99 protein-coding genes, 2 pseudogenes and 1 riboswitch (2 of these 102 cut by a window edge) are annotated in these 115343 nt (G+C 35.5%); of the genes and pseudogenes, 62 read left to right on the plus strand and 39 right to left on the minus strand.

The window, feature by feature from the left end; translation table 11 throughout:
* On the minus strand, window positions 1-617 hold the start of the coding sequence (locus tag M1D66_RS00285) for an efflux RND transporter permease subunit (RefSeq protein WP_001033494.1). The gene continues 2500 nt to the left of window position 1, outside the view; only the first 617 of its 3117 coding nucleotides appear in the window; its start codon is at window positions 615-617; its stop codon lies beyond the left edge, outside the window.
* Between the two features lie 140 nt (window positions 618-757).
* Here M1D66_RS00285 and M1D66_RS00290 point away from each other — a divergent pair, with 140 nt between their 5' ends.
* Complete coding sequence (locus M1D66_RS00290) at window positions 758-1627, plus strand: TetR/AcrR family transcriptional regulator (protein ID WP_242554914.1); 870 nt, start codon at window positions 758-760, stop codon at window positions 1625-1627.
* Between the two features lie 51 nt (window positions 1628-1678).
* On the opposite strand, the gene M1D66_RS00295 is transcribed toward M1D66_RS00290, so the two are convergent.
* The 7 genes from M1D66_RS00295 to M1D66_RS00325 form a co-directional block, all read right to left on the minus strand.
* On the minus strand, window positions 1679-2896 hold the full coding sequence (locus M1D66_RS00295; protein WP_000714499.1) for an alginate O-acetyltransferase AlgX-related protein: 1218 nt from the start codon (window positions 2894-2896) through the stop codon (window positions 1679-1681).
* 12 nt (window positions 2897-2908) lie between these two features.
* Window positions 2909-4303, minus strand: coding sequence for an MBOAT family O-acyltransferase (locus tag M1D66_RS00300; RefSeq protein WP_000232078.1), 1395 nt, complete (start codon window positions 4301-4303; stop codon window positions 2909-2911).
* Window positions 4304-4495: 192 nt separating this feature from the next.
* Window positions 4496-6049 (minus strand): ABC-F family ATP-binding cassette domain-containing protein, encoded by a 1554-nt coding sequence (locus M1D66_RS00305; protein ID WP_000055409.1) that lies wholly within the window; start codon window positions 6047-6049, stop codon window positions 4496-4498.
* 155 nt (window positions 6050-6204) lie between these two features.
* Window positions 6205-7143 (minus strand): glycosyltransferase family 2 protein, encoded by a 939-nt coding sequence (locus M1D66_RS00310; RefSeq protein ID WP_000175825.1) that lies wholly within the window; start codon window positions 7141-7143, stop codon window positions 6205-6207.
* An 83-nt stretch (window positions 7144-7226) separates the two neighbouring features.
* On the minus strand, window positions 7227-9905 hold the full coding sequence (locus tag M1D66_RS00315; RefSeq protein ID WP_086385624.1) for a YfhO family protein: 2679 nt from the start codon (window positions 9903-9905) through the stop codon (window positions 7227-7229).
* A gap of 347 nt (window positions 9906-10252) precedes the next feature.
* Window positions 10253-11668, minus strand: a complete 1416-nt coding sequence (locus tag M1D66_RS00320; RefSeq protein ID WP_000856146.1) for an oligosaccharide flippase family protein — start codon at window positions 11666-11668, stop codon at window positions 10253-10255.
* Window positions 11669-11765: 97 nt separating this feature from the next.
* Window positions 11766-12746 (minus strand): glycosyltransferase family 2 protein, encoded by a 981-nt coding sequence (locus M1D66_RS00325; protein ID WP_000970534.1) that lies wholly within the window; start codon window positions 12744-12746, stop codon window positions 11766-11768.
* Between the two features lie 200 nt (window positions 12747-12946).
* Here M1D66_RS00325 and M1D66_RS00330 point away from each other — a divergent pair.
* Window positions 12947-13549, plus strand: a pseudogene (locus tag M1D66_RS00330) (glycosyltransferase family 39 protein); the annotation flags it as partial.
* 61 nt (window positions 13550-13610) lie between these two features.
* Here M1D66_RS00330 and M1D66_RS00335 read toward each other — a convergent pair.
* A complete protein-coding gene (locus M1D66_RS00335) occupies window positions 13611-14123 on the minus strand; it encodes an acyl-CoA thioesterase (RefSeq protein ID WP_000412126.1) in 513 nt (170 codons plus the stop codon).
* 298 nt (window positions 14124-14421) lie between these two features.
* Here M1D66_RS00335 and M1D66_RS00340 point away from each other — a divergent pair, with 298 nt between their 5' ends.
* Window positions 14422-15735: an ArnT family glycosyltransferase gene (locus M1D66_RS00340; protein ID WP_001015648.1), complete on the plus strand. Its 1314-nt coding sequence runs from the start codon at window positions 14422-14424 to the stop codon at window positions 15733-15735.
* Between the two features lie 160 nt (window positions 15736-15895).
* Here M1D66_RS00340 and M1D66_RS00345 read toward each other — a convergent pair whose 3' ends face one another.
* From M1D66_RS00345 to M1D66_RS00355, 3 genes and pseudogenes are all read right to left on the minus strand, one after another.
* Window positions 15896-16636, minus strand: a complete 741-nt coding sequence (locus M1D66_RS00345; protein WP_370695591.1) for a methyl-accepting chemotaxis protein — start codon at window positions 16634-16636, stop codon at window positions 15896-15898.
* A 63-nt stretch (window positions 16637-16699) separates the two neighbouring features.
* A pseudogene (locus M1D66_RS00350) lies at window positions 16700-17200 on the minus strand (protoglobin family protein); the annotation flags it as partial.
* Between the two features lie 132 nt (window positions 17201-17332).
* Window positions 17333-17965 carry a trimeric intracellular cation channel family protein gene (locus tag M1D66_RS00355; RefSeq protein WP_000924367.1) on the minus strand — a complete coding sequence of 211 codons (633 nt, stop codon included), beginning with the start codon at window positions 17963-17965 and terminating at the stop codon, window positions 17333-17335.
* A 462-nt stretch (window positions 17966-18427) separates the two neighbouring features.
* On the opposite strand from M1D66_RS00355, the gene M1D66_RS00360 reads away from it, so the two are divergent.
* From M1D66_RS00360 to M1D66_RS00395, 8 genes are all read left to right on the plus strand, one after another.
* Entirely contained in the window at window positions 18428-19900 is a 1473-nt protein-coding gene (locus M1D66_RS00360; protein ID WP_000880765.1) for an O-antigen ligase family protein, read from the plus strand.
* 95 nt (window positions 19901-19995) lie between these two features.
* Window positions 19996-21105: a glycosyltransferase family 4 protein gene (locus M1D66_RS00365; protein WP_086385623.1), complete on the plus strand. Its 1110-nt coding sequence runs from the start codon at window positions 19996-19998 to the stop codon at window positions 21103-21105.
* 21 nt (window positions 21106-21126) lie between these two features.
* Complete coding sequence (locus M1D66_RS00370; protein ID WP_000290749.1) at window positions 21127-21867, plus strand: WecB/TagA/CpsF family glycosyltransferase; 741 nt, start codon at window positions 21127-21129, stop codon at window positions 21865-21867.
* Between the two features lie 214 nt (window positions 21868-22081).
* Window positions 22082-23281, plus strand: coding sequence for an MFS transporter (locus M1D66_RS00375; protein WP_000521075.1), 1200 nt, complete (start codon window positions 22082-22084; stop codon window positions 23279-23281).
* A 218-nt stretch (window positions 23282-23499) separates the two neighbouring features.
* Complete coding sequence (locus M1D66_RS00380) at window positions 23500-24216, plus strand: LytR/AlgR family response regulator transcription factor (protein WP_153595482.1); 717 nt, start codon at window positions 23500-23502, stop codon at window positions 24214-24216.
* Between the two features lie 122 nt (window positions 24217-24338).
* Window positions 24339-26414: a carbon starvation protein CstA gene (gene cstA / locus M1D66_RS00385; protein WP_000854314.1), complete on the plus strand. Its 2076-nt coding sequence runs from the start codon at window positions 24339-24341 to the stop codon at window positions 26412-26414.
* Window positions 26407-26610, plus strand: a complete 204-nt coding sequence (locus tag M1D66_RS00390) for a YbdD/YjiX family protein (RefSeq protein ID WP_000914505.1) — start codon at window positions 26407-26409, stop codon at window positions 26608-26610. The genes cstA and M1D66_RS00390 overlap by 8 nt, the downstream gene beginning before the upstream one ends.
* A gap of 146 nt (window positions 26611-26756) precedes the next feature.
* Window positions 26757-27815 (plus strand): GGDEF domain-containing protein, encoded by a 1059-nt coding sequence (locus M1D66_RS00395; RefSeq protein ID WP_000910190.1) that lies wholly within the window; start codon window positions 26757-26759, stop codon window positions 27813-27815.
* 85 nt (window positions 27816-27900) lie between these two features.
* On the opposite strand, the gene pdxK is transcribed toward M1D66_RS00395, so the two are convergent.
* On the minus strand, window positions 27901-28725 hold the full coding sequence (gene pdxK, locus M1D66_RS00400; protein WP_000174252.1) for a pyridoxine/pyridoxal/pyridoxamine kinase: 825 nt from the start codon (window positions 28723-28725) through the stop codon (window positions 27901-27903).
* Window positions 28726-28859: 134 nt separating this feature from the next.
* On the opposite strand from pdxK, the gene M1D66_RS00405 reads away from it, so the two are divergent.
* The 3 genes from M1D66_RS00405 (at window position 28860) to M1D66_RS00415 (ending at window position 31917) form a co-directional block, all read left to right on the plus strand.
* Window positions 28860-30431, plus strand: a complete 1572-nt coding sequence (locus tag M1D66_RS00405) for a GAF domain-containing sensor histidine kinase (protein WP_025687491.1) — start codon at window positions 28860-28862, stop codon at window positions 30429-30431.
* A 20-nt stretch (window positions 30432-30451) separates the two neighbouring features.
* On the plus strand, window positions 30452-31099 hold the full coding sequence (locus M1D66_RS00410) for a response regulator (protein WP_086385622.1): 648 nt from the start codon (window positions 30452-30454) through the stop codon (window positions 31097-31099).
* A gap of 191 nt (window positions 31100-31290) precedes the next feature.
* On the plus strand, window positions 31291-31917 hold the full coding sequence (locus tag M1D66_RS00415; RefSeq protein ID WP_086385621.1) for an FMN-dependent NADH-azoreductase: 627 nt from the start codon (window positions 31291-31293) through the stop codon (window positions 31915-31917).
* 62 nt (window positions 31918-31979) lie between these two features.
* Here the strand turns inward: M1D66_RS00415 and M1D66_RS00420 are convergent, their stop codons facing one another.
* On the minus strand, window positions 31980-32651 hold the full coding sequence (locus tag M1D66_RS00420) for a transcriptional regulator YeiL (RefSeq protein ID WP_000703327.1): 672 nt from the start codon (window positions 32649-32651) through the stop codon (window positions 31980-31982).
* Between the two features lie 107 nt (window positions 32652-32758).
* Here M1D66_RS00420 and M1D66_RS00425 point away from each other — a divergent pair, with 107 nt between their 5' ends.
* Window positions 32759-33454: a YjjG family noncanonical pyrimidine nucleotidase gene (locus M1D66_RS00425; RefSeq protein WP_069604551.1), complete on the plus strand. Its 696-nt coding sequence runs from the start codon at window positions 32759-32761 to the stop codon at window positions 33452-33454.
* A gap of 43 nt (window positions 33455-33497) precedes the next feature.
* Here M1D66_RS00425 and M1D66_RS00430 read toward each other — a convergent pair whose 3' ends face one another.
* Window positions 33498-34727 carry a chloride channel protein gene (locus tag M1D66_RS00430; RefSeq protein ID WP_086385620.1) on the minus strand — a complete coding sequence of 410 codons (1230 nt, stop codon included), beginning with the start codon at window positions 34725-34727 and terminating at the stop codon, window positions 33498-33500.
* A 321-nt stretch (window positions 34728-35048) separates the two neighbouring features.
* A riboswitch (SAM riboswitch) is annotated at window positions 35049-35153 on the plus strand.
* A gap of 92 nt (window positions 35154-35245) precedes the next feature.
* On the opposite strand from M1D66_RS00430, the gene M1D66_RS00435 reads away from it, so the two are divergent.
* The 3 genes from M1D66_RS00435 (at window position 35246) to M1D66_RS00445 (ending at window position 38870) form a co-directional block, all read left to right on the plus strand.
* Window positions 35246-36544, plus strand: coding sequence for a bifunctional O-acetylhomoserine aminocarboxypropyltransferase/cysteine synthase (locus M1D66_RS00435; RefSeq protein ID WP_086385619.1), 1299 nt, complete (start codon window positions 35246-35248; stop codon window positions 36542-36544).
* Window positions 36528-37433 carry a homoserine O-acetyltransferase MetA gene (gene metA / locus M1D66_RS00440; RefSeq protein WP_001121540.1) on the plus strand — a complete coding sequence of 302 codons (906 nt, stop codon included), beginning with the start codon at window positions 36528-36530 and terminating at the stop codon, window positions 37431-37433. Before M1D66_RS00435 ends, metA begins: the two co-directional genes overlap by 17 nt.
* A gap of 141 nt (window positions 37434-37574) precedes the next feature.
* On the plus strand, window positions 37575-38870 hold the full coding sequence (locus tag M1D66_RS00445) for a homoserine dehydrogenase (protein ID WP_000659109.1): 1296 nt from the start codon (window positions 37575-37577) through the stop codon (window positions 38868-38870).
* A 30-nt stretch (window positions 38871-38900) separates the two neighbouring features.
* On the opposite strand, the gene M1D66_RS00450 is transcribed toward M1D66_RS00445, so the two are convergent.
* On the minus strand, window positions 38901-39527 hold the full coding sequence (locus tag M1D66_RS00450) for a YczE/YyaS/YitT family protein (RefSeq protein ID WP_000943411.1): 627 nt from the start codon (window positions 39525-39527) through the stop codon (window positions 38901-38903).
* Between the two features lie 97 nt (window positions 39528-39624).
* Between M1D66_RS00450 and M1D66_RS00455 the strand changes: the two genes are divergently transcribed.
* Genes M1D66_RS00455 through M1D66_RS00475 form a run of 5 tightly spaced genes read left to right on the plus strand, consistent with a single transcriptional unit; the run spans window position 39625 to window position 44090 of the window.
* Entirely contained in the window at window positions 39625-40602 is a 978-nt protein-coding gene (locus M1D66_RS00455; RefSeq protein WP_000181975.1) for a LacI family DNA-binding transcriptional regulator, read from the plus strand.
* A 10-nt stretch (window positions 40603-40612) separates the two neighbouring features.
* Window positions 40613-41494 (plus strand): SGNH/GDSL hydrolase family protein, encoded by an 882-nt coding sequence (locus tag M1D66_RS00460; RefSeq protein ID WP_002022849.1) that lies wholly within the window; start codon window positions 40613-40615, stop codon window positions 41492-41494.
* Window positions 41491-42408, plus strand: a complete 918-nt coding sequence (locus M1D66_RS00465; protein WP_000177827.1) for an ABC transporter ATP-binding protein — start codon at window positions 41491-41493, stop codon at window positions 42406-42408. The genes M1D66_RS00460 and M1D66_RS00465 overlap by 4 nt, the downstream gene beginning before the upstream one ends.
* A complete protein-coding gene (locus tag M1D66_RS00470; protein WP_001206477.1) occupies window positions 42401-43393 on the plus strand; it encodes an ABC transporter permease subunit in 993 nt (330 codons plus the stop codon). The genes M1D66_RS00465 and M1D66_RS00470 overlap by 8 nt, the downstream gene beginning before the upstream one ends.
* A 19-nt stretch (window positions 43394-43412) precedes the next feature.
* The gene (locus M1D66_RS00475; RefSeq protein ID WP_000432519.1) at window positions 43413-44090 is read left to right on the plus strand and encodes a uracil-DNA glycosylase; all 678 of its coding nucleotides are present in this window, start codon (window positions 43413-43415) and stop codon (window positions 44088-44090) included.
* 41 nt (window positions 44091-44131) lie between these two features.
* Here M1D66_RS00475 and M1D66_RS00480 read toward each other — a convergent pair whose 3' ends face one another.
* From M1D66_RS00480 to M1D66_RS00490, 3 genes are all read right to left on the minus strand, one after another.
* Entirely contained in the window at window positions 44132-44425 is a 294-nt protein-coding gene (locus M1D66_RS00480) for a DUF3817 domain-containing protein (RefSeq protein ID WP_000953396.1), read from the minus strand.
* Between the two features lie 209 nt (window positions 44426-44634).
* Window positions 44635-45456: a Cof-type HAD-IIB family hydrolase gene (locus M1D66_RS00485; protein WP_000221396.1), complete on the minus strand. Its 822-nt coding sequence runs from the start codon at window positions 45454-45456 to the stop codon at window positions 44635-44637.
* 227 nt (window positions 45457-45683) lie between these two features.
* Window positions 45684-46967 carry a purine/pyrimidine permease gene (locus M1D66_RS00490; protein WP_000847034.1) on the minus strand — a complete coding sequence of 428 codons (1284 nt, stop codon included), beginning with the start codon at window positions 46965-46967 and terminating at the stop codon, window positions 45684-45686.
* Window positions 46968-47062: 95 nt separating this feature from the next.
* Here M1D66_RS00490 and M1D66_RS00495 point away from each other — a divergent pair, with 95 nt between their 5' ends.
* From M1D66_RS00495 to M1D66_RS00505, 3 genes are all read left to right on the plus strand, one after another.
* On the plus strand, window positions 47063-48055 hold the full coding sequence (locus tag M1D66_RS00495) for a potassium channel family protein (protein WP_000993984.1): 993 nt from the start codon (window positions 47063-47065) through the stop codon (window positions 48053-48055).
* Between the two features lie 6 nt (window positions 48056-48061).
* On the plus strand, window positions 48062-48349 hold the full coding sequence (locus M1D66_RS00500; protein ID WP_001167352.1) for a YwdI family protein: 288 nt from the start codon (window positions 48062-48064) through the stop codon (window positions 48347-48349).
* A gap of 64 nt (window positions 48350-48413) precedes the next feature.
* Window positions 48414-48782, plus strand: a complete 369-nt coding sequence (locus M1D66_RS00505; RefSeq protein WP_000688315.1) for a DUF423 domain-containing protein — start codon at window positions 48414-48416, stop codon at window positions 48780-48782.
* A 31-nt stretch (window positions 48783-48813) separates the two neighbouring features.
* Here M1D66_RS00505 and gerQ read toward each other — a convergent pair whose 3' ends face one another.
* From gerQ to hemQ, 4 genes are all read right to left on the minus strand, one after another.
* Window positions 48814-49242: a spore coat protein GerQ gene (gene gerQ, locus M1D66_RS00510; RefSeq protein WP_000068652.1), complete on the minus strand. Its 429-nt coding sequence runs from the start codon at window positions 49240-49242 to the stop codon at window positions 48814-48816.
* 27 nt (window positions 49243-49269) lie between these two features.
* Window positions 49270-49692: a cell wall hydrolase CwlJ gene (gene cwlJ / locus M1D66_RS00515; protein WP_000538167.1), complete on the minus strand. Its 423-nt coding sequence runs from the start codon at window positions 49690-49692 to the stop codon at window positions 49270-49272.
* Window positions 49693-50011: 319 nt separating this feature from the next.
* Window positions 50012-51283: a serine hydrolase gene (locus M1D66_RS00520; protein ID WP_000722865.1), complete on the minus strand. Its 1272-nt coding sequence runs from the start codon at window positions 51281-51283 to the stop codon at window positions 50012-50014.
* Window positions 51284-51482: 199 nt separating this feature from the next.
* On the minus strand, window positions 51483-52226 hold the full coding sequence (gene hemQ / locus M1D66_RS00525) for a hydrogen peroxide-dependent heme synthase (protein ID WP_001287595.1): 744 nt from the start codon (window positions 52224-52226) through the stop codon (window positions 51483-51485).
* Window positions 52227-52480: 254 nt separating this feature from the next.
* Here hemQ and pta point away from each other — a divergent pair, with 254 nt between their 5' ends.
* Entirely contained in the window at window positions 52481-53452 is a 972-nt protein-coding gene (gene pta, locus M1D66_RS00530) for a phosphate acetyltransferase (RefSeq protein ID WP_000067215.1), read from the plus strand.
* A 48-nt stretch (window positions 53453-53500) separates the two neighbouring features.
* Here the strand turns inward: pta and lipL are convergent, their stop codons facing one another.
* Together lipL and M1D66_RS00540 are read right to left on the minus strand one after the other, a co-directional pair.
* The gene (lipL, locus tag M1D66_RS00535) at window positions 53501-54346 is read right to left on the minus strand and encodes an octanoyl-[GcvH]:protein N-octanoyltransferase (protein WP_000071951.1); all 846 of its coding nucleotides are present in this window, start codon (window positions 54344-54346) and stop codon (window positions 53501-53503) included.
* Between the two features lie 128 nt (window positions 54347-54474).
* Window positions 54475-55167: an RsfA family transcriptional regulator gene (locus M1D66_RS00540; protein WP_000868358.1), complete on the minus strand. Its 693-nt coding sequence runs from the start codon at window positions 55165-55167 to the stop codon at window positions 54475-54477.
* A gap of 284 nt (window positions 55168-55451) precedes the next feature.
* Between M1D66_RS00540 and M1D66_RS00545 the strand changes: the two genes are divergently transcribed.
* The 6 genes from M1D66_RS00545 to M1D66_RS00570 all read left to right on the plus strand — a co-directional run bounded on the left by M1D66_RS00545 (window position 55452) and on the right by M1D66_RS00570 (window position 61462).
* Complete coding sequence (locus tag M1D66_RS00545; protein ID WP_000526079.1) at window positions 55452-55676, plus strand: YuzB family protein; 225 nt, start codon at window positions 55452-55454, stop codon at window positions 55674-55676.
* A gap of 311 nt (window positions 55677-55987) precedes the next feature.
* On the plus strand, window positions 55988-57043 hold the full coding sequence (locus tag M1D66_RS00550) for a FecCD family ABC transporter permease (protein WP_000388294.1): 1056 nt from the start codon (window positions 55988-55990) through the stop codon (window positions 57041-57043).
* Window positions 57040-58056: a FecCD family ABC transporter permease gene (locus M1D66_RS00555; RefSeq protein WP_001260757.1), complete on the plus strand. Its 1017-nt coding sequence runs from the start codon at window positions 57040-57042 to the stop codon at window positions 58054-58056. The genes M1D66_RS00550 and M1D66_RS00555 overlap by 4 nt, the downstream gene beginning before the upstream one ends.
* Before the next feature lie 15 nt (window positions 58057-58071).
* Window positions 58072-58884, plus strand: a complete 813-nt coding sequence (locus M1D66_RS00560) for an ABC transporter ATP-binding protein (RefSeq protein WP_000212068.1) — start codon at window positions 58072-58074, stop codon at window positions 58882-58884.
* A 189-nt stretch (window positions 58885-59073) separates the two neighbouring features.
* Complete coding sequence (locus M1D66_RS00565; RefSeq protein WP_000787724.1) at window positions 59074-60012, plus strand: ABC transporter substrate-binding protein; 939 nt, start codon at window positions 59074-59076, stop codon at window positions 60010-60012.
* A gap of 145 nt (window positions 60013-60157) precedes the next feature.
* Window positions 60158-61462, plus strand: a complete 1305-nt coding sequence (locus tag M1D66_RS00570) for an HD domain-containing protein (protein ID WP_000262730.1) — start codon at window positions 60158-60160, stop codon at window positions 61460-61462.
* Between the two features lie 39 nt (window positions 61463-61501).
* Here M1D66_RS00570 and M1D66_RS00575 read toward each other — a convergent pair whose 3' ends face one another.
* Window positions 61502-61687 carry a 2-hydroxymuconate tautomerase gene (locus tag M1D66_RS00575; protein WP_001147171.1) on the minus strand — a complete coding sequence of 62 codons (186 nt, stop codon included), beginning with the start codon at window positions 61685-61687 and terminating at the stop codon, window positions 61502-61504.
* Window positions 61688-61799: 112 nt separating this feature from the next.
* On the opposite strand from M1D66_RS00575, the gene M1D66_RS00580 reads away from it, so the two are divergent.
* Window positions 61800-62474, plus strand: a complete 675-nt coding sequence (locus M1D66_RS00580; RefSeq protein WP_000372445.1) for a site-2 protease family protein — start codon at window positions 61800-61802, stop codon at window positions 62472-62474.
* Window positions 62475-62499: 25 nt separating this feature from the next.
* A complete protein-coding gene (locus M1D66_RS00585; RefSeq protein ID WP_000136678.1) occupies window positions 62500-63009 on the plus strand; it encodes a YwhD family protein in 510 nt (169 codons plus the stop codon).
* A 34-nt stretch (window positions 63010-63043) separates the two neighbouring features.
* Here the strand turns inward: M1D66_RS00585 and M1D66_RS00590 are convergent, their stop codons facing one another.
* On the minus strand, window positions 63044-65095 hold the full coding sequence (locus M1D66_RS00590) for a transglycosylase domain-containing protein (RefSeq protein ID WP_006922007.1): 2052 nt from the start codon (window positions 65093-65095) through the stop codon (window positions 63044-63046).
* A 101-nt stretch (window positions 65096-65196) separates the two neighbouring features.
* The gene (locus M1D66_RS00595; protein ID WP_017656744.1) at window positions 65197-65922 is read right to left on the minus strand and encodes a glycerophosphodiester phosphodiesterase; all 726 of its coding nucleotides are present in this window, start codon (window positions 65920-65922) and stop codon (window positions 65197-65199) included.
* 152 nt (window positions 65923-66074) lie between these two features.
* Here M1D66_RS00595 and M1D66_RS00600 point away from each other — a divergent pair, with 152 nt between their 5' ends.
* The 4 genes from M1D66_RS00600 to speB all read left to right on the plus strand — a co-directional run bounded on the left by M1D66_RS00600 (window position 66075) and on the right by speB (window position 69755).
* On the plus strand, window positions 66075-66482 hold the full coding sequence (locus M1D66_RS00600) for a MerR family transcriptional regulator (protein ID WP_086385616.1): 408 nt from the start codon (window positions 66075-66077) through the stop codon (window positions 66480-66482).
* 5 nt (window positions 66483-66487) lie between these two features.
* On the plus strand, window positions 66488-67651 hold the full coding sequence (locus M1D66_RS00605; RefSeq protein WP_000444227.1) for an MFS transporter: 1164 nt from the start codon (window positions 66488-66490) through the stop codon (window positions 67649-67651).
* A gap of 186 nt (window positions 67652-67837) precedes the next feature.
* On the plus strand, window positions 67838-68665 hold the full coding sequence (gene speE, locus M1D66_RS00610; protein ID WP_242554915.1) for a polyamine aminopropyltransferase: 828 nt from the start codon (window positions 67838-67840) through the stop codon (window positions 68663-68665).
* Between the two features lie 217 nt (window positions 68666-68882).
* Complete coding sequence (speB, locus tag M1D66_RS00615) at window positions 68883-69755, plus strand: agmatinase (RefSeq protein WP_001209831.1); 873 nt, start codon at window positions 68883-68885, stop codon at window positions 69753-69755.
* Between the two features lie 231 nt (window positions 69756-69986).
* Here the strand turns inward: speB and M1D66_RS00620 are convergent, their stop codons facing one another.
* Window positions 69987-71024, minus strand: a complete 1038-nt coding sequence (locus M1D66_RS00620) for a PTS sugar transporter subunit IIC (RefSeq protein WP_000996319.1) — start codon at window positions 71022-71024, stop codon at window positions 69987-69989.
* A 233-nt stretch (window positions 71025-71257) separates the two neighbouring features.
* Between M1D66_RS00620 and M1D66_RS00625 the strand changes: the two genes are divergently transcribed.
* On the plus strand, window positions 71258-71620 hold the full coding sequence (locus tag M1D66_RS00625) for a YxeA family protein (protein WP_000779921.1): 363 nt from the start codon (window positions 71258-71260) through the stop codon (window positions 71618-71620).
* 25 nt (window positions 71621-71645) lie between these two features.
* On the opposite strand, the gene M1D66_RS00630 is transcribed toward M1D66_RS00625, so the two are convergent.
* Window positions 71646-72632 carry a S66 family peptidase gene (locus tag M1D66_RS00630; RefSeq protein WP_006922030.1) on the minus strand — a complete coding sequence of 329 codons (987 nt, stop codon included), beginning with the start codon at window positions 72630-72632 and terminating at the stop codon, window positions 71646-71648.
* 202 nt (window positions 72633-72834) lie between these two features.
* Between M1D66_RS00630 and M1D66_RS00635 the strand changes: the two genes are divergently transcribed.
* The 5 genes from M1D66_RS00635 (at window position 72835) to M1D66_RS00655 (ending at window position 76829) form a co-directional block, all read left to right on the plus strand.
* The gene (locus tag M1D66_RS00635; RefSeq protein ID WP_000414867.1) at window positions 72835-73272 is read left to right on the plus strand and encodes a YwiB family protein; all 438 of its coding nucleotides are present in this window, start codon (window positions 72835-72837) and stop codon (window positions 73270-73272) included.
* Complete coding sequence (gene argS, locus M1D66_RS00640) at window positions 73272-74942, plus strand: arginine--tRNA ligase (protein WP_001086454.1); 1671 nt, start codon at window positions 73272-73274, stop codon at window positions 74940-74942. The genes M1D66_RS00635 and argS overlap by 1 nt, the downstream gene beginning before the upstream one ends.
* A 403-nt stretch (window positions 74943-75345) precedes the next feature.
* Window positions 75346-75873 (plus strand): RNA polymerase sigma factor, encoded by a 528-nt coding sequence (locus M1D66_RS00645; protein WP_113303493.1) that lies wholly within the window; start codon window positions 75346-75348, stop codon window positions 75871-75873.
* Window positions 75860-76174 carry an anti-sigma factor gene (locus M1D66_RS00650; protein WP_212125949.1) on the plus strand — a complete coding sequence of 105 codons (315 nt, stop codon included), beginning with the start codon at window positions 75860-75862 and terminating at the stop codon, window positions 76172-76174. Before M1D66_RS00645 ends, M1D66_RS00650 begins: the two co-directional genes overlap by 14 nt.
* Window positions 76158-76829 carry an anti-sigma factor gene (locus M1D66_RS00655; protein ID WP_086385611.1) on the plus strand — a complete coding sequence of 224 codons (672 nt, stop codon included), beginning with the start codon at window positions 76158-76160 and terminating at the stop codon, window positions 76827-76829. Before M1D66_RS00650 ends, M1D66_RS00655 begins: the two co-directional genes overlap by 17 nt.
* Window positions 76830-76855: 26 nt before the next feature.
* Here the strand turns inward: M1D66_RS00655 and M1D66_RS00660 are convergent, their stop codons facing one another.
* The 4 genes from M1D66_RS00660 to map all read right to left on the minus strand — a co-directional run bounded on the left by M1D66_RS00660 (window position 76856) and on the right by map (window position 90471).
* On the minus strand, window positions 76856-77230 hold the full coding sequence (locus M1D66_RS00660; RefSeq protein ID WP_000738221.1) for a hypothetical protein: 375 nt from the start codon (window positions 77228-77230) through the stop codon (window positions 76856-76858).
* A 146-nt stretch (window positions 77231-77376) separates the two neighbouring features.
* On the minus strand, window positions 77377-78777 hold the full coding sequence (locus tag M1D66_RS00665; RefSeq protein WP_001232218.1) for a M28 family metallopeptidase: 1401 nt from the start codon (window positions 78775-78777) through the stop codon (window positions 77377-77379).
* Between the two features lie 489 nt (window positions 78778-79266).
* Window positions 79267-88899, minus strand: coding sequence for a SpaA isopeptide-forming pilin-related protein (locus M1D66_RS00670; RefSeq protein ID WP_242554916.1), 9633 nt, complete (start codon window positions 88897-88899; stop codon window positions 79267-79269).
* Window positions 88900-89676: 777 nt separating this feature from the next.
* Window positions 89677-90471 (minus strand): type I methionyl aminopeptidase, encoded by a 795-nt coding sequence (gene map, locus M1D66_RS00675; protein ID WP_003313889.1) that lies wholly within the window; start codon window positions 90469-90471, stop codon window positions 89677-89679.
* A gap of 157 nt (window positions 90472-90628) precedes the next feature.
* Between map and M1D66_RS00680 the strand changes: the two genes are divergently transcribed.
* Genes M1D66_RS00680 through M1D66_RS00695 form a run of 4 tightly spaced genes read left to right on the plus strand, consistent with a single transcriptional unit; the run spans window position 90629 to window position 93992 of the window.
* Complete coding sequence (locus M1D66_RS00680; RefSeq protein WP_000411129.1) at window positions 90629-91531, plus strand: ABC transporter ATP-binding protein; 903 nt, start codon at window positions 90629-90631, stop codon at window positions 91529-91531.
* Window positions 91528-92262: an ABC transporter permease gene (locus M1D66_RS00685; protein ID WP_144596774.1), complete on the plus strand. Its 735-nt coding sequence runs from the start codon at window positions 91528-91530 to the stop codon at window positions 92260-92262. The genes M1D66_RS00680 and M1D66_RS00685 overlap by 4 nt, the downstream gene beginning before the upstream one ends.
* Complete coding sequence (locus tag M1D66_RS00690) at window positions 92263-93393, plus strand: sensor histidine kinase (RefSeq protein WP_242554917.1); 1131 nt, start codon at window positions 92263-92265, stop codon at window positions 93391-93393.
* Window positions 93390-93992, plus strand: a complete 603-nt coding sequence (locus M1D66_RS00695; protein WP_000619259.1) for a response regulator transcription factor — start codon at window positions 93390-93392, stop codon at window positions 93990-93992. Before M1D66_RS00690 ends, M1D66_RS00695 begins: the two co-directional genes overlap by 4 nt.
* A 39-nt stretch (window positions 93993-94031) precedes the next feature.
* Here the strand turns inward: M1D66_RS00695 and M1D66_RS00700 are convergent, their stop codons facing one another.
* Window positions 94032-95783: a M4 family metallopeptidase gene (locus M1D66_RS00700; protein ID WP_086385609.1), complete on the minus strand. Its 1752-nt coding sequence runs from the start codon at window positions 95781-95783 to the stop codon at window positions 94032-94034.
* A gap of 168 nt (window positions 95784-95951) precedes the next feature.
* On the opposite strand from M1D66_RS00700, the gene M1D66_RS00705 reads away from it, so the two are divergent.
* Complete coding sequence (locus tag M1D66_RS00705; protein WP_000542908.1) at window positions 95952-96809, plus strand: helix-turn-helix domain-containing protein; 858 nt, start codon at window positions 95952-95954, stop codon at window positions 96807-96809.
* 88 nt (window positions 96810-96897) lie between these two features.
* Window positions 96898-97044 carry a quorum-sensing peptide PapR gene (locus tag M1D66_RS00710; protein WP_000734722.1) on the plus strand — a complete coding sequence of 49 codons (147 nt, stop codon included), beginning with the start codon at window positions 96898-96900 and terminating at the stop codon, window positions 97042-97044.
* A gap of 19 nt (window positions 97045-97063) precedes the next feature.
* Here M1D66_RS00710 and M1D66_RS00715 read toward each other — a convergent pair whose 3' ends face one another.
* The 3 genes from M1D66_RS00715 to cls form a co-directional block, all read right to left on the minus strand.
* The gene (locus M1D66_RS00715; protein WP_242554918.1) at window positions 97064-99742 is read right to left on the minus strand and encodes a DUF4084 domain-containing protein; all 2679 of its coding nucleotides are present in this window, start codon (window positions 99740-99742) and stop codon (window positions 97064-97066) included.
* A gap of 123 nt (window positions 99743-99865) precedes the next feature.
* Complete coding sequence (gene uvsE / locus M1D66_RS00720; RefSeq protein WP_242555036.1) at window positions 99866-100819, minus strand: UV DNA damage repair endonuclease UvsE; 954 nt, start codon at window positions 100817-100819, stop codon at window positions 99866-99868.
* 32 nt (window positions 100820-100851) lie between these two features.
* A complete protein-coding gene (gene cls, locus M1D66_RS00725; protein WP_000966423.1) occupies window positions 100852-102045 on the minus strand; it encodes a cardiolipin synthase in 1194 nt (397 codons plus the stop codon).
* 447 nt (window positions 102046-102492) lie between these two features.
* On the opposite strand from cls, the gene M1D66_RS00730 reads away from it, so the two are divergent.
* The 8 genes from M1D66_RS00730 (at window position 102493) to pyrG (ending at window position 112412) form a co-directional block, all read left to right on the plus strand.
* A complete protein-coding gene (locus tag M1D66_RS00730; RefSeq protein ID WP_001086776.1) occupies window positions 102493-104604 on the plus strand; it encodes a (Fe-S)-binding protein in 2112 nt (703 codons plus the stop codon).
* Between the two features lie 9 nt (window positions 104605-104613).
* Window positions 104614-105897, plus strand: coding sequence for an acetyl-CoA C-acetyltransferase (locus tag M1D66_RS00735; RefSeq protein WP_153595473.1), 1284 nt, complete (start codon window positions 104614-104616; stop codon window positions 105895-105897).
* A gap of 49 nt (window positions 105898-105946) precedes the next feature.
* Window positions 105947-106798 carry a 3-hydroxybutyryl-CoA dehydrogenase gene (locus M1D66_RS00740; protein WP_000538874.1) on the plus strand — a complete coding sequence of 284 codons (852 nt, stop codon included), beginning with the start codon at window positions 105947-105949 and terminating at the stop codon, window positions 106796-106798.
* A gap of 73 nt (window positions 106799-106871) precedes the next feature.
* Window positions 106872-108002: an acyl-CoA dehydrogenase gene (locus tag M1D66_RS00745; protein ID WP_001011188.1), complete on the plus strand. Its 1131-nt coding sequence runs from the start codon at window positions 106872-106874 to the stop codon at window positions 108000-108002.
* 21 nt (window positions 108003-108023) lie between these two features.
* Window positions 108024-109163, plus strand: a complete 1140-nt coding sequence (acdA, locus tag M1D66_RS00750; RefSeq protein WP_000545544.1) for an acyl-CoA dehydrogenase AcdA — start codon at window positions 108024-108026, stop codon at window positions 109161-109163.
* A 66-nt stretch (window positions 109164-109229) separates the two neighbouring features.
* Window positions 109230-109859, plus strand: a complete 630-nt coding sequence (locus M1D66_RS00755) for a TetR/AcrR family transcriptional regulator (protein WP_000238607.1) — start codon at window positions 109230-109232, stop codon at window positions 109857-109859.
* A gap of 154 nt (window positions 109860-110013) precedes the next feature.
* The gene (gene rpoE, locus M1D66_RS00760) at window positions 110014-110547 is read left to right on the plus strand and encodes a DNA-directed RNA polymerase subunit delta (RefSeq protein WP_000346278.1); all 534 of its coding nucleotides are present in this window, start codon (window positions 110014-110016) and stop codon (window positions 110545-110547) included.
* Window positions 110548-110804: 257 nt separating this feature from the next.
* On the plus strand, window positions 110805-112412 hold the full coding sequence (gene pyrG / locus M1D66_RS00765) for a CTP synthase (protein ID WP_000170459.1): 1608 nt from the start codon (window positions 110805-110807) through the stop codon (window positions 112410-112412).
* A 31-nt stretch (window positions 112413-112443) separates the two neighbouring features.
* On the opposite strand, the gene M1D66_RS00770 is transcribed toward pyrG, so the two are convergent.
* A complete protein-coding gene (locus M1D66_RS00770) occupies window positions 112444-112968 on the minus strand; it encodes a DUF2529 domain-containing protein (protein ID WP_242554919.1) in 525 nt (174 codons plus the stop codon).
* Between the two features lie 201 nt (window positions 112969-113169).
* On the opposite strand from M1D66_RS00770, the gene spo0F reads away from it, so the two are divergent.
* The 3 genes from spo0F to murA form a co-directional block, all read left to right on the plus strand.
* Window positions 113170-113538, plus strand: coding sequence for a sporulation initiation phosphotransferase Spo0F (spo0F, locus tag M1D66_RS00775; protein ID WP_000398594.1), 369 nt, complete (start codon window positions 113170-113172; stop codon window positions 113536-113538).
* A 210-nt stretch (window positions 113539-113748) separates the two neighbouring features.
* Window positions 113749-114606, plus strand: coding sequence for a class II fructose-bisphosphate aldolase (locus M1D66_RS00780; protein WP_001131855.1), 858 nt, complete (start codon window positions 113749-113751; stop codon window positions 114604-114606).
* Window positions 114607-114938: 332 nt separating this feature from the next.
* A protein-coding gene (gene murA / locus M1D66_RS00785; protein WP_000413254.1) for a UDP-N-acetylglucosamine 1-carboxyvinyltransferase crosses the window boundary here: on the plus strand, window positions 114939-115343 show its beginning. 885 nt of this gene lie beyond the right edge of the window; the window shows 405 of its 1290 coding nt (coding positions 1-405); it begins with the start codon at window positions 114939-114941; its stop codon lies beyond the right edge, outside the window.

Raw genomic sequence — 115343 nt, forward strand, 5'->3', positions numbered from 1 at the left:
ATCACATTTTTTACGGTATCTTCACTTAGTCCTAGTTCTTTCATTTTATCTTTCTTGAAGACAAGCTGTACTTCATCTACTTGTTGGCCAGCAATTTGAACAGATGCAACACCATCAAGTCCTTTTAATCCTGGTACAACATTTTTTTCTACATTTTCAGTTAAGGTAGCTAAAGATTCATTCTTACTTGCCACGCTTAACGAAATAACTGGAAAGGCATTGAAGTTTACTCGTGAAACTTTAGGATCTTTAACACCTTCTGGGAGTTTTACATTTGTGAGAGCTTCTTTAATTTCTGTTTCTGCTTTTTCCATATTTTTATCAAAATCGTATTCTACTTGAATAGAAGATGCGTTTTGAAAAGATGATGAACTCACAACGTTAACACCGCTTAAATTTTGTAGTTGTTCTTCCATCGGCTTTGAAACTTTATCAGCTACTTCTTCTGGTGTAGCACCAGGATAGACCGTAGTTACTGTCACAATCGGTGTTGTAATATCAGGGATTGTTTCCAGCTTCATATTGAGTCCAGAGTAGATCCCCGCAATAGTAACAATAATGGTTAGTAGCCAAACTGCGAACTTATTTTTTAACGAGAAATTGATGATTTTGTTCATGTTTGCGCTCCCTTTTTATTATATTGACCAACTGGTCAGTCTAATACATAATATAACTGACCGTTCGGTCAATCGTCAATAAAAAGAGATGGTATAATACATTTATAATAAGATGCGAGATTAAATTTAGGAGAGAAGATATGAAAGAAAAAGAGCGTTTAATTATAGAATCGGCTATGAAGTTATTTGCTACTAAGGGTGTAAATGCGACATCAGTGCAGGAAATTGTGACAGCTAGTGGTATATCTAAGGGAGCTTTTTACTTATATTTTAAATCGAAAGATGAGCTTTTATTAGCGACACTTCGATATTATTATGACAAAATCCAAAAGAAAATGCTGGATATTGAACAAGAGTCTTTATTACCACGTGAAAAATTTGCAAAACAATTACATTGTCAGTTTAATGATATACAAAAGCATAAAGAATTTATTATTATGCATGCGAGAGAAAATGCGATTCCGTTTAATAAAGAAGTAGAAGAATTTATGATGCGGATGAAGTTAGAGTCTCATACATTTTATCGGAATAGTTTATTGTCCATTTATGGTGAAAAGGTTATGCCATATTTATTGGATTTAGTAATTATGGTAGAAGGTATATGCCATGGTTATTTACAATTGATTATTTTAAATGAACCAAAAATTGATTTCATTCATGTTGCCTCATTTATTTTAAAAAGAGTAGACGATTTAGTAGAAGGGCTTCTAGAATCTTCGGAAGGGCCTGTTTTAAATGAAGCAAAAATGGGAGAATTTTTTTGTAGCTCAGAGCTTATTAAAGAACAAGTGAAAGAGCATTTTTTAAATGAAATTATTATATTAAAACGAACATTAGCAGACCAACTAGAAAATGATGAGGTTTTAGTTACTTTAGATGTTTTAGAATCCGAAATGAGAGTGCCAAATCCAAGGATTCCAGTTATTCGAGGGATGTTAGCGAATTTAGAAGCGTATAATGATTTGAAGGATTTTAGATTGAGGTTAGCTCGATATTACTATATAAATTGAGACTTTAATCAGTGGGATTTCATTCCCACTGATTAAAGTTGAAAATAGTATTTATTTTACATTTTGAAATTTATACATGTCACCATAAACGTTGGTGTCGTTGTATATAAACAATACAATATCTGCATTTTGTTCTTCTAGTTGCTGTTTCACACTTTTTCCTTGCGTGTAACGAGGGTCAATAAAAGTTGTTTTAGCAAAATTACGTGCGAATAAAGGATATGTAGCATCAGCATACGAATCTTTTAAGATAACAAGGTGTAAATCATTGTCTGCCTTTGTATTAATGATGTTTATTTCAGGGAAATCTGTTTGATAAACATTAGCATATCCAGGAGCAGGAACATCTTTTTCTTTTCCGTAAAACTGAGTCATTGATTCTTTAGCAGTATTATCTTTAATAGCACCGTAGTAAACTGTGTAGTCGTCCCAAGATTCACCGAAATTATAGCGGACATATGGGATTTGTACGGATGAAGTATCAATTAAGCGGTACAATTGATTATTCCAGCTACCAACAAACTTTCCTTTCGGTTTTTCCCAGTTAATAGTGTAGTCGTCTTTCTTTATTGGTTGTCCTTTATATTTATTTGAATGAGAATTAATAAAGTTCATCGTATCCTCATATGCATAAAAGGCACCTTCCATATTCCAATGATGATCTGTAGTTAAATACATTCGTTCTAGTTTTTCTTTAGTAAATCTTTCTTTAAACATTGGTAATACATCAATAATAGGGAATTTCGTTGCTGTCAATTTCTCAGCAAGGTGATCCCTAAGAATTTGTTCGTAACCAAGATTTAGGTAAGAGGGAAGCTTATACTGTAACGCTGTCTGCTTACTAGGAACTAAAGAGAAATAGAATTCTGTTTGTGGAAAATCTTTTTTCAAAGTTTTTAATTCCTGAACACCAGCATCAACATCATTTAAATGATTTTCCATATTAGGTCTATTAAAAATAAATTGATCGTTTGTAACATGAATGTTATTTACAAATGTTCGATTCATAGAGAGTTGGAATTTTATATAGCTTTCAAGAAAGAGATCCCTAGGTCCAACATGGTCTGTAAAGTATGTTTCGATACCCTTGAATAACTCTCCAGTCTTTATAGTAGAAGCATTTACAGCAGGTCTAATAGCTAAGTTCCTGTTTTCAAATTCAGAAAATGTTTTTTTATCTATAAGGATAACTTTTGCTGTCCAAATACCCACCCCAAAAATAACTGTAAGGAACCCCATTATTAAAGTGAGGTTTTGAAATTTTTTCATAGTGAACCTCCTTTAAAAACGGAAATAAATAAATGGATTATAAGTTGCATTTGTTAGGAATACTAAAACAATGACTAGAATACTTAAATAATATACTGGCGATAAAACAGCAAATCTTTTTGTCGATAACATTTTTTGTAACCATGGGAATACGGGTGCTGCAGTAATAATAGCTAATAAGAAAATTCCCCAATAATTCATTATATAGAAGTAACTGTTAATATCTGTTAAAGGACTGTTAAATCCGAACATGGATTTTAGGAATTCAAAGCAATAACTGAAGTTATCTGCACGGAAAAACACCCATCCAATAATAACTAAAAACATCACGTAAATATGTTGAAGAGGACTCCATAATTTTTGAAGCAGGTTTTCGAGTCCAGCTTTTTCAAGTGCAATTAGAATTCCGTAATAAATACCCCAAATCATAAAGGTCCAACTAGCACCATGCCAAAAACCGGTTAGTCCCCATACGATGAAGAGGTTACGATAAACTTTCCAAGTTGTAACGCGATTTCCTCCAAGTGGAATATAGACATAATCACGGAACCAAGAACCGAGCGAAATATGCCAACGACGCCAAAATTCAGAAATGGATTTTGAGATATATGGATAATTAAAGTTTTCTAGAAAATCAAATCCAAACATCTTTCCTAATCCAATTGCCATGTCACTATATCCAGAAAAATCAAAGTAAATTTGTAGCGTATAGGCAATGGCTCCCATCCAAGCTAATGATACACTCATATCAGAAGGATTCATTGAGAAGATTTCATCGGCTATAACACCTAATTGGTTAGCAATTAAAACTTTTTTACCCAAACCAATAATAAATCGGCGGACACCTTCAGAGAATTTGTCGGCATCAACAGTTCGCTGGTGTAATTGGTGAGAAATTGTATTATAACGAACAATTGGTCCTGCTACTAACTGTGGAAATACAGTAAAGTATAAGGCCAAATCAAAGATATTTCGTTGAGCATCGACTTTTTTCTTATAAATATCGATAATATAACTCATCGCATGGAACGTGAAAAATGAAATACCAATTGGTAAAGGTATTTTTTCAAGAACAATATTGGTATGTAAGATAGAGTTAATATTATCTACTAAAAAGTTTGCGTATTTAAAATATCCTAAAATAGCGATATTCATTACAATTGCAAACGTTAGTAATAATTTTCTTTGACCATTTGTGAAGCGACTATTCCCTAATAAAATCCCAAACCAATAGTTAACAAGGATAGAGAATAGCATTAGAAAAACATAAATGGGTTCGCCCCAAGCATAAAATACTAAACTAAAAAATAATAAAACTATATTTTGTAGTTCTTTGCGTACAGCATAATAAATTAAGAGTACAGCAGGTAAAAATAAACATAAAAAGACAAGGTTACTAAATACCATTTTAATTAATTCCTTTCCTATTTTATCTAAATAATACCAAAAATATCATTGAAATGTAATCATTAAAAAACTAGGATATTATTAACATATTTAATTTTTTTATATTGTGAGAGATATAAAAAATCCTTGTTTATAAAAAAAGGCCGTCCCAAAATATTTTTAGGAACGGCTTTTTTACTGATAGGAAATAATTTAGTTGTTTTTTTCTGCCCACTCTTCAACATCCCAAACTTTTGTGATCCAATCTTCATAGAAGTCCGGTTCGTGACATACAAGGAGAATTGTTCCTTTATATGCTTTCATAGCCTTCTTAAGTTCCGCTTTTGCTGTAACATCAAGATGGTTTGTCGGCTCATCAAATAATAGCCAGTTACTTTCCTCACCCATTAGCTTACATAAACGAACTTTTGCTTGTTCTCCACCACTTAATTGACTTAATGGGCGAGAAATATGTTCATTTTTTAATCCGCATTTTGCTAACATCGCACGAATTTGATGCTGGTCTAGGCCAGGGAATGTATTCCATACATCATCAATTGGTGTTATATTATCAGCTTTAACTTCTTGTTCAAAGTATGCAGGCTCTAAGAAGTCACCAAGACTTGTTTTACCGCTTAAAGGTTTAATTTTACCTAAGATTGTTTTTAGCAACGTTGATTTACCAACACCGTTACATCCAACAATAGCAATTTTTTCACCACGTTCAATCGTCATTGATAGCTTTGGGAGTAGCGGATGTGTATATCCGATTTCTACATTTTCACCTTCAAAGACGAAGCGACTACTTGCACGACTTTCTTTAAATGAGAATTCCGGTTTAATTGCTGTTTCCGGACGATCAATAAGCTCCATGCGATCAAGTTGTTTTTGACGACTCTTTGCACGACCTGTCGTTGAATAACGAGCTTTGTTCTTTGCAATGAAGTCTTCTTGCTTTTTGATAAACTCGCGCTGTTTTTCATAAGCGTTTATATGTTGATTTTTATTGATTTCTGCTAGTTCTAGGAATTTTTCATATGTCGCTGTATAGCGTGTCATTTTTGTGAATTCTAGATGGAAAATAACATCAACACATTTGTTCATAAATTCCGTATCATGAGAAATTAATAAGAATGCATGTGGATATTCTTTCAAATAATTTGTTAACCAATGAATATGTTCAACGTCTAAATAGTTAGTAGGTTCATCAAGCAATAACACTTCTGGCTGTTCAAGTAATAGCTTTGCAAGCAATACCTTTGTACGTTGTCCACCACTTAATGCTGAAACATCACGATCTAAACCAATTGCATCAATTCCAAGACCACGTGCAGCCTCTTCAATTTTCATATCTAGTAAGTAGAAACCACCTGCTTCAAGTGCATCTTGTATTTCTGCCATTTGCTCAAGAAGTTCTTCTAGTTCTTCTGGTGTAGCAGTTCCCATTTTTTCTGTAACTTCATTTAAAGCTTTTTCCTTTTCGAATAACGGTAAAAATGCATCCGCTAGTACGTCACGGATTGTACGCCCAGGTGTTAAAACAGTATGCTGATCTAAGTAGCCGTAATGTGTGCCCGGTGTCCATTCTACGCGACCTTGGTCATGAATAAGCTGACCAGTAATGATATTCATGAATGTTGATTTACCAACACCGTTTGCACCAACTAATCCAACGTGCTCACCTGCTAATAATCGCATAGATACATCTTTAAATAATGTACGATCGCCAAATGTATGTCCTAATTTTTCAACTGTTAATAAGCTCATAGTATCCTCCGTCCAACTTGAAATAGTACCTTGAATCATGATACTAAATTCTTTCATATAATGCTATCATTTCAAAATGTATATTTTTTCAAAAGAAGTGTTTGTAAATGTTAGTATATAAAAAAGTTACTTCTCCTACAGAAGTAACTTTTTGGTTATGCCTTTTGTTTAACTTCACTAACTTTCTTTTCAGCTACAATAAAATGCGGTCTACGTTTTGTTTCATAATAAATACGACCGATATATTCACCAATAACACCTAGGAATATGAGTTGAATACCGCCAATAAATAGTATAGCGGAAATGAGAGTAAAGTAACCAGGAACTTCCACACCACCGAGGATGATTTGAACGAACGTAGTGATTACGTATAAAAGTCCTAAAATGGTTGTTAGTAATCCAAGATATATAGATAGACGTAACGGTTTATTATTGAATGAAATTACACCATCAATTCCATAATTTAATAATTTCGAGAAGGTCCATTTACTTTCTCCATCAGAACGTAATACATTTTCATATTCAATGATTAATTCGTTATAACCGATCCAAGAAAATAAGCCCTTTGAAAATCGGTTGTATTCACTTAAAGATAATAAAGAATCTACTGCTCTTCGACTTAAAAGTCTAAAGTCACCAATACCGTCTACTAATTCAATATCTACAAATTTATTCATCACTTTATAGTAAAGACGAGAGACGAAAGAGCGAACGGGTGAATCACCAGTTCTTGTTCTTTTTGCAATGACTTGGTCGTAGCCGTCGTTATATCCTTCTAACAGTTCTTTTATTAACGTAGGAGGGTGTTGTAAGTCAGCATCCATAATAACAATTGCATCGCCTGTAGCATATTTTAAACCAGCTAACATTGCAGCTTCTTTTCCGAAGTTTCGACTAAATGATATGTAGTGTACCGATGAATCTGCACTAGCTAAATCACGTAAAATATTTAAAGTATCATCTTTACTACCATCATTAACAAAAACAAATTCATAATCGGTAGTTAATTTATGAATTTCAAGAGAAGTCTCTGAATAAAAGGCACGAAGCACCTTTTCTTCATTGTAGCATGGTACAACTATTGAAAGGGTCATGTTAGGACCTCCTTAGGTGTAATTTTAAAGTGGGCATGAAGTAAAAGTGAAGCAATCATCTTCAACTTTTATTTCACTTCATCTTAATAACTTTTTTTAAAACGATTTTTTAATTTTGAATATCGTTTCGTATCTCCAAGAACTAGAAGCGAGATGCAAATGATAAATGAAATGGTAGAAATAACGAGACCCATTTTGAAATAAGGTGTGACGTATTTCATTTCAACTACATGTTGCCCTTTGGAAATAGGAACGCCAATAAAGGCGGAATTAGCCTTCGTAAATTCCGTTTCTTTACCGTCAACTTTTATTGACCATCCTTTACTATATGGTACCGATAAATATAGTAATCCATCTTTAGTGGAATTAATATCACCTTTTAAGGAGTTACCTTCATAGTAAATGTTTTGTAGGCTATTTTCTTTTAAAGTATTTACTTTTGTCGGGACAGTCTGATAGTTAGTACTGTTGATTTGTAAGTCTTTCAACTCATATTGACCAGGAGTAGGAATAGAAATGATTAGCTCGGTTGGCTTCGCATCTTTTCCTAAGTTGTAAACAAATCTTTCTAACGGATAAGCATAAGCTCCATCCTCATTACCTTTTATCATAGATTTGTCATTCACGGTAACCCCAAATGATTCCTTGTTTATATTTCTAATTTTAATTTCAACAAGAAGATCACCTAACATATCGTTATTATCAATAGGTACTATTATACGCCCATTTTCATGAACAGTGAGTATATCTTTCTCTTTCTCTATATTTTCCCACTTCATTTTATTTGGATTAATCTTAATTTGTTTTGAATCTAGCTGTTTTGTATTAAATTGTTTTAGTGGGAGACTTTCAACATCATTTACAACTACAGCATCTAATAAAAGTTGATCTTTCTCGGCAAAATTAAGTTTTGAAAAGTCTTCATCACTTATTCCAGCTTCGTATACATAGCCTAATGGTAGTGCAAATTCATTTTTATAAATGTTGTAAGGACCTACTTGTTGTAAATGCGTATAGCCATAAGGAATTTCGGTTTTATTAGCACCTTCACTTAGTACATAATATTTTACCCCTAGCATGTTCTCAAGGAATAATCGTTTATCTAACTGGAAGAACATAGATGGGCTATCATATCCTTGGAAAACATTGTACTTATTCTTCATAAAGTCATGAATATGATAATTGACTAAGCTTTGATAAGTACTTGTACCATGATAACCTTGCAACATCGGCGTATTTTTATAATTATTGTTTGGATTGATAATTCGATAAAAATCTTTATCTTGATTTTGTATATAACGAATTGCGTCAATTTCATCCTTATTATCAAGACCTGGCCCGTGTAATGATTCTTTTGTCACGCCTGCTTGATTAAAGTGTTTACTAAGAGCAAAATCTGAATAGAAGTAATTAATAAATATTACATTGACGAGTACATTTAATACAATGAAACATTGTAAGGCTACTTTTGATAAATAGCGCCATAGTAATATGGTAATAATAGATAATACAGTAATGCAAATTAAAATGTTATCAATCGTTTGTAGTGGCTGTGCGTTTATATTTACTTTTCTATAGAATGCGTAAATAAATAATGCTGTTGCTAGTAAAGGACCTATTAAATAATTGACCTTCTTTTTGTGGAGTAGCATCCAATCTAAAATGTAGGCAACAGTTTGCGCAACCACAAATGCAAATAAGTAAAACCATCTGTGTTGCATGGCAGAAAAGCCATTAAATACGGAATACGTATATGGAAGCATATATAGCACTAACATAAACCCAGTAAAGAGTAATTTATTTGTGACAAGTTTATTGCGTATTAGAAGCGCGCTAGTAATAAGGAAGAGGATGAAAACAGGGAATGCAAGCTGATACTCCTCTGTATTATTAATGAAAAAGATACTTTCCATTAAGTTTTTATAAAACGTATCTTCAAAAAATAACGGTATAGTAAATTTTGTAGCGAGTCGATCGGAACTAAATACACCATTTACAGATGGTATAAAGCAAACAGCAGATAAACCTAGTGATAAAGCATATAGAAAAGCAATTCTAATATAATAAATTATAAATGTTTTAATTGTTTTGTTCTGCTGTGTAGCGAAATATTGGAAAAAGGCATAAATATAGATAAAAATACTAGTAATGAAAGCGAAATAGAAATTTGATGCAAGCATAAGTGCTGTTGCAAACAGGAATAATCCTTTTTTTCGCTCTAAAATATATTTATCTAATCCCCATATTACTAAAGGTAAAAACACTATAGCATCTGCCATGAAATCCCATAATAAAGAATGGCGAATGAAAGTTATACATCCTCCATATATAATGGCAGAAATGAAAGAAGAAAAAATAGTTTTATTGTGATAACGTAAAGAACCATACATGAATAACATAGCTAATGTACTTTTTAAAACACTCATATATAGTTTCAGCTCAAAGATTTGATCAAAATTTAGTTTAGGAAGTAGAAGCGTAAGCCAGAAAAATGGTGCTGTACTATAGTAATAACTAAATTCTCCGAATAAATCTCCACCTAAGCCATAATCCCAAGACCAAAATAAATTTCCATCTTTAAATGCGTGTTGTAAAAGGAATGTAAAGAAACTGAATTGTGATAATGCATCTCCCGTACTAGAAAATACACTGTCTGATTTTAGGAAAAAGTAATGAAAAGCAAATGCACATATTATTAATAATGGAATAATAATAAGTGTGCTTTTAGTGAAAAATGTTCTTTTATTTACTTCTGAAGTCATTAAATAAATAAGCCTCCTTAAATGCAATTGCCACATTCTTCATCTCTAGTTATCTTTTTAGGATGAAGAAAAACTATGTATGAATCGGCGATTTTTAATAGTATTAATAAAGTGTTTATTTGTGTAATTTATAGTAAATTTAGGGTGTTTGTAGTTAATATTTACATGAAGAATTAACTATGAATTACCTTAATAATAGGTGTTTTACATCTAGTGCTGTTCGTTTCCAAGTATAATCATTCCAGAAAGGCAAGTCAATTTAAGATATAGATTGAAAAAAGCCCGTTTTCTAAGTGAAGAAGATAAAAATAAAAACTTCAAATTTAATTTGAAGTTTTTATTTTTATTTATTTTCGAGCCAGCTTTTTATTTATAAATCCTAAAATCAATCCTCGTATTTGTGGATCGATTGCAAGACCGATAATCCCGTATAATATACCAGTAATTGTTAAAGCAACTAGTGGCGGTAAGGTAATTAATATTGTACGGTATAGAATATAGCTTAATATAAAGGCTAAGGTATTGAATATAATCCCTTTAAATAGTAACGAGAAGCCTTTACGAACAAATAGAGTGAATCCGATCAATAACGTAATCTCGGTAAGGATAGCGGCAATAGCGGCTCCCATCATTCCGAACTGACTACCTAAGACGATGTAACTTATAATGGCAGTAGCTAGTCCGATTCCCATTGTTGTTGCACGTTTCCATTGTTGACCAATGGTCGTTAAATTATCAGCAAGTGGATAGTTAATAGATTGTAAAATGACCATAAAGGCTAAAATGGCAAGAGCATCACCAGCTGGCGCATACTCTTCGCCTAATAAAGTAACAATCCAAAAACTTGGATCAGCGATAAATGGAATGGAGATTCCCATCCCTAAGAAAGACATTAGTTTTAATTCAAACTGAGATAGTTTTCTATGTTCATCAATATTCTTTTCATTTCCAAAAGTAAATAATTTTGGATAGAAGGCTGCTGCAATTACACCAGGTATTTGATAAAGGACTGCAGGTATTTTCGATGCAGCTCCAAAGAATCCAACTTGCTCATACGTCGAAACTTTTTCTAATATAATAGGGCCTAACTGCGGTAAAAGCATAATAATAATGCCATTGATTGTGAAAATCAGCAGTTGATCTAAAATCCCTTTGTCCCAGCCCTTATGAACTGTCGTATGGCGGAGTACCATTATGAAGGCGATGACTCCTGTTACAAGACTAGATATCCCATACATAGCAGCGACCGTCATAAGTGACCATTTCAACGACATTCCTAGTAGAAGCGCAGCTGCGGCTGTTATACCTTGTAGTACAGAAATAATCGCTGTAAATTGCATACGTTCTGTTACTTGGAAATAAGCCATTCCAACGCCTTGTAAAGTTGCTCCAAACATTGTTGGTAGTACAACCCAATATACCATGGCGCGTAAGTAGGCATCAGTATAGAAGAACTGAGCAAAAATAGCGAAGAGTACAGAAATTACGACAGCTAATACGAAACGAATGCGTAAATAACTACTGATTAGTACGCTAATATTTGCATCCTTTCTCGTTCCTTCACGCATAAACGTATGTGTCAAACCTGCATCTGTGAAATAACAAATAACAGCGGAAACTGCTAATGCAGTTGTAAACATCCCATACTCACCAGGAGAAACGTATCTTGCGAAGAGAATCGTCGCGATAGCAAGTACAAATCGAACAGTAATATTTCCTACAAATAGGTAGGAGGCATTTTTAAGAATCTTATTTGTTTTCATGAGAAAAAACCTTTCTATTCTTTAGGACCTTTTTCGTTTGTCCTATTTGTAAATTTGATTTGTTTACGGAAAGAGAGATGAGTACTATATTTTCAGTTTAAGAAAACAGAAATTTAATTCGCACAAACCAAAGCATTGCATATAGTTTTTTACTACGCTTTCCGTTTTTTGAATAGATTTTACGGCAATATTTCTTTATATCTTTTTTGATTAATTGGACTTGGGTATTATTTAATTGAGAGTTTTCCTTAATGTATATACAAGCATTATTGATAACCGTATAAGGGAATAAATAAGTCTCAAGAATCTCAATAAGTGACTGAGGGTCTTTCGTAATGAAGTCTTGAGATTTATTATGTACCCAGTCTTTCATACGATTGAATACTTCTAGTTCTTTAGTTGTTTTTAATTCGTAATCTTTATATTTAGAAGAAAGATTTCCTTCGGATAAGATTCTATAATATGTTAAATATTCATCGACATAGCATACATTTGTCACACTCATTAGTTTAAATAAAAACTCCAAGTCTTCTCCCCAGCTACATCCTGGTGTAAAACGGATATTATGATTCATTGCGATAGAGCGTTTGAAAATCCAAGTACTTGTTTGAGCAACAACTTGGTGTGTTAAGAATGCTTTTGCCATATCACCTTTAATAAAGTTTGTTGTATGCTCAACCTTTTCGCCTGTTTCTTCGTAGAAATTCATATAACCACAATAGCACGCATCCATGTTGTTTTTATTCATACTCTCGATTTGTTTCTCAATTTTAGTTGGATGCCATAAGTCATCACTATCAAGGAAAGCGACGTATTCCCCGCTAGCATTTTCAATCCCTGTATTACGAGCTACTGAAACGCCTTGGTTTTTTTGGTGAACGTATTTTACTTGCCTCGGATATTTTTCTGCAAGATTTTTTACGATAGAAGGTGATTGATCTTTACTTCCATCATCTACAATTACAATTTCAATGTTTTTATATGTTTGATCCAGTATTGACTGCATTGTTTCTTCAATATATTTTTCTGTGTTATACAGAGGTATGACAACAGAAACAAGTTGTTTTTGTTCCATCATAGAATTTTTATCTCCTCAAATTTTTTATGTCTTGCACCATATATACAAGCCTTTTGAAAGGAAGAAGATTACAAGAACATCTGTATCAGTTTAACGCATATAAACTTTGTAAATCAACTTTCTATTATTGTACTTTGTATAAAAGTATTTATTATAGAATATATTTTTTTGTAAAAATATAGAAATACAATTTGGAAATTATGTATTTTAAGGGAAAGTATGAAATGTTAAGGCGATTTGCGCTTCGTTTTGCAACTTTACAAACACATGGTGCAGATTGGACTCTAGCTAGCGATGATATAGGTCATCAAAAAACGGCAACTATTTTATTGGAAACAGGAATGTTGATATATCATGAGCTGGATAAACCACCTATTCATATTATGCCAGGTTTTCCAGTGTTTTTAGTTACTTTATTTTACTTTTTTTGTAAATGGCAATAAAGGCCTTTTTGTAGCTAAATTAATTATTATCCTATTAGGGGTACTTATTATTTTACTAACTTATAAGATTGGTACTTATTTATTGAATCCCGCTGCAGGATTAATAGGTACTTTCTTATTAGCTGTGTATCCTCCAGAGATTGTTTTGGAAAATTTAAATTTAACAGAAGGACAGCTTCTATTCTTTTCATTGGGATTATTATATTGGAGTTTAAAATTAGCTGATACTCATAAAACGAAACATTTTCTACTTTTTAGCATTGTACTTACGCCTACAAGTTGCTTTATATCCAATACCATTACTTATATATCTTTTAATGAAGCGCTATCCATTCCACATTGATGAAGCAAGCGATAGTATTTTTTATAATAAAAAATACATGCAAGGAAGGACCTGTGCATGTATGATGAGAAGATTATGTTAAATATTCCAAGGTTTACTTAAAGTTAAAACTTCAGCCATCTCTTTACTTTTTAAACGTCCCTTTTTTCGGTTTTCCGCGCGTTCTAAACCGGTTGTGTGTAACCAATGTTCTTCCTGAGTTTCAGGTAGTACTTGTGGTACGGACGAAGGTTTTCCGTCTTTTATAGCCACAAATGTAATGAAGCAAGTAGCAGCAATTCTACGCTCGCCTGCTAATAAATTTTCTGCGATTACTTTTACGAAAACTTCCATTGAAGATTTACCTGTATAACATACAAATGCTTCATAACAAACAGAATCAGCTTGGTGAATTGGAGTTAAAAAATCAACTGAATCAATAGATGCTGTTACGCAATGTTTACGACTATGTCTTGCAGCCGCAATTGAAGCAATACTATCAATTTCTGCTAATAATTTCCCTCCGAAAAGTGTTTGGTGATTATTTAAATCGTTAGGAAAAACACGTGTTGTCTTAATTGCTTTAGATTCTCGCATGAATTTCTTTTCCATATATTCAGCCCCTATAGTCTGTTTTCAATCAGAATAATATGTGTAAGCTTAGTACTCATATTAGATATTTAATGAAGTAAAGTGTATTCCAAAAGAGGATTATTTAAACTTCTGTATTTGTATTCATGTAACTGAAAGAAAATTTATTTTATCTAAAATGTAGTGTAAAAGAGGATTCGCTTACATTGCAAGTAAAAAGTAATGACTATGTATTTGTCATAGAAATTCTCTATCAGCCGTGTACCCATTCATGATAGAATCGTTTTGTTATGAATGGAAATAGAGGTGCAATGGACATATGAATCATATACAAACAAATTTTTCATCTTTCTTCAATAAAATTACGATTGGTGCGATGCTCGCATTTTTCGTTTATAGTTGTTGGGTAGCATTTGAGACAAGTAAGCAATTCTTTGGAGGAAGTACAACAAGTGTAACAATCATATTGGCAATTTTCGTCATACTCATTTTGTTAGTGGCATCAATTCTACAATATCGTTTTACAGATAAACAATTCCTTATTTTTCTTATAAGTATATCTATAGTTGTGAGGCTTAGTATGTTGTTATTTGTAGATGCTCCAATAATTGGTGATCTGAAAGTGATGTATGAGTCTGCAAAGCAGATTGCAATTGGTAATAATATAGGGACTGTCGCTCATTTGCCTTTTATTATATATGAGTCAGTAATTATTCGTATATTTGGTGATACATTATTCGCTTTACAACTATTTAATGTGTTATTTTGCGCAGGAACCGCATTTTTTATTTATCGTATTGCGGCAATGGTTTTTGGAGAAGAATGCGGGCGTATTGCTTCTATATTTTATGCTCTGTATATTCCAAATATATTCATGAGTCCCGTATTAACTCCTGAGTCACTTGCAATATTTTTATTTTATTTTGCTTGTTACATACTTTTATATAAAGGATTAGATCATCCTTATATGTGGGTGTTTTCAGCGATTTTATTTGCATTTAGTAATATGATTTTCCCAATGGGATTATTTCTTCCTATTTTTATCACGGTATATGTATTATTAATTGAAGTATTTCAATCAGCAACGAAACAAAAAGTGTTACTAAAGATGATAGGGATACTTATTCTATTTTATAGCGCTCATTTTGGTGTGAATTATGGAATTAAGACAATGGGACTGTCACAATATACGATTGCGAATGAGACATATGTTCAATCTGTCTTAATTGGAAAAACGAAACATGAGGAAAAAATATCGAAAAATCAAAGTGTAACAGAGCATATTGATCAAAAGTTAAAAGAGATTGAGGGAGAAAGATTTAAACTTTTAGAACCGATGATAAATCAGTTTTCAGATGAGGGGATAAATTCTATTCTTTTCAAATGTGAAAAACTGATTTATATAGCCGTAACATTGTTTATGACTATAGCTCTATTACACTTCCTTATTAAGAAACAACAAAATGAGGGATATATGTTGTTCTTATTTTTAATTAGTGGCTACGTATTGCTAAAGCTCTTCCAAGTAGATATGGCATATTACAATGTAATTATGCCGGCATTGTTTATTTTGCAGAGCTTTGGTGTTTATATGAGTTATGTGTATTGTCAAAAAATATTTTTCAGAAAATAAAAAGAATCCATTCTGGATTCTTTTTTTGATGGAAGGTGAAATTTAGTAGTCAGTGCAGATGAAAAGTATGACTGACCTGAATTTTATCCCGTTATTTTCCAAGCGGTAGGCCCCCCGTAAAAGTCCGATTGGTGAGGGCTGATTAAAGTTTCACTTTATCTTATCGATTTAGTTCTAGTTGCAAATTATCGGCTGTTAGAGCCATTTGTGAGGAATCATCTTGAATTCCTTTCATTACTTGTGAAATAGCTTGTAGTTCGTGTTCAATTTTCTTATTCTGTTCTTTTGAGTTAGACATATCTTTTACGATTTCTTGGAAGTATCGATCTGTTGCCGACATACTATCCGTTCCTTCCGATACGAGAGAGCTAATTTGTTTCACGGAAGACGAGACACGGGTAATTTGTTCATTTGTTTTTTCGACGAGCTTTGTAACGTTAAATATAGATTCTTTCGTTTGCTCTGATAATTTTCGGATTTCACCAGCAACAACAGAAAACCCCTTCCCAAATTCTCCAGCACGTGCAGATTCGATAGCTGCATTTAGTGCGAGTAAATTGGTTTGCTCCGCAATCGATTTAACAATATCTATGATTTCATTAATTTTGTTAGAAATATTGAGAAGTTCATGAGTATCTGTAATAATCGTTTCCATATTCATTTGAATAGATCCCATTCGTTTGTTTTGCTGGTTTAATTGTTCTTTCCCTTTATTCGCTTTTTCTTCAGATGTTGTAGCTAATGATGTACCTGTTTTAGCAATCTCTACAATAGTTTCAGATTTGGTGGTTAGTTTTTGAATAGAAGAGCTTGTTTTTTCAGATACAGCAGCTAGTTCTGTTGCGATATGCGTAATTGTCATAGCAGTTAGTTCTTTTTCTTTCTCATGCTCTTTTTGCATTCTTTCATATTCAGATTCATAAGCTGCAAGAACAAGTTCTTGTTCAAGAGTGAATAATTTGTTTATAACATTTATAGAATAGGAAAAATCATCGATTGTCGTTATTTTTGTTTGCAAAATCTTCATGATAGAGCGAAATAATTCTTGATAAGCAGCAGTATACCATTTTCGATGTAAACCAATTTGTACATGCCTTTTGGCAATCCTAACACGCTGTTCAATAAAATCTTCATGCATATTGCCGCTGAATAATTCTTTAATATGTGTTTTTAAAGTTTGTTTTAGTTTTGGAATAGAGCTGTAACGTTCAATAATAGTAATTAAATTAGGTTGTTTTGTAATGTTGGCATAGAATTTTTCAGTAATCCAATCAATTTCTGCATAAATAAAAGGCTGTAGTACTTTTACAACTTGTAAATCTTCTTTTGAAATATGTAGCATATCCATTTGAATTTTCAATTCAGAATTAGTAGGTACATTAAAAGTTATTTGTTGGTCCTTACTTAATTCGATTATACTGGCATCTTTTTTATTAATATTTTTTTTGAAAACCCCAAGCATCATTCTTCCCCCCTGTATATAAAACGTTTTCAATTTTAAAACTAATATAGAGTAATTATATATGCTTATATATAATTACTCTATATTAGTTTGTTGAATAGTATATAAATTAAGAGAATTCTAGATAGAATTCTCTTAATGGCCTTTATTAATTTTAGCATGTGTTTTAAAGAAAACAGGGAAATGCACATTATATATTACAGTGACGACACGAATAACGAATGTTACTAGTAAACAAACATAGAAAGCTAATACGTGTGCCCCCATAGCGTGTGTAATTAGGAAGCTAATTGCTCCTAAGATAGAAGCGATTGCGTAAATCTCTTTTCGGAATACGTAAGGGATATCTTGAGCACAAATGTCACGCAAAATACCGCCTCCAATACCTGTAATGACTCCCATTGAAACAACTAGAAATGAGGCGTCAACATGATGTGACATTGCCGCATTTGCACCAATAGCTGTAAAAACGCCTAAGCCAACAGCATCAGAAAGCATAATAACGATTTGAAGTTTATTGATGCGCTCAAAAAACATACAAGTAAATAATGCTGATAATACACTTACGAAAAAGTAAATGGGTTTTACAAATGCGACAGGGGGCAGGTTACCAATCATGATATCACGAATAATACCGCCACCGAGCGCAGTAGCTACAGCTAAACAAAGGACACCAAATAAATCTAAATCTTTTTTTAAACCAACTAATGTACCAGAAATGGCAGCGGCGATAATGCCAAGAAACGTAAATATATCGATTAATAACATGGCCTTAATCCCTTCCTCTTAAAGATGTTCCAGAGAAAAAATATACACTAAAGTATTGGAAATAACAATTACTTTTCGTTACATGTAGAAAAACGGATAAAATTCATAAAGAAAGCGTTTGAAAATGTTTAGGAGAAAACGAAGCAAGGTTAATCTTTAGTTGTAGGATAGCCGAGTGGGTGTTTGTGTGTAATTGTTAAATCTATATTTTTATAAACAAATTAATAAATGTTACTATAATGCCGATAATAAGTGGAAGAGTGTTAGATAGTTTTTATAGAGATAGGGAAGGATAGCTAAAGGATAATGTTTTCTAGTACTACTTACGCTGGATTTGGTTAGTTTCGGTATAAAAATAAGTTCTCAATTTAAATATGAGTTATGTTATAATTGCTAGGTGTGTTTTGAAGATAAAAATTATGATTAAAAGATAATGTTAAGATTTTGTATGGAGGTCTTGGAATGTTAGCAAATCAAGCTAGGGTTAGATTTGAGCGTTTTTTGCTCTTTTTTATTATTTTACAGCCTGTTTTAGATTTATTAACGTCTCTTAGCATCACTTTATTAAAGTCAAATGCTACCGTTGGAATTTTAGTAAGATTCCTTATTATGGCTGTTGGTGGTATTTACATTTTAATTCAGGCAAAAGAGAAGGAAAATAGAAAGTTTTTAATTTATCTTATATTATTAGCCGGAGTTTTAGGGATAGGATTTATTAATAACAAACTAGTTAAAAATCCTATTGTACTTGGTGAAGAGGTTAAATTCGTTGCGAAAGCATTATATATATATATTATGCTGGGATCATACATTTTAGCTTTAAAATCATTGAAAAAGACAGTTAATATTAGTGATAAGGTTCGAAATAGTATTGTATATTCTACATTAATCATTAACGCAATTATGGTTATTTCTATTTCAACATCTACTGACTTTGGTAGTTATGAATGGATGAAGGTTGGTTCTCGAGGTTGGTTCTATGCAGGGAATGAACTAGGTTCAATCTTAGCTATTATTTTCCCTATTGTGGTACTATATTCTATTCAAAAAACAAAGAGCTGGAAACACATTTTATATTGGATTCCATCACTTTTAATGATTTATTCGCTAATTCAAGTTGGTACAAAAGTAGGAATGGGCTCAATTGGTGCTACGTTAGCGGCAGCAATCGGAATCATTGTACTACAATTATTATTTAATAGAAAAAATCCGAACAAAAAATCCCTTGCGCTTAATGCAGTAATTGCTATTGTCCTATTAGCTGGTGTAGTTGGAACGTTTAAACAAACGCCATTAGCACAAAATATGGGTATTCACAATAATTATTTATCAGAGCAAAATGTGGCACAGCAAGGTCAAAAAGAAAAAGAAATTAAAGAGAAGCTGAAAAAAGAGCAAGAACTTAAAGAAAAAGAAGAAAATCACCATAAAGTTGAAAAGCCAGAAGAAAAGGCGAAGATAGAAGAGGAAGTTAAGAAAGAGCTTGAGAAAGAGCAAAAGAAAGAAAATCAAGAAAATCTTATTTTCAGTGGACGTCAAGTATATGAAGAAAGACATAAGCAGTTCTTTAAAGAAGCGCCAATGTCACAAAAGTTATTAGGAATGGGTTATGCAGGTAACTTTAAATACAATGAACAAAAGCAGCCAGATCCAAAACTAATTGAAATGGACTTCCATGATTGGTTTTATGATTTCGGGATTATTGGCTTTGTATTACTAATGATTCCATTTATTTATTACGGGCTAAGAATTCTACTAGCATTTGCTACGAGATTTAAGGACATATTTAATATAAAATATGGAATGATTTCAGCAAGCTTATTGTTAGCGTTAGGTATTGCTTATATTGCAGGACATATTTTAACAGCACCAGGAGTTGGGATTTACTTTGTAGTGGTGTTAGCTTATCTAATAGTAGACCTAGAAATTGAATGATAAAAATAAAAGCTAACTTTTGTTAGCTTTTATTTTTTAGTACAGTAAAATAAAAATAGATGGAAACGTAGCGAGGATTTAAAGGAGGAAAAAATATGAGAATATTGCATATGAATGCAGGAGCAGAAGATGGGGGAGGGAAAACACATATTATTTCACTTCTCGATCAGTTTCCAACTGGTGAAGTAGAATTAGCAGTATTTGAAGATGGAATTGTTGCGAAGGAAGCAAGGGAGTTAGGGATAAAAGTCCATGTGTTTTCACAAAAATCGCGCTATGATTTATCCATTTTAAAGAATATAAGTGAATTTATTAATAAAGAAAAATTTGATGTAGTTCATACACATGGCCCTAGGGCTAATTTCTATGTTTCTTTAATGAAAAAGAGAATAAAGGCAAAATGGGTAACGACTATTCATAGTGATCCATTTCAAGACTTTACTAAACAGGGCTTAAAAGGTTGGATTTTTACGAAATTAAATTTGAAAGCCTTAAAAAATATAGACTTATTTTTCGTTGTAACAAATAGATTGAAAAAAAGCCTGGCAGCATTAGGTATTTCAAATGAAAAGATGCATGTTATTTATAATGGAATTGAATACGATCAGGAAAAAGCAGAAGGCTATAATAAAAAAGAAATGTTCAATATTGATGAAGATGTATTTACGGCAATCCAAGTAGCACGATTACATCCTGTCAAAGGACATGAAGTTTTATTCGATGCGTTACAACAAACAAAATTAGAGAAAATTAAAGTATTATTAGTTGGCGATGGCCCATTAGAAGAAAATCTAAAGTCATTAGCTACTGAAAAAGGGATTAACGATAAAGTAGAGTTTTTAGGACATCGTCAAGATGTAAAACAATTATTTGCGTCGTCACATGTAAATTTATTAACTTCCCATAGTGAAGGGTTCCCACTAGTTTTATTAGAAGCGGCAAATCAACGCGTACCATCAATTGTGACTAGGGCTGGAGAAATTGAACCATTAATCGTAGATGAAACTTACGGGTGGATTGTGCCAACAGGTGATGGAAAGGCATTAGCATTAGCTTTAGAAGAAGCGTATGATAAGTGGAAAACTGGAGAGTTAGCAGCAATGGGTAAACATATTTATGAGCATGCTACTATGAACTTCTCACTTCAAAAACTATATGAAGATACAAAGGAAACATATAAGCAATTAATAGCGAAAAACTTGTAATGATAGAGAGGATAGTTAACTATGGCAGTACAAACAGTTGATATTCTAGGCGTTCCTTTTTCTACAATGACAATGGATGAAACGGTCCAATATTTAAAAGAACAACTAGAAGCGGAGCGAACTCATACGTTTCAGGTAGTAACAGCAAACCCTGAAATTGTTATGTGCGCAAAAAAGGATGAAAAGTTCTATCAAACATTATTGAATACAGATTTAATTACACCTGATGGTATTGGGGTTGTAAAGGCAAGCGGGATGCTTGGTACACCTTTAAAAGAACGGGTAGCAGGTTTTGATTTAATGTGTAATTTACTTGCGAAGTTATCAGAAGATAGTAAGCCGGTATCTGTTTTCTTATTAGGTGCAAAGCCGCATGTTGTACAAGCTGCAGCAGATCATTTAACAAAGACATATTCAGCTGTATCCATCGCCGGTATACAAGATGGTTATTTTAAACAAGAAGACGAAGAGAATATTATTTCTCGCATTCAAGAAGCAAAACCAGATTTATTACTTGTTGCACTTGGTTTCCCGAGACAAGAGAACTTTATCCAAAACAATAAGCATCGTTTAGAAACGAAAATGGCTGTTGGAGTGGGTGGAAGTTTAGACGTATGGGCTGGAGAGGTAAAACGTGCACCAAAATGGATTCAAACGATTCATTTAGAGTGGTTTTATAGATTATGCAGTAATCCAACACGCTGGCGTCGTCAGTTAGTATTAGCGGAATTTTTAAAAGAAGTAATGCGTTCGAAAAAGTAGCGAAATATCGCTGCTTTTTTTATTTGTTCATTTTTAATAAATTGAAACTTTAATCAGTGAGGCATCCCCACTGATTATTAGCTCTCACCAATCGGGATAGACGTTTTACTTTTTGGGAATGATGAAGGAGAATTTTTTACACAAAAGTATTTTACTTATACAATTCACACATGTAAAATGATGTGTAAAGACACCTGTGTGAGGAGGACTTCTAGTGGGCAAGGTAAAAGAAATTTCGAAGCGCAAACTACTTGGTATAGCTGGGCTTGGATGGCTATTTGATGCAATGGATGTTGGAATGCTTTCATTTGTAATGGTAGCCTTGCAAAAGGATTGGGGATTAAGTACGCAAGAAATGGGCTGGATAGGCAGTATTAACTCAATCGGTATGGCAGTAGGAGCGCTTATTTTTGGGATACTATCAGATAAAATAGGGCGGAAATCAGTCTTTATTATTACATTATTGTTATTTTCTATCGGTAGTGGTTTAACTGCATTAACAACAACACTTGCAATGTTTCTCGTTTTACGCTTTTTAATTGGTATGGGGCTTGGCGGAGAGCTTCCAGTTGCCTCTACACTAGTATCAGAGAGTGTTGAAGCGCATGAGCGTGGGAAAATTGTTGTGTTATTAGAAAGTTTTTGGGCAGGTGGATGGCTAATTGCAGCTCTTATCTCGTATTTTGTTATTCCTAAATATGGTTGGGAAGTTGCGATGGTATTGAGTGCAATTCCAGCACTATATGCTTTATATTTAAGATGGAATTTACCGGATTCCCCAAGGTTCCAAAAAGTTGAAAAAAGGCCATCTGTTATTGAAAATATAAAATCAGTTTGGTCTGGGGAATATCGTAAAGCAACAATTATGCTATGGATTCTATGGTTTTGTGTTGTCTTTTCCTATTATGGAATGTTCCTTTGGTTACCGAGTGTAATGGTGCTAAAAGGATTTAGTTTAATAAAAAGTTTCCAATACGTACTTATTATGACATTAGCTCAACTTCCAGGATATTTCACCGCTGCTTGGTTTATTGAACGTCTCGGTCGTAAATTTGTTTTGGTTACGTATTTAATTGGGACAGCTTGCAGTGCTTATTTGTTTGGAGTTGCGGATTCATTAACAGTATTAATTGTGGCAGGTATGCTACTATCCTTCTTTAACTTAGGTGCTTGGGGAGCATTATACGCCTATACACCTGAGCAGTATCCAACGGTTATTCGTGGTACAGGTGCAGGAATGGCAGCAGCATTTGGTCGTATCGGTGGTATCCTTGGGCCACTATTAGTGGGATATTTAGTTGCCTCAGAAGCTTCACTATCATTAATATTTACGATTTTCTGTGGATCAATTTTAATTGGTGTATTCGCTGTAATAATACTTGGACAGGAAACGAAGCAACGAGAATTAGTATAAAGTGAAAATTTAAACGTATCCTGGATCGTTTATCATCCTACACTACTTGGCTCTTTATAGGCAGTTAGTACGGGATAAAGGGGGAGAGGAAACCGAAGTGGTTTCCTTTTTTCTGTTTTTTTAGATAAATAATGGTATAGTAAGAAAAAGGGATTATTTCTTATAAAAGCGAATGTATACAACAGGACATATGGACAAAGAATTAGGTGGTTGAAGAAATGAAAATTTTACTGATTATGGAAGAGGCAGAAGAGAGAAGAGAGTTAGCTGAAAATTTCACTGAAAATATGAGAAATGTAGAATGTTTTGAAGCAAAGACAGGAACAGAATCTTTATTTATGATGAAAAAACATATGCCAGATTTTGTTTTTTTAAGTTCCAAATTACTAGATGGTACTGGTTTTGAATATGCAAGTTTATTACGAGAAATAAATTGCTATACAAAATTTATTTTTGTAGGTGAAAACATAGAAGAATCTATTACAGCTTTTCGTTTCCAAGCATTTTATTATTTATTGCGACCATTTCGTGAAGAAGATTTACAATTTCTTTTATATAAAATAGGTAAAGAACAAGGTGAGAAAGCAAAGAGTTATTTGCGAAAACTACCGATAGAAAGTCAAGAGGGCATACGATATATTCTTCCAGAAGATATCGTATATGTAAGTAAAAATAAAGAAAATAAAACTGTTTCAATTTACACAACGAATAATCAGTATATTTCAACATATACACTTCAGGAATTAGAAAATAAGCTAAATGCATATGATTTTTTACGTGTACATAAAAGCTATTTAATTAATATGTCATATGTAAAAGAACTGAAACCTTATTATAATGGCACGTATAATTTGTATTTAGATAGGTATGATGAGCAACCGATTCCAGTCAGTCGTAATTATGTAAAACGCCTTCGAAATAACATTGAATTATAGTAGATAATGAGAGTATTTTAACATGATAAACTGAAAATCCTTCATGATAGGGAGGATTCAAGTTAAATATTCAGAAAATTTAGTACAATCTCCACTAAGAAATAGTATTGGGGGAATTGTATGTGAAGACATTGAAATCGATCTTACTTTGGGGCGTTATTACAGCAGTAGGAGCAGGTGCTTTTGGGGTAATAGCTTTATCACAAGGTGAAACCATTAATGCTGTATGGCTCTTAGTAGCTGCCGTATGTGTATATGCAGTTGCTTATCGCTTTTATAGTAGATTTATAGCGAGAAAGGTTTTTAATTTAGATGATAATCGGCAAACACCAGCCCATACATTAAATGATGGGAAAGACTATGTTCCAACAAATAAGTGGGTATTGTTTGGACATCACTTTGCAGCGATTGCTGGAGCGGGACCTTTAGTAGGACCGATTTTAGCGGCACAAATGGGGTATTTACCAGGGACCATTTGGATTATTGTTGGGGTAGTTGTTGCGGGGGCTGTCCAAGATTTTGTTATTTTATTTGCTTCAATGAGACGTAATGGTAAATCGTTAGGAGAAATGATTAAAGATGAGATTGGACCTGTTACAGGACTAATTGCAATGATAGGTATTTTAGGAATTATGATTATTTTATTAGCAGTATTAGCGTTGGTCGTAGTAAAGGCACTAATCGGAAGTCCTTGGGGAATGTTTACGATAGCAGCAACGATTCCTATCGCTATTTTAATGGGAGTTTATATGCGCTATATTAGGCCTGGTCGTGTTGGAGAAGGATCAGTAATCGGTATTATCCTACTTATTTTATCTCTTGTTGGAGGACAGTATGTAGCAGAAAATCCAACACTTGCAAGTATGTTCACATTTAGTGGTGAAACAATTGCTATTATGCTTATTGTATATGGATTTATTGCATCTGCATTACCAGTTTGGATGCTTTTAGCACCACGTGATTATTTAAGTACATTTTTAAAAGTCGGAACAATTGTAGGGTTAGCAATCGGTATCTTAATTGTAGCACCAGATTTACAAATGCCAGCAGTTTCGAAATTTATTGATGGAACTGGTCCTGTGTTCTCTGGAAACTTATTCCCATTCTTATTTATTACTATTGCTTGCGGTGCAGTGTCTGGATTCCATGCTCTTGTTTCATCAGGTACGACGCCGAAGATGATTGAGCAAGAGGGACACGCACAGCCAATCGGTTATGGAGCAATGTTAATGGAGTCGTTTGTAGCAGCGATGGCGATGATTGCAGCTTGTGTATTAACACCGGGAACGTATTTTGCAATTAATAGTCCCGCAGCACTTATCGGTACAGATGTCTCGCAGGCAGCTCAAGTTATTTCCTCATGGGGATTTGCTATTACACCAAATGAACTAAAAGATCTTGCTGTAAATGTTGGAGAGCAAACGATTTTATCACGTACAGGTGGTGCGCCAACATTAGCGATAGGTATGGCATATATTTTCTCACAAGTAATAGGTGGAACGGCCATGATGGCATTTTGGTATCATTTTGCGATTCTCTTTGAAGCCCTATTTATTTTAACAACGATTGATGCTGGAACGCGTGTCGGCCGATTTATGATTCAAGATATTTTAGGGCATGTATATAAGCCATTTGGGAAAACGGATTCTACATTAGCGAATGTAATCGCTACAACGTTATGTGTATTAGGGTGGGGATATTTCTTATACCAAGGGGTAATAGATCCGCTCGGTGGAATTAATACATTATGGCCACTTTTCGGTATTGCAAATCAAATGCTAGCAGGTATTGCATTATTACTTGGAACGACAATTTTGTTCAAAATGGGAAAAAAGGCGTACGTTTGGGTAACACTTATTCCAACTGTCGGGTTGCTGATTGTAACAATGACGGCGGGGTATCAAAAGCTATTTCATGAAAATCCTAAAATTGGATTTCTATCGCATGCAAAGGTATTTCAGAGAGCATTAGATGAGGGAAAAGTGTTAGCGCCAGCTAAAAATGTCGCTCAAATGAAGCAAATTATTTTCAATGATTATATTGATGCAGCGCTTTGTGGGATTTTTATGATAGTTGTAATCGCTGTGTTAATTTCAGCACTTCGAATTTGGATACAAGTATTAAGAAATAAGCCAATGCCGTTAAAGGAGGCACCATATATTCCGAGAGATGAAAGTGAGTCGAGGAACTATGCTTAAAAAGCTGTGGCAAGTATGGAGGGAAAGAAAGCGCTTTATTAGTTTGCTCGTTGGGGTACCAAGTTATGAAGTATATGTGGAGCATATGAAAAAGCATCATCCTGAAGAAGAGGTTTTATGTCAAAAGCAATTTTTTGCTGAGGCACAAGAAGCAAGATTTAACGCAAAGGGTGGAAAAATATCACGCTGTTGTTAATGAAAAAGGGCGAGTTTTCGCCCTTTTTATTTTTTTGCTGTTTCACGTGGAACAGCAAAAAATAAATAAAAACTTTGGGAATTATAGGGATTTCGTATACAATAAAGTAAGGAAAGGGATAGATAGAAAAGTAAGGAGATCATTTTATGTTAAAGGACTTATTTGTAAATACAACAATTATTCTTTCCTTTATTTTTGTTGGAGGTCAGCTTTTAAGAGATAAGCCGTTAAAAGAAGGATTCTCTTTTGGGCAGAAATGTGTAGTAGGCATTTTTACTGGGATACTAGGTATATTACTAATGTATTTCGGTGTTCGTGTTGGTACCATCCTATTGGATTTACGCTACTTAGCTGTTATTCTAGCTGTTATTATTGGAGGGCCGATAGCGAGTACCATAACAATTATTATGATTTTAGTAACTAGACTGTTGTTTATGGATTATTCATTAGCTTCTCAAGTGGCCTTTTATACAATCATCGCGATAGGAATAGGGAGTATCTTTATTTCGCGTATGAAGCTTTCTTTAGGGGAAAAGTGGGTATGGTTACACGCATATATTTTATCTATTCTAATCCCAGCGTTATATATATGGTTAATTAAAGAGATCCACATAGTGGGATTATATTTAATTTCTAGTATTATTACAGGTTACATAACATTCATAAGTGCAAATTATGTTTTACAATCCAATGAGCTATTTCAAACGATGAAGCAATACGCAACGATAGATGCATTGACAGGTCTAGGAAACGTAAGACAGTTTGATTTAGAGATGAATCGTCATATTAGTAATAAACACTTGAAAAATGATTCACTTTGTTTACTACTTATAGATATTGACCATTTTAAGCATGTAAATGATACGTATGGGCACCCAGCGGGAGACGAAGTGTTAAAACAAGTAGGGCATATTTTGCGAGAAATGTCAGCATTTCCGGATTTGGTTTTTCGAAAGGGTGGAGAGGAGTTTGCGCTTTTGATACCAAGGAAAGGAATAGCTTATGGAATTCATGTTGGGGAACAAACTCGTATAGCTGTTGAAAAACATTCATTTGAATTGTTAGATGGAACAAAAATAAAAATTACAGTTTCGGTAGGGGTTTCAGAGTATGAAGGGGCATCAGAGCAATTTATTCAAGCGGCGGATGATGCGTTATACTACTCGAAACGAAATGGTAGAAATAAGGTCAGCTCTGCATCTTAAAGATAAGATGACCGGAAGACATAAAGCTTATAAAAAACACTCACAGAGGCAATGTATGAACCTTGTGAGTGTTTTTATTTATATATTAGACAAGTTCTTTTGATACAACGAATTTACGATATGCACCATGGTGAGTTGGACCTACGTATTCGTTAATTTTGAATGAGTAACGAATAGCAGCTGTGATGAATTCTTTAGCAGTTTTTACTGCTTCTTTCACAGGTTTTCCTTTTGCAAGTTCTGCTGTAATTGCAGCAGAATATGTGCAACCTGCGCCGTGTGTATTTGTAGTATCAATTTTTTCTGATTCTAAAAGATCGAATGTTTCTCCATCATATAGGACGTCGATTGCAGTTTCCGTACCAAGTTTGCTTCCGCCTTTAATTAGTACGTATTTGGCACCTAAAGCGTGGATTTTCTTCGCTGCTTCTTTCATGTCCTCAAGAGAATTAATTTTCACACCGCTTAATTGGTAAGCTTCAAATAAGTTTGGCGTTACAACTAATGCCTTTGGCACAAGAACGTCACGTAAGCAATCGTTCGTTTCAGGGTGTAATGCTTCATCTGCACCTTTACATACCATAACAGGGTCAACTACTACATTTTTGAAATTGTGCTTTTCGATTGTTTCTGCAACCATTTCAATAATTTCTACTGATCCAAGCATACCTGTTTTTAAAGCGTCTACGCCAACACCTTCAATTGTTGTTTCTAATTGTGGTTTTAATGTAGAAGCTGGGATTGGAAATACGTTATGTGCCCAACCGTTATGTGGATCCATCGTTACGATTGTTGTAAGAGATGTCATTCCGTATACGCCCAGTTCTTGGAATGTTTTTAAATCTGCTTGTATACCAGCACCGCCACTTGTGTCAGAACCAGCGATAGTAAGTGCTTTATTTAATGTCATTATGAAAGCCCCCTCGAGTGATATAATGAAAACTATGTTTTCACCATTATATCAATGTTACGAATAAGTACAAAGTGAAAAGTAGATGATTTATTTTAAGAGCTATTTAAAATCTTGTATGCAGGAGAATGAGTATGTTTCGAGATAATCGTACGAATGAATTAGTTATATTAAAGGAAATTGCAGAAACATTAAATACATCAAATGATACATATCATGTATTGCAAGCTGTCCTCGAGAAATTGCTAAGTGTAACAGGTTTAACGACAGGATGGATTTTTCTTGCGGATGAAAATGGGAAGTATACGAAGTTAATTGATTATCAATTACCAGAGGCACTTACATATAAAAATAAACGACCGATGTGCGAAGGTGAATGTTGGTGTTTACGAGGTTTTGTAGATGGAAAATTAGAGAGAGCCGTTAATATTATTGAATGTAAAAGAATTAATAATGCAATTGAATATAATTGGGGGGATACGGAGGGCATTCTTCATCATGCTACGGTTCCTTTAAAAGCTGGGGGAGAAAAATTTGGGGTGTTAAATGTTGCAAGTCCGGGTAAAACACATTTTTCAGAAGAAGAATTAGTATTACTCCAATCGGTTGCCTTCCAAATTGGTACGGCTTTAAAGCGAACAAAATTATATGAAAATGAAAAGAGAAGAGCACATTATTATGTGAAATTAGAGCGTTTCATTCAAGATTTAAAAATGATTCATAAGTTTAATGTACTACCTGAAAAGGTGGTAAATCACGTAGGTGAAGTATTTCAATGGAATCAAGTAGCGCTTTTTATTAGGGAGGAAAAAGAATTATCTCTGCGAGCGTCTTACGTTCAGGAAGAGTTACAAGAGGATGTAAAAGAGGCGGCCAAGAAGGCGTTAGAACAAGATGAACCAGTTCTAATAAAACATCAAATAGGACATAATGTACATCTAAATCGAGCTGTTATTGCTACACCAATACATATTCAAAACCATATATTTGGTGTTTTATGTGTTAGTTTGAATAATGGAGAGTTTGATGCTAATACAATAGATGTAATTCAAGCATTATCGAACCATGTTTCGTTAATAATAGAGAATTTGAGGTTAAACGAGCAGCGCCGTGAACTTGTACGAATGGAAGAAAGAAATCGGTTAGCAAGAGATTTACATGATTCTGTTTCGCAAAAATTATTTTCATTAACCTTCATGACAAAAGGCGCCGAGGCAGTTTTAAAAGGTAAAAATGAAAAGGTAGATCAATCTTTGCATGAGATGCGTGAACTTGCGCAAGGAGCTTTGAAAGAAATGAGGACATTAATTTGGCAGCTTCGTCCGGCAGGATTAGAAAAAGGATTATTGCCAGCTCTAAAGCAGTACGGTGAAAATTTGGGACTGAAAATTAGGGAGCAAGTTACGGGTGTTCGTGATTTACCTCGTGTAGTAGAAGAAGCTTTGTGGCGCATAGGCCAAGAAGCACTGAACAATGTAAGTAAGCATGCAGGTGTAAAAGAAGCGACGATTTATTTTACAGTGAATGAGAAAAATGTATCATTAGAAATAGTTGATCAAGGAAAGGGCTTTGTGGAAAAGAATATAAAAGAAAAGAAATCACTAGGTATGACTACGATGCGTGAAAGAGTAGAATTAGTTGGTGGAACAATTAAAATTGTAAGTAGTAATAAACGAACGAGCGTAAAAGTAAATGTACCATTATGATGTGAAAATGAGGGAAGTTTGTGAAAATAAAAGTATTGTTAGTTGATGATCATACAGTCGTTTTAAAAGGATTAGCATTTTTCTTAAGTACACAGGAAGATTTAGAGTTAGTTGGAGAAGCGAATAATGGGAAAGAAGCGTTAGTGAAAGTACGAGAAACAAATCCCGATGTTATATTAATGGATTTATATATGCCTGAAATGGATGGTGTTGAGGCGACGGCATATATAAAAAAAGAGTATCCAAATGTGAAAGTAATTGTATTAACTAGCTTTTCTGATCAGGCGCATGTGTTACCTGCATTAAGGGCTGGAGCAAGTGGGTATATTTTAAAAGATGTAGAACCAGATCAGCTTGTTGAGGCTATTCGAAGCGCATATAAAGGTAACATTCAATTACATCCGGATATAGCAAATGCTCTTCTCTCTCAAACATTACCTGTAGAAGAAAAGGAAGAAGAACCTTCTATTCAAGTGGATGTGCTAACAGCGAGAGAAAATGAAGTATTGCAGCTATTAGCGAAAGGGATGAGCAATAAGGAAATTGCATCTGTTTTAGTTATTACAGAAAAGACGGTTAAGGCGCATGTAAGTAGCATTTTGAGTAAGTTGAATTTATCTGATCGTACGCAAGCGGCATTATATGCAGTTAAAAATGGAATTGTATAAGACGAAAGTCGTAAGACCAAGTTCGCCTTTAGAAGGTGGACTTTTTTTATGGAAAAATACGTCTATGTGAGGACGAAATTGTCTTTATATAAAGATAAAATATGTTTGTAAGCAACAAAACAACAATTACAAGGGATACCTTTTTTGAAAGCATATAACAACATAAGAGTGAGTACTAGGAGGAATAAATAATGGCAACAGTTTTATTCGTTAAAGCAAATAACCGTCCAGCGGAACAAGCAGTTAGTGTAAAATTATATGAGGCATTTTTAGTAAACTATAAAGAAGCACACCCAAATGATACAGTAGTAGAACTTGATTTATATAAAGAAGAATTACCATACGTAGGCGTAGACATGATCAATGGTACATTCAAGGTAGGTAAAGGATTTGATTTAACAGAAGAAGAAGCAAAAGCAGTAGCAGTTGCTGATAGGTATTTAAATCAATTCCTAGAAGCTGATAAAGTTGTTTTCGGCTTCCCATTATGGAACTTAACGATTCCAGCAGTATTGCACACATATATTGATTATTTAAACCGTGCTGGTAAAACGTTTAAATATACGCCAGAGGGTCCAGTTGGCCTAATTGGAGATAAGAAGATTGCATTATTAAATGCAAGAGGCGGCGTATATTCAGAAGGTCCAGCAGCTGAGGTAGAAATGGCTGTTAAATATGTAGCAAGTATGATGGGCTTCTTCGGCGCAACAAACATGGAAACAGTAGTTATTGAAGGGCATAACCAATTCCCAGATAAAGCAGAAGAAATCATCGCTGCAGGTCTTGAAGAAGCAGCTAAAGTAGCAAGTAAATTTTAATTAAAATTATAATCGTCACTCGAAAAAAGCAGCATTAACATGTAAACGTTAATGCTGCTTTTTTATATTTTTAGTTCATCAGCAAGCTTTTCTAATGTATTTCGATCTTGTATATAATATGTTCGGCCTTCTTTTCTTAAATAATTTTGTTGGCAAAACTGATTTAATACATATAAAAGATGACGGTAGCTGACATTTAAATATTCCGAGGCCTCGGTATGCTTTTCTATATAACAATTATTTTGCTCTGTTAATAAAATAAAAGCAGCTAATCGATTTTCAAAAGGATAACTATAGTTTTTTGCGTAATTTTCAGTGCGAGTAATTGTCTTTTCTCCAATAAATTTACATAAGTGCTGTAAAAACGTTGCATCTTGTAATAAAAGTTGCTGACAATCTTTAAGTGGAAGTGCCAAACACACACAATCTTCTAGTACTTCAACGGACTTAGTAATATTTTCTACTCCTATTAATCCTAATTCTCCGATAAAAGATGGTGCTTGAATAAAATTAATTAATGAAACCTTCCCGTTTTTATGACTCATATATATTTTGGCTCTCCCAGAAATTAAGTAATAGAGATAAGGAAGAGCATTTCCTTCGCTACATATCATCTCTTTCGTTTGAAAAGAATGCAGCTCTACATATGGCAAGACATGAAATGAAAATAGGGTATGGAATTGATGGATTCGCATGTATTGATAAATTTCTTCCTCATTTTTGCTGATTTTCATATTTTCACCCCTATGTATAGTATGAGATATCTCCTATTATCTTTACAAGAAGGAATGATACGATTTATGTAAATTTGTTTTTGTAGAAAAGAGAGTGTGATGAATTTATGAAAAAATATAAAACATTGTTATTTGATGTAGATGATACATTACTAGACTTCCAAAAGGCTGAAAAAGTGGCTTTACGGGTACTTTTTGAAGAGAAGGGAATCCCTTTAACAGACGAGATAGAGACTCGTTATAAAAAAATAAATAAAGGTCTTTGGGATGCTTTTGAAAAAGGTGAACTATCACGCAATGAAGTTGTAAATACACGATTCTCTCTGTTGTTTAAAGAGTATGGAGAAGAAGTAAATGGAATATTATTCGAAAATAATTATCGTAACTACTTAGAAGAAGGAAATCAACTCATGCAAGGTGCGTTTGAATTTATAAATCAAATTCAAGGGGAGTATGAATTGTATATAGTGACAAATGGTGTTTCTAAGACGCAAGATAAACGTTTGCGTAATGCAGGGTTACATTCATTATTTAAAGATGTCTTTGTTTCGGAAGATACAGGTTTTCAAAAACCGATGAAAGAGTATTTTGATTATGTTTTTGAACGGATTCCTAACTTTGCACCTGAAGAAGGGCTGATTATTGGGGATTCATTAAGCGCTGATATTAAAGGTGGATATGTAGCGGGAATTGATACTTGTTGGTTTAATCCAGAAAGGAAATTAAATGATAGTGGGATTATACCGACATATGAAGTGCATAATTTTGAGGAGTTAGAAGCTTTATTAAAGCAGCATGTGTAATAAAAATAGGCAGTGGAGCTTTCGTCCCCACTGCCTATTTTTATTAATTTTTATTTTCGTTATGTTTTGGGAGTGGAAAGGCATTCCCGATAGCAGCTGCACCAAGCATGGGCAATAGTAAATTAAGCGGGAAAAACATAAGTAATAGTAATGTTATAGCTATTGGCTTTCGTAACGCATAGCTTGAAATTGCTGTCGTTACGATGGCAACAGATGCTACTGGATCTATAGGAAGAATAGATGCTACAGCGTATCCGATACTTGAACCAGAAAATATAATTGGGAAGATATGTCCACCTCGCCACCCTGTGTTCAAACAAACGGCAGTAATGCACAACTTTAAAATCCCTGAAAGAAGTAGTATCCAAAAAGATAAATGGCTCCATTCAACAACTAATTCTTTTAATTGATGTTCCCCTGAAAATAATGTGTACGGAAGAAAAGTTCCTGCAATTCCTAATAAAATGCCACCGATAATTCCGAGTGTCAGCTTGTATTCTCTAAAAGGGTGAATTAACTTTTCTAATGTGAATTCTAACTTGAAATAAAAGAAACCAACTATAGCGCCGATACTAGCAAGTGGAAGAAATGCAATCCATTCATTGAAAGAAAGTGCACCTTCCCCGAAATCAACAATAAAGGATCCACGATTATCAAGTTTACTCAGTAGTAAATAAACAGAAAAACCTGCGAAAGTAGTAGCTAAGTATACAATCGCTTTTTTTCCTTTAGAAAAAGCAGCAATTTGTTCCCCCTCATTTTCATTTGGTGCTAAATAACCGAATAATGGTGCGTTAAAAATGACACTTAAAGTAGCGCCAATTCCGATCTCGGTTAGCTCATTCATACCCTTTAAGGCAAATTTAAAGCGATCCCCTACCCATGTGCACAGTCCGCCTATAATTCCAACTAGTGCGGCTTCTGGACCAAGACTAGCACCGAAAATTAAAACAATAATCGCTGTTAAAGTAGCCTGATGGACAAAGCGATATTCGATTCGACCAGTTTTTTTATATTCAGCCATCACTTCAGGCATAAGGCGTGGGTATGTACCGAAATGTTTTTGTGATAGACCAACGAGGACCCCGCCAATTATTGTTACGCAAAGGGTGTAATAAGAGGGAAAAGAGAGAACTTCAGGCAAGTATCCCCAAATAAAGTGGATTCCAATATTTATTGTGACTAAAAATAACCAGACTGTAGCTCCTACTATAGATCCTAGAAGAATGCCATATAGAGCAAGTATGTAATGCATATCTTTTTTATTTGTCATGTTATACCTCCGTTATGTAAATCTTAGTAGGGAAAAAAGTGAAATATACTAGTGAAAAATGGATTGAATATATATAGTATCTTTTTGAGAAGATGGCCTATTCAACATATAGGCTAACTTTTGGGGAATTTGAATTTATAGGTTAAATTACTTATTTAATTTTATAGACTGATTTGAGGTTTTTAAAGGTCTTTTTTGAAATAGACTAGAATATATTTCTTTTGTTGCTTTATATGAAACTGTTAACATTTATTTTAGAACATTCAGAAAAACTGTTTGACATTAGGAAATTATTGCTATAAAATCAACGGTAATTGCATAGTCTTATCAAGAAAAGGTGGAGGGACAGGCCCGATGAAACCTTGGCAACAGCCGTATAACGGAATTGTGCCAAATCCTGCAGGTGGTAATCCTGAGAGATAAGAAAGAGCCTTTAGAGCGTGTTTTCAAACTGCTCCTTTCTTGTTTTCAGGAAAGGGGCAGTTTTTTATTTTGTATAAAAGAAAGGAGAATGAGAGATGGGAGAATCATGGGGAAAAGGAACAATTTGTGTGCAAGGTGGCTATACGCCAAAGAATGGTGAACCACGTGTTTTACCACTTTATCAAAGCACAACGTATAAATACGATACTTCGGATGATTTAGCAGCTCTATTTAACTTAGAGGCAGAAGGATATATTTATACACGTATTGGAAACCCTACTCTAGCAGCATTTGAGCAGAAGTTATCAGATTTAGAAGGCGGTGTAGGAGCTGTTGCAACGGCTTCTGGGCAAGCAGCTATTATGCTCGCAGTTTTAAATATTTGTAGTAGTGGAGACCATTTACTTTGCTCTTCAACTGTTTACGGGGGAACGTTTAATTTATTTGGGGTGAGTTTACGTAAGTTTGGCATTGATGTTACGTTCTTTAATCCAAATTTAACGGCAGATGAAATTACGGCGCTTGCTAATGACAAGACGAAACTTATCTATGCAGAATCGTTAGGAAATCCAGCGATGAATGTTTTAAATTTTAAAGAATTTTCAGCTGCCGCTAAAGAATTAGAGGTACCTTTTATCGTTGATAATACATTAGCAACTCCTTATTTATGCCAGGCGTTTGAACATGGGGCAAATATTATTGTTCATTCTACGACGAAGTATATCGATGGGCATGCGAGCTCCTTAGGCGGTATTGTAATTGACGGTGGAAACTTTGATTGGACAAATGGAAAGTATCCTGAACTTGTTGAACCAGATCCAAGTTATCACGGTGTAAGTTACGTTCAAAACTTTGGTGCAGCAGCGTATATTGTGAAAGCACGTGTTCAGCTATTAAGAGATTATGGAAATTGTATGAGCCCATTCAATGCATATATTAGCAATATTGGCTTAGAAACATTGCATTTACGAATGGAACGTCATAGTGAAAATGCTCTTGCAGTTGCTAAGTGGCTTGCTAATCATGAACGTATTGAATGGGTGAATTATCCAGGCTTAGATAGTAATGAAAATTACTCATTAGCACAACAGTACTTGAAAAAAGGTGCTAGTGGTGTTTTAACTTTCGGTATTAAAGGCGGATTAGAAGCAGCAAAAGAATTTATCGCAAATGTAAAACTAGCAACTCTTGTAACGCACGTAGCTGATGCACGAACTTGCGTTATACATCCTGCTAGTACGACGCATAGACAATTAAATGCTGAAGATCAGCGTTTAGCGGGTGTTACATCTGATTTAATTCGTTTATCGGTTGGTATAGAAGATGTTTCTGATATTATTGCAGATTTGGAAGCAGCTCTAGTTGGAGGCAAAACACATGCCGATCATAATTGATAAAGATTTACCGGCTCGCAAAGTGTTGCAAAAAGAAAATATTTTTGTAATGACGAAGGAGCGGGCAGAAACACAAGATATACGTGCTTTAAAAATTGCTATATTAAATTTAATGCCAACGAAACAAGATACAGAGGCGCAATTACTTCGCTTAATTGGAAACACACCGTTACAATTAGATGTTCATTTGCTTCATATGGAATCACATCTATCGCGTAATGTAACGCAAGAACATTTAACAAGCTTTTATAAAACGTTTCGTGATATTGAAAATGAAAAGTTTGATGGGCTCATTATTACAGGAGCGCCAGTGGAGACCCTTGCTTTTGAAGAGGTAGATTATTGGGAAGAGCTTAAACATATTATGGAGTATTCAAAAACGAATGTAACATCTACGCTCCATATTTGCTGGGGGGCACAGGCTGGCTTGTACTATCATTATGGTGTTCCAAAGTATCCCCTTAAGGAAAAAGTGTTCGGTGTATTTGAACATGAAGTTTGCGAGCAACATGTGAAATTATTACAAGGATTTGATGAATTGTTTTTTGCTCCGCATTCTCGTCATACAGAAGTACGAGAGAATGATATTAGAGGAGTGAAAGAATTAACATTGTTAGCAAACTCTGAAGAAGCAGGTGTTCACCTTGTTATTGGGCCAGAAGGAAGGCAAGTGTTTGCCCTTGGACATAGCGAATATAGTTGTGAGACGTTAAAACAAGAATACGAACGAGATCGTGACAAGGGATTAAATATTGATGTGCCAAAAAACTATTTTAAACATAATAATCCAGATGAAAAGCCGCTTGTTAGGTGGAGGAGTCATGGTAATTTATTGTTTTCTAATTGGTTGAATTATTACGTGTATCAAGAAACCCCTTATATATTGTAAAGAAAGATTGTGTAACACGTGGCAACGTTTTCCTTGTAAAGATTAACCTTTATTTTTCCGAATGTTCAAAATACATTGTTTTTCAGATTTTTTACTCATATAATTTCATCTAAACACAATTTTTGAGGGGTGGACAGTACTATGAAAGAAATTCAAGTTGGGTTATTAGGTCTTGGGACAGTTGGCAGTGGTGTGGTTCGTATTATTACGGATCATCAAGAACGACTCATACACCAAGTAGGTTGTCCAGTGAAGGTAACGAAAGTATTAGTGCAAAACATTGAGAAAGAGAGAGAGGTAGAGGTACCTTCTACTCTATTAACACAAGATGCAAATGAAATTTTAGATAATCCAAATATTGATGTTGTTATTGAAGTGATGGGTGGCATTGATGATGCAAAATCATATATTTTACAAGCTTTAAAAAGCGGAAAGCATGTTGTAACTGCAAATAAAGACTTAATGGCATTACATGGAGCTGAATTATTAGCGACAGCAAAAGATAATAAGGCTGATTTATTCTATGAGGCGAGTGTGGCAGGGGGAATTCCAATTTTACGCAGTATCGTAGAAGGACTTTCTTCAGATCTTATTACGAAAGTAATGGGAATTGTAAATGGAACAACAAATTTTATTTTGACGAAAATGTCAGACGAAGGGAGAGCATATAACGACGTGTTAAAAGAAGCCCAACAACTTGGATTTGCAGAAGCAGATCCAACATCAGATGTAGAAGGTTTAGATGCAGCAAGAAAAATGACGATTTTAGCTACCCTCGGTTTCTCTACAAATGTAGAGCTTGGAGATGTGAAAGTAAAAGGTATTACCTCTATTACAGAGGAAGATATTGAATACAGTAAGAGCTTAGGTTATACAATTAAATTAATCGGTCTTGCAAAACGAGATGGTGAAAAATTGGAGGTTACAGTTGAACCAACTTTACTTCCAAATACACATCCTCTTGCAGCAGTACAAAATGAATATAACGCTGTGTATGTGTACGGTGAAGCAGTTGGGGAAACGATGTTTTATGGACCAGGCGCAGGAAGTTTACCGACAGCTACAGCTGTTGTTTCGGATTTAGTTGCTGTAATGCAAAATATTAGATTAGGGGTAACAGGAAATAGTGCTGTAGTCCCACAATATCAAAAAGTATTAAAAGAGCCAGACGAAATTGTCGTGAAAAAGTTTTTAAGACTGCATGTAAAAGACGAAATTGGTGTATTTGCAAAAATTACTTCATTGTTCTCTGAGCGCGGAGTTAGCTTTGAGAAAATTATTCAAATGCCGCTTGAAGAGAAAGGAAAGGCTGAAATTGTAATTGTAACGCATCGTGCGTCTCTTGCTGATTATGATTATATTCTACATACGTTGCAAGGGTATGAAGAAATAGATTGTTTGAAAGCGAACTATCGAATTGAAGGGGATGCTAAGTAGTATCTCTTACCATAAAACAGAAAGAGCCTATTAAGCAGCTTGCTTAATAGGCTCTTTTCTATTTAAAATCTGCGTACCAACTTGAATAAATGCTTGGATAATCCAGCCTGTTGTAAAGGATAAGATGATTGTTCCAAAATAGATAGGTCCATCTAATAAAAAGCTTAACGTTAAAAATAAAAAGGCTAATGAAATCTCTGTTCTTCTAAACGTCCATTTTTTCTTCTCGGCAACCGTTAAAACGAAAGCTTCTTGAGGCGCTGCACAAAGGTTTGTAGAGACGTAAAGACCAATTCCAGCTCCAACGAATAGATTTCCGCAAATAAGTGTTATATATTTTGGAAGAGAGCGGATAGCGTCCATAATAGTTGTAATGGAACCAATCCAATCAACAAAAAGAGAAATAAGAACCATCGTTACAATTGTACCGATTGTAATTTGTTTTTTATTCCAAAAGAGTACGATAAGTGTAAAGGCAAAGTTAATCATGAAAATCCAAAAACCAATACTTATCCCAAAATTTTGATATAGTGCAATAAAGAAGGAATCATAAGGGCTAAGTCCAAAGGAAGTAATTGTCGTCATCATATTAATACCGATGGCAAGAATGAGTAAACCGCCAATGAAAAATATATATTCTAATTTGAATCGAAGCATAGTTGTATATCCTTTCTAAATGTATTTGCTAGGAAAGGATATATTGTGGAAAGCTTACCAGGTCAAGGGAGAATTTTTGTGAAAAGGGGAAAATGAGATGACAAATATAAGAAAGATTGCTGAACTTGCTGGAGTATCTGTTTCAACTGTTTCACGTGTACTAAATAATCATCCGTACGTAAATGAACAGAAACGAAAAGAAATTTTAGCGATTATAGAAGAATTAAATTACACGCAAAACGTGAATGCAATTCATTTAGTGAAAGGAAAAACGAATGTAATTGGCGTTTTATTGCCACACGTAAATGATCAATATTATAGCGCTATTATCGAGGGGATATCAAAAGAGACAGCAAAGAATAATTATAATATGATGCTTTGCCAGACGAATTATAGTGAAGAAAGAGAACTAGAAATTTTGAATATGTTAAAAATGAAAAAGCTTGATGGGGTTATTATTTGTTCTCGGACAAATAGTAAGGAGAAGCTTGAAGAATATACGAAATTCGGCCCGATTGTTATGTGTGAAGAAATAGATTCAAAATGCATTTCAAGTGTACATATCGATTACTACAAAGTATTTTCACGTGGGATGAAAAGCTTAATAGATGCCGGTCATACACGTATTGGATATTGTATTGGAAGAAGTAATAGTGTTAATAGCCAAAGACGAAAGAAGGCGTATGAAGATTCGCTTCAACAGAGTATCGTAACACCGTTAGAGACCTGGAAATTTGAAGGTTGTTTTACAGTGGAAGATGGACGCAATGTAATTAGAGAATGGGCTCATATGTCAGTAAAACCGACAGCGTTCCTTGTATCTTGTAACCATATTGCAGCGGGGATGGTTACAGAAGCAAAAAAACAAGGAATTCGTATTCCAGAGGATATTACGATTATCGGGTGTGATGATCAAGAGGTGGCAGATATATTGGGTATAACGACGATTTCGCATTCTAGTAAAAACGTTGGAGTAAAAGCGTTTGAATTATTATATGAAAAGATTAATGAAGAGAAATTAGATGTGAAGCATATAGAGTTATTACCAGAGTTAATAGATAGAGAAACGACATAATTGAGAAGGTGTGAAAATCGCTTTTCAAAATTTCGTTTGGTATAATTATGGACAATCTATGAGGGCTAAAAGGGGTTTTGATATGAGATCAAAAGTAGTAAAAGTAATTCTACTCATTACAATTGCATCTTTCTGTTTATTTGCATATGGCTTTGTTTCAGGTGTAAATGATGTATTAAATCCGAAAGCTTCAAATTTAATTAAAAAGACCGATGTAGTGGCAAAAGAGAAAAAGAAAACGGGAACGTTACAAATCGTTAGTTTAGGTGATTCATTAACGCGTGGCGTTGGTGATAAAGAAGGAATTGGCTATGTTGGGCGAATGAAAGAGGATTTACAAAAAGATTATAAGCAAAAAATAGCATTAACAAATTTAGCAGTTAGTGGTGCAAAAATGCCCGATTTATTAAAACAAATTGAAAGTAATGGCGCTCAATATTCAATTAAGCAAGCAGATGTAATTGTGTTAACGATTGGTGGAAATGATTTGTTCCCAGGCTGGGAATCACTTGGGAAAATAGATTTAGAGACGTATCGTCCTGACACAGAGACGTTTCAAAATGAAGCAAAGAAAATTATAGAAGAAATTCGTAAATTAAATACAGATAGTCCGATTTTTTGGCTTGGTTTATACAATCCTTTTGAAGATGTAGAAGATTTAAAAGGGTCTTCAAACATTGTTGTGGACTGGAATGCATCTTTAGAGAAATTAGCGCTAAACGATAAAAATGTGTATATTACACCGACATTTGATTTATTCCAAAACCGCGGGAAAGATTTATTATACTCTGATCATTTTCATCCGAACGAAGTAGGTTATACGTATATGGCAGAACGTTTAGTTCAAAATGTTGTAAGTAAATTAAAACTAGAACAAGGAGGGGTAAAATGACGATGATACTTTCCGTACGAGACTTGAAGAAGGTAATTGGAAAGAAGACTCTTGTAGAGAATATTTCCTTTGATGTAAAGCAAGGAGAAGTGTTCGGGTTCTTAGGACCAAATGGTGCTGGAAAGACGACTACCATTCGAATGTTAGTCGGATTGATTAAGGCGACAGAAGGTACGATTTCTATCGGTGGTTATTCGATTAAGGAAAATTTCAGAGAAGCGATGCGTCAAATTGGGAGTATCGTTGAAAACCCAGAGTTGTATACATATTTAACGGGATGGGAAAATTTAAAGCAATTTGCTCGTATGTTAGGTGATATATCAGATGAACGTATTATTGAAATTGCTGAAATGGTTCATTTAGATGAAAGAATTCATGACAAGGTAAAAACGTACTCACTTGGTATGAAACAACGCCTTGGAATTGCGCAGGCGCTCCTTGGAAATCCGAAATTGCTCATATTAGATGAACCAACGAATGGTTTAGATCCAGCAGGGATTAGAGAACTTAGGGAATTTATACATAAGCTTGTAAAAGAAGAAAATATGAGCGTGTTTATTTCAAGCCACTTGCTAAGTGAAGTGCAAATGATATGCGATCGCGTTGCTATTATTCATAAAGGAAAGATGATAACAGTTGCCAAGGTTGAAGAATTAATTAAAACAGCAAGTGATCGTGTAGAATGGATTGTTACACCGATTTCTAAGGCGAAAGATATGCTAGAAGCGGCCGAAGAAGTAAGGGAAGTGAGTGTAGAAGGCGATCGATTACTATGCCGCATGGATATTGCATCTATAAGTAGTTGGAATAAACACTTTGTCGCAAATGAAATAGATGTACATAGCGTTAAGGAGCTTGTATTTACGCTAGAAGATTTATTTATTGAACTCACAAGGGGTGAGCAGCATGCGTGAATTTGCGAATCTAGTTTTAAATGAATCAGAAAAGATTTACCGCAAGAAACGTATTTTTGTTGTCATGCTTATTTTAGCAATCTTGATCCCGCTTTTTGTGTATGCGCAGTATCGTGAAATAGAAACGACACAAAAAAGACTCGGTACAACTGATTGGAAGGTTTCATTGCAACAGCAAATTGTTGATTCTCAGAACCGGTTGAACAATTCTAGGTTGCCAGAAGAATGGCGTGATTGGTTAAAGGTAAGAGTTGAGCAACAACAATATTATTTAGATCATGATATTAATCCGATGGCACCGGGTGCACCGACTTTTGTCAGAGCATTTATTGAACAAGGAATTACATTATTTATTCCGCTTCTCGTAATGATTGTCGCCATTGATATCGTTTCAGGAGAACGAAGTGATGGGACGATGAAGATGTTACTTACGCGGCCGATTCGGCGCTGGAAAATACTCCTTAGTAAATACGTGACGATGTTATTTTTCATTTCGCTCATACTGTTTCTTGTAGGTTTGTTTGCTTACATATTATCAGGGCTTGTATTTGGGTACTCGGGATGGAATTTACCTGTTTTAACAGGATTCGTCATTGATAAGGAAACGTTAAATACGAACTTTGTGCATCTTATTCCGCAGTGGCAATACATCTTAATGGCGTATGGACTAGCCTGGTTTGTTGCTATCGTTGTCGGAACTATATCATTTATGGTCTCTGTTTTAATTCGTAATACACCAGCTGGTATGGGCGTTATGCTAGCTGCATTAATTGCAGGCGGTATTTTAAGCTCGTTCGCAACATCTTGGGAAGGCGCCAAATATATTTTTAGTGTGAATTTATCATTAACGGATTATTTATCAGGAAAATTACCTGCATTACAAGGTTTATCGATGGGATTTTCTTTGATGAATTTAACTGTTTGGGCAGTTGTTTCTCTTGTTATTTCGTTCGTAGTATTTACAAGACAGGATATGGTGAATTAATTAGACAGGAAGTGACAGTATGGAAAATGTTTTAAAGAATGATTGGGAGCCACTATTGGCACCAGAATTCGAGAAAGAGTATTATCTTACTCTATCCAGTTTTTTGACAGAAGAATACAGCACGCATGTTGTTTATCCGAAGGTAGAAGATATTTTTAACGCTCTTCAGTATACAAGTTATGAAAATACAAAGGTTGTCATTTTAGGGCAAGATCCATATCATGGACCGAATCAAGCGCATGGTTTAAGCTTTTCTGTGCAACCTGGTGTTAAAACACCACCGTCATTGTTAAATATGTATAAAGAACTTCGAGATGAATATGGTTATGAAATCCCGAATAACGGTTATTTAGTAAAATGGGCGGAACAAGGAGTATTATTACTAAATACCGTATTAACAGTTCGTCAAGGCGAAGCAAATTCTCATAAGGGAAAAGGATGGGAGCACTTCACAGATCGTGTAATTGAACTGTTGAACGAACGTGAAAAGCCAGTTATTTTCATATTGTGGGGGCGCCATGCGCAGGCGAAGAAGAAATTAATTACGAATCCGAATCATCATATTATCGAATCTGTACATCCAAGCCCATTATCGGCAAGACGTGGTTTCTTTGGTAGTAAGCCATATTCTAAAATAAATACGATTTTAGCTAATATGGGCGAAAGAGAAATTGATTGGGAAATTCCAAATTTATAAATAGAAAAGGTAGTTAACAGTTGTTAACTACCTTTTTATTATCATTGTTGCTCGTTCTTTAATTTTGCATCTAGTACAAAAGTACCAAATGGGATAACTGATGAAACGAATGCTCCAAGTGCCCATAAAATTGATTTACGGTGTACGATTGTTACTTGAATTACTGCAAAGATGAATAGAATAAATAGAACACCATGAGCCATGCCTGTAATTTTAACAGCTGTTGCAAATCCTGCGAAATATTTCAATGGCATTGCTACAAATAATAGTAATAGGAAAGAAATACCCTCAACTAGTCCAATTGCTCTTAATCGTCCGATTGGTGTAGATAACATAAAGTAGCCTCCTTTAACGTATGCTTGTATATAGTAAATTTGTATTCTTTTTCAAAATAAAATAGTCTATTTTGTTTCATTATATACAAAAAGAAAGTTTACACTACGAGAATAGTGCAAAGTTCAAAATATAGTCACAAAAGCATGAGAATTTAAATAAAAACCTATTTGAAGTATTTGACTTCAAATAGGTTTTGTGAATGAAAATATTAAACAAGTACATCCATTTTTAAAACGAATTTCTCTACAACTTTTGCAACACCATCGTTCATATTTGTATCTGTTACGTAGTTTGCAATTTCTTTAATATCCTCAGGTGCATTTCCCATTGCAACGCCAAGACCAGCAAATTCAATCATTGCTTGGTCGTTATAGCTATCGCCCATTGCGATAACTTCTTCACGCTTAATGCCAAGCTTTTGAATCAGTTTGTTTAAGCTCGTTCCTTTTGTAACACCGGCTTCTGTAAATTCTAAGAAGAATGGTTTCGAACGCATCACGCTTAATTGGCCTTCTAGTTGTTTTTGTAGTTTCTTTTCAACTTCAACAAGGCGTTCAGCCTCTTTATTCATTAATACTTTTACTACAGGCTCTTTAACTGCGGCTTTAAAGTCATCTACTACAACAATTGGCATACCGGTAATATCGCCCTCAATTTCAGTATAAGGATTATTTTCTTCCGTTACGATATCATCGCCCATATAAGTATGAATCCATACATCTTCAGTTTGACTAATTTCAAATAGGTTGTGAACGATTTCAGGAGATAGCGTACTACTAAAGATTTCTTCGTTTGTTTTACAGTTAATAATTTTTGCACCATTAAAAGATAGAATGAAACTGCCGTATTCTTCTAAACGAAGTTCTTTGGCTACATTGCGCATACCAAACGTTGGACGTCCAGAAGCAAGTACAACCTTTACACCTTGCTCTTGTGCAGTCATTAACGCTTCTTTCGTACGAGGTGAAATAGTATGGTCATCACGTAATAAAGTATCATCTAAATCTAAAACAATCATTTTATAAGTCATATAGAAAATTCCTTTCTTTAATTGAAATCAAAATACATGTTCATGAAGATGTTGAGGAATAATAGTAAGACATCAAACCTCTTTGAAAAGAAGTAGATAAATTATTATGAGTTGTTGCTCATAATATTGGTTAATAATCATTGGGGAAGAATAAAACCCCAATGATTAAAGTTTGATTTTATCGTAACAACTCTAAAGGTAGAGTGCAATAATGGAAGTTTTCCAATTTAAGATATTTGTTTTGCAGCGGAACGAGAAAATAGTATTTCTAGCAAGATTGCCATTACAGATCCAAGAACGAGACCATTACTTAAAAACGATGCTAGAAATGGTGGAAGTGTGGAATATGCTCCTGCTGGAACAAACATAACTCCGACTCCTGTAAAGATTGAAAGACCGGCTACTTTAAATAATCGTTCTTTATCCTGGACAGTTTCGTATTCTCGAAAGGCGAGACCAATCATGCTTGCGAATACAGGATAAATAGCGGCATAACCAACTGCAACAGGGATTGCTGCAAAGAATGAAGTAATCTTTGGAAATATACTAACGACAATAATAAAGCTTGACCCTAATATAAACGGGAGACGTTTATAAATATTAGTCGTTGCAATAAAACCTGCTGATCCAGAAATAGCGACAGGCCCAATAGCTGAAAATAGGCCGCCTAGCAATTGGTTGATTCCTGTTATAATGCCAGCTTGTTTAAAACGATCTGATGCAGCGTTTTCTTCATATTTAGAGACAACCTTTTGTACAACGCGAATGCTTGCTAACATATTTGTTAGAAGTAAGAGTGTAACGAAAATGACCGTAATTACCATGTTCCATTCAACACGAGGCATTCCGAAAACAAATAAGGATGGAAAACGGATTATGTCTGTCACTGGTGTTATTGGATTAGATAATCCGAAACATGCGAATAATATCCAGCCGCATACGATACTGAAAAGAACGGAATATTGTCCAATAATAGGTAGCTTCATGATGAAAAAGGATAGTAAAATAACAATGAGTGAAAGAATAAATACGTTAGGTTGTACTTCTGTATGTTTTCCATCAAGGCCAAACATTCCCTTTAAGAAGGAGCCACTAAGCTGCGCGACAAGAAGAAATAAATACGTTCCAATGACTGTCGGTGTAAAATAGCGAACAAGTTTATCAATAAGTCCAAAAACGCTAAGAATAATACAAATAATACCGCTTAATAAGAAAGCATATTGAAGAACTTTAAGTGTCTCATTGCTTGATCCAAATAGCACGACGCCTAAACTTGCGTAAAGGGAGAAAATTCCCCACCAAAGGCCAGCAGGACCTTCTTGAATAGGAAGTTTATGCCCAAATATAGCTTGCAAGAGACCAGCAAAACCTAGAACAAATAACGTTCTTTGTACGAATGCGATAGCTTCAGCACCATCAAGACCATAACTAGTTGCGACACTAATTGGTACAATAAGGCTTCCAGCTAAAATAAATAGTGCCCATTGTAAGGCGGAAAGAAATGTCTTCATTATATCAACCTCTTTCATAGATTCCGTATCTAGTATATACGTATTTTATTTCCACTGGCAAAGATTGTAGATAGAGAAAAGAGTTGAAACACGGTATGAATGCACGTAAGCAATTATGGATAGCAGTTATATGTATGACTTTTGTTGTAATTCTAGGAACGATAGGATTTATGACGATTGAAGAGATTAGTTTGTTTCAAGCATTTTGGATGACAATGATTACTGTATTGACTGTTGGATACGGAGATGCCGTTCCTGTAACGCAAGCGGGGAAAGTATTTGCGCTTCTTATTATTCCTGTTGGCGTAGGTATTGTTACGTATGCAATTGGGGTAGTGGCAGCTATGATTATTGAAGGGAATTTATTTCATGCAGTACGGAGGAAGAAGATGGATAAACAAATAGCGCAGTTGAAAAATCATATTATAGTATGTGGTTGCGGTAGAGTGGGGCTTCAAGTTGTACATGAATTGCAAGAAAAGAATATTCCATTTGTCGTTGTTGATAAAGATGAAAGTATATTGGAGCAGGAAAAGCTTTTATTTGTACATGGAGATGCAACGGAAGATCAAGTATTACATAATGCCGGAATTTTAAAAGCGGCTGGTTTAGTTGCTATTGTTGCAAATGATGCCGAAAATGTATTTATTACATTAACAGCAAGAGGATTAAACGATACGATTAAAATTGTTGCGAGATCTGAAAAGCCAGAAACTGAAGAAAAATTAAGGCGCGCCGGTGCAAATAAGGTTATTAATCCATCTAGTATGGCAGGTATTCATATCGCAAAAGGTATTGCAAATCCATTAACCGTTCATTATATTGATACAGTGTTGTATGGAGTAGAACAGTCATTTGTCATTGAAGAAATTCTAGTTGGAAAAGATTCAATATTAGTTGGTAAATCGTTACTAGAGAGTAATGTAAGGAATCAGTTTGATGTAACAATATTAGCGATTTCAAGAAATGGGAATATTATACATAATCCGACAGGGCAGGAAAAATTGAAAGAACGTGATATGATAATAGTATTTGGTTCAGTAGAGAAATTGGGACAATTCGAGAAAGAATTACAAAGTACGAGGTGATAAGGAATGCAAATATCTAGCGACAAGATTTTAAATAAAATGGCGAATGAAATTGCGAAGGCGAAAAGTAGTGAAGGACAAAAGTCAAAAGAACATTTATTAGTTGTGCGTGCTTTATGTGACTTATTATTAGATGAACAAGTTGAAACATCTACATATAGAGAACCGCAAATTCCATCGCAAGTAATTGGATCACAACCAGTAACAACTATGCAACCAATTGCACCTGTTTCTGGGGAGCCGGTATATATAAAAGAAAGTGATGCAAACGGTAATTCTTTATTTGATTTTTAGAAGATAAATCGTTTGGCTTATATGCAAAAATTGCTTATGATAAAGGTAAAAAAGGGGAATTAAGATGAAAATTTTCTTTTTACTAGGTTGTATTGCAGCGGGGCTATCTGTTGCATTAGGGGCCTTTGGAGCACACGGTTTAGAAAATAAAATTTCTGCAAAAATGTTAGAAGTGTGGAAAACAGGCGTTACATATCAAATGTTTCATGCAGGTGGACTATTCGTAGTTGCTTTATTGATGGATAAGGTTCAATCATCACTTTTAACTACTGCTGGTTGGCTAATGGTAGCTGGAATTATTATGTTCTCAGGTAGTTTGTATGCATTAAGTACGACAGGTATTAAGTTCTTTGGTCCAATTACACCTCTTGGTGGTGTAGCGTTTATTGTGGCGTGGATTCTAGTAGGGACTGCAGTTGTAAAAGGATTATAAAAAAACAAAAGCTGGCATTTGCCAGCTTTTTTTATGGTCTTGGAGTATAAGTTGCTTGTTGACTAGGTAAATACGTAATTTCTTCTGGAAATTCTACGTAATCTAAGTAGATCATTAGTAGTAAATAGCGTTTTCCTGATTGCGGTTCACTAATAACGATATGGTCACGGCCAGCTGCTTCAATAATACCTGTATAAGATTGTGTGCCAAGGGAACTGCCACGTTCATAGGTCATTACAACCGTAGCTTGCTTACCTTTGTTTAAACGAAGGATATTTTCAATATAGGATTGCTCTAGAGGTAACATGCCTTGAGAAATTGCATATTGAGCTTGCGCAGCTTGAGCTGTTTGTTGTTGCATCGCTTGCTGCTGTTGTTGAGTCATTTGTTGCGGTTGTACATAAGTTCCAGATGGTTGATAAAAACCTGTTCCATAGTACGGATTTTGTTGCTGTGCCATTCAAAAATCCCTCCTCATTTTTATTCCTTAATATACGCTAGGGCAGTCTCCAGCAGATGGCTGGAAGAAGCAGTGCTTTTTAAAGCGACCAGAGTTTTGTTGGTTATACCAAGTTGGTGGACATGCACCTTCAGGTCTAAAGAACCATAAGGCAAAGTTGGCAGGCCAAAAACGTTGCCCTTGAATGGTCCGTCTCGCTAGGGCAATATCTTGTTCGCGTGCCCGTTGATAAAAATATCCTTTTTGCGTTGCTTCAAAACCGCCGGGGTTTTGATAAACCATTTGACGTAAATTACGAATGCTTTTAAAGTCTAAACAATTTCCGCGGACACGATTTACCCCAACGTTTCCGACCATTAACATTCCTTGTTGCCCTTCTCCTTCGGCTTCAGCACGCATCAGTCTAGCCAACAACTTTACATCTTCTTCGTTATAAGCAATAACGCCCATTATGTGTCACCTCTCTTTTTGTAATACCTTTTGGAAAGAGGTTTATCCCGCATTAACGGGCAGTAAGACTCCTGCCCTAAAATTTGGTTGAAGTAAAGAAATTAGATGGGAGATCAAACTGCCCGTAAACGCCCGATTGGTTCAACTAATAATCAGCGGGGGATTCCCCCACTGATTAAAGTTTCACTTTATCTCTAGATGAAGTGTGTAACAATTACTAGTTCATACGTATGAGGAAAAGGACTCAGATATGACAACCAAACGAAGTTTTACATTGAGAGTGGAAAATAAAAAAAGCTAGCGTGAGCCAGCTTTTTTATTAAAAAACTTTAGACCATAAGTTTGAGAAGAAATCACCAATAGAGCGCATTGTTAACAAAAACCAATTTGCTTTTTCAACTTCCTCTGTCGTTTTTGCAGTAACTTTCATACTTTTACTACCGTCTAAGAAACCATATTTATCAGTTGATTCTAAAGTAATTGAGCCTACTTTGGTGTCTTTCTTAATAGGAGCAACTAAATGTCCATCTTCAGAAAGAGATTTATCTAATTCAGTTCCAATTTTATAAGGCTCTTTGCTACCTTTTTTCGCAATTACTGTTATTTCTTTTTCGGGTGCAACAGTTACTTGGTCTTCTTTCCCTTTTACTACAGAGATTGTATTGTTTTTATTAACTTTTAGTTTTTGTTTTTCAAAGTTATTAAATCCATATTCGATTAATTCACGAGATTCCGTGAAACGTTCATCCATTGATTTTGTTTTAATAATAACCGAGATAAGACGTACATCACCACGTTTAGCAGTAATGGTAAATCCGTATCCAGCTGTATCAGAACTTCCGGTTTTTAAACCATCAGTACCTTCATAAGCGAAAGCAGCTCCTGGTAACATCCAATTCCAGTTTTCCATACGAATTGGTTTTGGGTGATTGTCTGGGAAGTTTCTAAATCTTTGTTTTGTATCCTCTAGCATTTCTGGATACTTTGTAATCATTGCTTTTGAAAGCATACCCATATCACGAGCTGACATAGAGTTTTCTGCATTTGGATCAGTACCCTCAGGATGTTTTCCTTTTAAGTCAGCGTTATTTAAGCCAGTAGCGTTTACAAATTTATATTTCTTTAATCCTAGCTTTTTAGCATGTTCATTTGCAAGATTTAAGAAGTTTTTCTCACTTCCTGCAAGAAGTTCTGCTAAAGCAATACTAGATCCATTTGCAGAGAATATAACAATAGAATGATATAATTCTTTTACAGTATATTGACGTCCTTTTTCGAACGGTACATTAGAGAATTCATTATTACGAGAGACTTCATAAGCGTAATCAGAAATATTTACTTTCGTATCCCATGTGATTTTTCCTTCTTTAATTGCTTCTAAAACAGCGTAAACAACAATTAATTTTGACATACTAGCAATAGCTAGCAATTCATCTGGATTTTGCTCGTGAAGTATTTTTCCTGTATCTGCATCAAATAAAAGTGCAGCAGCCGCCTCAATATGTATTTTTTCTTCCGCATGGGATGTTGTTACTTCTAAGGAAGAAATTGACAATACAAGCAATAGTAAAATAGACAAGATTTTTTTCATATAGATTATCACCTTCGCATCGTTATTTAGCATATAGCTCGTATCATTTTAGCATATCTTTACATATAAAAAGGTTACAATTTTACAAGAAATTTGAAAAAATGTTGGTTTTTCTTCAAAAGTGCAGAAAAAAGGAGATTTTTGAGGATAAATATAGAGAAGAATAAAAAAAGGAACGAATTTCGTTCCTTTTCACCATTTATATGTGTAAAAATTTCTCTACTTTTTCGTCTGGTAAAATGTTTCCAACGAAGAATGTTCCAAATTCACCATAACGAGCACTTACTTCATCGAAGCGCATTTCGTATATAAGTTTCTTAAATTGAAGAACATCGTCAGCGAATAATGTTACGCCCCATTCGAAATCGTCGAATCCAACAGATCCTGAAATCACTTGGCGTACTTTACCTGCGTATTGACGACCAATTTTACTATGGCTGTACATCATTTTTTTACGTTCTTCCATAGGAAGCATGTACCAGTTGTCATCACCTTGGCGACGCTTATCCATTGGATAGAAGCAAATATGATTTGCTTTCGGTAATTCAGGATATAAACGAGCTAAAATTTGCGGGTTTTGGTATGGATCCTCATCAGCTGGAAGGTAGTTGCTTAATTCAACAACAGATACGTAAGAATATGCAGGAACCATATATTCAGCTAAAGTTGTTTTATTCAATTCTGTCTCAATTTCATTTAACTCTTCCATTGTTGGACGTAAAATCATAAGCATAATATCAGCTTTTTGGCCAACAACTGTATACATTGCGTGACTACCTTTTTTCGCAGTAGCTACTTCGTTCCATTTTTCAACGACATTTAAAAATTCAGACACTGCTTGTCCGCGTTCGTCGCTAGATAATGTTTTCCATGCAGCCCAATCAATAGAACGTAAATCATGTAAACAATACCAGCCATCTAACGTTGTTGTTGCTTCACTCATTCTATTCACCTCAGTTAATGATAGTTTTACACGTTAACTATAGCATATATAGTTTTAAAATCATCTATATAAAACCTTGGCGCATAAAATTGTCACATTTAAGTGTTTAAGCAAGGTGAATTTAACGGCTGAATTTTATGAAAATATAATCATTTTTATTTTATCTATTTTTTGGGAGCTATAAGTTTAAAATATAGAAGAAAAGCAGTATTCTTAAAGATAGAGTTTTTTAACATATGTAGGAGGGTTTATTCGTGAGCAACTTATTTACAACAGTAAAAGAAAAAGTTCAAGGAAAAGGCATTTCTATCGTACTTCCTGAAGGAACTGATGAAAGAATTTTAGGCGCTGCAGAGCGTTTAGCAAAAGAAGAGTTAGTAAAACCAATCTTAGTTGGTAATAAGGAAGAAATTAGCGCAAAAGCTGCTAGCATGAATTTAACATTAGCAGGCGTTGATATTTACGACCCAGCTACATACGAAGAAATGGATGCAATGGTAGCATCTTTCGTTGAACGCCGTAAAGGTAAAGCAACTGAAGAAGACGCTCGCAAAATCCTTAAAGACGAAAACTACTTCGGTACAATGCTTGTATACATGGGCAAAGCACACGGTTTAGTAAGTGGTGCAGCTCACTCTACAGCTGATACAGTTCGTCCAGCACTTCAAATTATTAAAACAAAACCAGGCGTTACAAAAACTTCTGGCGTATTCATCATGGTACGTGAAGAAGAGAAATATGTATTCGCTGATTGCGCAATTAACATTGCACCAAACAGCCAAGATTTAGCTGAAATCGGTATCGAAAGTGCGAAAACTGCTGAGTTATTCGGCATTGATCCACGTGTTGCTATGTTAAGCTTCTCTACAAAAGGTTCTGCGAAATCTCCAGAAACAGAAAAAGTTGTAGAAGCAACTCGCATTGCAAAAGAAATGGCTCCTGAGTTAACTTTAGATGGAGAATTCCAATTCGATGCTGCATTCGTACCATCTGTAGCTGAGAAAAAAGCTCCAGGTTCTACAATTAAAGGTGATGCTAACGTATTCGTATTCCCAAGCTTAGAAGCTGGTAATATCGGCTACAAAATCGCTCAACGTTTAGGTAACTTCGAAGCAGTAGGACCAATCTTACAAGGCTTAAACATGCCTGTAAATGATCTGTCTCGTGGATGTAACGAAGAAGAAGTGTACAAGTTAGCTTTAATTACAGCAGCTCAAGCACTTTAATTCTATAATGAATTGAAATAAAGACCGTCGCTATTATAGCGACGGTCTTTATTTTTCTAAGCCAAGTGCTTTATTATTACGATCAATAATACGTTGTAAATTCGTCTCATATAAAGGAATCTCGTCTATTGTTAATTGAGATGTTGTTAACTTTGGAGCGAATTGCTGCAATGTTTTTAAAAGACGCATCATTAAATCTTGTACTGTAATGGTTTCGCCAAGTAATTCTGAGAGTGAGGCCATCGTACTTGGTACAATTTCAGGGTACGTAAAGCGTGTTTCTTCCCCTTGAATTGCTAGGTTGTAGAAATCACGAACGAGTGCGGCACGCTCAGAGCCACTTCCGGTAGCACAGAGGTAAATTTGGACAGCGACACCCCCGCGAATACGACGTTGTGAAATACCAGCGAATTTTTGATCGCGAATACTTAAGTCATAACTACCAGGACAGTAAGAGCCAACAATTTCTTTTGCCTCGATAGTAACGTCGTAATCCTTTAACATCTCCTTAATCAAATGCCACATTGTATCGTATCCAAGATCGATATCGATACCTTTTTCTGTTTCTTGAAATAAAAGTGATACATTTAAAACACCTTCATCAAGCACGACCGCAAGCCCGCCAGAATTACGAACAATGACATTGAAGTTGTTTTGTTTTAAAAAAGAAATACCTTCTTCTAAATGCGGAAGGCGTGAATCTTGAATGCCAAGGACAATTGTATTGTGATGAACCCAAGAACGCATTGTTGCGGCTGACTTGCCATTTCCAATGCTTGTGCATAATGTGTCATCCATTGCGAATGACTGAAGTGCATGGAATGTTGGTCCTAAACTAGATTGATCTACAATGCGCCACTCTGGCTGAGATAAAATGGAACGGGAATTGCTCATATAACTAACCCCTTATCTTTAAAATGACAATCTCTATTATAGCAAAAAATGAAGAATGGAGTTTTCTCACATATAAAGGGGGAGCTTAGAGGTGAAATAATAAAAAGGATGCATTACATGCATCCTTCTTATTCTGCAATTTTTTCTAAATTACCGTTTCGGTCCATTCGGAAAGATGTTTGAGAACGTTCTTCGTCATCCATGACTGCCAATTTACGAGCACGGTTCATAATGTTCATAAGTGTTTCGTAATCTTCTTGTACAGTATGAGATTGCTTTTCTAATTTTTCTAGTTTCTTTTCTAGTTCCTCATTCCGAAGGATTTGTGCTTTAATTTCTTGTTTCAATCTCGTATTCTCGTTTTCAAGAGCTGTCACTTTTATATTTGAAGATCCGACTGTTTGTAAAAAATAAATAACATCTTGCATTGTCATAGAGCTTCTTGCAGCAGGAGCAGTAGATTCTTGATATGGAATAGCTTCTTTATATTGTACGATTGATTCTTCTTGTACTAATTCTTCATAATCAGTTATCGAATCTGAAGCTGGTGGTGTATAAAGTAAACGTTTTTTCGCTTGTTCACCGCTTGCAGCACGCATTTTATCTTTACGATGTTTTTTTGCTAGTTGAAGAGCTTGTTCATAGCTATAGCGAACAACAGCATTCCAGCGGAAACCACAAGCAGCAGATGTACGATTTAACTGATCCCCTACTTCCTCAAATGCATTTAATTGCGTACTTCCTTCTCTAACATGACGAAGTACCGTTTCAGCAAGTAATAAATCATCCTCATCTGTCCAAGCATCTTGTCTTACTTTCATAGATTCAACTCCCTTTCTTTTTATGAACTTCCTATTTTTATAATGGGCAAAAAAATAAACTTTTATACAAAGCTTTTAAAAATATGGTAGATTTCGATGAAAGGTAAAAATTTTCCCATGAATGGTGAGCGCTTCTGTAGGAGAGCATATAAATATGTAGCAATATGTAGAGAATAGGCTTTGTAGGGAAACTTGCAACGAGCTTCAAAGAGCGGTAAAATACCATTTAGTGTTTATTTTTAAATGTACTTGAGAAAAGTTTAAAATAGAGGAAGTGTTATATAATGGGAAACGAGTTTCGCGTGTGCGATGACTGTCAGGCAACGAACGTTAAAACGTTAGTTCCGAAGCTAAAAAAAGTAGATTCATGTGCAACGATTGAAGTTGGATGTCAGTCTTACTGTGGTCCTGGTCGTAAAAAATCATTCGCATTTGTAAATAACCGTCCAGTTGCGGCTCCAACAGAAGATGAGTTAATCGTGAAAATTGAAGCAAAGTTAAATAAGTAAGAAAAAGAAGAGTGAAAAGATTCCTCTTCTTTTTTATGCCCATAAGAGGAATGGTTTATTCTGCGAAAGTAATCTTGTGTGGATGAACGTTTTCTAAAGGATGGACATAACTTTTGTATTAAAATTCCAATTTATATAAATTTATATTTCAAAATAATGGTTGACAGTCTTTTAAAGCGATAGGTAGAATAGAAGTGTCTGATTCTGAGAATCATTATCAGGGAAATAACAATTCACCTAATTTTTTTATTACTATTTGAGAATAAATTTCATTTCAATAAATATATGTTGTTGGTTAGGATGGTTGAGGGATGGAAGCGAGCGCAAGCAGTATAGAACAGCAAGAAGAGAATGTTAAAGAGATTAAGAGCAGACCGCTCATCGCTTCTATTATTTTAGTAGCGGGTACAATTTTGTTAGCTTTAAGCATGGCAGTTTCTATTTCTTTTGGGGCTGCAGATATTAGTTTAAAGACTGTATGGCAAGCTGTATTTCAGTTTGATGGATCTATTACACATCATAACGTAATTCAAGAGCTTCGCATGCCTAGAGCAATAGGGGGCGTAGTTGCAGGTGCCTTTTTAGCGGTATCAGGAGCAATTATGCAAGGTATGACGCGAAATCCACTTGCTTCACCATCGTTAATGGGGATTACAGATGGAGCTGTATTTGGAATTGCAATTATGTATGCATTTTTCCCTAATTCACCTTATTTAATGTTTGTTATCGCATCTTTTATTGGAGCTGCGTTTGGTGCAAGCATTGTATATGGAATTGGATCTTCTTCACCAGGTGGATTAACACCTGTGAAATTAGCTTTAGCAGGTGCAGCTATTAGTGCTTTATTAGGGGCAATTTCATCTGGAATCGCATTGTATTTCAATCTTGCCCAAGAGGTGAGTATGTGGAATGCAGGCGGAGTCGCTGGAGTGAAATGGCAAAGTATTAATATGTTAGTGCCAATTGGCCTTGTTTGTCTTTTTATCGCAATTATGATGTCGAGATATATTACAATTTTGAGCTTCGGTGAAGAAATTGCAATTGGACTTGGTCAAAATACGACATTGATTAAATTTATAGGAACAGTACTTGTTCTTGTTTTAACGGGTTCCGCAGTTTCCATGGCAGGATCAGTTGGATTTGTTGGTCTTGTAATTCCGCATATGACTCGTTTCCTCGTAGGCTCGGACTATAGATGGGTTATTCCATGTTCTGCGGTCTTAGGTGGGCTGTTAATTGAATGTGCAGATATGTTATCTCGCGTTATTAACCCGCCATTTGAAACGCCAATTGGAGCAATTACAGCGCTAATTGGGGTTCCATTCTTCCTCTACTTAGCACGTAATGAAGGGAGAGGAAAGATGTGAGGACGAGTGTCTTAACAAAAAAGAACATTTCAATATTAACGATTTTAGTAGGACTAATCGTTTCTATATTTCTTATTAGTTTAAATACAGGAACTTTTAAAATCCCGCCAATGGACGTATTAAAGTCATTGGTTGGACTAGGGGCTGAAGATCAGTCTGTTATTTTATTTGAATTCCGTATGCCGCGTATGGTAATTGCTATACTAGTCGGATCTGCTTTAGCTATGTCAGGCGCGATTTTGCAAGGTTTATCACGAAATCCGCTTGCTGATCCAGGTATTATAGGTATTAATGCTGGAGCGGGATTAACAGTTGTTATATTCGTCTACTTCTTCTTCGGAAAAGTAGGGACTGGTACATTTTTATCTGTATTCATTCTTCCATTCTTCGCACTAGTTGGAGCGATATTAGCAGCGGTAATTATTTATTTACTAGCATGGAAAGACGGCGTTTCATCGACTCGATTAATACTAGTCGGTATTGCCGTTGCAGCTGGATTTGGAGCTGTTAGTTTAATTTTCTCTATGAAGATGACATCTAACGATTTTCGTTTTGCTACGATTTGGCTGGCAGGAAGTCTATGGGGGACAGATTGGAAATTCGTATTAAGTGTACTTCCATGGATGGTTATTTTCTTACCGCTTGCTATAAGTAAAGCACACATATTAAATGTAATGAACCTAGGCGATTCTACAGCAGTTGGCCTTGGTGTAAACGTAGAAAAAGAAAGACGTAAATTATTATTTATTGCAGTTTGTTTAGCAGGTGCATCTGTTGCTGTTGCCGGCGGAATTGGCTTTATTGGTTTAATGGCCCCGCATTTAGCAAGGCGCCTTGTTGGTGGTAAACATCAAATTATGTTGCCCACAGCTGCGCTAATAGGAACGTTTTTACTTTTATTCGCAGACGTAATTTCAAGAAGTGTACTAACAACTTCAGAAATACCAGTCGGTCTTGTTATTTCTGTAATTGGTGCACCGTATTTCATTTATTTACTTATGAGGACAAAATAAAGGGAGGCTTTTCGTATGGCAACTTTAGCGGTGGATGCGGTATCGGTTGGCTATAATGAAGGTTTAATTATTGATGGATTAACAGTTGAAATTCCGGAAGGGAAAATTACAACAATTATTGGACCAAATGGTTGTGGGAAGTCCACATTATTAAAAACGGCGTCTCGTATTTTGAAGGCAAAGCAAGGTACTGTTTATCTTGACGGAAAAGCAATTGAGAAACAGCCAACGAAAGAAATTGCAAAGAAAATGGCGATTTTACCACAAACTGCAGAAGTACCAACGGGTCTTACTGTATTTGAGCTTGTGTCATATGGAAGATTCCCTCATCAAAAAGGGTTTGGCACGTTGAAAGAAGAGGATTATCGCTACATTAACTGGGCACTTGAAGTGACAGGAATGAAAGAATTTGCGAATCGTCCAGCAGAAGCGCTATCAGGCGGTCAACGTCAACGTGTTTGGATTGCAATGGCTCTTGCACAAGGAACAGAATTACTTGTATTGGATGAACCAACGACGTACTTAGATATGGCTCATCAATTAGAAGTATTAAACTTATTGAAAAAGTTAAATGAAGAAGAAGGTAGAACGATTGTTATGGTTATCCATGACTTAAATCACGCTTCTCGTTTCTCAGATCATATGATTGCATTAAAAGCAGGTAAGTTAATGAAACAAGGAACGCCAGATGAAGTTATGACAAGTGAAACACTTCGTAACGTATTTGAGATTGAAGCTCAAATCGTTCCATGTCCAGTAAACTGTAAGCCAATTTGTTTAACATATGATTTAGCGATGATTAGTAATCAATTGCGTAAAAAAGCATAAGTAGAACCCCCTCGTGAAGAGGGGGACTTCTAATGGACGTTGAGCTTCTTATATAAGAATGGGAAGTTGAACGCCCGTTAGAATGGGTTATTAACAACAATTAATAAATATATATTGATTAATTGTTATCTTTGTTTCTTATAGTTCGTTGTAACTTATAAGATAAATACAGCTAGAAGGAGTGGGAACATGAAGAATTTTAAAATGGCACTATTAGCAATGGTACTAGTTGTGACTTCTGTACTATTTGCAGCTTGTTCTAACAAAGAAGAAGAAAAGAAAGCAGATGCAAAGACTGAAGAGCGCACTGTAAAACATGCAAAAGGGGAAATTAAAATTCCTGCAAACCCAAAGAAAATTGCTGACCTTAGTGGTTCAACAGAAGAATTATTAATTTTCGGTATGAAACCGGTTATTACTGCTAATACATCTCAAGAAAAAATTGATGCACATATTGAAAAGAAACTAAAAGACGTTAAACCAGTTGGTTCTGCTTGGGGCGATAAAATTAACATCGAAGCAGTAGCTGCTGCAAAACCAGATTTAATTCTTGTAAATAATCGTCAAGAAAAGATTTATGATCAATTATCTAAAATTGCACCAACAGTTATGTTAAACACTCCATTAGATCAATGGCGTCCAAAATTTGAAGAAGTAGGTCAAATCTTCGGTAAAGAAAAAGAAACAAAAGAATGGTTCAAAAAGTATGATGAAAAAGCAAGCAAATTACATGACAAAATCGTCGCTAAAACTGGTGAAGCAACATTTATGAAAATGGCTGCATATCCAAATGCTTTCCGCGTATACGGTGACTACGGTTACGGTAGCGTAATCTTTAATGATTTAAAACTACCAGCAGTTAAAGGTACACCAACTGATAAACCGTTAGTACAAGTACAAAAAGAAGCTTTAATCGATTATAACCCAGATTACTTATTCGTGTTTACAACTGGTGACGGTTCTCAGCGCTTGAAAGAATTCCAAGAAGAATCAATTTGGAAAAACATGAACGCTGTTAAAAACAACCACGTATTTACAATTAAAAATGAAGACTTAAACAAAGGTTACTTCCCACTTGGGAAAGATATGATCTTAGACGAAGTTGCTGAATTCGTTTTAGGTAAATAATGTATAAAGGAAATCACTTTTACTTCGGTAAAGGTGATTTTTTCTTTTTATAAAGGGAATTAATACAGTCTTTCATTTCTTTCTGTTTCTCATTTCGTTTATAATATAAAGTAAGAATGTAGTAAAGAAAGGGGGATGTCGGAAAGTGGTATATTTAAACGACAAACTCAGCGAAACAAAAGTGTTTAAAGACCCAGTACATAAATATGTGCACGTGCGTGATCGTGTTATTTGGGATTTAATCGGAACGAAAGAATTTCAACGCTTGCGCCGTATTAAGCAGCTTGGAACGACATTTTTTACATTTCACGGTGCAGAGCATAGTCGCTTTACTCATTCGTTAGGTGTATACGAAATTATTCGTCGTATGATTGATGATGTGTTTGATGGCAGACCAAATTGGAATGCTGAAGATAGATTGTTATGTTTATGTGCGGCATTACTTCATGATGTCGGCCACGGCCCATTTTCTCACTCGTTTGAAAAAGTATTTTCATTAGATCATGAGAAATTTACGCAAAAGATTATCGTTGGCGATACGGAGATTAATGATGTATTAAGTCGTGTTGATAAGGAGTTTCCACAAAAGGTAGCAGATGTAATTGCAAAAACGTCTACTAATAAATTAGCGATTAGTATGATTTCGAGTCAAATTGATGCGGATCGTATGGATTATTTATTAAGAGATGCTTATTTTACAGGCGTAAAGTACGGAAACTTCGATATGGAACGTATACTGCGTGTAATGCGTCCGTATGGGAATCAAGTAGTCATTAAAAATAGTGGTATGCATGCTGTTGAGCATTACATTATGAGTCGTTATCAAATGTATTGGCAAGTATATTTCCACCCGGTAACGCGAAGTGCAGAAGTTATTTTAACGAAGATTTTACACCGTGCGAAATCACTGCACGAGAAGTATTATACATTTAAAAATCATCCTGTTCATTTCTATTCTTTATTTGAAGAAGAAGTAACAGTAGAGGATTATTTAAAGTTAGACGAGAACGTTATGTATTACTACTTCCAAGTATGGCAGGAAGAAGAAGATCCAATTTTAAGCGATTTATGCCGCCGTTTTATGAATCGAAATCTATTTAAATATGTAGAGTTTACAGATAAACACGGTTTAGATAATTGGATGGAATTAAGTAGTTTATTTAAAAAGATTGGACTTGATCCGGAGTATTATTTAGTAGTTGATTCAACATCAGACTTACCGTATGACTTTTATCGTGCAGGAGAAGAAGAAGAGCGTCTACCAATCCTACTTCTTATGCCAAACGGAGAGCTTAGAGAGCTTTCACGTGAGTCGGATATTGTTGAGGCGATTACAGGTAAGAAAAGAACGGATCAAAAGCTATTCTATCCACATGATTTAATCTATGAAGATGGAAGAAAAGGAAAATATAAAGAGAGAATTATTGAGTTGTTAGAAGGAAAGAAATAAGAAGCAGCTAATGGCTGCTTCTTATGAAAAAACTTGAAATTATTTGTCGCTTAAGCGTTTTCCGCCAACTGCATAATGGTTTTTAGACATTTCTTCGATGAAAACAACGATGTTTTCTTCAGGAGCACCAGTTGTTTCGCTTACTGCTGCTGTTACTTTCTCAGCAAGAGCTTTCTTTTGTTCTTCTGTGCGTCCTTCTAGCATTTTCACTGTTACGTATGGCATGTACAATCGCTCCTTTTATGTAAGTTACACTCTTATTATAGCGGATTATGGGGAAGAACAATCGAAAAAACAAATAATTTCTTTTTTTGACATATGGAAGAGGAGATGAAGTATGGATCAGTTATTTAGATATCCATTGCACGAAATTCCGTTAGTAGCAATGGCAATTATTATTGCACTATCCGTTCATGAATTTGCACATGCATATGTTGCATATAAATTTGGGGACGATACAGCAAAGAGACAAGGGCGTTTAACGTTATCACCGATGGCCCATTTAGACCCTATCGGTTTGATTGCAGTATTAATTCTTGGATTCGGTTGGGCAAGACCAGTTCCTGTTAACCCATATAACTTTAAAAGACCGCGTCTGGCAGGTATATTAGTTTCAATTGCAGGGCCGATTAGTAACTTAATTTTAAGTGCAATTGGTTTAATTATTTGGTATAGCTTATTAAAATTTGGTGTATTATACTCAATTCCATCTGCAGTGGCAGATACGTTAGCTCAATTTTTCCAGATTTTTATTATGCTGAATATCGTTTTACTTGTATTTAACTTATTACCAATCCCGCCACTTGATGGATATCGAGTTGTGGAAGATTTAGCGCCAGCAAATATTCGCGCGAAAATGACACAGTATGAAAAATACGGGGCAATTGCGTTATTAATTCTCGTTATTACACCGCTTAGTAATTATACAATTCAACCTATTTTTCAGGTAGTTATTCCGCATGTATTTGTATTTTTAGATAGCATCATTGCGCCTATTTTTGGCCTTTTATAATTTTTAAGTGAGGAGGATTTTACATATGACAGAGAAAAAGAAAAAAATCGGTTTTAATATCGTGAAAAATGATTCAACAGATGGACATGGTGGATTTGGTGTTGGGGCATTAAGCTTAGAAAATATTTCACCTGTATTTGTTGATGTACTAGAGAAGACTGCATTCGTTGATATCGGTGCGATGCATGCACGTAGTACAGTAGAAAAAGGTATTAAGTTTTTAACAAATAAAGATGAAGTTCCAAATGGAAAACCATTTTGGCTTGTTTGGGTAACAATTGAAAGAACTGCGACAGGTGCGTATTACGCAGGTGTAACAGCTTGTGAAATGACAGTTGACCGTGAGATTCGCCGCGGATATAAATCACTTCCAGAACACGTAAATAAAATGGATAAATCATTGAAGCGTCACATTATGGTTGACCATATGGATGAATCATCTAAAAAGGTACTTGGTACGTTCTTGAAAGAACATAATGAAGCGATTTGGAATGAATCTAGTGAAGAATTGCGCCGTGCATTATTAAGTGAATAAAAAATAGCTGACGGGTGCCCGTCAGCTATTTTTTTTACCAAGGAAGATATTTTTTCCACCAACTTGTTTTTTTCTTTTCTTCAGTCGTTTTTTCAAATTCTTCTTTATCATCGACGTGATCCATACAATATTCAGTCGGTTCGGTACCTTTAGCGAAATACATTTTCACAGAAATAGGACAATTTTTTGTAGCAATTTTACCGTTCTCTGGATTGATATTAACCGCTACGACGTCACTTGGTTGTTTAAATTCTTTTTTAGGCTGTCCATCTAAGCCTTTCTCCATCGTATCAGTCCATATTTTCTTCGCATATCCTTGTTCTGCTACGTTTGAAATAGATTTAGGTTGATCATATCCGACCCATACACCTGTTACGATTTGCGGAGTAAATCCGATCATCCAACTATCCGTTTCAGTAGAACCAGATTTGCCGGCATATGTTCTTGATAATTTTGATAACATCGATTGGCCAGTTACAGCAGCATAACTGCTTAGTTTCTTATTAAACATACCAGTCATCATTTCTTCCATTACAAACGCTTTGCTCTTGTCGAGAACTTGTTTACTCTCTAAATGAGCATCGTATAATATATTTCCTTCATGATCCATAATGCGGCGAATGAAAGTAGGTTTTACTTCTTTTCCACCGTTTGCGAACATGCTATAAGCGTTAACCATTTCAATTGGTTTTACTGGTGATGTACCGAGAGCTAGAGAAGGTACATCTTTTAATGCACTTGTAATTCCAAATTGTTTCGCTGTTTTTGCAAGCGCGTCATCTCCTAAAAACAAATTCGTTTTCACAGCATATATGTTATCAGAGACTGCGAGAGCTTGTGCCATCGTTACGAAATCATCGGCATAATAATCTTTATAGTTCTTCGGTTTATACTTTGAAACGCCGTCACCTAAGGTGAATACAGTATATTCGCTTTTTAAGCGCGTAGCAGGCGTGAATCCTCGTTCTAATGCCGCATAATATAGAAATGGCTTAAATGTAGAACCAGGCTGACGAATGGCCTGTGTAGCCCTGTTAAATTGACTCGTAGTATAATCGGTTCCGCCAACAAGAGCAGCCACTTCACCTGTCGTTGGATTCATAGAGACGAGAGCAGTTTGTATGTTTGTTGTGTCAGGTATATGATCCTTTACAGCTTGTTCTGCTACAGCTTGTAGTTTAGGGTCTAGCGTTGTATAAATTCGTAAGCCACCTCGTTGTAAAGCTTGTTCGTCTAATCCGACATCACGAAGAAGCGAAGCTTGTACAGCATCTTGGAAATATGGTGCGACCTCTGCTACTTTTTTCGTATCTAATGAGGCAAAAGTTAGTGTTTCTTTCTTCGCTAAGGCTGCTTGTTGCTTCGTAATATATCCTTGCTTTACCATTTCATCTAATATGAGAGCTTGTCGTCCTTTAGCACGATCCTCTTTCAAAAAGGGAGAATAGACACTTGGCCCTTTCGGGATACCTGCCAGCATACTAGCTTCTGCTAATGTTAACTCTTTTGCCGTTTTATCGAAATATAGACGGGACGCAGCTTCGATGCCATAAGCGCCATGTCCGTAATAAATTGTATTTAAATATCCTTCTAAAATATGATTTTTATTATAGTTTACTTCAAGGCGGATAGTGTACATTGCTTCTAACAATTTTCGTTTCCACGTTTTATCATGATCTAAATACAGATTACGCGCGTATTGTTGTGTAATTGTACTAGCTCCTTGTACCTTTGCCATCGCTTTTAAATCAGCAACAATTGCACCTGCAATCCGTTTCAAATCGAAGCCGTGATGTTTATAAAATCTTTGATCTTCAATAGAAAGGGTCGCTTCTTTTACATAAGGTGAAATTTCATTAAGAGAGACATTGTAACGTTTTTGAATTTCGTTACTTTGTCCAATAACAGTATCATCGTTTGCGTAAAAGACGCTTGTTTGCGGGACCGCAACAGGAGGAGGTCCCATAATTTTTGCAACTATAATAATAACAAAAAAAGAAAAAACGAAGAAAAGGACGCACGAAAACATTGCGGTGAAGAAAAGACGTTTATATTTTTTAAGTTTTGGATTCATAGTTTGATCCATCTTTTTTCAGCCCCTCATTAATACAAGCGTTATTGTATTAGTATTGAGGGTTTTCGTTTATTTTAAACAATGAAATTTCGAAAATAAAAAAGCCCTTTCCATTAAGAAAGGAGCTCAAAGGCACGTGCTGGCCAATCGGTAATGATGACATCTACACCATAATCAATCATAGTTTGTAAATCTTTGTATTCATTAATTGTATATGGACGGAAAACATATCCTTGCTCTTGTGCTAACTGCACAAATTCTTTCGTTAATAACTGGAAGTTTGGATGTAATCCACTTGCTTCTCTATGTTTTGCTTCGGAAATTGGATCGGCAAGTGGTGTATCATATAAAATTGCTCTTGGGATTTCAGGAGCAATTTCTGCTAATAATGAAACAGAGTCATGGTTAAATGATGAAAATACAATTTGATTAGAAAGATGATATTCACGCACAAGTGCAACAGCTTTTTCCTCAATATTTGGGTAATGAATAACATCTGTCTTTAATTCAATATTTAGTTGTAAGTTCGTTGTGGAAAGCCAAATGAAAACCTCACGCAACGTTGGGATTTTTGCTTCATGGAAAGAAGGGTCTTTATAGCTACCAGCGTCCAATAATTGTAGTTCCTCTACCGTTTTTTCAGAAACAAGTCCAACGCCATTTGTTGTACGATCGACGGTTTCATCGTGAATTACGACAAGTTCACCATCTTTTGATAAGTGGACATCGAGTTCAATTCCGTGAGCACCAATGCGTTCTGCTTCTTGGAAGGCAATCATCGTATTTTCGGGATGTGTTCCTTTTACTCCGCGGTGAGCGAAAATAAGTGGTTTACTCATGTGAAATTCTCCTTATTATCTCTTTTCTTTTATTATGAAACTGCTTTAGTGAAAATACAATTGAATATGATAAACATTTACAAAAGTCTAACAGTTGCATAAAAGTTAACGTTAACGTAAAATGTAATAATCAAGTGAAGGGAGAAATAAACATGTATAAAATTGATGAAGTAACAAAGCAAGTCGGTTTAACAAAACGTACACTTCGTTATTATGAGGAAATTGGTTTAATTCATCCCCCAGAACGTAGTGAGGGAAATATCCGTCTGTATACGGATGAGGATATTGCCAGAATTAAAAGAATTGTAGAAGCGAAAGAAGTGCTAGGAATCACACTTCAAGAAATGCAGCATTTCTTATCACTAAAAGAAAGAATGGAGCAAAGAAGAAATAGCGAAAACCCTCGTGATCGTGAAGTGATTCAAGAAATTAAAGATATGCTTGAAAAACAAGTGCAAACGTTAGACGGAAAAATGGAGCAAATGCAACGTGTAAAGGCAGAACTAGAAGATAGTTTACATCGTGCAGTAACATTTTTAGAGAGCACAAAAGGAGAGTAATCAAAATGGAGAGCAAACAAAAACTAGGGAGATTGATTACAGTGGTGGCTACCTTCCTTGCCTTTTCGGGTATAGGAGTAGTCGACCCAATTTTGCCGATTATTGCAGAGAAAATTGGTGCATCGCATTGGCAAGTTGAAATGTTATTTACCGCTTATATTTTAACGATGGCAATTATGATGTTACCAGCTGGTATATTTGCATCGAGATTTGGTGATAAACGGATGATGACAATCGGTCTTGCGATTGTGACTGTATTTGCGTTTATATGTGGTATGTCGCAAACGATTGCTCAATTATCTCTTTTCCGCGCTGGATGGGGATTAGGGAATGCGATGTTCTTCGCGACGGCGATGACTTTATTGATTGCATTAAGTAAAGAAGTTCATGAAGCAGTAGGATTATACGAAGCAGCTATCGGCTTAGGTATGGCTGGCGGACCGTTATTAGGCGGGATATTAGGTGGTCATTCTTGGCGTTATCCGTTTTTCGCGACGAGTATTTTAATTTTCTTAGCATTTATTTTAGTATTCTTTTTTGTAAAAGAACCAGAACGAAAAGTGAAGCGTAAGGCTGCTGGCGTAGGGGAATTACTTAACCTGGTGAAGTATAAACCATTTATGCAAGGTGCCATTTCAGGGATGCTATACTACTACGGATTTTTTGTCGTGTTAGCATATTCACCACTTATTATGCATTTATCAGCTATTCAATTAGGCTTTGTATTTTGCGGATGGGGACTCGCGTTAGCTTACGGTTCTGCAATTTTAGCACATAAGCTAGAAGGGAAATATGAACCAAAAACATTATTGAAGGGTAGTTTACTCGTATTTGCGATTTTCTTAATTGCACTATTCTTTGTGAAAATTATGTGGTTACAAATTACTCTTATCGTTTTATCAGGGTTGGCATCTGGCTTAAACAATGCATTATATACAAGTTATGTAATGGATATTTCACCTTATGAAAGATCTGTTACGTCAGGTGTTTATAACTTTGTTCGTTGGTTAGGTGGTGCGATTGCTCCGATTTTATCAGGAATTATCGGTCATACTGTTTCACCACAAAGTCCGTTTTTAGTAGGTGGAATTGTTGTGTTAGTTGGTTGTATTATGATCCTAATTCCAATTCGTAAACCATTAGAAATAGAGACAAAAACCCTTTCTTAAGAAAGGGTTTTCTTTCCTTTTACGGTGCAAACCCTTTCCACACATATGTTAGAACCCTCTGACTAAAATATATTTTCGGTATTTTTGTACTTTTAACTATACATTTTGGATGTTTTGTTTTATTTTTGTTAGGGGACATTAATGATGTCCCTATTATAAATTTGCATTGAAAGGCGTGATTGTACGATGGAACTATGGTTCACTGAGAAACAAACAAAACATTTTGGGATTACGGCGCGTATTAACCGCACATTACATACGGAGCAAACAGAATTCCAAAAACTTGATATGGTCGAAACGGAAGAGTTCGGAAACATGCTTATTTTAGATGGCATGGTTATGACAACAGAAAAAGATGAGTTCGTTTATCACGAAATGGTAGCACACGTACCTTTATTTACACATCCAAACCCTGAGAACGTATTAGTTGTTGGTGGCGGTGATGGTGGTGTTATTCGTGAAGTGTTAAAACACCCAAGTGTAAAGAAAGCAACTCTTGTTGAAATCGATGGAAAAGTAATTAAGTACTCTAAACAATACTTACCATCAATTGCAGGCGCATTAGATAATGAGCGTGTAGAAGTAAAAGTAGGAGACGGTTTCCTACATATCGCAGAAAGCGAAAATGAATACGATGTAATTATGGTAGATTCTACTGAGCCAGTAGGACCAGCGGTAAACCTATTTACAAAAGGCTTCTACGCTGGAATTTCAAAAGCGTTAAAAGAAGATGGTATTTTCGTTGCACAAACGGACAACCCTTGGTTTACACCAGAACTAATTACAACTGTGTTTAAAGACGTAAAAGAGATCTTCCCAATCACTCGTTTATACACAGCAAACATTCCAACTTACCCAAGTGGTCTTTGGACATTCACAATTGGATCTAAAAAACATGATCCATTAGAAGTAAGTGAAGAGCGTTTCCACGAAATCGAAACGAAATACTACACAAAAGAATTACACAATGCAGCATTCGCATTACCGAAATTTGTTGGCGATTTAATTAAGTAAGAGAATTGTATCAAACAAATAAAGTGTAAGTAGCTCATTTAAGGTGTTTGTCCAGAAGACTTGAACATGCTAGCTACTTACACTTCTGTAGAGAAAATCGTCTTCTTGTTGTTAAAAAGAAGACCCGGTAAATCGAGAAAGAGGAGCAATTCGCTCCAAATTTGAGAAATAGTGAAAGGTTGGGATACCTTAAGTTCCACATAAGGAGGAAAAGAATATGCGTTTTGATGAAGCTTATTCAGGTAAAGTATTTATTAAAAGTCATCCAAGTTTTGAAGAGTCAAAGGTAGTTATTTATGGGATGCCTATGGATTGGACAGTAAGTTACCGTCCGGGATCTCGTTTTGGCCCTGCACGTATTCGTGAAGTATCAATCGGTCTTGAAGAATATAGCCCGTATTTAGATCGTGAACTAGAAGAGGTAAAATATTTTGATGCGGGTGATATCCCATTACCATTCGGAAACGCACAACGCAGTTTAGACATGATTGAAGAGTATGTATCAAAACTTTTAGATGCCGATAAGTTTCCACTAGGTCTCGGCGGTGAGCACCTAGTGTCTTGGCCAATTTTTAAGGCAATGGCAAAAAAATATCCGGATTTAGCAATCATCCACATGGATGCTCATACTGATTTACGTGAATCGTATGAAGGGGAGCCTTTATCCCACTCTACACCAATTCGTAAAGTGTGTGATTTAATTGGTCCGGAAAACGTATATTCTTTCGGAATTCGTTCTGGAATGAAGGAAGAATTTGAATGGGCGAAAGAAGTAGGTATGAACTTATACAAATTTGACGTATTAGAACCGTTAAAAGAAGTATTACCGAAACTTGCTGGCCGCCCAGTCTATGTCACAATTGACATTGATGTATTAGACCCAGCTCACGCTCCAGGAACAGGAACGTTAGAAGCTGGTGGTATCACATCTAAAGAATTATTAGATTCCATCGTAGCAATTGCAAATTCAAATATAAATGTAGTTGGAGCAGACTTGGTAGAAGTAGCTCCAGTCTACGACCATAGTGATCAAACACCAGTCGCAGCAAGCAAATTCGTGCGGGAAATGCTGCTCGGTTGGGTGAAATAAAAGTGAAGCCACCGATTATTCTAGCCGCTGCAGCTAGATAAAGTAAGAGCCCTCTATATGATTAGAGGGCTCTTATTTTGTCGTTATGTGCCGGTAAGTCGATATATTAAAAAAATCGCTGATATAATTCGAGTTGCGCCGATATATTTAAAAAACCGCCGATATAATTTCATTTACCGTTACGCGATACAAAAAAGAGCTATTCCTAAACGATGGGAATAGCTCTTTTTCTTATGCAACCTTCTCTTCCGAAGTAACTCCGCGAATTTCATCAGCAGAGCGGATCGGATATTTACGGAACACAATAGATCCGATGTATCCGACAATAGTGGTAACGATTCCACATAATATAGCAGCAATTGTTACTTTTACAACGTCATTAAATCCGAATAAGACAAGAAGTCCTGGGATTGGTGATGCTGTTCCTGGTGCATTATTAACGAGTTGGAACAGAGAGGTAATAATACCAGCAAGTGCACCGCCAACGAAGTTTGTCGCATAAATTGGAATCGGATTTGCTGAAACAACATCGGCTTGTGTTAAAGGCTCGATTGCTACAGCAATTGTATCTTTCTTTGAACAAATTTTTAAGCGTTTAAAGAAAATAAAGTTCATTGGGGCTGAAGCTGCTACAGCCAGACTACCAATTGCCATTGGTAAACCTGTTAATCCAAGCATTGCAGTTAGTGCCATAGAACTCAGTGGAGAGGTAGAAATAACTGTTATTAATCCACCAAGCATAATACCCATAATGATAGGACTTTCTGTAGTTGCAACTGAAATCATAGAACCGATTTTACCAAGTGTGGCGTTAACGAGCGGATCCATAAGCATTGCCATTCCGCGTGAGATTGGTGCAGCGATAAATAGGATTGCTAAAAATTCCACACCAGCTGGTAATTTCTTTTCGAGAAATTTCACGACGAAGGCACAAACGTATCCAGCGAAAAATCCTGGTAAAATACCGAATCCACTAGTAGCGATACCAATTAAAACAGCATATACGGGGGAAACACCGATTGCTAATGCGACTAAAATCGCTGCTGCGACACCGCTCATACTACCGGAAGCTTCTCCTACTGATTGTAAAAAGTCATTATGAAACATTTCTCCACCTATATAACGGTGAAATGCTTCAATAAGAAAACTTGCAATTGCTGCATTAGCTAAAGCACCCATCGCCTTCATTCCGTAAGGCGCACGGTAACTGAAAAGTGTAAATAGACAAAGTACAACAAGTAATAGTGCTAAACCTTGCAAGATAGCCATTTGAAAACTGTCTCCTTTGATTTTTGTAATAAAAATTCGTATCATTCAATAATAATATAAAAGTGTATGAAACGGAAAAATTTTTTCTTGGGAACTGGCTGTAAGAAAAAATCCCTTACAATAATGTAAGGAAAGTGTAAGACTTTTAGATAGAGTATAGTATGCTCTTTTCCGTATAATACAAGTATAGATATAATACTAGCGAGAAAGAAGTGCAAACAGGAGGTTCATGTATGAAATTGGTAATTAAAGTTTTAGCTGTATTCGCCATTATTCTAGGTGGAACAGCGTATTATTTGAACACAAAAACAGAAGGTGTACATGCTTTTGTAGACAACTTCTTTTCAAATAAAGAAATACAAGATTATTATGCGGTTATAGATAAAGGTGAGAAAAAAGACGGAGAATACTTGTATACTTTTAAAGGGTATACAGAAGATGGAAAGTTACAGGTTATTAAAAGAATGATGAACCGTGAATTGCATACGGGGGCGTTTATAAAAATTTATGCAAAAGGTATGCAAGGAAAAGGATGGGCTGAAATCCCGAAAGAATCCATTCCGCAAAAAGCGTTGGAAAAAATAGAAAAACCATAAAAGGAGCGACTCATTCGCTCCTTTTTTAGTACGTTAAAATAGTGATAGATGTCTTCTCTTTGTGAGAAATAATTTTTGCACGTCCACCAATTGGAAAAGTGAAAATCGGGGTTGTATGCCCGAAACTTGCGTTTGCAATGATAGGGATATGTGCAAGTTCAGGTTTTGAAGCAATCATTTCTTGAATGTCTTCTATCGTACATTCTGCACCTTTTTGCATCTTTCCTATAACGATTCCCTTTATGTATTCAAAACCTTGCTGCTGCATAAGGGAATGTAAATAACGATCAAAAGTTTTAAGAGTAGATGTTCCAGTTAAACTATCTTCTTCAATAAATAAAATTTTCTCCTTTAAATTTGGCATATATGGTGTACCTTGCAGTAAGTTAAATGTGCTCATATTGCCACCGATAATATCTCCCGTAGCTTCTCCTTCTTGAATTGAAACATATCCTTCATTTTTAATAAATTCTCGATTTTCCTGATCTATATACCAAGAATCATCGCTCCATGTTTCAGATGGAAGGACTTCAATAGGCTCATTAGAAGTTAAGCACTTTAAAAAGTAATCGGTTGTATACCCGAGCCCTTTCTCCATTCCAAACGAAGAGAAATGGGGTCCTGAATATGTAACAAGCCCTGTTTTTGCGTAAATTGCATTATTTAAGGCAGTAATATCAGAATAACCACAGAAAAATTTCGGGTTTTCACGAATTAAATCATAATCGAGATGTTTCAATAAACCATTTGAGTTGTATCCGCCAAGTGTAGTCAAAATAGCTTTTACATTAGGGTCTCGAAATGCTTCATGGAGGTCTTGAATGCGGGAAGAAATAGAGGAGGAAGCAAATCGATCTATCTCATCAGCATATTTTGAGAATGTAACTTGAAAGCCCATGTCAGTTAATCTTTTTATAGCAAGTTTTCTATTTTCATTTGAAACAATACTTAAACTACACGATGGTGAAATCACTCGTATTTCAGCACCCTTTTTTAACTTTGTTGGTATCACTACATTCACCTCTTTAATCGAAAGAATATTTAGATTTAAAAAATATTTTATCATATGAAATAAAGTAGAAGTGAATTATTTTTTGAAATGGAGTTTTCCTGATTTTTCAGCAGACAGACAGAGTCTTTTTTTGATATGATAGGAAAAGTGATTTATTATAAGTAGTATTTAATATCTATAACATTTGAAAGGTGTGCAAGACGTGGAGAAACAACTTGCAGGCTTGCCGGTACACGTTCATTTCGTAACAGAAATCCGTGAAGGGGCGAGGAAGGAAACCGTTGCTTTTGAAGCAAATGGTCAATACTATGTAAAAGGTCAAGGTACATATGTAACATTCCAGGAGCCGAACGAACAAGGCGAAGTGAAAACAATTATTAAAATTCAAGATGAACAAGTTCTCATTATGCGTTCAGGTGCTGTTTCTATGCGTCAGACGCATGTGAAAGGTGAATGGACAACTGGTACGTATACGAGTGAACTTGGTACGTTTGCATTGCAAACAAAGACTGATAACGTTCTTTTTAAATGGTCGGATGAAAAGAAAAAAGGACAACTCTTCTTAACGTACGCATTGCTTCTAAGTGAACAAGAAGCTGGCAGATATACTATTACAATTAATTTGAAGGAGGCAAAATAATGAATTCCTTAGAACAGGTAAAAGGATTGATTAAAGAAGAAATTCAGGCTGCTGTATTAAAGGCAGAATTAGCGACAGAAGAACAAATTCCAAACGTTGTATTAGAATCTCCAAAAGATAAAACAAATGGTGACTTCTCTACAAATATGGCAATGCAACTTGCACGCGTTGCGAAAAAAGCACCTCGTATGATTGCAGAAGAACTAGTTGCAAACTTCGATAAAGCAAAAGCTTCTATTGAAAAAATCGAAATCGCTGGTCCTGGTTTTATTAACTTCTATATGGATAATAGCTACTTAACAGATTTAATTCCAACAATCGTAAACGCTGGTGAAGCTTACGGTGAAACGAATACTGGTAAAGGTGAAAAAGTACAAGTTGAGTTCGTATCTGCGAATCCAACAGGTGACCTTCACTTAGGACATGCACGCGGTGCGGCAGTAGGTGACACTTTATGTAACCTATTAGCAAAAGCAGGATACGATGTATCTCGTGAGTACTACATTAATGACGCTGGTAACCAAATTCATAACTTAGCTCTTTCTGTTGAAGCTCGTTACATGCAAGCTTTAGGCTTAGAAAAAGAAATGCCAGAAGACGGATACCATGGTGCGGATATCATTGGAATTGGTAAACGTTTAGCAGAAGAATTCGGTGATCGTTATGCGAAAGCTGATGAAAAAGAAAGCTATGAATTCTACCGTGAGTACGGTTTAAAATATGAATTAGCAAAACTTCAAAAAGACTTAGAAAGCTTCCGCGTTAAATTTGATGTATGGTTCTCAGAAACATCATTATACAAAAACGGGAAAATTGATCAAGCACTTGCTGTATTAAAAGAGCGCGATGAGATCTTTGAAGAAGACGGTGCAACTTGGTTCCGTTCAATGACTTACGGTGACGATAAAAACCGTGTATTAATTAAAAATGACGGTTCTTACACATACTTAACGCCAGATATCGCGTATCATCGTGATAAATTAGAGCGTGGTTTCGATAAGTTAATTAACATTTGGGGTGCTGACCATCACGGTTATATTCCACGTATGAAAGCTGCTATTCAAGCACTTGGTTACGATAAAGACACGCTTGAAGTAGAAATCATCCAAATGGTACAACTATACCAAAATGGTGAAAAAATGAAGATGAGTAAGCGTACGGGTAAAGCAGTTACACTTCGTGAGCTTATGGAAGAAGTAGGCGTGGACGCAATGCGTTACTTCTTCGCAATGCGTAGCGGTGACTCTCATTTAGACTTCGATATGGACTTAGCTGTATCAAAATCTAATGAAAACCCAGTATACTATGCACAATACGCTCACGCTCGCGTATGCAGCATCCTTCGCCAAGGTGAAGAATTAGGATTAGCTACAGGCGGAGATGTGAACTACAAACTTGTTACTTCTGAAAAAGAAGTAGAGTTACTGAAAAAACTTGGTGAATTCCCAGCGGTAGTTGCGGATGCAGCACAAAAACGTCTACCACACCGTATTACAAACTATGCATTTGAATTAGCAGCAACATTACACAGCTTCTACAATGCAGAAAAAGTATTAAACCAAGATAATTTAGAATTAAGTAAAGCTCGTTACGAGTTAATGAAAGCAGTACGCACTACACTTCAAAATGCATTAGCAATCGTAGGAGTATCTGCACCAGAAAAAATGTAATTAAGAAAAGCGGAAGCGGCTCGTTTAGAATAGGAGGGGGATGGAGCTCCTGAGAGAGAGGCGTACTTTGCCTCGGAGGAAGGCGCGAAGCCACCGAGTATTCTAGCCGCTGGAGCTGGAGCTAGACAATAAAGAAAAGCGGAGCCGACTGTTTAGTCCCGAAGGCTAAGGTTCTTTCCCACAGAAGATGCATTTTATCTTCTAGTGGGGAAGGTTCTTAGACAGAAGGGGCTAGGAGGCAGAGCTGGACATAAAGAAAAGCGGAAGCGGACTTTCGTTTTTAAATAAAAGGCAATCACACGATGTTGTGATTGCCTTTTTATGTGGAGATAATAAAAAAATAAAATTTTATCAAACAAAAAGGGAATTTGCGTCGTCTTATATAAATGACAGGAGGCTTATGATGGAAGAAAAGGTAGAAGAATTAATTGATATATATAAGAAGCAAATATATTCCTTATGCTATAAGTTAGCAAAGACGAAAGAAGACGCGGAAGATATTTTTCAAGAGACATGGATAAAAGTTTTTTCATCGCGGCACCAACTTTCTTACGTGGAGAATTATAAAAAATGGATTACTACAATTTGTGTTCATACGTTTTATGATTTTTATCGTAAGAAAAAAAGGTGGAAAGATCGAATATTGGATTTGTTTCATAAAGAGGATGGTGGAGAAATAGATTTCGCAGATGATGTGAATATATCAGAAGAATTTATTCAAAAAGTGGAAGCGGAAATGATACGGGAAGTTATACAGCTATTGAATGAAAAATATAAAACCGTGCTCGTACTCTACTATTATGAACAATACTCTTATAAAGAAATGAGCGAAATATTAAATATACCGATTGGTACGGTAAAGTATCGGCTTAATTATGGGAAAAAGAAAATGCGAGAACATTTGGAGGGGTTCGTTCATGAAGGAAGATAAATTTGAACAGAAAATAAAGAGCAGTTTAGCAGAAGAGATAGCTCCAAGCGAAGAGCTAATAAATAACACGAAGCAGGGCGTGCGAAAGGCTCAGAGGTTAGAGAGGAAATGGATGATTTGTATTCACACCATTTGGATTGTTTTGTTAACAATTGTTATAGAACAATTTGTCACTCATTTGGATTATAAAATTCCTATGTTGATAGCCATTGTGATTATGATGCATGTATACATTCCGATATATGTTGTAATACAGTCATTTTTAAAGAAGGAGTATAAATTACATGAAAGAGTTCGCTAATCCGTTTGTACTATTTGAAGTAGCTGGAGTGACGATGTTTTTAGCTTTTATAGCACTTTTAATATGTGTTGCATCATGGGTATATACAGATGCTAAAGCACATCAAATGAGCAAAGGATGGAGTATTTTAGCAGTTATATTGCCATTCTTTATTGGGTTTTTATTATATATGGTAAGAAGAAGTAAAAAGAAAGTTGAAGGAGAATATAAGATGAACTTTGTTAAAAAACAGAAAGTAACATTAGTTGCGATATTGGCAAGTACAATCTTTGTATTACTTAGTGGTTTTGCTTTTGCACAAACGTTAGATGACGCGTGGAAAGCAGGAGATATATATTTAGAAAATGAGAAGCAAGGGGAGACAAGTTACGAGGCGAAATTCTCATCATGGGATATTGCCGGTAAAGATATTGAACTTCAGTATGAGAAGGACACAGAAGTGACATTTTCTTATGAGACAGATGCAAAACGAGGGAACTTATGCTTTAGCGTGTATGAAAGACGAGGAGAAGGTATAAAAGAGTTAAAGGAAATCTGTGAATCGAAAAAAGGTAGTTTTACAGTTACTTTAAAAGCAAATGAAGAGTATGTATTGAATATAAGCGGATTAAAAGTGAAAGATGGATTCGTAAAAGTGAATTGGCAAGAGAAATAAAAGGGGCCCTATAAAGGACCTCTTTTTTATTGAATAGTATAAGTAACAGAAAAACTAACAGGACTATAGTAAACGTAAGGTGCATGAAATTGAACATACATATTTCCATCTGTTTTTGCAGTGAAAATTCGGCCGTAACCATCAGAATAACGTCCAATTAGGTTATGATTTGAGTCATAAACACTGTAACTAGGAGTTTTGCTGTTAGGATGAATTGTTAGTTCTTGTCCTTTTTGAAGGAAAATAGGTTCTTGTTCAGAACTACCTCCAGTTTGCAAAGAATAAAATTTTGTAAAGCTTTGTTCTTGAGCGGCAGCAGCGACTTTTGTTTCAGGAATAAACGCAGTAGCTCCAGTAATTCCTGCTAAAGTTAATGCACCTGCTAAAATCATTTTTTTCATAATAGAAAAAGCCTCCTTATTAGTTGTAATCGGTGTTGTTACAGTTAATATTGTATACGATAATGGGTAGGATAAAATATGCTTTTATGCATATATATTTTTTCTCAATAAAAGACCACTGATAAAATCAGTGGTCTTTTAAATGATTAAGCAGCTTTCTGTTCAGTTTGAGGAACAGGTTTTTGAAGCGAGTTATAAACTCCTGTTCCGATAACGTCTAATGCCATTCTCATTCGTTCAGGTGAAATGTTTTCTAATACGTTATCTTGAGGTGTATGGTATACCTTCTCAATATGATAGATTAATGGATTCCAACTATCGACACCCATCCAAATGAATAGAGCAGCAGGAATACCAGCTTCAGCAAATGGAACATGATCACTAGAACCGAATTTACCTTGTAGGACGAGGTCATTATTTAGTTGTTTACCTGCTTGCAAGGCAGCGTCTGTTACAAAGTTTGTAGAGCCATCAGGTGTCATAGCGTATAAATTCTTTGCTTTATCATAATTTGTTGCAACCATGTCGGCGTTAAAGACACCTAAAATACGGTCGCGTTCTTTTTGGGATAGACTATTCACGTAATAATCCGAACCAAGTAATCCAGTCTCTTCAGAACCAAAGGTAATAAAGCGAATTTCTTTATCAGTTTCTACATTTTGAAAAGCACGAGCTAGTTCTAATACTAATCCAGTTCCAGAAGCATTATCATTTGCGCCAGGTGCTCCGACAACACTATCATAGTGCGAGCTTACAACGACTGCTTTTTCATTACCTGTACTCTTTTTTGGTTTCTTTTTGGCGATAACATTTAGAGATGTTAATTTAGATTCATGTCTCGCTTTTAGGGAAAGAATTGTTGTCCCTTTTTTAGCGATTTCTTCTTTAAATGCATTTCCTTGCGCATAAGCAAGACCAAAGACAGGGATAGATTGCTTTTTCGTTAGGCGGGGATTGAAGGTTTGTCCATAATTTCCGCGTCCGCCAATTAAACTGTATAAAAGAACACCTTTTGCACCTTTGCTAACAGCATTTTCAACTTGTTTATTATAGTCTGTAACTGTCGTTCCTCTTTCAAATAAAACAATTTTACCGTTTACTTCATTTGGAATATCTTCTAATTTTGTCCCACCTTGAACAAAGATAAGGGGAGCTGTAACAGCTTCTGTAGAAATGAGTGCATTAGGAGCAGCACCAGCTTGCCAATTACGTTTTGTTGATAGTGGTGATTCAATGAATCCAACGTATTGATCGGGCACCTGAAATGGTTGATATTCTACGTCATAGCCCATTGATTTAAGCTGCATACCAATGTAACGAGAAGCCCATTCTTCGGATTTTGTTCCACCGGGGCGAGGACCAATTGTTTCAGATAAGAAACGAACATGTTCAATTGCGCGGTTTGGATCAATCTGTTTTGTAATAGATGGAGTTTGTGTAACCTCTGACGTGGAATCCGCTTTTGCTTGCCCAATTGGAGCTAAGCTAACAGCGAGTGATACAGCAAGCAAAGAGCTTACTATTTTTTGTTTCAATGATTTTCTCATTTTTTCCTCTCCTATTCTTCTATTCTCTCTGACTGACAAAAGAAGACGGATAATGACTTTATTTTACCTTTGCACCTTTTATTTTTCAATATTCCGACATTGAGAAATAAAAACGATATATGCATATTTGCATATTTTTGAGGGAGATATGTATGCTATCATTTTAAACGAAGGTTCGCTTTCTACTCTGAAAGCTCCTACATTGCATGAATCTAGTGTACCCAAACTTTAGATTATGTAGAGGAATGGAATCACTGTAGGGTTTCATTTCTCATGTTTGAATCAGTTGATGGTAATTATGTTTCCGCATTTCATAATTATTATCAGTGATATATGTAAGGCATCCATATGAAAATAAGAGGCTGTTCAAAGGTTTTCCGTACTTTTGGGCAGCCTCACCCCGTTAAAAGGACGATACTTTATGTATCGTCCTTTTTGTATAAAAAAACATCCAATCAATTGAGAGATTGATTGGATGTGAAAAAATTATTAATAATTTTTTTTGCGTTTTGTAGCCAAAATACTTAATAATCCAGCTAGTAGAAGAAGGATACCTACTGTTTGTGTAGGGTCTTCTTTATGACCTGTATTTGGAAGGTGTTTATCCGTATTTCGATCATCTTGCTGTTTGTTATCTGTTTTATTCGATGTTTCTTCGGAAGTTCCGTTTTCGTGTTTCTCAGATATTTCATTGCCTTTGTTTTCTTCTTTATTTGGAGGAGTAACTGGCTTGTCATCTCCACCTGAAGAAGATTCAATTTTTTTATTTGTAACTGTAATTTGTAGTGGCGTAGCTTGGGCTTTATCAATTGTAAAGTTTATTGGTGATGCATCTAATTGATAGCCTTTAGGAGCCTTTGTTTCTACTAATTGATAAGTACCAGGTTTCAAATCATTTACGATTACTTTTCCGTGTTGATCTGTTTTTAAACCTTCTCGGATAACTTTTCCATCTTGGTCTAAAATATTGAAAATGGCACCTTCAAGTGTTCCATGGTGATCAATATCAACTTTAGTTAACTCAATTGAACCTGCTGTTAAACTATTTAAGGCTGTAACAGAGGTAACCTGAGATTGTCCTTTCGTAATTGTGAAAGGAATTGGTTTAGCGTTTAAATCATAGCCAGTTGGAGCTTTCGTTTCAATGAACTGATAGTCACCTGGACGTAAATTAGAAACAGAAATCTTACCATCTTTATCAGTAGTTAAGTCGGTGCGAACGTCTTTGCCGTTCATATCCACAATTTTAAAGATAGCCCCTTTAAGAGTAGTGCCATCGATGTCATCAACTTTAATTAATTCAACTGCACCTTTCGTTAAGCTATTCGTAGCAGTAACAGAAGCTTTAGCAGTTTGACTCTTTTCAATAGTAAACTTGATAGGATTTTGATTTAAGTCATAATGCTTAGGAGCTTTCGTTTCAATGAACTGATAATCTCCCGGACGTAAATCAGAAACAGAAATCTTACCATCTTTATCAGTAGTTAGATCAGAACGAACATCCTTGCCGTCCATATCTACAATTTTAAAGATAGCCCCTTCAAGAGTAGTACCATCGATGTCATCAACTTTAGTTAATTCAACTGCGCCTTTAGTTAAGCTGTTAGTAGCAGTAACAGAGGCGATTTTTTCTTGGCCTTTTTTAACTGTGAACTTAATAGGTGTGTCGTTTAAGTCATAGTGTTCAGGAGCTTTTGTTTCAATAAACTCATAGTCTCCTGGTGGTAATTCATCCACAACTAAACGGCCGTTTTTATCAGTAGTTAAATCGGTACGAACATCGTGTCCATCCTTATTAACAATTTTAAATACTGCACCTTCAAGTGTTGTGTTTTGCTTGGCATCATCAACTTTAATTAACTCCACACTACCTTTCGTTAAGCTATTAATAGCTGTAACGAAGACATGCTTTGTTTGACTTCTTTCGATTGTGAACTTAATTGGTTCTTCATTTAAGTCGTAATGTTTAGGAGCTTTCGTTTCAATAAATTGATAGTCTCCTGGTTGTAGGTCTTTAGCGATGATTTTACCATCTTTATTTGTAACTAAATTCGTACGAATGTCGTTACCATTCATATCAGTAATTTTAAATACCGCACCTTCTAGCATTTCTTTTTTATCTACAGAGTCAATTTTCGTTAACTCCACGCCACCTTTTGTTAGGCCGTTCTTAGCAGTAACAGAAACGTGAGTTAGTTGACTTCTCTCGATAGTGAAATCGATAGGTGTTTTATTTAAATCGTAATCTTTCGGAGCTTTCGTTTCAATGAACTGATAATCTCCCGGACGTAAATCAGAAACAGAAATCTTTCCATCTTTATCAGTAGTTAAATCAGAACGAACAATTTTACCCTTCGCATCGACGATGTTAAACACTGCATCAGAAAGTTTTGTATCTGGATTTATATCATCTACTTTTATTAATTCTACAGAACCCTCAGTTAAGCTATTTGTAGCAGTAACTTGGAACTTTTCTTTTTGGCTTTTCTTAATTGTAAACTTAATAGGTGTACTATCTAATTTATAGTGTTCAGGAGCCTTCGTTTCAATAAACTGATAGTCCCCAGGACGTAAGTCAGAAACATAAATTTTTCCATGTACATTTGTTGTAAGCTCAGTGCGAATGTCGTTACCATTCATATCAGTAATTTTAAATATCGCATCTTTAAGAGCAGTACCCTCTACATCATCTACTTTAGAAAGTTCCACAGCGCCTTTCGTTAAGCTATTTGTAGCTGTAACGGAGATAGGATCAGCTTGGCTCTTTGTGATTGTGAATGGAATTGGCTCTTTGTTTAAATCATAGTGTTTCGGAGCCGTTGTCTCGATGAATTGATAATCACCAGGACGTAGGTCAGAAACGCTAATTTTACCTTGTTGATTCGTAATAAGATCTTTGCGAATTACAGTGCCATTCATATCCACAATTTTAAATACTGCGCCTTCAAGAGTAGTGCCATCGACGTCATCCACTTTAGAAAGTTCCACGCCGCCTTTTGTTAAACTATTTTTCATAGTAACGGTAGCAATATCTTTTTGGCTTTTTTCAATTGTAAATATAATTGGTTTTTGGTCTAAATCATAGTGTTCAGGAGCCGTTATTTCAACGAATTGATACGTACCAGGACGTAAGTTTTCGATAACGATTTTACCTTCACTGTTTGTTTTTAAATCTGTTTTAAGTACTTTGCCATCTTGATCTAATAAATTAAATACCGCATCGGCAAGTTTTGTTTGAGTGTTTAAATCATCAACTTTAAGTAATTCGATACTACCTTGTTTTAAGCTATTTTTAGCAGTTAAAGAAATAGCTTTCTTCTGTCCTTTTTCAATAGTGAATTTGATTGGTGTTTCATCTAAAACGTAATGCTTAGGAGCTTTGGTTTCAATAAATTGGTAATCACCAGGACGTAGGTCGTTAATTTCGATTATTCCTTGTTCATTTGTAACAAGGTCTTTATGAACTACATCACCGTTCATATTAACAATTTTAAATACTGCATCTTTAAGAACAGTGCCATCAACATCGTCTACTTTAGAAAGTTTAACTGCACCCTTTGTTAAAGCATTTGTAGCAGTGATATGAAGAGTTTCAGTTTGGCTCTTTTTAATTGTAAATACGATAGGTTTTTTATCTAAATCGTAATGTTCAGGAGCAATTGTTTCAACGAATTGATACGTACCAGGACGTAGATTTTCAACAACAATTTTACCTTCATCATTTGTTTTTAAGCCTTCTTCAACTAGCTCCCCGTCTGCATCTAATAAATTAAATACGGCGTTAGCAAGTTTTGTATTTATATCAATATCGTCAATCTTTGTTAGTTCAACACTACCTTTTTTCAAAGCATTTTTGCCTGTAACATTGATCTCTTTCGTTTGACTTCTTTCAATTGTAAATGGAATCGTTGTTTCATCTAATACATAGTGCTCAGGAGCTTTTGTTTCAATGAACTGATAGTCTCCAGGGCGTAAATCAGAAACAGAAATTTTACCGTTTTTATCTGTAACAAGATTCGTATGAACTTCCTTACCATTCATATCAACAATCTTAAAGATTGCACCTTCGAGCATCGTACGATCGATGTCATCAATTTTTGTTAATGTTACTGCACCTTTCTTTAAACTGTTAGTAGCAGTAACAGTAATATTCTCTTTTTGACTTTTTTCGATAGTAAACGGAATAGAGTCTTTGCTTAAGCTATAGTCTTTTGGAGCTTTTACTTCAACAAATTGATAGTCTCCAGGACGTAAATCAGAAGCAGTAATTTTACCGTTTTTATCAGTCGTTAAACCTTTGCGAATTACCTTTTTAGTATCATGAGCGTCAACGATTATAAATTCTGCACCTTCAAGAGTAGTGCCATCAACATCATCAACTTTTGTTAAAGTGACGCCACCTGTAAGTAAACTATTTTTTACAGTAACAGGGATAGGAAGATCTTCCTTACTACCTTTTTTAATTGTGAACTTAATAGGTGTTTTGTCTAATTTATAATGTTCAGGGGCTTTTGTTTCGATAAATTGATAATCCCCTGGTGCTAAATCAGGAATAACTAATACTCCGTGATCATCTGTTGTTAAATCTTTCATAATTTCTTTGCCAGTTGCGTCTTGCAATGTGAATACAGCGCCGGCAAGAGCTTTACTACTTTCCACATCATCTTCTTTAATAAGTTTAACTTTTCCTTTCGTTAAACTATTTTTAAATGTAAGTGGAAGGAGTTTTTGTTGTCCTTTTTCGATTGTAAATTCAATTGGTTCTACATTTACATCGTAATAAGTTGGAGCCTTTGTTTCGATAAGCTTATAGTTACCAGGACGTAAGTCATCTACAACTAGCATTCCTTTACTATTCGTAACAAGGTCCGTACGAACATCTTCATTAGTATCTCTATTAACGATTTTAAATACTGCACCTTCAAGTGTTTCCTTTTCATCTGCAGCATTCACTTTTGTTAACTCAATACCGCCTTTTGTTAAGCTGTTTTTAGCGGTAACAGTAGCCTGAGTTGTTTGACTTTCTGTAATCGTAAATTTAATTGGTTTTGTATTTTTGTCGTAATACTTCGGTGCTGTTACTTCGATAAATTTATAATCGCCAGGGCGTAAGCCAGTAGCGATAGCTTTACCATCCGCACCAGTTTTTACATTTTCGCGAATAACTTTCTTTTCATCATTTGCATCAACAATTTTAAATACAGCACCTTCAAGAGCTGTACCATCGATATCATCAACTTTTGTTAATTCAACATCTCCTGGTTTTAAAGCATTTTCAGCTTTCACAAGTAGAGTTTCTTTCTGACTTCTATCGATTGTAAATTCAATAGGTTCTGCTCGTAAAACGTAATGTTCAGGAGCAGCTATTTCAATAAATTTATACGTACCAGGACGTAGGTTACTAACTTTAACTTTACCGTGTTTATCAGTAGTTAAGTTAGTGTGAGGGGAAACGTCATTATTATTTGTATCGACAAGTTTGAATACAGCACCTTCTAGTGGTTTTTTCTCACCAAACTCATCAACTTTTAATAATTCAACCTCGCCCGTTTTTAAGCTGTTATTTGCCGTAACAGTAGCAAGAGCTTGTTGGCTTTTATCAATTGTAAACTCGATAGGGTTTGTACTTAACGTATAATCCTTAGGAGCTTCTGTTTCGATAAATTTATAAGCACCAGGCTCTAAATCTTTAACGGTAACTTTTCCATCTGAACCTGTTTTTATATTTTCACGAATTACTTGTTTCTCGTCATTCGCATCGACAATTTTAAATACAGCACCTTCAAGGGCAGTGCCATCGATATCATCAACTTTCGTTAAATTGACACCACCTTTAATGAGGTGATTTGTCGCTGTAACAGTAAGTGCTTTTTTTTGACTTTTTATAATTGTAAACTCAATTGGTTTTTTATCTATGTCGTAATCTTTAGGTGCTTTTTCTTCGACAAATTGATAGTCTCCAGGGCGTAAATCTTTTGCTTCGATTTGTCCTTGATCATTTGTCGTTAATTTTTCATATCCACGAATTACTTTGTTATATCGATCGCGTACACTGAACTCCGCACCTGCTAAAGTTTTTCCATCTTTATCGAATTTTGTTAAAATGGCCGATCCTGGAATCAAACTGTTTGTTGCAGTTCGGTTTATTACTGTTGTTTGATCTTCTTTGATTGTGAATTGTATAGGTGTACTGTCTAATTTATAATGCTCAGGAGCAGTTGTTTCTTGTAAGTAGTAAGTTCCTGGTTTTAAATTATCTACAGTAATTTGTCCTTGATTATTTGTTGTTAATTTTTCGTGTTCTGAAATTATTTTTTTGTCTTTATCAAGTAGTGTGAAAACGGCACCTTGCAGTGTGACGTTTTTATTCAGGTCATCAGACTTTGTTAAAACTACTTTACCGACAAACTTCTTATTTGCAAGTTTATATGTTGTAGTCTCTTGTGTACCAAGTTCAACAATTTTCCCTTGTTTTAAATCCCAGCTAATTACATAGCCTTCAGGAGCCTTTGTTTCTTTTAATAAATATTTATCGCGTTTTAAATTATTAAATTTAGCGATACCGTCTTTGTCTGTTGTAATTTTACGGATAACAGTTTTACCTGTACGATCGTATAAAGTAAATTCTGCCCCAGCTAATAGTGCGTTCTTATTGTCGTTATCTACCTTTATAATTTCAAGGTTTCCACGGCCTTTAGTAGCAGATCCTCCGCCTGAACCAGAAGACATTCTCACTTCAATCGTTTCAGTAGTTTCTGTGTTTTTAACTGTCAACTTATTGCCTGTGATTTTCGCTTTATTACTTACTTTTTCTTTATCGTCTGCATTAATAAGTGAGCGATATTCTAAAATATAAGCTCGATCAATTTTTTTCAAGAAGGCAATTTCGAAATGTTGCTTTCCGGTATTATTGTCTGTTGTTATTTTGAGTTTATAGTCTGTTCCTTCTTTTAATTCGTTTACTGTATCTTTTGTTAAATTTCCATATGGATCTACAGTTGTAGGATATAAGTGGAATGAATCTTCCACAATTACCTGATTTTCGGTTGGATCATCTGTTACAACGGCATCTGCAATGGTTGATTGGCTTTCGTTAATTGCGATACTCCAATTAATATAGTTGTCGTCTTGCACAGCTTTTTTAGTAACGAAGCTGCCACCTTTATTTACTTGAGTGTCACCTGTAAGGGTGTTTACGATTTTAGAGCCATCTTTTAAATCTGCCTCGTTTTTGTAGGTGCCTTGGATAAGTTCACCATCAAGGCTTGTTTTAAAGATAATATAGTAAGGTGAATTAATTGATTGTTTGAAATGAACCTTTAGGGTGTTTTTATTTTTCTCTGTAGGTTCTTCAAGTTCATATTTCTCAGTTGGTACAGCATTACCAGGTTGTGCATTATCAGGATTTCCATTTAGAATCATATCGCGCACTTCAATGGATCCAGGCACTAATTTTTGTTTATCTTGTATTACGTCTATAACATAAGGATCTTTAATCTCAACATTATTATAGTTAAAGCCTATTATCCAAGTAATTTCCTTCGTTTGGGCGTTATAAGAACCGTATTTATAACCATTTGCCTTTGTGAAAGTATCAGGATCGAAATTAGCTTCAACTTTATTTGATTGTGGATTAGAATCCGTATCTATCCAAGAAAGGTTACCTGTATTTTTAAATGAAGTTTTACCACTTTCTAGCTTTGTATAATCAAAGTCTGTCGTATATTTTACGACTAATGTCTTTGTCATATTAGACTGATACGTACCTATAAGAGTAATTTTGAAGCCTTTATCTGTTACATCTAAAATATAGTCAGTCCCAGCTTGAAGGGTATAATTTCCGTCTTTAATTTCTAGTTTCTTATCTTTTAATTGTAATCCACCATGATCAAAGGTGTCCGTAATAATCGCGTTGCTTAATGGATAGTTGTTATTATTTACTATAATTGTCCAAGTTGTTGTTTTGTCTTTATAATTTGTTTCAGCTTTATTATTAGATTTAATAATATTTTGCTGCTTGAAACTAGCTTCATTTTCTTTACTTGAATCATTATCAGCTGTAACTTTATTTTTTACTTTTCCATCTTCTATAACTTTATTAGTTGGCTTGGTTTTATAGGTAATCACATAAGCACTATTAATATCATCATTAAACTGTAAATCGAATCCATTCTTCTTGTTATTTACAGTGTAATTATTAACAGCGTCTCCTGTTACAAGCGTTCCTTTTTCATTATATGAAGCGTTTTTTACAACAATAGAATTTGCATCTAGTTCGTGTGTATCGTCAAAAATATCTTTTAAAATCGCATCAGCTTTTTTGATCTCTCTTTGATCACCATTGTAAGTAATTGTCCACTCAATTGTTTGCGTCTTTGGATCATATTTACTTGTTTTATTTAAGTGTGTACCACGAGAAACCGTTACAGTAGAACTTGCGTTTTGTTGCTTTTGATTATCACTCGTTATCGTAACGTTATTTCGGAAACTTTTAATATTTTCATCAGTAATTTTTGTGGCATATTCGATTTGATATGCTTTATTGATAGAATCTTTGAAAGCAATCTCCAATTTTGAGCCATCTGATGAAATAATATTGTAATCAGTTGGCTCAGCTTCTGCACCACGCATTACATTCCCATTAACATCAACTTCTAAATAATAAACTTTAATAGAATCTTTATTTAAGCTTGTACCTTGTGGAATGTTATCTTTAAAAACAGCGTTTTTAAGGGGGTCTTTCGTTTTGTTCATCTCTACTTTCCAATTAATTTCATTTGTATTAATTGGTCTATCAGGTAAACCCTTTTTATTCGTAGCTGTTTGTACATTAGGCTTAAAGTCAACTGTAATAGAAACATCCTTATCTTTAATCGGGAAAGGAATTTCTTGTGTTGTTGTACCTTTAATTTCAGCTTTATTAAATTCTGTCTTTAATTGTAGGTTACCAGCAACATCTGGATGCTCTTCAACATAATCGTTGAATGTCATCGTGACTTTTCCATCTTTTGTAACAGTAAAATTACCAATTTGATGGTTTTCACTATCATATAAAGGACTGTTAATTGTATTGTAAATCTTAAAATGTTTAGGAAGATCAAAAATATAGTAATCTCCATTTTTCACATTCATTGATTTTAAAAGTTCCCATGTAAACTCAATATTGGCAGGGGAATCTGTACTTGGACGGTTATCCTCTGTAAATGGTTTTCCGTCTTTATCCGTCAACTTTACACTGGTTAAAATGTTTGTTGTTATTTGCTTTGGACCTGAATTTGTATTCTCAGCAGGGTCGCTTGATAGCTTTTGTTCTGGATTGTCAGTAGCAATTTTAGCTGCTGGGTTTTGTTCCGGATTATCAGTGGCAGTTTTAGCTGCTGGGTTTTGTTCCGGATTATCGGTAACAGTTTTAGTTGCTGGGTTTTGTTCCGGATTATCAGTGGCAGTTTTAGCTGCTGGGTTTTGTTCCGGATTATCAGTAACAGTTTTAGTTGCTGGATCTTGCTCCGGATTGTCAGTAACAGGTTTAGCTACTGGATCTTGCGCTTGTTTATTAGTATCCTGTTTGGTGCCATCTTCTTTAGAGTTTTCTACTTGAACAGGAACTGATATAGGCTGAACCATTGTTCCTAAAGGAAAAGCGATTTGAACTGATTTTTCCCCAGGTTTTAAAGTTGAGTTAAACACGGTATCAACTTTAATTTTTCCTTTAGCGTCTTTCAAATTTTCTACTTGATCATTAAATATTAATTTTAATTTATTATCTTTAGCTGTTATAAAATATTGACCAATATTTTTTTGATCTGTTACTAAATCCCCTTGCAAATCTTTAGATACTTTTAATGCAAGTGGTATTTGAACTACTGCTGTATCATTTGCGTGTGCAACTTGTTGATCTTTTATTGACCAAGCGTATTCTACTTGAATGGTTGATCCTATCTTTATTAAATTGTTAGGATTTTTTGATTCGTCAATAATATGATTCGTTGCATCTTTCATTTCAACAGTGTCAAATAAGGAATCTCCTGTTAAGGTTTCCGCTCTTACTTGATTGTATGGAAAACTAGCAAGTTGCGAAAATAGTACGAATACAATTAAACATACATTAAAAAGTTTTTTCATTTTTCCTCCTCTGAACATTCATTTGTCCATTGGGGACTTATTCCACATGAACAAATGGAATATTAAAAGTATTTGTTATAAGCTATTTATTTTTGTTATCCCTCCGTTTCTATACGCGTTCTCAGACAAACAGAATTATGTTCAAAGCAATATTATTTAACGTAAAACAAAATGTATATTTACACAGTTCTATGGAAATATACACAATTCGACAAAAAATGTCGAAAAAAATACTGATATAAATAATGATATCAGACCTTTATATGTGAGATAGTTTTCATGTATATCTAGTAAAAAAGAATGGTTATAAAGGTAAGTTTTACGATACATACTAACCAAGGTAGTGTATCCCTTTGTGAAGGCTTATTTTTGCCTTAAAGTTATGTGGAAATAAAAATCTAGATAGGGTTGGTTTTGGTCAGAATGAAGACAATATGTACTTTGAAAATAGTCATTTATTTTGTCTAAAGAGAGTTGTGCGACTAGTGGACCGAAGTTGAAAGGTGATAGTTTCTTACATTGTTAGAGAAATATAAGGATTACAGAATATTCGACTAACACGTTACTACGGTCATTTTTGAGCCTGTTTAAACAATAAGAAAGAAGGTGTTTTACTCCTTAGTTACAATATCTTTTTAGTAAAGATAAGCTTAAGTAACCTCCGCTAAAGATTATATACTTAAATGATAAAGAGTTCAACAATGGTTCACATATTTTCCCAAAAATAAAAACGGCTGTTTTATGTGGAATAAATCTACAAAACAGCCGTTTTTGGTATTAGATTTCTGTTAAGATTATTGGCTCGCCGCGTGTTACGACAACAGTATGTTCACATTGTGCAACAAGACTTTTATCAGGTGTAACGAATGTCCAACCGTCGTCACCACGTTCAATAATATGATCAGCTTTCATAGAGATGAACGGTTCTACAGCGATAACAAGACCGTCTTTTAGAAGCGCATTATCCATTGGATCATAGTAACTTAAAATGTGATTTGGTGCTTCATGTAAGCTAAGACCAATGCCGTGACCAGTTAAGTTTTGAATAACATTGTATCCACTTTTATGTGCGAAGTTTGAAACAGCACGACCAATTTGATTTTGTTTTGAGCCAGCTCTAACCTTTTTCATTGCTGCCCAAAATGCATCAACTGCTGCTTGGCAAAGTTTTTCTTTTGCCTCGTCTTCTCCAAGAACAAATGAAATGCCTGTATCTGCATAATAGCCATCAAGTGCAGCAGATACATCGACGTTTACTAAGTCGCCTTCTTTTAATACACGATCTCCTGGAATACCATGAGCAACTTCCTCATTTACACTAATGCAAGTTACACCTGGGAAATCATATTCTTTTTCAGGTGCAGAAATAGCACCATGCTCATCTAATACTTTTTTACCGATCAAATCAAGCTCTTTCGTTGTCATACCTGGCTTCGCTTGTTTTTTCATTTCTTCACGTGCAAGCGCAACGATGCGGCCGATTTTTCGTAAGCCTTCTAAATCTTGTTCATTACGAATAATCATGAAAACCACTGTCCTTCCTCGAATATATATCTTATCCGATTGTATCATGTTTATTTTCGTCCTGCTACTCGCTTGCGGTATGCGGGTTGATTCCTCTCATAAAGAATACATGACAATTGTCATATCGATGTCATGACGCATCATACTGTTTCCTAAGTTTTCCAAGTAATACAATGTAAATATAAGAAACAGCGGGGGTGGAGAGATGGAAAAGATTATTGAAGTAAATGGTGTTTCTAAAACATTTAAACATAAAAACGCAGTAAATAATGTTTCATTTCATGTAAATAAAGGGGAAATAGTAGCGTTACTTGGTCCGAATGGTGCGGGGAAAACAACGACGATGTCGATGATGCTTGGATTAAAGGACCCAACAGAAGGTAAGGTCTTTATATTTGGAAAGAGTCCAAAGCATAGAGATGTTCGTAATAGCCTCGGTGCGATGCTGCAAGAAGTAAGTGTCATTGATAGTATTACGGTGGAAGAGGCAATTGAGTTATTCCGTAGTTATTATACGAATCCTATAGCGAAAGAAACGTTACTGCAGTTATCAAATTTAGAATCAGAGCGAAAGCAAAGATGTGAGAAGTTATCAGGTGGGCAAAAAAGAAGGTTAAACTTTGCGCTTGCACTTGCGGGAAATCCAGATTTGTTATTTTTAGATGAGCCGACAGTCGGAATGGATATTACGTCTCGAAGAACGTTTTGGGAAACGATTCGAAAGTTAGCAAGTGAAGGGAAAACGATTATTTTAACGACGCATTATTTAGAAGAAGCAGATGCTTTAGCAAATCGTATCTTATTATTTGCGAACGGAAAGATTATCGCAGATGGTACACCAGACGAAATGAAAGCAACAATTTCGAGAAAAACAATCACATTTTACTCAAAGGAAAGCATTCCTACAAAATTACTAAAGGAATTACCAAATGTAACAGAAGTAAAGTCAAACGAAGGACGCTTCATTTTAACAACGGAGGATACGGATGCAACTTTAAAAGCCATTTATCAAAGGAGTTTACCTGTAACAGATGTTTCAGTTGAACGTGGAAGTCTTGATGAGGCATTTGAACAATTCGTTGCAAATCAGAAGGAGGAAATCGCATGAGAGCGTTATGGATGCAATGCAAAATAGAAATTTTACGTACATTCCGCAATAAATTATTTATCTTTTTCTCATTATTAATGCCTGTTATGTTTTACTACATTTTCACAAATGTTGTTCAAGTACCACAAAACGGAGATGCGTGGAAAGCACAATATTTAATTTCGATGGCAACTTTCAGTATTGTAGGGACTGCACTCTTTAGTTTCGGTGTGAGACTTTCTCAGGAAAGAGGGCAAGGATGGACACATCTTCTAAAAATTACACCGCTTCCAGAGGGAGCATATTTAACAGCAAAAATTATCGCTCAAACAGTAGTAAATGCTTTTTCAATATTAGTTATCTTTATTGCAGGGATACTAATTAATCATGTTGAGTTAACGGTAGGGCAATGGATAGGTGCGGGGTTATGGTTATTGTTAGGGGTAACACCATTTTTAGCGTTAGGAACAGTAATAGGTTCCATTAAGAAGGCGGACGCAGCTGCTGGCTTAGCAAATATTTTAAATATGAGTTTAGCTATAGTTGGCGGGTTGTGGATGCCGATTGAAGTATTCCCAAAAATATTAAGAACGATTGGTGAATGGACACCGACATACCATTTCGGAAGTGGTGCGTGGGATATTGTAGCTGGAAAATCAATTGGATGGGAAAATATCGCGGTATTAGGAGGTTATTTCCTTATATTTGTTGTAGTATCAATATATATAAGAAAAAGACAGGAAGCGGTATAAATGATAGAGAAGAAGAGGATTGAGATTTTTCCGAAACATATGGGATTTTTTCCGTACATGTGGTTTGTTTATCTATTATTTCCAATTTATCACTTAGCACAAGCATCAGGATGGAAGCTTGTGCTAGGAAGCAGTATGTTGATACTTTTTATTATCACATACCGTCAGCTATATTTTGTTCAGAAGACGTTTATTTTATGGGCATGCATTCAAATGATACTCATCTTTTTATTTGCTTTATTTTATAATCCTTTTATGATATTTTTTGGCTTTTTCACAGTAAGTGCGATGGGATTTGCGCCAAATAAGAAAGTATTTCGAGTGCTGTTATGCTCGTTAGTTATAATGCTTGGAGCATTTTTATTTGTAAATATGAATCAACTAACAACTACAAGTTTAGTAAATATCGTTCCGATGTTTATCTTAATGCTTCTTACGCCATTTGGTATGCGTAATTTTAATCAGAAAAAGATGTTAAGAAATCAATTAGATGAGGCGAACGAGCAAATTAAAGATTTAGTAAAACGTGAAGAACGGCAGCGAATTGCAAGAGATCTTCATGACACATTAGGGCATACGTTATCTCTTATTACTTTAAAAAGCCAGCTCGTTGAGAAGTTAATTGTGAAAAATCCAGAGCGTGCAAGTGCGGAAGCGAAGGAAATTACACAAACTTCTCGTACCGCCTTAAAACAGCTTAGAGAATTAATTTCTGATATGCGTATGATTACGGTAGAAGAAGAGCTAGAGCAAATAAAAGCGATCTTACAAGCAGCTAATATTGAATTAGAAGTGAGGCAAGAAGCAAGATCGAGCTCGTTATCACCAATTGAACAAAATATTGTCGGGATGTGTTTACGTGAGGCCGTTACAAATGTTGTAAAACATAGTAAGGCAACGCGGTGCGCAGTTTCTGTATTAGAATCACAAGGTGAACTGATTTTGAAAGTAGAAGATAACGGAATCGGTTTAACAGATCAAAATCATGATGGAAATGGTATTCGCGGCATGAAAGAACGAATTGCTCTTATTGATGGATTTGTTGAACTAGGTACAATCAATCCAGGGACGTTATTAACGGTAAAAGTTCCAGTTGTTATTAGAACAGGAAAAGATGAGGTGAGGGCATGATTCGAATTATTATTGCAGAAGACCAGCGGATGCTTCGTGGTGCATTAGGGGCCCTGCTTGATCTAGAAGATGATATCGAAGTAATTGGGCAAGCTGCGAACGGGGAAGAGGCGTTAAAATTAATTGAATCGTTAAAGCCAGATGTAAGTATTATGGATATTGAAATGCCGATTCAAAGTGGATTGGATGTCGCTGAGACTTTAAAGAAAGAAAAATCATCATGCAAAGTAATGATTTTAACAACATTTGCACGGCCAGGATATTTTGAAAGAGCAATGAAAGCTGGTGTGCACGGCTATTTATTAAAGGATAGCCCAAGTGAAGATTTAGCGGCAGCAATTCGTAATGTAATGAAGGGGAAACGAGAGGTCTCCCAAGATTTAATGTTTGGCTTATGGCAGGAGCAAAATCCGTTGTCAGATCGCGAAAAGGAAGTACTGTTGCTTGCGAAAGAAGGAAAGACGGCAAACGAAATTGCGAAGGCACTTTATCTTTCGCCGGGTACAGTACGTAATTATATTTCTGAAGTATTAGCGAAGCTTGATGCGAAAAATAGAATTGAGGCAATTACAATTGCGGAAGAAAAGGGTTGGATATAAAAAGAAGGTTACCTATGAGAGGTAACCTTCTTTTTATAATTATTGTACTTCTATTACTTGATTTACTTTTTGTAACGGTTTGTAACCGTGTGCTTCAAATGCCTTTGCAAATTCATTTGATACGGCAGTGCCATATAAATCTTTTGCAGCTTGTACGATATGAGATTGAAGTGATTCAAAGTCTTCAGCGGAAGTTGCATAATTTTGCAATGCACGCATAACAACTTTACTTACTTTTTCATTTCCTTGTTTTTGAACAGCAATACCGTTATATGTTTTACCTTCAGCTAATTGATATAATACGTGACTGATAATACCAGAATTCACGTGTGATTCTTGATTATTACCATCGTTATAGAAATCTTGTAAATTTGTATATAGTTTATGACCGCCGTCACCAATTTCCCTTGGGATATCACGAATTGTTAGGCCACCTAATGTATCGCCCATAATCCAGTTTCCTTTATCTTTCTTTACGTAATATTCGATTTGTGTACCCCAGAAATCCGCTAATCCCTCGTTTAGTGCAGATGTTTCAGCGCTTGGATATCTCACGACTTTATTTTTCGTCGTGCCACTGAATACAGCATGTCCAAATTCATGAGCTGTTACATCAAGAGCGGATGTTAGTTTTCCGTCTAAACCATCACCAAATACCATTTGGTTCCAAGCGGGATGCCAAAATGCATTTACATAGTCTTCTTTTACACCATCACTAACTTCAGTAGAATCAAAACCGTGTACACTAGCAACAACTTTTGAATCTTTATTGTCGTAACTTTTTAGATTATGTTCTTTCTTAAAGTAATCGTAAATATCACTCATGTTCTTCATAGCGCCCGCGGCTTCTTTATCTGCAAAATTAGGAGTACTACTTGAAATTAGTGTCCCTGGATAACCAGCTTGACTATATCCTCCAAGGGAATCGGCGTAGTTTGCATTATAAATATAAATACCATTTCCGCGTGATAAATCCGCTAAATAAAATTTTCCATCATTTCCTTTGGCAATATTGAAAGAGATGTTTTCTTGAAGTGCATTTTTCCCAGTTCCTTGCTCACTTGCAGGGGATAATCTAGGTGATGTTACTTGATTTATAGTCTTATTCTCTTTGTTTTTAATGAATTTTTCTTGAAAAAGTACTTCGCCAGTTTTTAAATCAACGATAGCATTGCCGTTTATAATTTGTTCATTGTTTTCATAAGTAAATGTAATAACAGTTGCAAATGTATAATAGCCATCTTTTTTCTTATAAACAACGGTTTCGCTAGAGAATTCAGTCTCAACTGCATCGCTTGGAATTTGAACTATATCGCGTAATTTAGATTTTACTTCATTTTTCGACAAAAAATTTGTTATAGTAAGATTAGGTTGTTGATTTAAATTTTGAACAACTTTACCACTAACAGTTGTGATCACTCCATTTTTATCTACTTTTACAATGAGATCTTGGCCATATACTTTATAGTTTTTATATGTTTGTGCAAGGCGAACTTCGGTTTGATTTTCTTTGGTTTCTTTATTGGTAGGTTGGAAATCTACATTTTTTTCAGTAGTGACTTGTTCTTGTTGAGCTTTCGCCCCATTTACCTCACCTTTTAAATACTTTTTAGCAATATTTTCTTTCGTATCATTTTGAGGTTGTGTTAATTTCCCGATTGTTAAACCAGGCTGAGCAATTTCAACTTTGACTGCACTTTTGTCTAATTCTTGAGCATGAATAGCTTCTGTTGATAAAGGGCAAAGAAGACCGAATGTAACGAAAGCACTAGCAAGTTTTCTATAATTCATCTATAACACTCCTAATCTATTATTGTATGTGAGATGAATTGTATGAAAAATTTGCCGAATTTTATATATATTATGCATTATTTCATATCAAAAATTGTCGAATTCACATTATTGTAGTGGTATGACAACTTAACAAATTAGATTGTTATAATGGGATGGTGAGTAAGTATGCACGCAGAGAAATTAGGAAGTGAAATTAAGAAAATTAGAGTGTTGAGAGGATTAACACAAAAACAGTTATCCGAGAACATATGTCATCAATCGGAAGTGAGCAGAATTGAATCGGGTGCGGTATACCCAAGTATGGATATATTGCAAGGTATTGCAGCAAAGTTACAAGTTCCCATTATTCATTTTTATGAGGTACTCATTTATTCCGATATTGAGAGGAAAAAGCAGTTAAAAGATCAAATTATTATGCTTTGTAAGCAAAAGAAATATAAAGAAATTTATAATAAAGTATGGAATGAGTTGAAAAAGGAAGAATATCATCCTGAGTTTCAGCAATTTCTTCAATGGCAATATCATGTAGCAGCGTATGTATTGAAGAAAAGTGATTATGAATATTGTATTTTAGAATTGAAAAAATTGTTAAATCAACAATTAACTGGGATTGATGTGTACCAAAATCTTTATATAGAGAATGCAATTGCAAATATTTATGCTGAAAATGGTTACTTTAAGAAGGGCATGGAGTTATTTGAAGGTATATTAAAGCAATTAGAGGCATTACCTGAAAATAAAGAGTTTGATGTGAAGGTAAGACATAATTATGCGAAAACATTATACTTAGATAATCAATATGAAGAGGCTCTTTATCAAATAAATAAAGCTATTGAAATATCGTGTCGAATTAATAGTATGGCATTGATTGGGCAGCTATACTATCAAAAAGGTGAATGTTTAGAAAAGCTAGGCTACGATGAGGTAGAGAGTGAAGAAGCTTATGAAAAAGCTTATTTCTTTTTTGATATACTAGAAATGCATACGTATAAAGAAAAGTTTATGAAAAAAATGACGAAATAAAATAACGCAAAAACTAAATATGCATAATTGCATAATGTATGGATAAATTTTCATGATATATTAAAAGAAAAAATGTGGGTGATGGAATATGAAGAAACTACTTATCGGTAGTCTATTAACGTTAGCAATGGCATGGGGTATTTCATTAGCGGATACAGCTTTAGAGAAAAGCCAAGTAATTTCTCATGATGATCAAGAGGTACAATTAGCTTCAGATATGCCTTTTGAGTTTTAAAAAAAAACAACCGTCTTACTTAGACGGTTGTTTTTTTATGGAGTAACATCCAAACGTCTTTACTAGAAACAGGTTTGCTAATAAAGAATCCTTGAATGTGATCACAATTTTGTTTATGTAAAAATTCCCATTCTTCTTCCGTTTCTACACCTTCTGCAATCACTTTTAAATTTAGTTGTTTTGATAGTGTAATAATGGAAGAGACAATTGCTTCTTCTAAAGGGCTAGTTGTAATTCCACAAATAAACTCTCGAGCGATTTTTAATGTGTTGATTGGATATTTTGTTAAATAAGCTAAAGAACTATAACCAGTTCCAAAGTCGTCGATTGAAATTTGAATACCGAGATTTTGAAGTTGTTCGAGTTTTGCAACTACAGATTGATTTTGATTAATTGCGATGCTTTCCGTAATTTCAATATCTAGTGCTTCTGGTTTCAGTTCTGTTTCTTCCAATACCTTTGAAATAGTTGGGATTAAATCTGCATGGTTAAATTGAACAACAGATAGATTTACACCAACTTTTAAGTGAGAGAAACCTTGATTATGCCATCTTTTTGCCTCTAAACAAGCAGTACGTAAAATCCAATTGCCAAGTTCAATAATAAAACCAGTTTCCTCTGCTAGAGGGATAAATTGGGCAGGAGATACGATACCGAGTTTTGGATGCTTCCAACGTATTAATGCTTCAAAACCGATAATTTGTTTTGTTTTTGTGCTTACTTGTGGCTGGTATTCAAGGAAAAATTCATTTTGTTGTAATGCTTTTGAAAGTTCACCTTCTAAGAATTGAATTTCATTTTGAGCGATACTCATTTCTTTTGAGAAGAAAACAAATCTGTTTTTTCCATTTGCTTTCGCACGATACATAGCCATATCAGCATTTTTCATTAACTCATTTACATCAGTTCCATAATCAGGGTACATCGCAATTCCGATACTTGGTGTAATAGAGAGTTCTTCGCCTTGAATGAAGAATGGTTTGTTTAAAATAGTTAAAATCTGTTCAGCTATAAAAATTGCACTTTTTTCTGAGTACATTTCTGGTAATAGAATTGTAAACTCATCTCCACCTTGGCGAGCGACGATATCTTTTGAACGCAAGCAACCGCGTAATCTTTTTGCTACTTCAATTAATAATAAATCTCCAACGTCATGGCCAAGTCTATCGTTAATTTTTTTAAATCGATCTAAATCAAGGAATATGACGGCGACATCATTTGCGTTAGTTTGGGCTGTATTTAAAATGGCTTTTAAATCTTTTTCGAACTTTCGACGATTTGGTAATCCAGTAAGTGCATCGTGAAAGGCTAAATGTTCTACTTGTTTTTGTTTTTCATATAAGGTGGTAATATCACGTGCTATCCCAAACATTCCGACCACTTCTTTGTTTATAAAAGTAGGGATAAGTGTAATATGGAGATAATAATAATAGCCTTCTTGTTCTTTTGTACGAACTTCTAACGTTTGTGGCCTACCTTCCTTTGTAATTTGTAAAGCCTTCTTTAGTAGTTCGTGGTCTTTTGAATCAATGAAGTGTACCAGAGAATAGCTTGCCACTTCGCAATAATAGGCAGTAAATAAGCTTTCGCACGCCTTATTAGATTGTTGAAAAATGCCATTCATATTTAAAGAGAAAACAGCATCGGGATGGTCCTCGAATAAAGATTTATAACGTTGTTCACTTTTTGATAATGCAAATGCACCTTCTTCAACTTCGTCCTCTAGTTGTGTAGTCAACTGTTCATATGTATGAATTAGTGCTTGATTATCTTTCCACATGTAAAGTTGCCGCAAGAATAACAAAATAAGTGATAATACGAGACCGATTAACATGAATTTATCATCCCAAGGTTGAATGATAATAAAAGAAAAAGTAATAATTATACTAAAATAAGGTAGTATAAAACGTACATAATCGAATCGATAATATTTTGTTTTCGTTTCATGCTGCATTGGTTTATCTAAAATATATAGTATGGAAGAAAGTCCAATTAATAAAATAGAAGCAGTGTGTATTAAATAATTAATTTCAGCAGAAGTTTTCATCCCAAAATTCAATTGAAACAGATGAATATAACCGTATACGAGTATAATAGTGAAACCGATAATTAATGCAATTCTACTAGAAGAATATTGTTCTCTTCTATATAGGCTAATAACGGCGTAAATTACTAATGATTGTGCAATGAAATACCCAATTAAAATCCAAGTATCCTTTGTTAACATGCGGAAGCTTGAAAGGTCTAAGATAAAAGTTAAGGTGAAATAAATGTTCATAATAATAATAAAGATGCTATCGAATGAAAATTGAGAAAGCCTCTTAATAGAATAATTTTTTATAAACTTTATAGCAAATCCAACAAAGAGCAAAATATATTGTATGATAAAAAAAGGTAATGCTTTATATGAAAATATAGATTGATCATGTATAGAAAGTGAACTAAGAAATAGGGTTATCTCCATAACTAATCCACATAGGCAAGTACATAGTAATAAAATCCAAAATAGTTTATCACTGCGTTTCATTCTCTTAATAGCTTTATATAAACAGTGACAAGAAAAAAGTGCAGCGAAACAGAATAAGAAAAGAATTCCAATTTCCTTTATATGCGACTCATTTGGAATAAAGAGTATCCAAAGAGCAAATATAGATATGTATATTATGACAAATTGTACATATTTTTTTTGATTAATCATATTATGACTCCGTTTCAATAAAGTTGAATCTCGAGGGAATGCTAATTTAAATAATAGCATATAAAATAGGATGTTTTTTACTATAAAAATTACTTTTTTGAAAAAATGGTGCAAAGTTACAATTCACCACTGTAACATTGCACCACTTATTCTTTTAATTCCTCTTATAGCAGAAAGTTCATCTATTAATTGGAATAATGCTAAGTCTTTTTGTTTACTTTCAATCATAATATCGAAATTATGATTGTGTTTTTTTGCAATGTGTAAGAAAGGCTTAATAAACTCTAAATCGATATATTCAGCATGAGCCCTAAATTCTTTTTCCGATCTCGGGGAGGAAATGTGAACTTTAGGAGAGATATTTGTATGTGACCAAGTTTCAAAAATTGCAGGAAGCAACTCTTCTAGTGGTTCCTCGCAAAGATTGGCCATATGATGATGATAATCAAATACAAATGGAATATTTTCTTTTTGGCAAATTGATAAAGTTTCAGCGGTTGTATAGGTTTTGTCATCATTTTCAAGAGTCATTTGTTTTTTTATATGTGTAGGAAGTTTTTTTATGTTTTCATGGAAGCGCTCAATTGCCTTTTCTTTATTTCCATAGGCTCCACCTACATGAATATTAATGTAAGAAGAATCTGCAATGCCTATAGCATCCAATATTTTATAATGATAAGTCATATCCGTAATAGCGTTAGTAGTAATATGTGGCTTGTCGCTTGTAAATAGCGTAAATTGATTTGGATGAAAACTTATTCGTAAATTGTGTTCTTTAATTAAAGCCCCTATTTTACCCCAAAGTGGTGTGAACACCCCAATATAGTCAAACTCGACTTCGGGATGTGTTGCAAGTGGGACGATGGAAGACGATAGGCGATATAGTGGGATTTCATGCGCTATATTGTAATGAAGGATACGTATTGTGTGCTCTAAATTTTGCCTTATAACATGGTACAGTTTGTCTTCTCGCTCTTGCTTGCTGAGTTTCTTAAAGCTTGTAAACGTCATTGTTTTGGCAGGAGAACAGTCCCAGAGTGCCATTGCATGTGAGACATATCCAAACCGTATAAGCATATGAGATACACCTCTTTTATTCATTGTCTTTCCTATAAAAAGAAAGCAAACATTGTTCCAATCCATTCCTTTCCTCTATCGATAAGAGAAGGCGGGTTTACATCGCTATAGGAAAGTACAGATGCATTCTCTAGATCTTCATGGAATTTCTTTTTGACTGTTTGAATGAAATGCTTATTATATAACAGGCAGTTTATTTCATGGTTAATATATAAACTTCTCATATCAAAGTTTGCTGTTCCGATATCGCAAATATCATCGTCTACTATAATAATTTTGGCGTGAAAAAAACCTTGTTGAAATGCATAAATATTGCAACCAGCCTGTATTAATTTTCGGCAGTACGGAAATTTGGCTTCTCGAACAAGAGGGTGATCAGCTTTTTCTGGAACAAGAATTGTGATTTGAACCCCTCTTTCTCTTGCTTTTAATAAGGCATTCATAATTTTTTTTCCAGGAATGAAATATGGTGTACCGATACAGATTTCTTTTTTTGCCGCGTTAATTAAATGTAAAAAAGTATGCTGTAAATAAGCCCCATCAGTCGGAATAAATTGATGCAGGATGGTACCTGGGTTTTGTTTTGGAAAATAAAGAGAAGCATCTAATAAATTTTGTTTCGTATCATCAAACCAGTCATGCAAAAATTGCTTTTGTAAATCTTGAACCCCTTCTCCTGTAAGACGTAAATGGTAGTCTCGCCATAATCCTAAATATTCATTATGCCCTAGATACTCTTCACCGATATTAAATCCCCCGATATAGCCGGTTTTCCCATCAATCACTGTAATTTTCCTATGATTTCGTTGATTGGCAGAAAAGAAAGGCAGAGGAAATTTTACCTTATGACAAAATGAAAAAGATACACCATGTTTTTGCAGGGAGCGAATAGCTTCGTTTGATAAAGAATGGCTGCCAAATCGATCAAGTAAAAGTCGTACTTCAATTCCTTCCTGAGCCTTATCAATCAGCAATTTTAAAAATTCACGACTGATTTTATCGTTTTTTACAATGAAGAATAAAATATGAATGTGATGCTGTGCTTGTTTTATATCAGTAAATAAAGCGTCATACAAATCTTTCCCGTATGTATAAAGGTGAAAATCACTTTGACGTAAAGGGAAAGTGCGAGAGCTTACTCGTTTTAAATGAAGAAGTCTCCCGTATGAAAGGTCAATTGTAATCCAAAGAGCAACGGATATTAACAAAAGAGATAAGTAGAGCATTAGTGAATTCCCTCCTTCGCATTCTTTTCACCTTCAGTGTGTTACAAATGATACGGGTAGCACGGCTGTTATTATAAATTTCTTTAGAGGATGGATCTTGTACTGGTTAAAGTGTCACTTTATCCCGCTTTAACGGGCAGTAAGCTTCCTATTTCAAAAATTGATGAATAAGCAGAAGCTAGTTTGGAAATCAACTGCCCGTAAAAGCCCGATTGGTTCAACTAATAATCAGCGGGGGATGAACCCCCCCTGCTGATTAAAGTTTCACTTTATAGTTTCACCGAAATAAACAGCTTTATGAAAAAATGTGTTGTTCTATAACAAAAAACTGTTGACTGAATGCTCACTCATTATATAATGGGGATAGGGGATATAATTCAGAAAATTATATATTTTTGAAGATTCAAAAAAAGAAAGAAGGCTTACAAAGAGAGGGGTAGCATAAAAATGAATAGCTTACTGATCATTAATTGGCTGGCTGCCATTGCTGTTATTGCTTATGCAGGATATTTGTTTGTATATCTTATACGGACGAGAATGGCCTACATACAATTAGGAAAAAAAATTGAATTTGACCGTCGTTTTAAAGAGCGTTGGGATCTCCTTAAGGTCAATGTTTTCGGTCAGAAAAAGCTGCTGAAAGATAAGAAAAGCGGCATCATTCACGTTATGTTCTTTTACGGATTTATTCTTGTCCAATTTGGAGCAATTGACTTCGTTTGGAAAGGACTCGCACCAGGATCACATCTTCCACTTGGACCACTATACCCTGCATTTACATTCTTCCAGGAAATTGTCACACTTGTTATTTTAATTGCAGTATTTTGGGCTTTTCATAGACGTTATGTAGAAAAGCTTGTTCGTTTAAAACGTAACTTCAAATCAGGTCTTGTTCTTATCTTTATCGGTGGCTTAATGATTTCTGTGCTACTTGGTAACGGTATGGGACTTATATGGCATGGCGAGGAGCTTTCATGGAGTGAACCAATTGCTTCTGCAATCGCTTACGTTTTTAGCGGGATAAATGAAACCGTAGCCATTTCAGTGTTCTATTTTTCTTGGTGGGTGCATTTACTAATTTTGTTAACGTTTTTAGTGTATGTTCCACAATCAAAACATGCGCATTTAATTGCAGGACCAGCTAATGTATTCTTCGGTCGTCTTTCAAACCCAGGGAAGCTTGAAAAGATTGATTTTGAAGATGAAACGCAAGAAACATTTGGTGTTGGTAAAATTGAAGACTTTAGACAAAATCAACTTATTGACTTATACGCTTGTGTAGAGTGTGGCCGTTGTACAAATATGTGTCCGGCAACAGGAACAGGAAAAATGTTATCGCCGATGGACTTAATTTTAAAACTTCGCGATCATTTAACTGATAAAGGAGCTGCGGTAACATCAAAAGCACCGTGGGTTCCAGTAGTTGCCTTCAATAATACACAAGGAAATCAGTTAGCGATGATGGCAGCTGGAAAAGGACAACAAGAATCAGCGTCTACAACGCTCGCTTACGATCCGAGTTTAATCGGAGATGTTATTACAGAAGAAGAGATTTGGGCATGTACAACGTGTCGTAACTGTGAAGATCAATGCCCAGTTATGAATGAGCATGTTGACAAAATTATTGATTTACGTCGATATCTCGTTTTGACTGAAGGGAAAATGGACGCGGAAGCACAACGCGCGATGACAAATATCGAGCGTCAAGGAAATCCGTGGGGGCTGAACCGTAAAGAGCGTGAAACATGGCGCCAAGGTGATGATGAAGTAACAGTTCCAACTGTAAAAGAAAAATCAAAAGCTGGGGAGGAATTCGAGTATTTATTCTGGGTTGGTTCAATGGGATCATACGACAATCGTAGTCAGAAGATTGCGATATCGTTTGCGAAGTTAATGAACGAAGCAGGCATTTCATTCGCAATTCTCGGTAATAAAGAAAAGAATTCTGGAGATACACCACGCCGCCTCGGAAATGAATTTGTATTCCAAGAGATGGCGACAAAGAATATCGAAGAATTTGAAAAGGCAGGAGTGAAGAAAATCGTTACGATTGATCCTCATGCTTATAACACATTTAAAAATGAGTATCCGGACTTTGGCTTGCAAGCAGAAGTCTATCATCATACAGAATTGTTAGCTCAGTGGGTGAAAGAAGGGCGCTTAAAGCCTGTTCACGCTATTGAAGAAACAGTTACGTACCATGATTCCTGTTATTTAGGAAGATACAACGAAGTGTACGAAGCGCCACGTGACATTTTGAAAGCGATTCCTGGAGTGAATCTTGTAGAAATGGCACGTAACCGTGAAACTGGAATGTGCTGTGGCGCAGGTGGTGGCTTAATGTGGATGGAAGAAACAACAGGTTCTCGTATTAACGTTGCTCGTACAGAACAAGCATTAGCTGTACAACCATCTATTATCGGTACAGGTTGTCCATATTGCTTAACGATGATCAGTGATGGAACGAAAGCAAAAGAGGTAGAAGAGAAAGTTCAAACTCTTGATGTGACAGAGATTTTAGAACGATCTGTTATCGGACAGAAAAAAGAAGCGATGTAGTTTGTAAGAATGTATACAACTTTAGAAAGAGGTGCAATGATTGCACCTCTTCTCAACGTAGGGATACCGAGCGAGCGCTCAGTGTTAAAAAATGAAATGGGGGAAAGAAAAATGAGTAAAACAGTTATTTTAAGTGCTGCAAGAACACCAGTTGGAAAATTTGGAGGATCTTTAAAGGATGTAAAAGCGACGGAACTTGGAGGAATTGCAATTAAAGCAGCGCTTGAAAGAGCAAATGTTGCGGCTAGTGATGTTGAAGAAGTTATATTTGGAACGGTTATTCAAGGTGGGCAGGGACAAATTCCATCGCGCCAAGCTGCGAGGGCTGCTGGAATCCCTTGGGAAGTGCAGACGGAAACAGTGAATAAAGTTTGTGCATCAGGGCTTCGTGCGGTTACGTTAGCGGATCAGATTATTCGTACTGGCGATCAATCACTGATTGTAGCTGGCGGTATGGAGTCGATGAGTAACAGTCCTTACATTTTACGTGGAGCAAGATGGGGATACAGAATGGGCAACAACGAAGTTATTGATTTAAACGTTGCTGACGGTTTAACATGCGCATTTTCAGGTACACACATGGGCGTTTATGGCGGAGAAGTTGCAAAGGAAGATGGAATTTCTCGCGAAGCGCAAGATGAATGGGCATATCGTAGCCATCAGCGTGCGGTTTCAGCGCATAAAGAAGGGCGTTTTGAAGAGGAAATCGTGCCAGTAACGATTCCGCAAAGAAAAGGCGATCCTATTGTCGTTGCAAAGGATGAGGCGCCACGTGAAGATACAACGATTGAAAAGTTAGCAAAGTTAAAACCTGTATTTGATAAGACAGCGACGGTGACAGCTGGTAATGCACCAGGACTAAACGATGGTGGTGCCGCACTTGTATTAATGAGCGAAGACAGAGCGAAGCAAGAAGGAAGAAAGCCATTAGCGACAATTTTGGCGCATACAGCAATTGCAGTGGAATCTAAAGATTTCCCAAGAACTCCAGGTTATGCAATTAACGCATTGCTTGAAAAAACAGGAAAGACAATTGAAGACATTGATTTATTCGAGATTAATGAAGCCTTTGCAGCGGTAGCAATTGCAAGTACAGAAATCGCAGGAATTGATCCGGAAAAATTGAATGTAAATGGCGGCGCGGTAGCGATGGGACATCCAATTGGAGCAAGCGGAGCGCGCATTATCGTTACACTAATCCATGCACTTAAGCAGCACGGCGGCGGAATTGGAATTGCTTCGATTTGTAGCGGTGGCGGTCAAGGGGATGCAGTGATGATTGAAGTTCACTAATTAAAGTTCGAGGGTATAAAATTTATTAACAATTAAGGGGGAAGAAAAAATGGGTGTACAAAACATTGTTGTAATTGGTGCAGGGCAAATGGGATCAGGAATTGCACAAGTATGTGCAATGGCAGGATATGACGTGAAGGTACAAGATTTAAAGCAAGAGCAATTAGATAGAGGATTGGCTATCATTACGAAAAACTTAGCACGCCAAGTAGAAAAAGGACGTATGAAGGAAGAAGAGAAGGAAGCCACATTAAATCGTCTTACAGTAACGCTTGATTTAGATTGTGTGAAAGAAGCGGATCTTATTATTGAAGCAGCTGTTGAGAAAATGGATATTAAAAAGAAAATCTTTGCGAATCTAGATGAAATTGCTCCAGAACACGCAATTTTAGCGACGAATACGTCATCTCTGCCAATTACAGAAATTGCAGCGGTAACGAAGCGTCCGGAAAAAGTAATCGGTATGCACTTTATGAATCCAGTTCCAGTTATGAAGCTTGTTGAAATTATTCGTGGTTTGGCTACCGATGATGCGGTATATGAAGCAATTGAAGATATTACGAAAAAAATTGGGAAAGTACCAGTTGAAGTGAATGATTTCCCAGGTTTTGTATCAAATCGCATTTTGCTACCGATGATTAACGAAGCAATTTATACGTTATATGAAGGTGTAGCGACGAAAGAAGCAATTGATGAAGTCATGAAGCTTGGTATGAACCATCCGATGGGGCCTTTGACACTTGCCGATTTTATCGGTTTAGATACGTGTTTATACATTATGGAAGTGTTGCATGAAGGATTAGGAGATAGTAAATATCGCCCATGTCCGTTATTACGTAAGTATGTGAATGCAGGATGGTTAGGGCGTAAAACAGGTCGTGGATTCTACGTTTACGAATAAATGCCCCCTTTGTTACAACATAGTGGTCTTACCAAATTATTTAAAGGATATATAGCAAATGGAGGCGGAATATATGAACTTTCGTTTTAATGAAGAGCAGCAAATGATGAGGAAAATGGTTCGGGATTTTGCACAGAAGGAAATAGCTCCCTTTGTTCCTAGTATGGAACAAGGGGTGTTCCCGAAAGAGATTTTGCAAAAGATGGGTGAGCTTGGATTAATGGGTATTCCAGCGCCTACAAAATACGGTGGGGCAGAAATGGACTTTATATCTTACATTCTAGCAATTGAGGAAATCTCAAAGGTAAGTGCAACAGTTGGTGTAATTTTAGCTGTACATACGTCAGTTGGAATGAATCCGATTTTATATTTCGGAACAGAAGAACAGAAGAAAAAATATGTTTCTAAACTTGCAACCGGGGAATATTTAGGTGCATTTGCTTTAACAGAGCCAAATGCAGGATCAGATGCAGGGAGTTTGAAATCAAGAGCTGTGAAAAAAGGTGATCATTATATTATTAATGGATCGAAAGTGTTTATTACAAATGGTGGTGAAGCAAGTACATACATTGTATTCGCTTCTACAAATCCAGAGGCAGGAAAAAGTGGTATTTCTGCATTTATAGTAGAGAAAGATACACCTGGTTTAATCATCGGAAAAGATGAACATAAGATGGGACTTCTCGGTTCTCGTACAGTACAACTTACTTTTGAAGATATGAAAGTGCCAGCTGAGAATTTACTTGGGGAAGAAGGACAAGGATTTAAGGTGGCGATGGCGAATTTAGATGTTGGGCGAATTGGAATCGGTGCGCAGGCGTTAGGAATTGCTGAAGCGGCGCTTGGCTGTGCAATTGATTATGCAAAAGAAAGAGAGCAATTCGGGAAGCCAATTGCGGCGCAGCAAGGGATTGGCTTCAAGCTTGCAGATATGGCAACAAGTGTCGAAGCAGCAAGGTTACTCGTATATAGAGCGGCATCTCTTAGGGCACAGGGATTACCATGCGGTAAAGAAGCATCTATTGCGAAATTATTTGCTTCTAAGACAGCGGTTGAAGTCGCGATTGAGGCGGTGCAAGTGTTTGGTGGTTACGGTTATACGAAAGACTATCCAGTAGAACGATTTTTCCGTGATGCGAAAATCACGCAAATATATGAAGGAACAAGTGAAATACAGAAACTTGTTATTAGCCGTGCTTTATAAAAGGGCGAGGGGGAGACGGAGATGCATTTTAAACTATCAGAAGAACATGAAATGATAAGAAAAATGGTTCGAGATTTTGCTAAAAATGAAGTGGCACCAACAGCAGCTGAGCGTGATGAGGAAGAGCGATTTGATCGAGAATTATTTGATCAAATGGCAGAGCTTGGTTTAACCGGTATTCCGTGGCCTGAAGAGTACGGTGGAATTGGAAGCGATTACTTAGCGTACGTAATCGCTATTGAAGAATTATCCCGCGTTTGTGCTTCAACAGGCGTAACGCTGTCCGCGCATACTTCACTTGCGGGATGGCCAATTTTTAAATTTGGGACGGAAGAGCAAAAGCAAAAGTTTTTACGACCGATGGCTGAAGGAAAGAAAATTGGTGCATACGGCTTAACTGAGCCAGGATCTGGATCGGATGCTGGTGGAATGAAGACAATCGCAAAGAGAGATGGAGACCATTATATTTTAAATGGATCAAAAATTTTCATTACAAATGGCGGTATTGCTGATATTTATGTTGTTTTTGCGCTAACTGATCCTGAATCAAAGCAGCGCGGTACGAGTGCATTTATTGTAGAAAGTGATACACCGGGATTTTCAGTTGGGAAGAAGGAGAGCAAGCTAGGGATTCGCTCTTCACCAACGACTGAAATTATGTTTGAAGATTGCCGTATTCCTGTAGAGAATCTACTTGGAGAAGAGGGGCAAGGGTTTAAAGTTGCGATGCAAACATTAGATGGAGGTCGTAACGGTATTGCGGCGCAAGCTGTTGGTATTGCACAAGGGGCTTTAGATGCTTCTGTAGAATATGCAAGGGAGCGCCATCAATTTGGAAAACCAATTGCGGCGCAGCAAGGGATTGGCTTTAAACTTGCGGATATGGCAACAGATGTAGAAGCGGCACGCCTTTTAACATATCAAGCGGCTTGGCTTGAATCAGAAGGGCTTCCGTATGGAAAAGAGTCAGCGATGTCAAAAGTATTTGCAGGAGATACAGCGATGAGGGTGACGACTGAAGCGGTGCAAGTATTTGGTGGTTACGGTTATACGAAAGATTATCCAGTAGAGCGTTATATGCGAGATGCAAAAATTACACAAATATATGAAGGAACACAAGAGATTCAGAGGCTTGTAATTTCTCGTATGTTAACGAAGTAGGAACGAAAGCGTAGGTATTTTCCTACGCTTTTTCCTTCCAAAAAATAATAGAGAGAGGTGAAGGGAATGGTTAAACATAATGTACATGCATCGGTGAAAGATGAAAAATTAGTTGCGTTAAGACGTGAGCAAATGATTAAAGGTGCGGTGCAACTGTTTAAACAAAAAGGATTTCCGCGTACAACAACGAGAGAAATTGCAAAAGCGGCTGGATTTAGTATAGGGACACTTTATGAGTACATTCGTACAAAAGATGATGTTTTGTATTTAGTTTGTGATAGTATTTATGAACATGTAAAAGAAAGATTAGAGGAAGTAGTTTGTACAGAAAAAGGGAGTGTAGAAAGTTTAAAGGTAGCAATAACGAATTACTTTAAAGTGATGGACGAATTACAGGAAGAAGTATTGATAATGTATCAAGAGGTACGCTTTTTACCGAAAGAATCACTTCCGTATGTATTAGAAAAGGAGTTTCAAATGGTAGGAATGTTCGAGAATATTTTAGAACAGTGTACGGAAAATGGAACATTTACATTAAATAAAAAAGAAATACAGCTTCTTGCCCATAATATTTTTATACAAGGACAGATGTGGGGATTTAGACGCTGGGCGCTGCAAAAACTGTATACGCTCGAAGAATATACAGAAATGCAAATTAGGTATGTATTGCAAGGGGCCCATATGCTTCCGAAATAAGGAACAGACAAATTATAATTTTACTACCCTATAAAAGTTTCCCGTTTTTTTTGTAGCATATTTGTGCGACTTTTGTTTATAATGAATAGTATGGATTTTTTTAAGCAGGCCGTTATATATAAGGTTATATTTGATGAAAGGAAGTGCCGCATAAGTGGATTTTAAGCAATATTCACCAGAAGAGCTAAAAGAATGTTCAATGATTGAAGTTGTACATAGCGTTTTAGGGGATAAAAAACAAGCAACGACATTCAACGAGTTGGTTCAAGAAATCGCTCAAGTGCTGGGACTATCTCAAGAGCAAGTTAATGCGAAAATCGCACAATTTTATACAGACTTAAACATCGATGGACGTTTCATTAATTTAGGAGAAAATCGTTGGGGGCTACGCAGCTGGTACCCGTACGAGCAAATTGATGAAGAAATCTTGCCTCAACCAAAACCGAAGAAGAAACGTAAAGTTGAAGAAGACGGTTTTGACGACTACATTGAAGAAGATGAAGATGACTTCGACGATGCAGACGTAAATGAAGACGAAGATGATGATGTAGAAGATTTGGACAAGGTTCTTGAAGAAGAAGACGGAGATGACGACGATCTTGATGATTTAGACGAAGATGACGACGACTTCGCTGAAGAAGAACTTGAGTATGACGAAACTGAAGAAGAAGAAGAGGAAGAACTGTAGTTCTTGACTTTTCATTATCGTCCATGTAGAATCATTTTTGGGCTCTTTAAAAAAGGACGATAATACTTTTAAAGTGTAAATATAAAAGAAAATTGCTCCCTACTTATTACTTTTTGTGATGAGGGGAGCAATTTTCTTTTTTGTTTTTTGTTTAGAAAATAAAAAGAGTCTAACAATAAGATGGATACAGTGTTATCTACATACGTTGCGCTTTGCAACGGTGATTATATAACAGCAAAATAGAAGGGAGCTTTTTCATGACTAAGTATATTTTTGTAACAGGCGGTGTAGTATCGTCTTTAGGAAAAGGTATTACAGCAGCATCTCTTGGAAGACTTTTAAAAAATCGTGGTTTAAACGTAACGATTCAAAAGTTTGATCCATACATTAACGTAGACCCAGGGACTATGAGCCCATATCAACACGGTGAGGTATTCGTAACAGATGATGGCGCAGAAACTGACTTAGACCTTGGTCACTATGAGCGTTTTATCGACATTAACTTAAACAAATACAGCAACGTAACAACAGGTAAAATTTACTCTTCAGTTCTTCAAAAAGAGCGTCGCGGTGAATATTTAGGAGGAACAGTTCAAGTTATTCCTCACATTACTAACGAAATTAAAGAACGCGTATATCGTTCTGGTCGTGAAACAAATGCGGATGTTGTTATTACAGAAATCGGTGGAACTGTTGGTGACATCGAGTCTCTACCATTCTTAGAAGCAATCCGTCAAATTAAGAGCGACATCGGTCGTGACAATGTAATGTACATTCACTGTACGTTAATCCCGTACTTAAAAGCAGCGGGTGAAATGAAGACAAAACCAACACAACATAGTGTTAAAGAACTTCGTAGCTTAGGTATTCAACCAAACATTATCGTTGTTCGTACAGAAATGCCTGTTTCTCAAGATATGAAAGACAAGCTTGCATTATTCTGTGACATTGATACAAAAGCAGTTATCGAAGCTCGCGATGCAGATACTTTATATGCGGTTCCATTATCTCTTCAAGAACAAAACATGGACCAAATCGTTTGTGACCACTTAAAATTAGACAATCCAGCTGCAGATATGACAGAGTGGACTGCTCTAGTTAACAAAGTGCGTAATCTTTCTAAGAAAACAAAAATCGCTCTTGTTGGTAAATATGTAGAACTTCAAGATGCTTATATTTCTGTTGTAGAAGCACTTCGTCATGCTGGTTACTCATTCGACACAGATGTAGAAGTAAAATGGGTAAATGCTGAGCACGTAACAGCAGAAAACGTAAAAGAATTAGTTGGCGATACAGACGGTATTCTTGTACCAGGTGGCTTCGGCGATCGTGGTGTAGAAGGTAAAATCGTTGCGATTCAATATGCTCGTGAAAACAAAGTTCCATTCTTAGGAATTTGCTTAGGTATGCAACTTGCATCAATCGAATTCGCACGTAATGTATTAGGTTTAGAAGGTGCTAACTCTTCTGAAATCAACCCTGACACACCATATGCAATCATCGACTTATTACCAGAACAAAAAGATGTAGAGGACCTAGGTGGTACACTTCGTCTTGGTCTATACCCATGTAAGCTTGCTGAAGAAACAAATGCTTACAATGCTTATAATGAGCCGGTTGTATATGAGCGTCATCGTCATCGTTATGAGTTCAACAATCAGTTCCGTCCGGATATGGAAAAAGAAGGATTTGTATTCTCTGGTACAAGCCCAGACGGCCGTCTAGTTGAAATCATTGAAATAAAAGACCACCCTTGGTTCGTGGCAGCACAGTTCCACCCAGAACTTGTTTCTCGTCCAAACCGTCCACAACCATTGTTCCATGACTTCGTAAGAGCTTCTATTACGAATAAAGAGAGCAAGTAATAAAAAAAGCGCCTGAAATAAGGCGCTTTTTTTAATATTCATTTAACATTTCGTCGATTGTAAATTTAATCCCGTGATAAGCAAATAAAGCTACTATTAAACTTGGGAATCCGTAGCGATTACCTTCATCGTCTGGAATAAGACCTTTTAACAGTTTTGTATCAATATGTACGTCTGTATATCGTTCCAGTGATTCTGTACCTTCTTGAAGAGCAGAAATGCCCACAATAGAGTGTCCCTCTTCTTGTAGTTTTTTTGCAATTTTTACAACCGCTTCATCTGTTGAAAAACGGCTAATAAGAAGTACACGATCCGCAGAGGTTACTTCTGCTTCTTTACCATTTTCAAATAAGCGTTTTACTTGCTTCATTGGTTCAGCACCGAATAGTGCCTCGGCAACAACGCCCTCCATTTCATTTATACCATGTAAATAAATGAAACCATCGCCAACTAGTGCTTGAGCAAGTAAACGAGCGCTATCTTCTATATTCATTTCTTCTTTTTGAGAAACTCTGGAGAAATAACCACTTAATTGAGTTGAAAAAATTTTTAACATAATGTTACTCCCTTCGTACGTGTTTGCCGGCTTTCATTATAATTTATTTTTTTAGAAAGGTGAAATCGTAGGGTAGCATAACAAAATAGGAAACGGTAAAATAAGAAAGAATAGGAAGGAATTTGCCAAAGAATAGCGAAAATAAATCGTTAAGATATAAGAAGCTTTAAATCTTGTACTTACACAGAAAGGTTGGGAATTATGGAAGGTAAAATTTTAATCGTTGATGATCAATATGGGATTCGTGTGTTATTACATGAAGTGTTCCAAAAAGAAGGTTATCAGACATTCCAAGCAGCGAATGGATTTCAAGCTTTAGATATCGTGAAAAAAGATAATCCAGATTTAGTAGTGTTAGATATGAAAATTCCAGGCATGGATGGTATAGAGATTTTAAAGCATGTAAAAGAAATTGATGAGAGTATTAAAGTAATTTTAATGACTGCTTATGGAGAGCTTGATATGATCCAAGAAGCAAAAGATTTAGGAGCTTTAATGCATTTTGCTAAACCATTTGATATTGATGAAATTCGTCAAGCTGTGAGAAATGAGCTCGCTGTAGAGGCGTAAAAATGAATTTTTTATAAAAAATATGGAAAAAAGCGTTTACATGGACTATTGTGCAGGTGAATACGGTTGAGTTTTTGAGTACAAGTTGTTATCCTATTGAGTGTAGAAAAAAGTCCGGTATGTAGATATACATATTTTACCTTATTCTGGTCATACTACCAGCGATAAGAACTTATCGGATACAAAAAACGTTTTTTAGGAGGATTCACCATGCCTTTAGTTTCTATGAAAGAAATGCTAAACAAAGCACTAGAAGGAAAATACGCAGTTGGTCAATTCAACATGAACAACTTAGAGTGGACTCAAGCTATCTTAGCTGCTGCGGAAGAAGAAAAATCTCCTGTAATCCTAGGTGTATCTGAGGGTGCAGCTCGTCATATGACTGGTTTCAAAACAGTTGTAGCTATGGTTAAAGCTTTAATCGAAGAAATGAACATCACTGTTCCTGTAGCGATTCACCTTGACCATGGTTCAAGCTTCGAAAAATGTAAAGAAGCAATTGATGCAGGTTTCACATCTGTAATGATCGACGCTTCTCACCACCCATTCGAAGAAAACGTTGAAACTACTAAACAAGTAGTAGAATACGCACACGCTCGTAACGTATCTGTTGAAGCTGAGCTTGGAACAGTTGGCGGACAAGAAGACGACGTAATCGCTGAAGGCGTAATTTACGCTGACCCAGCAGAGTGTAAGCACCTTGTTGAAGCAACAGGTATCGATTGCCTAGCTCCAGCTTTAGGTTCTGTACACGGTCCTTACAAAGGTGAGCCTAACTTAGGATTCGCTGAAATGGAACAAGTTCGTGACTTCACTGGCGTACCTTTAGTATTACATGGTGGTACTGGTATCCCAACTGCTGATATCGAAAAAGCTATCTCTTTAGGTACTTCAAAAATCAACGTAAACACTGAGAACCAAATCGAGTTTACAAAAGCTGTTCGTGAAGTATTAAACAAAGACCAAGAAGTTTACGATCCTCGTAAATTTATCGGACCTGGCCGCGACGCTATCAAAGCAACTGTTATTGGTAAAATTCGCGAATTCGGTTCTAACGGTAAAGCGTAAGAATAAAATTCCGTTTTGGAAACCGTCTAGTCTTTTAGACGGTTTCCTTTCGTTGTATAATGAAAGCGTGAACAAGTCTAAAGATTTTATCATTTTTGGTTTTTAAATAGAAAATAATGTGCATAGTCCTATTAATAAATGTGATAACGTATCTAAATTGATAAAGTGAATTCGATGAATAGTTGATCTTTATCTATTCGTGCTACAGGAGAAATGAAGATAATGGTTTCCTATTTATTGAGTTTTGGGATGGAAAGAGTAATTGAGATTCTTAAGGGGAGCTTTCTATAAAAAGATAGAAAGTAAATACATTCACAAGAAGGGAGCTCAATATGGAAAAATTGCTAATTGAAGGCGGAAGAGCTTTAAATGGAACAATTCGAGTAAGTGGTGCAAAGAACAGTGCCGTTGCATTAATTCCAGCGACAATTTTAGCAGATACTCCAGTAACTATTGGTGGTGTCCCTAATATTTCGGACGTGAAAATGTTAGGAGACTTACTAGAGGAAATTGGAGGGAAAGTAACTTATGGACAGGAGGAAGAGATGGTAGTCGATCCTTCTAACATGGTTGCAATGCCTTTGCCAAATGGAAAAGTGAAAAAATTGCGCGCTTCTTATTATTTAATGGGTGCAATGCTTGGCCGTTTTAAAAAAGCTGTTATTGGGCTTCCGGGTGGATGTCATTTAGGACCGAGGCCGATTGATCAGCATATTAAAGGGTTTGAAGCGCTAGGT

Source organism: Bacillus sp. PK6-16 (assembly GCF_056530295.1).

Excerpts from the sequence above, each read along its gene's own strand:
- M1D66_RS00470 (WP_001206477.1), top strand. The coding sequence starts at position 42,401 with ATGCGTGAATTTGCGAATCTAGTTTTAAATGAATCAGAAAAGATTTAC.
- metA (WP_001121540.1), top strand. The coding sequence starts at position 36,528 with ATGCCGATCATAATTGATAAAGATTTACCGGCTCGCAAAGTGTTGCAA.
- M1D66_RS00590 (WP_006922007.1), bottom strand. The coding sequence starts at position 65,095 with ATGGATCAAACTATGAATCCAAAACTTAAAAAATATAAACGTCTTTTC.
- pyrG (WP_000170459.1), top strand. The coding sequence starts at position 110,805 with ATGACTAAGTATATTTTTGTAACAGGCGGTGTAGTATCGTCTTTAGGA.
- spo0F (WP_000398594.1), top strand. The coding sequence starts at position 113,170 with ATGGAAGGTAAAATTTTAATCGTTGATGATCAATATGGGATTCGTGTG.
- M1D66_RS00345 (WP_370695591.1), bottom strand. The coding sequence starts at position 16,636 with ATGCAAAAAGAGCATGAGAAAGAAAAAGAACTAACTGCTATGACAATT.
- lipL (WP_000071951.1), bottom strand. The coding sequence starts at position 54,346 with ATGAGCAATTCCCGTTCCATTTTATCTCAGCCAGAGTGGCGCATTGTA.
- M1D66_RS00300 (WP_000232078.1), bottom strand. The coding sequence starts at position 4,303 with ATGGTATTTAGTAACCTTGTCTTTTTATGTTTATTTTTACCTGCTGTA.
- M1D66_RS00395 (WP_000910190.1), top strand. The coding sequence starts at position 26,757 with ATGTTAAAGGACTTATTTGTAAATACAACAATTATTCTTTCCTTTATT.
- M1D66_RS00770 (WP_242554919.1), bottom strand. The coding sequence starts at position 112,968 with ATGTTAAAAATTTTTTCAACTCAATTAAGTGGTTATTTCTCCAGAGTT.
- M1D66_RS00475 (WP_000432519.1), top strand. The coding sequence starts at position 43,413 with ATGGAAAATGTTTTAAAGAATGATTGGGAGCCACTATTGGCACCAGAA.
- M1D66_RS00660 (WP_000738221.1), bottom strand. The coding sequence starts at position 77,230 with ATGAAAAAAATGATTTTAGCAGGTGCATTAACTTTAGCAGGAATTACT.
- cwlJ (WP_000538167.1), bottom strand. The coding sequence starts at position 49,692 with ATGGGCGTTATTGCTTATAACGAAGAAGATGTAAAGTTGTTGGCTAGA.
- M1D66_RS00295 (WP_000714499.1), bottom strand. The coding sequence starts at position 2,896 with ATGAAAAAATTTCAAAACCTCACTTTAATAATGGGGTTCCTTACAGTT.
- M1D66_RS00600 (WP_086385616.1), top strand. The coding sequence starts at position 66,075 with ATGTATAAAATTGATGAAGTAACAAAGCAAGTCGGTTTAACAAAACGT.
- hemQ (WP_001287595.1), bottom strand. The coding sequence starts at position 52,226 with ATGAGTGAAGCAACAACAACGTTAGATGGCTGGTATTGTTTACATGAT.
- M1D66_RS00700 (WP_086385609.1), bottom strand. The coding sequence starts at position 95,783 with ATGAATTATAGAAAACTTGCTAGTGCTTTCGTTACATTCGGTCTTCTT.
- map (WP_003313889.1), bottom strand. The coding sequence starts at position 90,471 with ATGATACAATCGGATAAGATATATATTCGAGGAAGGACAGTGGTTTTC.
- M1D66_RS00325 (WP_000970534.1), bottom strand. The coding sequence starts at position 12,746 with ATGATGGAACAAAAACAACTTGTTTCTGTTGTCATACCTCTGTATAAC.
- M1D66_RS00605 (WP_000444227.1), top strand. The coding sequence starts at position 66,488 with ATGGAGAGCAAACAAAAACTAGGGAGATTGATTACAGTGGTGGCTACC.
- M1D66_RS00650 (WP_212125949.1), top strand. The coding sequence starts at position 75,860 with ATGAAGGAAGATAAATTTGAACAGAAAATAAAGAGCAGTTTAGCAGAA.
- M1D66_RS00540 (WP_000868358.1), bottom strand. The coding sequence starts at position 55,167 with ATGAAAGTAAGACAAGATGCTTGGACAGATGAGGATGATTTATTACTT.
- M1D66_RS00710 (WP_000734722.1), top strand. The coding sequence starts at position 96,898 with ATGAAGAAACTACTTATCGGTAGTCTATTAACGTTAGCAATGGCATGG.
- M1D66_RS00585 (WP_000136678.1), top strand. The coding sequence starts at position 62,500 with ATGACAGAGAAAAAGAAAAAAATCGGTTTTAATATCGTGAAAAATGAT.
- M1D66_RS00715 (WP_242554918.1), bottom strand. The coding sequence starts at position 99,742 with ATGATTAATCAAAAAAAATATGTACAATTTGTCATAATATACATATCT.
- M1D66_RS00420 (WP_000703327.1), bottom strand. The coding sequence starts at position 32,651 with ATGAAAATCAGCAAAAATGAGGAAGAAATTTATCAATACATGCGAATC.
- M1D66_RS00495 (WP_000993984.1), top strand. The coding sequence starts at position 47,063 with ATGAATGCACGTAAGCAATTATGGATAGCAGTTATATGTATGACTTTT.
- M1D66_RS00520 (WP_000722865.1), bottom strand. The coding sequence starts at position 51,283 with ATGAAAAAAATCTTGTCTATTTTACTATTGCTTGTATTGTCAATTTCT.
- M1D66_RS00730 (WP_001086776.1), top strand. The coding sequence starts at position 102,493 with ATGAATAGCTTACTGATCATTAATTGGCTGGCTGCCATTGCTGTTATT.
- M1D66_RS00480 (WP_000953396.1), bottom strand. The coding sequence starts at position 44,425 with ATGTTATCTACACCAATCGGACGATTAAGAGCAATTGGACTAGTTGAG.
- M1D66_RS00560 (WP_000212068.1), top strand. The coding sequence starts at position 58,072 with ATGGCAACTTTAGCGGTGGATGCGGTATCGGTTGGCTATAATGAAGGT.
- M1D66_RS00680 (WP_000411129.1), top strand. The coding sequence starts at position 90,629 with ATGGAAAAGATTATTGAAGTAAATGGTGTTTCTAAAACATTTAAACAT.
- M1D66_RS00335 (WP_000412126.1), bottom strand. The coding sequence starts at position 14,123 with ATGGAAAAGAAATTCATGCGAGAATCTAAAGCAATTAAGACAACACGT.
- M1D66_RS00370 (WP_000290749.1), top strand. The coding sequence starts at position 21,127 with ATGGCAGTACAAACAGTTGATATTCTAGGCGTTCCTTTTTCTACAATG.
- M1D66_RS00685 (WP_144596774.1), top strand. The coding sequence starts at position 91,528 with ATGAGAGCGTTATGGATGCAATGCAAAATAGAAATTTTACGTACATTC.
- M1D66_RS00505 (WP_000688315.1), top strand. The coding sequence starts at position 48,414 with ATGAAAATTTTCTTTTTACTAGGTTGTATTGCAGCGGGGCTATCTGTT.
- M1D66_RS00575 (WP_001147171.1), bottom strand. The coding sequence starts at position 61,687 with ATGCCATACGTAACAGTGAAAATGCTAGAAGGACGCACAGAAGAACAA.
- M1D66_RS00355 (WP_000924367.1), bottom strand. The coding sequence starts at position 17,965 with ATGTTATTAATCGATATATTTACGTTTCTTGGCATTATCGCCGCTGCC.
- M1D66_RS00450 (WP_000943411.1), bottom strand. The coding sequence starts at position 39,527 with ATGCTTCGATTCAAATTAGAATATATATTTTTCATTGGCGGTTTACTC.
- pdxK (WP_000174252.1), bottom strand. The coding sequence starts at position 28,725 with ATGACATTAAATAAAGCACTTACTATCGCTGGTTCTGACACAAGTGGC.
- M1D66_RS00445 (WP_000659109.1), top strand. The coding sequence starts at position 37,575 with ATGAAAGAAATTCAAGTTGGGTTATTAGGTCTTGGGACAGTTGGCAGT.
- M1D66_RS00550 (WP_000388294.1), top strand. The coding sequence starts at position 55,988 with ATGGAAGCGAGCGCAAGCAGTATAGAACAGCAAGAAGAGAATGTTAAA.
- M1D66_RS00390 (WP_000914505.1), top strand. The coding sequence starts at position 26,407 with ATGCTTAAAAAGCTGTGGCAAGTATGGAGGGAAAGAAAGCGCTTTATT.
- M1D66_RS00315 (WP_086385624.1), bottom strand. The coding sequence starts at position 9,905 with ATGACTTCAGAAGTAAATAAAAGAACATTTTTCACTAAAAGCACACTT.
- M1D66_RS00425 (WP_069604551.1), top strand. The coding sequence starts at position 32,759 with ATGAAAAAATATAAAACATTGTTATTTGATGTAGATGATACATTACTA.
- M1D66_RS00670 (WP_242554916.1), bottom strand. The coding sequence starts at position 88,899 with ATGAAAAAACTTTTTAATGTATGTTTAATTGTATTCGTACTATTTTCG.
- M1D66_RS00415 (WP_086385621.1), top strand. The coding sequence starts at position 31,291 with ATGGCAACAGTTTTATTCGTTAAAGCAAATAACCGTCCAGCGGAACAA.
- M1D66_RS00290 (WP_242554914.1), top strand. The coding sequence starts at position 758 with ATGAAAGAAAAAGAGCGTTTAATTATAGAATCGGCTATGAAGTTATTT.
- M1D66_RS00340 (WP_001015648.1), top strand. The coding sequence starts at position 14,422 with ATGAATCATATACAAACAAATTTTTCATCTTTCTTCAATAAAATTACG.
- M1D66_RS00665 (WP_001232218.1), bottom strand. The coding sequence starts at position 78,777 with ATGAGAAAATCATTGAAACAAAAAATAGTAAGCTCTTTGCTTGCTGTA.
- M1D66_RS00740 (WP_000538874.1), top strand. The coding sequence starts at position 105,947 with ATGGGTGTACAAAACATTGTTGTAATTGGTGCAGGGCAAATGGGATCA.
- M1D66_RS00320 (WP_000856146.1), bottom strand. The coding sequence starts at position 11,668 with ATGAAAACAAATAAGATTCTTAAAAATGCCTCCTACCTATTTGTAGGA.
- acdA (WP_000545544.1), top strand. The coding sequence starts at position 108,024 with ATGCATTTTAAACTATCAGAAGAACATGAAATGATAAGAAAAATGGTT.
- M1D66_RS00365 (WP_086385623.1), top strand. The coding sequence starts at position 19,996 with ATGAGAATATTGCATATGAATGCAGGAGCAGAAGATGGGGGAGGGAAA.
- M1D66_RS00620 (WP_000996319.1), bottom strand. The coding sequence starts at position 71,024 with ATGGCTATCTTGCAAGGTTTAGCACTATTACTTGTTGTACTTTGTCTA.
- M1D66_RS00625 (WP_000779921.1), top strand. The coding sequence starts at position 71,258 with ATGAAATTGGTAATTAAAGTTTTAGCTGTATTCGCCATTATTCTAGGT.
- M1D66_RS00435 (WP_086385619.1), top strand. The coding sequence starts at position 35,246 with ATGGGAGAATCATGGGGAAAAGGAACAATTTGTGTGCAAGGTGGCTAT.
- M1D66_RS00735 (WP_153595473.1), top strand. The coding sequence starts at position 104,614 with ATGTATACAACTTTAGAAAGAGGTGCAATGATTGCACCTCTTCTCAAC.
- uvsE (WP_242555036.1), bottom strand. The coding sequence starts at position 100,819 with ATGCTTATACGGTTTGGATATGTCTCACATGCAATGGCACTCTGGGAC.
- M1D66_RS00310 (WP_000175825.1), bottom strand. The coding sequence starts at position 7,143 with ATGACCCTTTCAATAGTTGTACCATGCTACAATGAAGAAAAGGTGCTT.
- M1D66_RS00500 (WP_001167352.1), top strand. The coding sequence starts at position 48,062 with ATGCAAATATCTAGCGACAAGATTTTAAATAAAATGGCGAATGAAATT.
- M1D66_RS00780 (WP_001131855.1), top strand. The coding sequence starts at position 113,749 with ATGCCTTTAGTTTCTATGAAAGAAATGCTAAACAAAGCACTAGAAGGA.
- M1D66_RS00455 (WP_000181975.1), top strand. The coding sequence starts at position 39,625 with ATGACAAATATAAGAAAGATTGCTGAACTTGCTGGAGTATCTGTTTCA.
- M1D66_RS00545 (WP_000526079.1), top strand. The coding sequence starts at position 55,452 with ATGGGAAACGAGTTTCGCGTGTGCGATGACTGTCAGGCAACGAACGTT.
- M1D66_RS00755 (WP_000238607.1), top strand. The coding sequence starts at position 109,230 with ATGGTTAAACATAATGTACATGCATCGGTGAAAGATGAAAAATTAGTT.
- M1D66_RS00380 (WP_153595482.1), top strand. The coding sequence starts at position 23,500 with ATGAAAATTTTACTGATTATGGAAGAGGCAGAAGAGAGAAGAGAGTTA.
- M1D66_RS00565 (WP_000787724.1), top strand. The coding sequence starts at position 59,074 with ATGAAGAATTTTAAAATGGCACTATTAGCAATGGTACTAGTTGTGACT.
- M1D66_RS00695 (WP_000619259.1), top strand. The coding sequence starts at position 93,390 with ATGATTCGAATTATTATTGCAGAAGACCAGCGGATGCTTCGTGGTGCA.
- M1D66_RS00645 (WP_113303493.1), top strand. The coding sequence starts at position 75,346 with ATGGAAGAAAAGGTAGAAGAATTAATTGATATATATAAGAAGCAAATA.
- M1D66_RS00490 (WP_000847034.1), bottom strand. The coding sequence starts at position 46,967 with ATGAAGACATTTCTTTCCGCCTTACAATGGGCACTATTTATTTTAGCT.
- M1D66_RS00430 (WP_086385620.1), bottom strand. The coding sequence starts at position 34,727 with ATGACAAATAAAAAAGATATGCATTACATACTTGCTCTATATGGCATT.
- M1D66_RS00595 (WP_017656744.1), bottom strand. The coding sequence starts at position 65,922 with ATGAGTAAACCACTTATTTTCGCTCACCGCGGAGTAAAAGGAACACAT.
- M1D66_RS00705 (WP_000542908.1), top strand. The coding sequence starts at position 95,952 with ATGCACGCAGAGAAATTAGGAAGTGAAATTAAGAAAATTAGAGTGTTG.
- M1D66_RS00405 (WP_025687491.1), top strand. The coding sequence starts at position 28,860 with ATGTTTCGAGATAATCGTACGAATGAATTAGTTATATTAAAGGAAATT.
- M1D66_RS00305 (WP_000055409.1), bottom strand. The coding sequence starts at position 6,049 with ATGAGCTTATTAACAGTTGAAAAATTAGGACATACATTTGGCGATCGT.
- speB (WP_001209831.1), top strand. The coding sequence starts at position 68,883 with ATGCGTTTTGATGAAGCTTATTCAGGTAAAGTATTTATTAAAAGTCAT.
- speE (WP_242554915.1), top strand. The coding sequence starts at position 67,838 with ATGGAACTATGGTTCACTGAGAAACAAACAAAACATTTTGGGATTACG.
- M1D66_RS00580 (WP_000372445.1), top strand. The coding sequence starts at position 61,800 with ATGGATCAGTTATTTAGATATCCATTGCACGAAATTCCGTTAGTAGCA.
- M1D66_RS00655 (WP_086385611.1), top strand. The coding sequence starts at position 76,158 with ATGAAAGAGTTCGCTAATCCGTTTGTACTATTTGAAGTAGCTGGAGTG.
- argS (WP_001086454.1), top strand. The coding sequence starts at position 73,272 with ATGAATTCCTTAGAACAGGTAAAAGGATTGATTAAAGAAGAAATTCAG.
- M1D66_RS00745 (WP_001011188.1), top strand. The coding sequence starts at position 106,872 with ATGAACTTTCGTTTTAATGAAGAGCAGCAAATGATGAGGAAAATGGTT.
- M1D66_RS00465 (WP_000177827.1), top strand. The coding sequence starts at position 41,491 with ATGACGATGATACTTTCCGTACGAGACTTGAAGAAGGTAATTGGAAAG.
- M1D66_RS00360 (WP_000880765.1), top strand. The coding sequence starts at position 18,428 with ATGTTAGCAAATCAAGCTAGGGTTAGATTTGAGCGTTTTTTGCTCTTT.
- M1D66_RS00690 (WP_242554917.1), top strand. The coding sequence starts at position 92,263 with ATGATAGAGAAGAAGAGGATTGAGATTTTTCCGAAACATATGGGATTT.
- cls (WP_000966423.1), bottom strand. The coding sequence starts at position 102,045 with ATGCTCTACTTATCTCTTTTGTTAATATCCGTTGCTCTTTGGATTACA.
- M1D66_RS00485 (WP_000221396.1), bottom strand. The coding sequence starts at position 45,456 with ATGACTTATAAAATGATTGTTTTAGATTTAGATGATACTTTATTACGT.
- gerQ (WP_000068652.1), bottom strand. The coding sequence starts at position 49,242 with ATGGCACAGCAACAAAATCCGTACTATGGAACAGGTTTTTATCAACCA.